This is a genomic window from Pseudomonas sp. D3-27, from assembly GCF_051132165.1.
Lineage (GTDB): Bacteria > Pseudomonadota > Gammaproteobacteria > Pseudomonadales > Pseudomonadaceae > Aquipseudomonas.
Map to the genome: position 1 here is coordinate 4,974,922 of NZ_CP071667.1, position 115,343 is coordinate 5,090,264.

Here is a 115,343-nt window from a genome sequence, read left to right on the forward strand (position 1 = left end):
CTACCAGTGTCTGGAGCATGTCGGCAACGAACGATAACGCGCGACGCCCTGCGTCCTACAAGCCTGCCGCCTTCAACCGCTCGGCATGCTCGACAAACAACCGGATCGGCTCCGCCCCCCTGCCCACCAGCCCCAGCGACTGATTGACGATGTCGAAATGGTCCAGCGGGTAGTCATCCCGGATCACCGTGCCCAGGTGCGAACTGTAGCGCCCGACCATACCATCGCACTGCCCGGCTTCGCGCACGAAGGTGCGGGCGAACAACCGGCAGCTTCGATTGGTGCCATCGAAGAGGTTGCGACCCTTGTCGGTCTTGCCCGGCTGCAACGTCCCCGACCAGGAGTAGTAACGCACGCCATTGACCTCTTCCGGCCCGTGTCCGCCCCAGGTTTGGGGCAGCCCCTGTGGATAACGTTCGTTGAACAGCGCCACCCCGGCAGTGGTGAGCGAAGCATGGGATGCCTTCAGGTCGGCTGGCAGCCGTGGCCCGTGATAACCGGTGTCCAGCAGGCTCATGATCGCGTTGATCAGCCGCAGCAAGGCACTGAGCACCCGGCCCTTGGCGCTGTCGGCCGGGTAATGGGTTTGCAGGTAATCGGCTAGCTCGGAACCGTGGTTGGTACCGGCCACCGAAGAGACCGACGCCACCAGGTCCGGGCGTTTGGCCGCGGCGTAGCGGGCAGTGAGGGCGCCCTGGCTGTGGCCGATCAGGTTGACCTTTTGCGCGCCGGTTTGCCGCAGCACTTCCTCAATCCGGGCCAACAGCTGCTCGCCGCGAACCTCGGATGAATGCAAGGGCGAGACCTTCACGGGAATCACCACGGCCCCGCCCCGGCGTAATGCCTCTGCGATGCCATACCAGTACGGATACAACACCAGGCGAATGAAACCGAGCATGCCCGGGACCAGCACCAAGGGGTAGCGAGTGGCACAGCGTTGCGACATGGCGACATCCTTGCGATCAAGAGGTGGTCAGCATCAGTACCGATGATGACCAGTCTATGACACCCGAGGCACTTCAGCCCGATCGCGGCAAGATCCAGGTCCTCAAAAGGTTCGGGCGAGCGCCAGCAAGCGCTGCTCGGCCTCGGCATAGGAACGCGCGAAGCTGTGCTCGGCGGACTCTTCGCCTTCGGCCGCCACCACCGTCACGTCGTTGATACCGATGAAGCCCAGCACCGCCCGCAGCCAGGTGTCGGCGTGGTTCATGGCCTCCAATTGGCCACCGGGGCCGAAGCCGAAATCACCTCGGCTGGTCACGATCAGCGCCTTTTTGCCCGACACCAGCGGCTCGTACTGGGAAACACCGTTGTCGAGGCTGTGGTTGAACGTCACGCCGATGCGTACGATCTGGTCGACCCAGGCTTTCACGCCGCTGGGCACGCCAAAATTGTGCATGGGTGCCGAGATTACCAAGCTATCGTGGGCTTGCAGTTCGGCAACCAGCGCATCGCTCAGCGCCAGGTCGGCCTGCATGGTCAATGGCCGCGCCTGGGGCTCGGAGTAAAACGCCGCCGCAATAAAGGCTTCGTTGACCGCAGGGATGACGGTGCGGCCCACCTCGCGGCGAGTCGGTTGGCAAAGTGGATTGGCGGCCTGCCACGCCGCTATGAATGCCTCCGTCAGACGTCGGGAATGGGAACGCTCACCGCGTGGGCTACCCTGTACGACAAGAATGCTGCTCATCTGTAACTCCTTCTAATGCGACTACAATCGGAACGGCCTGTGGCTTTAAGATTGGAGCCCGGTCGCCCTTGATCGCAAATGAGCGTTAGTTCATCCGGATGAGTTGTTTTCATCCATACGGAGATTTCCAATGTTTGCCACCCTGCCCCTCAATGCCTTGCGAGCCTTCGAGGCGGCTGCACGCCTGCTCAGTTTCAAGGCGGCGGCCGAAGAGCTGGCGGTCACCCCGACAGCGATTTCCCACCAGATCCGCTCCCTGGAAACCTGGCTGGGGGCGCAGTTGTTCGAACGCTTGCCGCGCCGGGTACGCCTCACCGACGCGGGACAGCGGCTGTTTCACAGCTTGCACGGGGCATTGCTGGAAGTTGCACAAAGCGTCGACAGCCTGCGCCCGCAACGCAGCACCACGCACCTGACGATATCCACCACGGCGGCGTTTGCCGCCCTGTGGCTGGTGCCGCGCCTGGGGCGGTTTTACGCGCGCCATCCGAACATCAACGTACGCCTGGACACCCATTGCGAAGTCATCGACTTGCTTCAGGACGCCAGCGTCGATCTGGTGGTGCGCTACAGCCTGGACGGCTACTCGAACCTCTATGGCATGTGCCTGTTCGAAGAGAGCTTCGGCGTGTATGGCTCGCCGGAACAAGTCGCGCTGGCCACCCGGCAGCCGCCGACACTGATCAGCGTGCGCTGGCATAACGCCAAGCTGTACGCCCACGGTTGGGACGCCTGGTGCGCCCAGGCGGAGGAAAGCTGGATGACCCGGCAACCTTGCATACGTGAATACGATGAAGAGCACTACGCCCTGCAAGCGGCTATCGCCGGCCAGGGCCTGGTATTGGCGAGCAATATCCTCGCTTCGCAAAGCGTCGCCAGCGGGTTGCTGGTGGGTTATCGCCCCAAGGTCCAAGTCAGCGGTGCCGGCTACAGCGCGCTTTGCGTGCCGGGACGAGAGCGGCACCCGCCCGTGCGGGCTTTTTTCCAATGGGTGGAGGAGGAAGCACGCTTGTCCGGGCACGCCTTGAAAAATCCGGTAAAACTTTTCCAGGATCGCATCACTCAGAACTAGAGCGATCGCGCCAGCAGAGCGTGACGCCTAACCGGATCAGCCTCCAGGAGAACGAGATGAGCGACATGCACTTATCCGACGTCACGACCCTGCGCGAACGTGCGCGCCAGAACGTCCAGAACGGCGCGGTCACCGAAGGCTACAACGCCGATCGACAGGAAATCATCCGCCTGCTCAACGAAGCATTGGCCACCGAACTGGTCTGCACACTGCGCTACAAGCGTCACTATTTCATGGCCACCGGCCTGAAGGCCGGTGTCGCGGCGAGTGAGTTTCTCGAACACGCCAACCAGGAATCCGAGCACGCCGACAGGCTCGCCGAACGCATCGTGCAACTGGGTGGCGAACCGGAATTCAACCCCGACCTGTTGACTCGGCACTCCCACGCCCAGTACGTGGCAGGCAATACGCTCAAGGAAATGGTGTTCGAAGACTTGGTCGCCGAACGTATCGCCATCGACAGCTATCGGGAAATCGTCCAATACATCGGCGAAAAAGACCCAACCACTCGGCGCATCTTCGAAGACATCCTGGCCCAGGAAGAAGAGCACGCTGATGACATGGCCGATATCCTGGCCGATCTCTGATACGCCTTTCGCGAGCAGGCTCGCCCCCACAGGGGATCGCGTTCTTCTTTTGAAGAAACTCGATCGAAGGTTGGAGCGAGCCTGCTCGCGATGAGGCCGGTAGCATCACTACTCGGCTACCGGGTAGGCTTGACCGTGACCGGCGCCTTGCCCGCCTTCATCTGTTCAAGCAACGGCGCGCACTGGTTCGGCTCGCCACCGCTGGGCGCGACCAGGGCCAACAGCCCCGCCGCCGGTGCGGCGATGACACCCAGGGCAACCATCCCGGCACCGCGCAACATCAGTGGCACGGCCTTGACGCCGGCGGCAGGGTTGGCAAACGTGCCCCGCACGTACAGCGGCGAGCGTAGAGAAATCAACCGCCAGCCCTTGGACTCGGGCGTGACGGTCAGGTCCAGTTGTTCGGTGGCCATGTTCGCCGTACCGTCGATATAGATAATCGCGTTCTCGGTGTCGAACACGAACAGGCGCGTGGTCGCCAGGCCGGTCTTGATATCGAAGTCAGCCGCTGCGCAATTGATCTTCACTTCCTTGTCGCCAAAGATTTTTCCCACCACGTAATTGCCGACGTTGAGCCCCGCCAGTTCCATCAGCTCGCGGCTGATGGCGCCGTCGTTGATGAGCATCTTCAGGGTGCCATTGGAGGTGCCCAGCAACGCCGCCACCGAATTGCCGCGCCCGGAAATATCCGCGTCGCCATTGAGTTCACCAAAACTGGTCTTCATTGGCTCGAATCCCGGGAACAACTGCTTGAGCTTGAAGCCCCGCGCAGTCAATTTCGCCTGGCCTTCGAGGGGCTGGGTGTGGCCGTTGAGGCGGATCTGCGCATCGAGCCGGCCACCGGCGACGCCAAAGCGCAGGGGCTCCAGGCTCAGTTGGCCGTCGTTGAGCACCAGGTGCGTGTAGAGATCGGTGAACGGCAACTGCTCGCTGTGAACGATACGCTTGCCGGTGAACTCCACGTCGGCGTCCATCGCACTCCAGCGTTCGGTGCGGAACTCCTCCACCGGCAACACCTTGTCGGACGGTTGTTTGCTGGCGCCGCCACGGGCTTTTTGTTCGGCATTGGAGTCTGCGCCGATCAGCGGCGCCAAATCACTGAACAACAACTGGTCGGACACCAGCGCACCGCTGAGTTTCGGCCGGGGCTGGCTGGCGACATAGGCCAGGTTGCCGTGGATGTCACTGTCGCCAATCTTGCCGTTGAACGCCTCGTAGCGAAACTGTGCGCCGTCCGGCTCGTGGAGCTTGGCGATCAATCGGCCGTCCGTGGAATACGGTGGCGAATCCGGCAGGGTCACGCCCGTCAGCGGGTAAAGATTGGCCAGGCTGTTGCCGGACAGTTTCAAACGCAGGTCAAGGGCGCCGAGGTTCTTTGGGTCGGTCAGGGTGCCGGCCAGTTCGACGCGGGTGTCGGCGATCTTCGCCTGGGCCTGCAATGGAAAAGGTTGTGCCGCATCCTGCAACGCCAGCAGGCCGCCGACCTTGCCGGATCCGCTGAGACCCTGCCCGTGATATTGCCCGTCGACCTTGAAGGCAAAGGCATAGTCTTGTGGTGACGAGCCCTGTTCCCGGGTTCTTTTCGCGGTTTTTTCCCCGACGATATCACTGAAGGGAATGGGCTTGCCCAACGGGTCGACCAGCACGTCGAGCCGGGTCTTGAGCGTCTGGTCGTCGAGCGTGACATGCCCCTTGTCAAAACCGATGGCGCCGATGTCCACCACCCAACTGGACGGCTCGGCGTCCGGGTCCTTTGGATCGAACTGGAAAGTCCAATTGGCCCGTCCATCGGCCAGGCGCTGCAGGCTGGCGTCGGGGCCGGTCAGGTCGATACGCGGGATGGCCACCCGCCGCGCCAGCAACGCCAGGGGCGAGATACGCAACTCGACGCGCTTGAGCGTGACCATCTGCGGGAGCTTCGACCAATCCGGGTTGCCCAGGGTCAGGTCTTCGGCGACCACATGCGGCCATGGCAGCCATGCCCGCCAGCCGCCCTCGCCGGGTTCGCGCCGCCAGATCACCGCCAGGTTGCCATTGATTGCGAATGGGCGATGCAGCTCTTCGGAAACCTTGGCATTGAGCGCAGGCTTGATGCGGTTCCAATCGAAGAACGCGATGAACAGCACCAGCACGGTCAGCAGGACAACGAGGCAGGCAAAGCCCCAGGCGAAGATTTTTGAGGTGCGCGTCATGCACAAGGCTCCTGAGGCAGATGGACGTCCGGACCGCGACGTCTGGGGCAGCACGAACCTGTAGCCGGCTCGTTGCGATGATCGTTGGACAGGCAAAACGGCCAACAGGTTTACCACCAAGGGTGACGAACGGCACTAAAAAAACACGCACGAACCTGACCGACTCGACAGCTACCTGTTACCGCCCCCGCACATCTGCGGGGCGCGAGTGAGTACAAACTACCCACTTCAGGGCAAAACTGCTGCCCTGAGACCCCCGTTCTAGAGCCTTTGCGCGGAACAATCAATTCTGTTGATTATTACCATTGTCTTTATGAACTTTTATATCGACTTATCGAGAGTAGCATTGCCCTCGTACCCACTTTTCAGCCCTCCCAAGGAGCAACGATCATGAAACGCCAAATACTGATGAGCCTTTCCCTTTCACTGCTGGCCTCTACCGCTTTCGCCCTGCCAGCTTCCGAACAAGCCACTCCACAGGTCAAGGACAGCCACTCTGTCTACAGCCAAACCGTCGCCGAAGGTGGCCGTGACCGCCTGGAAGAAAAAGGCCTGGTTGAAGGTGGCTCGGACCGTACACCACAAGGCCAGACCTTGGCTGCCGATGGTTCCGACCGTACTCCACTGGGCGAATCCCTGGCCGCTGACGGTTCCGACCGCACCCCACTGGGCGAATCCCTGGCCGCTGACGGTTCCGACCGCACTCCACAAGGCCAGACCCTGGCTGCCGATGGTTCCGACCGCACTCCACAAGGCCAGACCTTGGCTGCCGATGGTTCCGGTCGCACTCCACAAGGCCAACTCCTTGCTGCGGACGGCGGCGATCGCGTCATCAAACGCCGCGGCGAAGTGAGCTGAGCCCATGGTGGTTATGAAAAAAGCCCGATTCCTTGAATCGGGCTTTTGATTTTCCAGCACCTCGTTTTCCCCGATTACCTCCTACCGTTCGACGACGGCAAAGCCGATTTGCTAGAGTGCGTCGCTCCCATGACTCGGAAGTCAGTCCTGCGATGCTGCCCCGCGCCGAACAGAAACAACAGACCCGAAACGCCCTGATGGACGCAGCCCGCCACTTGATGGAATGTGGCAGGGGGTTCGGCAGCCTGAGCCTGCGTGAAGTGGCCAAGACGGCAGGCATCGTACCGACCGGGTTCTACCGACACTTCCAGGACATGGACCAATTGGGCCTGGCGCTCGTCAGCGAAGTCGGCCAGACCTTTCGCGAAACCATACGACTGGTACGTCACAACGAGTTCGTCATGGGCGGCATCATCGACGCGTCAGTGCGGATTTTTCTCGACGTGGTTCATGCCAACCGATCCCAGTTCCTGTTCCTGGCTCGCGAGCAATACGGTGGATCGCAGCCGGTCCGACAAGCCATCGCGAGGCTGCGTGAAGACATCAGCTCGGACCTGGCCGCCGACCTGGCGCTGATGCCGAAACTCCAGCACCTGGACCTCGCCGGGCTCAACGTAATGGCCGATCTCATCGTCAAGAGTGTCTTCGCCACCTTGCCGGACATCATTGACCCGCCCGCCGAAGCCCTGCCCGAGCACCTCACACCCCAGGCGAAGATTACCCAGCAACTGCGGTTCATCTTCATTGGCCTCAAGCATTGGCGTGGATTGGGCAGTACCGAATAGCGCCTGATGTTTCCTTAGTGGGAAGGCGCTTGCTCGCGATGGCGGAGTCTCAGTCCCCTGATTGCTTACCTGACACACCGCCTCCCGAAAAACCACGGGACAGATGTTCCGTGATGTAGGAAAAGGCGCATCCGAGCCTGCGAACTTTCCTATTCGCTGCAAATGCCACCCGCGCCGGAATTGCGCTCAATCAGCGGCTCATCGTCTTATTCATCGCTTCCGAGAACTGTCAACGCGCCCTTGCGTAAGACGGACTGGTATAGGAGCCATGAAAATGAACGCAGAAGATTTTTTGCCCACGGTAGAGCCAGCCGTGGGCCGCCGTGCGCGCCGGAATGAAATGAAGGAGAACACCCAATGAACAGAGGCTATTTCATTGGCCGGGGCGACAAGACCTCGTGTGGTGGTGAAGTGCTGGATGGCGATGGCAGGGTCAATATGTTCGGCCTGCTGCACGCCCGCGAAGGGGACCGGGTTTCGTGTGGAAAGGACGGAAAAATCTATCAGATCAGGGGCGGCATAGCGCACATGGTCAGCCATGGCAAGCGAATGGCCGGCACGTTGGATAGTCACAGTACCTGCCCCTGCAAAGCGCAACTGATCCCCTCGGTATCCTGGGCCACTTATGAAGGTGCGAATTCTGCACCGCAAGCCAACCGAGCCGCTCAGCCGGCTCCACAGCCCGCGACCGCGACCCACGCACCAAGTGCTTCACGCCAATCGTTTCTCGCCCCGTCAATCAGCCCGCCGCCCCGCACATCCACCCGCGTAGAACCCCTGGAACCGGGCTTCTACGTTGTGCCCAGAAGCGTGACCCGCGAAGCGCTGGAGGCGACGCTGTTCCAATCACCCGACCCGGCGGTGATGCGCAAATTCCGCGCGCTCAATCCTTATCGCGATGTGGTCAAGGCCGGTTCGATGATCGTGCTGAGCGATCCGAACAATCATCAATGCACCCGCGAAGAGGCGCATGTGATGGCGGCGGCGGATACGGTGAATGCCGCGCTCAATGAGCTGACCGCCGAGCAAGCCGATTTCATGCATCGCCATGCGGCTGAGATCGCCAGTTTCACCGGCCAGACCTCCACTTGGTTGGGCGTCAGCGCGGTGATGATGGAAAAGCATCTGAGCAACCTGCGCGACACCCTGCAAGCCATGGAGCGCTTGCATCAGGACAGCTATCGGCAGCACGGCCATCTCAAATCGGCGCAGTTCTTTAGTGAGCGCAAACGGCTTCTCGCCGAGCTGGATGCGCATCTACTGAACTCCACCCGCCTACGCGGCCAGACAACCCTGGGCGATCATCCCAAGCTGAAAACCGCCTTGGGCATTTCCAGCCGTAGCCTGGTGCACCGCTGGGACAAGGCCGGTGCGCCGGGGCAGATTCCGGGGTATGCGACGCACCTCGATTCCATCAGCCGCGCTGCCAAGTACATGCAGACCGGTGGCTTTATTGGGATTGGGATTGGCGGGGTGTCTTCGTTGCTGGCGATTCAGGACGTTTGTAATGGGGACTCGAAGGAGTCGTGTGAGCGTGTCAGGTATACCGAAGGGGGGAAATTTTTAGGGGCTACCGGCGGAGGGATGTTTGTCGGATGGATAGCCCAAGCTGCGAGCTCTCCGATTTGTCTGGCGCTTGGCACTACAGGGCTTGGTGGGGTTGCTTGTGTTGCGGCAGTAGTGGCGACTGGCGCGTGGGGAGGTACGGCGCTTGGTGCTATCGCAGGTGAGTTGGGCGGTGAGGTTCTGTACGAGAAAACCTTGCCATGATTGAGGAAGAGTTTTGGAAGTCTTGGTTAGCTTTCTGGTTTGTGTCTGGCCCATTCATACCTGGCTCCGTTGGCATAATAATGAGTCTGTATCTAAGTCGCCGTCATTTGGACGCCATGAAAGAGGCCTTGAAGAATAGCCGTTATATTTACCTCTGGGGCCGGAGCCTGGGGAAACGGGGTTTTATCTGGTCCCTTTTGGAAATAGCAAAAATCGCCGGAATGGTGGTGTGGCCTAAAGCGTCGATCCGCGGCGGAGAAGTAGACTCTGCGGATATCGAAAACTTCCCACCCCACCTGAAGCGTCTATTGGTCATCAATTTAACATTAATGATCCTTGCCTTCGCCTGGATGATACTTGCAGTCATGCTGAGCAGACTTAGATAACCAGATCGATAGCCGCCACCACGAGCCTGCTCGGACTGGAGATAGAATGCAGGTATTGCATACTCTCTCAAGAGCTATCGTTCAATATAAATAACTTGAACTAAGCAGCGCTTTCGTGTGGGAGCGAGCTTGCTCGCGATGGGGGCAGGTCAGGCAACTCTGATGTCGGCTGGTCTACCACTATCGCGAGCAAGCTCGCTTCCACAGTGCGCCGTGCAAGCTACAAGATGGTGCGCAACACCACCAAGCGCACCATAACGACACGCAATCCGCCCCATCCTGAAACGCCATCCCCAGGTATTTCCTACACCATCTTCGATTGGCAAGCCCCTTGCTCTAAACACAGCAATGTTCATTGCTGGAAGCACTCCGATGCTGGTGATTCACCGCAGAATCGACACACAACCAGGCTGGGACGCCGAGTTGCACCTGACCTTCGACGCACGCAGCAAAAGCCGCCTGCGCTGTTTCAGTGCCGAAGGCGAGGACGTGGGGCTGTTCCTCGAACGAGGCCAGCCACCGCTGTACGACGGCGAATGCCTGCAGGCCGAGGACGGGCGCATCGTGCGTGTCTGCGCGCGTCCCGAGCAGTTGCTGCATGTCACCTGCGCCAATGCGTTCGAGTTGACCCGCGCGGCCTACCACTTAGGTAATCGCCACGTGGCCCTGCAAGTAGGCGATGGCTGGCTGCGCTTGCTGGACGACTACGTGCTCAAGGCGATGCTCGAACAGTTGGGCGCCACCGCCGAATCCATCGAAGCCCCATTCCAGCCAGAACACGGCGCCTACGGCGGCGGCCACCATCATTCCCGGCACGGCGATGAAGATTTCAACTACGCGCCGCGCCTGCACCAGTTTGGTGTGCGCACATGAACCCGGCCTGGGCGCTGCTGCGCCTGGCCAGTCCGCAACTGCCGATTGGCGGCTACAGCTATTCCCAGGGATTGGAAATGGCGGTGGATAACGGCCAGGTTCGGACGCCCGACGACGCACGCCAATGGCTCAGCGACCAAATGCTGCTGAACCTGGCGCGCTTCGAAGCGCCTCTACTGCTGGCCCATTGCACAGCCGCCGCGGCTGACGATTGGGACGGGCTGCGGCAACTTTGCGAACAACACCGCGCCAGCCGAGAAACCCGCGAGCTGTTTCAGGAAAGCCGGCAGATGGGTTACTCGTTGCAGCAGCTGCTCGCCGGCCTGCCGGAACTCGACAGTGCGGCCCGCGACTTTCTGCAGCAGCGCGGCGAACCCCACCTGGCGCTGGGCTGGGCCTTGGCGGCGCGCGCCTGGAACATCGGCCCGCAGGACGCCCTCGCCGCCTGGTTGTGGAGCTGGCTGGAAAACCAATTGGCGGTGCTGATGAAAACCCTGCCCCTGGGTCAACAAGCCGCCCAGCGTCTGACGAGCGAGTTGCTGCCGGTGCTGCAACAAGCCCAGCACATCGCCTCGAACATCGATCCCGATCATTACGGCAGCGCCGCGTTTGGCCTGTCCCTGGCGTGCATGGCTCATGAGCGCCAGTACAGCCGCCTGTTTCGTTCCTAGGAGACACATATGAACACACAACCTCTGCGCGTGGGTATCGGCGGCCCGGTGGGCTCCGGCAAGACCGCGCTCACGCTTGCCCTGTGCCTGGCCCTGCGCGAGCGTTACAACCTCGCGGTGGTCACCAACGACATCTATACCCGCGAGGACGCCGACTTTCTGGTGCGCAACGAAGCCCTGGCGCCGGAACGGATCATTGGCGTCGAAACCGGCGGCTGCCCACACACGGCGATCCGTGAAGACGCGTCGATCAACCTGGAAGCAGTGGACCAGTTGAACCGGCGTTTCCCAGGCCTGGACCTGATCCTGGTGGAGTCCGGCGGTGACAACCTGTCGGCTACCTTCAGCCCCGAACTGTCGGACCTGACCATCTATGTCATCGACGTTTCGGCGGGCGACAAGCTGCCGCGCAAAGGCGGGCCGGGTATCTGCAAGTCCGATTTGCTGGTGATCAACAAAATCGACCTGGCGCCACTGGTCGGCGCGTCCCTGGAAATGATGAACAGCGATACCCAGCGAATGCGCAACGGCAAGCCGTTCGTCTTCAGCAACCAGAAGACCGGCCAGGGCCTGGACGACATCATCGCCTTCATCGAGCGCCAAGGCCTGTTGACGGCCGCGTGATCTCTCCCATTTCAACAAGGAAGCTTCTCCATGACATGCAAACGTATCTGCGGCGCCCTCGCCCTGCTATTGACCCCGGCGCTTGCCTTCGCCCACCCCGGCCACGGCGATAATGGCCTGATCGCCGGGCTGGGCCACCCGATCGGCGGGCTCGATCATTTGCTGGCGATGCTCGCGGTCGGTTTGTGGGCCGCCCAACAACAAGGCGCTGCGCGCTGGGCACTGCCGTGTACCTTCGTCGGCGCAATGCTGCTTGGCGGCGTGCTGGGTTTTGAAGGCCTGCACCTTCCGGCGTTGGAAAGCGGGATCGCCGCCTCGGTACTCGCCCTGGGCCTGGCGGTGGCATTGGCCGTGCGTCCACCGCTGGGCCTGGCTGTCGCTGCGACTGCGGTGGTTGCGCTGTTCCATGGCGTGGCCCATGGCTTGGAGCTGCCGGACATGTCCAGCCCCTGGGCTTACGCCGTAGGCTTTGTCGCAGCGACAGCGGCGTTGCACGGCGCAGGTTTTGCGCTGGTGCGGGTGTTGCCGCGAGCGGCGGCGCCATTGGTGCGGTTGGCTGGGGCGGCTTCGGCGGCGGCCGGGGTTTGGCTGTTGGCGGGTTGATTCTCTAGCGCCCAGCCGGCCCTCATCGCGAGCAAGCTCGCTCCCCCACTTTGATCGGTGTACGCCCCGCCCTGTGGGAGCCAGCTTGCTCGCGATGACGGACTTACAGGCGTCATCTCTCTGGAGTCGGTCACTCTGCTACCATGTCGCGCATTCGCCCCCGCCGTGACGACGTCCGCCAATGCCTGATGCTTCCCGCCCCGCTCCCCAGCCTGAATTGACCGCCCTGTTCGCCACGGTGCGCCAGCATTTTCACGACGTGATCGTGCCGATGTGGCAGGGCCCGGGCTGGAATGCCGAACTGGCGTTGCCCTATGAATCCCTCGACAGCCAGCACCAGCCGCTGCCGCCCCAGCGTTACCGGGCCATGGCCTGTGCGCGGCAGCTGTATGTGTTCGCCAGCCTGATCGGTGAGGTGCCGCAGGCCGAGGAGCGCGCCGCCGCATTGTTCCGCTCATTGCAGCGGCATTTCCACGACGCCGAACATGGCGGCTGGTTCTACAGCATCGACCCGCAGGGCGCGCCGCTGGACACGGGCAAAGACCTTTATACCCACGCGTTTATCCTGTTCGCCTGCGCCCATTACTGGGGCAAGGTTCGCGAGCCGTTGGTGGAATCGACGTTGAACGCCGCGCTGGAAGTGATCAGCCGGCGCTTCGCCACCGGGGACGGTCTCTACGAAGCCAGCCTGGGGCGTGACTGGTCGACCTGCCAATCCGGCCCGTTGCAGAATCCGCTGATGCACCTGGCCGAAGCGTTCCTGGCAACCCTCTCGGTTCGCGACGATGCCACCGTGCGCCAGGCGTTGCTGAGCCTTTGCGATGGGATGTACCGGCACTTCGTGGACCCGGAACAGAAGGCCATGATGGAGAAACCACTCAAGGCTGTGGATAACTGGTTCGAGCCAGGCCATCAATTCGAATGGTATTTCCTGCTGGCCTCATCGCCCTTGTTGCGTGGTGGCAAGCTGCACACGGCGCTAGAGCACAGCTTTGGTTTTACCGAGCGACAAGGTGTCGATCCGGACTCCAGCGCGGTACGCGCGATGCTGAGCCTGGCGCCGCAATCGACCCCACGCGACGCCACTCAACGCATCTGGGCCCAAGCGGAATACCTGCGGGCATTGACGTTGCGCCCGGGAAGCGACAATGCCTTGCTGCGTCAACTGCAAGCGCTGCAGCAGCATTTCCTGCATCCCCGGGGCTGGAATGAATGTCTTGACGCCGACGGCATCGTCAGCCGCCGGGACATGCCTTCGACCACCCCTTATCATCTTCTGACCTGCTACCGCGGTCTGGCCGACTACCTGGCGTAACACTTTTCGTGGCGAGGGAGCTTGCACCCTCGCCACAACAGCTCATCAATTCCAGCTCAATAAGGCCAGCGGTCAGGCCTTGTTGCGTTCGATGGCGAACCCGGCCCAGGTCTGGCTCACCGGCATCAGTTCGAGGCTGTTGATGTTGATGTGCGCCGGGGTGTTGAGCACCCAGAAAATGGTGTCGGCGATGTCCTGCGGCTGGATCGGCTCGGCGCCGGCGTAGGTCGCGTCGTAGCGCGCCTGGTCGCCACCAAAACGCACCAGCGAGAACTCGCTCTCGCACAGGCCCGGCTCGATGTTGCTCACCCGCACACCCGTGCCTTGCAAGTCGCAACGCAGGTTCAGGGAGAACTGTTTGACGAACGCCTTGCTCGCGCCATAAACATGGCTGCCTGGATACGGGTAATTACCGGCAATGGAACCCAGGTTGATGATGCCAGCGCCACGACCATGGGCGATCAGGCGCGGCAGCAGCAGGCGCGTGCTGTAGATCAGACCTTTCACATTGGTGTCGACCATGGTGTCCCAATCATCAAGGTCGCACTTGGGCGCCGGATCGACGCCCAAGGCCAGGCCGGCATTGTTGATCAGCCCGCGCAGCGTGGCAAAGGATGGCGGAAGGTTGCCGATGGCTTCTTCCATGGCCTTGCGATCACGCACATCCAGCACCAGGCCATGGACCTCGGTCTGCTTCGACAGCTCGGCACAAAGGGCATCGAGGCGTTCTTCACGACGGCCGGTCAGCACCAGCTTCCAACCGGCCTCGGCGAAACGACGGGCACAGGCTTCACCAAAACCGGACGTCGCGCCAGTGATAAACAGGGTGTCAGACATCGTGTTCTCCTTGCTTGGGCTTCAAACAGCCATTGAATGGAAATCGGCCCACAGCATGCCCGGGCTGGCCCGCCAGGGGCAAGGCTTGATCAATGCTTTAATCCTGCGATTGCTCAAAAAACAAACAATGAGCGTCAGGCCTTGTCCAGCAAGGGCCGCAGCGGGTTGCCCGCACCTTATCCACAGGTAGGTCCACAATAAACGGGGGCAAGTGAAAAACCGGTAACCCTTTGTGCACAAGGCTTTGCGCGGGTTTTGGAATATTTTTTCGCTTGACCTGGCAAGTCAGGTTGTGCAGATCAGGTTATCTGCTATAAGGCGGCGCTTGATGTCGCGATGGCTCCAAGCCAGCAATCACGCCGCTGAGCGCCGTCTTTCCAGAGTTTAGTCACAGACTTATCCACAGGCTTGCCCCCAGACTTTCGAGCCCATTTCCACCCACATAAAACTGTTGACAACAGCCGCTCCCCTTTAACCAAAGATGCCTGATCAAAAAACGATCACAGGCCTGAAAGGCACGTATTCAAAGGCTTACAGCCAGCTACTCCCACGTTACCCACAGCCAGCTCCACAGCAAACGGGGACAAGTCAAAACCGTGACAAAACAACTGTTTGCGGCGACTTTATGTCGCGGTTTCACAGAGGGTCAGGATTGTTGTCCACAATTGCTGAAGCCCTACAAATTTCACTGTGGGAGCGAGCCTGCTCGCGAAGGCGGCGTATCAGATACATGAATGTCGCCTGATCCACTGCCTTCGCGAGCAGGCTCGCTCCCACAGGGGTTGGTGGCGTTTTGGAGAGATAAAAAAACCGGCGATCACTCGCCGGTTTTTTGTTGCAGCCGCCGCCTCAATGGCCGCCGAGATACGCGTTACGCACCTCTTCGTTGGCGAGCAGTTCCTTGCCGGTACCGGTCAGGCGGATTTCGCCGTTGACCATGACATAGGCCCGGTCCGACAACTTGAGCGCGTGGTTGGCGTTCTGTTCCACCAGGAAAATAGTCATCCCGGTGGAAGCCAATTCACGCAGGGTGGCGAAGATCTGTTTCACCACGATCGGCGCCAGCCCCAGGCTCGGCTCATCGAGCAGCAACAACTTCGGCCGGCTCATCAGTGCCCGGGCAATGGCGAGCATTTGTTGCTCGCCGCCGGACATGGTCATGGCCCGCTGGTTGCGCCGCTCCTTGAGCCGGGGAAACAACTCGAACATGCGCTGCATGTCTTCGCTGGCATATTTGTCGCCAATGGGGATGGTGCCCATCAGCAGGTTTTCCTCGACGGTCATGTCCGGGAATACCCGCCGTCCTTCCGGCGATTGGGCGATACCGTTGGAGGCGATGTAGTGCGACGACTTGTGGGTGATGTCCACGCCTTGGTAGATGATCTGCCCGCCCGCAGCGCGGGGCTGGCCGAAGATCGACATCAGCAGCGTGGATTTTCCGGCGCCGTTGGAGCCGATCAGGCTCACGGTTTCGCCTTCACCAATGTGCATCGAGACTTTCTTCAGGGCCTGGATCGGCCCGTAAAACACGTCCAGTTCCTTGAGTTCGAGGATAGGTCCACTCATACCAGCTCCTCTTCGTCGGCGCCCAGGTAGGCCGCGATCACCTTCGGATCGTTGCGAATCGCCTCGGGACCACCCTCGGCGATCACGTTGCCGTGGTCCAGCACCACGATGTGGTCGGAAATACTCATCACCATGCCCATGTCGTGTTCGATCAGCACCACGGTCAAATCATGCTCGTCGCGCAGCAGCCGAATCATTGCGCTCAGCGCTTCGGTTTCCTGGGGGTTGAGGCCGGCGGCGGGTTCGTCGAGGCAGATGATCTGCGGACGCGTGCACATGGCCCGGGCGATTTCCAGGCGGCGCTGCTGGCCGTAGGAAAGCTCGCCGGCCAGGCGGTTGGCGCAATCCACCAAGTCCACCACTTCCAGCCAATAGAAGGCATGGTCCAGGGCGTCGCTTTCAGCTTTGCGATAGCCCTTGGTGTTGAGGATGCCCGCGATCAGGCTGCGGTTGACCCACATGTGCTGGGCCACCAGCAGGTTTTCCAGTACCGACATTTCCTTGAACAGGCGAATGTTCTGGAAGGTGCGCGCCAGGCCGGCGCGGTTCACCAGGTGGGTGCCGCCGAACATCTTGTAGTACAGCCGGCTGGCGAAGGATTTCGGCGAGACAAAATCAGTAGGACGAAACGCTTCGCCCAACAGCTTGATCACGTTGGTCTGTTCGCCGCGTACGTTGAGTTCGATCTTGCCGCCCGAGGCCTTGTAGAAGCCGGTCAGGCAGTTGAACACGGTGGTCTTGCCCGCGCCGTTGGGGCCGATCAGGGCGAAGATCGAATTGCGCTCGACCTGCAGGCTCACGTCGCTGAGGGCTTTGATGCCACCAAACTGCATCATCAGGTTTTCGACTTTGAGTACGACTTCGCTCATGGCGCTACCCCCTTGCGCGGCGTCACGCCGGTACGGCTGATACGAATCAGGCCTCGCGGGCGCCAGATCATCATCAGCACCATCAACACGCCGAACAGCAGCACCCGGTATTCAGAGAAACTGCGCAGAAGCTCCGGTGCCACGGTGAGCACGAATGCCGCGATCACCACACCCACCGTCGATCCCATGCCACCCAGAACGACGATGGCCAGAATCAGCGCCGACTCGAAGAAGGTGAACGAGGATGGGTTGACGAAGCCCTGATAGCTGGCGAAAAACACACCCGCCAGGCCCGCGGTGGAGGCACCGATGGTGAAGGCCGAGAGCTTGACCAGCACATGGTTCAGGCCCATGGAGCGGCAGGCAATTTCATCTTCGCGCAAGGCTTCCCAGGCGCGACCGACCGGCATGCGGGTCAGGCGATGCTTGATGTACAGCACCAACAGGACGGTGATGAACAGCACGATGTAAATGAACAGGAATTTGACGTTGGGGTTGTAGGCGATGCCGAAGAACTCATGGAACGGCACCCCACCGTCCTTCGCTCGCCTGCCAAATTCCAGGCCCATGAAGGTCGGGGAAGGCACCGGCATGCCATTCGGTCCGCCAGTGAACGACAGCCAGTTGTTGAGCACCAAGCGGATAATCTCGCCAAACCCCAGGGTCACGATGGCCAGGTAGTCACCGTGCATTCGCAACACCGGGAAGCCCAATATGCACCCGGCCATCGCCGCTGCGATGGCGGCCAGCGGCAACACGGTCCAGAAACCCAGCCCCAGGTATTGGTAGCCCAGCGCCAGCCCATAGGCACCGATGGCGTAGAACGCCACATAACCCAGGTCGAGCAGCCCGGCCAGGCCGACCACGATGTTCAGGCCCAGGCCCAGCAGCACGTAGATCAGCCCGAGGATAACCACCGTCAGCACGTACTTGTTGGCGAAGAATGGAAACACGATGGCGATCACGATCAGCGCCGGGATGATCCAGCGCAGGCGCGACTTGTAGTCCGGAGGCAGCACATGCACGCCGGAGCCGGTGCTCTCGAAACCCTGGAGAATCTTGAGTCCCTTGGGGGTTTGCAGGAACAGGCTCAGGGCAAAGCGCCCGACCATTACGATCGCCACCAGCCAGCCGACGCGGGCCGGCTGCAGGTTGAAACTGTAGCCATCGAGCACCACGCCGACGATCGGCCCGAACACAATCAGCGAGATCAGGCCGGCCAGGATCGCGTCGATGACGCTCTGTTTGATATCAAGCGGTTTATTGGCAGCAGACATACTTACACCTTCGCCACGAGTGGGCGACCCAACAGGCCTTGGGGACGGAAGATCAGAATCAGCACCAGCAGCGAGAAACTGAACACGTCTTTGTAGTCGGAGTTGATCAGACCGGAGAACAGCGACTCGGAAATCCCGAGGATGATCCCGCCGAGCATCGCCCCAGGCAGGGAGCCGATGCCGCCGAGTACCGCCGCGGTGAACGCCTTGATGCCGATGATGAAGCCGGCATAGAAGTCGAAGGTGCCGTAGTTCATGGTGATCAGCACACCGGCCAGGGCCGCCATGGCTGCACCGATGATGAACACGTAGGAAATCACCCGGTCGGTGTTGATCCCCAGGATCGAGGCCATCTTGCGGTCTTGCTGGGTGGCGCGGCACATGCGTCCGAGCTTGGTGTACTTGATGATGTAGGTCAGCAGCGCCATGCCGGCGAACGCGGCGATCAGAATGAAGATCTTGGTGTAGGTGAGCTGCACGAAACCGGTACCGATGTCGACGCGCATGGCGCCTTCAAGCAGTGTCGGAACACCCTGTTGACGGGCGCCCTGGCTGATCTGTGCATAGTTTTGCAGGATCAGCGAAATGCCGATGGCACTGATCAGCGGTGCCAGCCGGGTTGAGTTGCGCAGGGGTTTGTAGGCGACGCGTTCGATGACCCAGCCGTAGACCCCGGTGACCACGACCGTGAACACAAGGGTGCCAAGGATCATCAGCGGAAAGGATTCGATACCGAAGTAAGCCAGCAGAGCCAGACTGATTGCCGCGAGGTAAGCGGAAATCATGTAAACCTCGCCGTGGGCGAAGTTGATCATGCCGATGATGCCGTAGACCATTGTGTAGCCGATGGCGATCAGACCATAGACCGACCCGAGGGTCAGGCCATTGATCAGTTGCTGCAGGAAAATACCATCCATAACGCAATCTCACGCAGTGAGACAGCACATCCCGGGGACGCGACGACGGGTTCGAAGCCCAGCGCCCAAAAATGTGCGGCTCGTAGAAAAAAACAGACGGGCCGTTGGCTAATGCCAATCAGGACAGGGTGAGCACAGTCTCTGTGGCGAGGGAGCTTGCTCCCTCGCCACAGGCTAGTCATCCCTTCAAATTACTTCTGTTTTTCCAACTGGTGGTATTTGCCATCCTTGTCCCACTGGTAGACCACGTAGTCGGAGACTTTCAGGTCACCCTTGGAATCCCAGGTTTTTTCGCCCATGACGGTTTTCACCGGGTTGGCTTTCAGCCACTTGGCAGCGTCTTCGCCCTTGTTGGACTTGGCGCCGTTGAAGCCGGCGGCCAAGGCCTGGACCGACGCATAGGCGTACAACGTGTAGCCTTCAGGCTCGACGCCCTGGGCACGGAAAGCGTCTACTACGGCCTTGCTGTCGGGCAGCAGGCGTGGGTCGGCGCCAAAGGTCATGTACACGCCATCGACGTATTGCGCGCCGCCAGCGGTGGTGACCAGTTCGTCGGTGACGATGCCGTCATCGGACATGAATTTCACGTCCTTGAGGCCTTGTTCGCGCAGCTGGCGAACCAACGGGCCGGCTTCCGGATGCAGGCCGCCGAAGTAGACCACGTCGGCACCGGCCGAACGGATCTTGGTGACCACGGCGCTGAAGTCTTTTTCACCACGGGTCAGGCCTTCGTACAACACCGGGGTCACACCACGCTTGGCCAGTTGTGCCTTGGTGGCATCCGCCAGGCCTTGGCCGTAGGTGTCCTTGTCGTGCAGCACGACGACTTTCTTGCCCTTGAGAACATCGACGATGTAGTCGCCGGCCACGATGCCTTGCTGGTCGTCACGACCGCACATACGGAACATCGCGCTCAGGCCACGCTCGGTCACGGCCGGGTTGGTCGAACCGGGGGTCATGGCGATGACGCCGGCTTCGTCATAGACCTCGGAAGCCGGGATGGTGTTGGACGAGCAGAAGTGCCCGACCACACCGATGACCTTGTCCTGGTCAACCAGACGGTTGGCCACGGCCACGGCTTGCTTGGGTTCGCAGGCGTCGTCGCCGGCTACCAGTACGATTTTTTCGCCGTTGACGCCACCCGCTTTGTTGATGACATCGGCCGCTGCCTGCGCACCTTTCATGTATTGCTCGCCAAACGCAGCGTTGGCACCGGTCATCGGCCCCGCCACACCGAATTTCACATCAGCTTGAGCAAACGCAGAAACACCCAGCGCAGTTGCCACTGCGAGGGCCAGAAAGCCTTTCTTGTAAAACGTCTGGGACATGAGGTGGTGCTCCAAGGTTTTTTTTAGTTGGCACTGCGACTTCACTTCACTGAAAAGCTCAGAGCAAGGGCCGTGCCATCGGTTTTTTATTCTTAAAAAAGTCGCTGCTTTATTGTTATTTCGACTGTTTCGGGCCCTTTTTCACAGGGCGTGCAACCGTCTAAACCGCACGAGGTGCAACCTGATTTAAAAGTAGGTAAAACCCTCCATGAGCCATCATTGCAACCGCCGCATGAAACGGCGTGCAACCACTGTGTAACAACCTACGTCACCGAACTGCACACTGTCGGTGCGCGGCTGCTACAACCCGCACCATAACAGGCTAGACGTTCAACTAAAAAACGCCGCCATCAGAAACACTTTTCAACAATCAGATGACGATGCGCAAGCACTGGCCCGCGTGGTACAGCGAAAAGCCCGCTTCATACAAGCAGCTGCGCAGGCCGACACCCGCCAAAGGCTGCATCGGCGAAGGGGATCGGCAGCGCCTTGGCATCGCCGTGGCACAGGTAATCGGCAAATGCCTTGCCCACGACAGTGCCGGTGGTCACGCCCCGCCCGTTGTAACCGGTCACTGCCACTAGGCCGGGTGCCGGTTCGAACAGACGCATCAAATGATCAGGCGTGAAAGCGATGCAACCGGTCCAGGTGCATTCCCATTCCACCGGCTTCAGGTAAGGGAAATAGTGCTGCTGCACCCGGTCAGCCCAGGCCTTGAGGAACCAGGCTGGCTTGCGGTTACCGTTGCCCAGGCTGCCCAGCAGCAGGCGACCGTCCTTGTCCCGGCGAATGCTGCTCAACACCTGGCGGGTATCCCAAGAGCCCTGCCCGCCCGGCAGGATGCGTCGGGCCGCCTCGTCGTCCAGCGGGGCCGAGGCCACCTGGTAGTAATAACCGGGGAAAAAATTGCGCCGCAATTCGGTCCAGTCGCCCTCGGTATAGGCGTTGGAGGCGATCACGACTTGCTCGGCCAGCACCGAGCCCTGGGCGGTCTGAACCGACCAACGCTGGCCTTGGCGCTCCAACCGCGTCACCGGCGAATGGTCGAACATCTGGGCGCCAAGATCCTTGGCGGCTTTGGCCAGTCCACTGGCATAGGCCATCGGATTGAGCGTGCCGGCCCGGCGATCGAGCAACGCCGCGGCGATCTTGTCGGTGCCGGTGGCATCGACACAGGCTTGGCCGGTGAGCAGCTCAACCGGCGCGCCACGGCGCTTCCATTGTTCTTCGCGGCTGCGCAGGTCCGCCTCGCCCCGGGCGTTATGGGCCATGTGCAAGGTGCCTTCGCGGCGCAGCTGGCAATCGATGGCGTACTTGTCGACAAGGCTGAACACCAACGCCGGCGCGGCGCCCAGCATACGGTTGAGCTGGCTGCCCACTGCCGCGCCAAACCCAGCCTCGATCTCGTCCGGTGGAATCCACAGGCCGGCATTCACCAGCCCAACGTTACGCCCCGATCCGCCATGCCCGGCCCGATGAGCTTCAAGCACCGCGACACGCTTGCCTTGCTCCAGCAAATGCACCGCCGCCGACAGGCCGGTAAAACCTGCGCCGATGACGCAGACGTCCACCTTGATCTCGCCAGTGAGCGCAGTGTTTTCAGGCCTTTGCGGCGTCAGTTTTTCCCACAGACATTCTTCGCGTAACGGCATTGCCAGACTCCAACAGAAACCCAACAAACACACAATTCAATGTGGGAGCGAGCCTGCTCGCGATGGCGGCGAATCAGTCACATCAGAAGTGATTGGCACACCGCTATCGCGAGCAGACTCGCTCCCACAGGGACACTTGACCGGTTCTCAGTCGAACGTAATCCCCTGCGCCAACGGCAACTCCAACGAGTAATTCACGGTGTTTGTCTGACGGCGCATGTAGGCGCGCCATGCATCGGAGCCGGATTCGCGACCGCCGCCGGTTTCCTTTTCGCCACCGAAGGCGCCGCCGATTTCCGCGCCGCTCGGGCCGATGTTGACGTTGGCGATGCCGCAGTCGCTGCCCACCGCCGACATGAATTGCTCGGCTTCACGCACGTCGGTGGTGAAAATGCAGGAGGACAGGCCCTGGGGCACGGAGTTGTTCAAGTCCAGCGCTTCAGCGAAATCCTTGTAGCCGACTACATAAAGGATCGGGGCGAACGTTTCATGGCGCACCACGTCGCTTTGCTCCGGCATCTCGACGATGGCGGGCGAAACGTAATACGCATTCGGGAACTGGTCTTCGAGCTGGCGCTTGCCGCCAAACACCCGCCCGCCTTCGCTCAGGGCCTGCTCCAGTGCGTCCTGCATGTTCTCGAAGCTTTGCTTGTCGATCAGCGGGCCCACCAGATTGCCTTCCAACGGATGACCGATGCGCACTTTCGAGTAAGCAGCCTTGAGCCGGGTGACGATTTCTTTCTTCACCGACTCATGGGCGATCAGCCGGCGCAAGGTAGTGCAGCGCTGGCCGGCGGTGCCGACGGCGCTGAACAGGATCGCGCGCACCGCCATGTCCAGGTCGGCGCTCGGGGCCAGAATCATGGCGTTGTTACCGCCCAATTCGAGAATGCTGCGGGCGAAGCGCGCCGCGACTTTCGGCGCCACTTCACGCCCCATGCGGGTGCTGCCGGTGGCGCTGATCAACGCCACGCGCGGGTCGTCCACCAAGGCTTCGCCGGCATCGCGACCGCCGATGATCACCTGGCTCAGGTACGGTGGCGCGTCGCTGAAGTTCTTCAGTACGCGCTCGAACAAGGCCTGGCACGCCAGGGCGGTCAGCGGAGTCTTTTCCGAAGGCTTCCAGATCACCGGGTTGCCGCAGACCAGGGCCAACGTGGTGTTCCAGGCCCAGACTGCAACAGGGAAGTTGAAGGCGCTGATTACGCCGACCACGCCCAGCGGGTGCCAGGTCTCACGCATGTGATGGCCGGGGCGCTCCGACGCGATGGTCAGGCCGTAAAGCTGGCGGGACAGGCCGACGGCGAAATCGCAGATGTCGATCATCTCTTGCACTTCGCCCAGGCCTTCCTGGGTGATTTTGCCGGCTTCCCAGGACACCAGTTCACCGAGGTCGGCCTTGTATTCACGCAACAGATCGCCGAACTGGCGCACCAGCTCGCCACGACGGGGGGCCGGCACCTTGCGCCACAGGTCAAAGGCATGCTCGGCCCGGCTGACCTGCTGCTCGACCTCGGCGGCGCCTTCCCAGTTCACCGCGCCGATGCGACTGCCATCGATGGGCGAATGCACTGGCTGTGTGCCGTTCTGGTACAAGGCCGGGTCGACACCCAGACGATCAAGCAATGCAGCAACCATGGGTAAATTCCTCAAGCGAAAGACAATGGGGTGGCAGCCGGACGAACACGGCTGATCAGACCTGTAGTTGTAGCTGGCCCGAGACTTGCCAACAAACGACCTTTAAGCGAGATATCATTCCGTTTATTCATGCTGCCCCTGAAGCAGACTCTTCAGCACAAAAGCAGAGCGACAAAAAATAAGGCTCCATCATGCTCAATAAACGCTATTTGCCGTCGATCACCGCGCTGCAGTGCTTCGAAGCAGTGACCCGTCACCTGAGCTTCACCCGCGCCGCCGAAGAATTGAACCTGACCCAGAGCGCCGTCAGCAAACAGGTCGCGCAGTTGGAAGAGTTGCTCCAGCACTTGCTGTTCCGTCGCGTGCGTCGACGCCTGCAATTGACTCCCGCAGGGGATTTGTACCTGGGAGAAGTACGAAAAATCCTCACCCAAGTTGAGATGTCCACTCATTACCTGCGTTCCTACGGTGGTGACACCGAAGTCCTGCGCGTGTCTACGCCACCAACGTTCGGCGCGCGCTGGTTGGTCCCACGGCTCAAGGGCTGGCGCCTGCGCCATCCCAGCATTCATCTGGACCTGTGCAGCGAGCAAGAGGCCGATGACCTACAGCAAGGTCGCAGTGACCTGGCGTTCTATTTTGGCCAAGCCTCACGACCCGGAACTGAATCCTTGAAACTGTTCGGCGAAGAACTGGTGCCAGTCTGCGCGCCGGGCAGCCTGCCGGACCAGCCTTTCACCGACCCGACGCAACTGACCGATCTGGTCCTGCTGCAAAACGCCTCGCGCCCACAGGCTTGGCACGACTGGTTCGAAGACCTGGGTTATCACACCGAACACAGCTACCACGGGCCGCGCTTCGAAACCTTCTATATGTGCATCCGCGCAGCCCAGGTCGGCTGCGGCGTGGCCCTGCTGCCCAGGTTCCTGGTGGAAGAAGAACTGGCCGACGGCAAGCTGGTCATTCCCTGGCAGCATGCGATGCCCAGCACCAATGCCTATTATCTGGCTTATCCGGAACATTCGGCGGAAGTGCCCAAGGTGCGGATGTTCGTGGAGTGGATGTTGGAGCAGATCGACGGTGCTGATATTGCGCAACAATAAGAGGGCTCCTCGCCACGAAGGCGTGTGAGGCAAAAAACACTGGCAAAACCCACCACGGTTATGCGCCACTAGCCCTTTCACTACGAACTGCCGTACGCCGCTGCCCGCCGCAGCCACCTGTCTGGAGATTCACGTTATGAGCGAGAGTGTATTTGCCGATCGCATCGTGCAGAACCTGCTCGACACCGACTTCTACAAGCTGACGATGATGCAGGCGGTGCTGCATAACTACCCCAACGTCGAAGTGGAGTGGGAGTTCCGCTGCCGAAACAGCGAAGATCTGCGGCCCTACCTTGCGGAGATCCGCTTCCAGATCGAACGCTTGGCCGAGCTGAGCCTGAGCGCCGACCAGTTGGGTTTTCTCGAACGCATCTGCTTCTTGAAACCGGATTTCCTGCGCTTTCTGGGCCTGTTCCGTTTCAACCTGCGCTATGTGCACACGGGCATCGAAAACGGCGAGCTGTTTATCCGCCTGCGCGGGCCATGGCTGCACGTCATCCTGTTCGAAGTGCCTTTGCTGGCCATTGTCAGCGAAGTGCGCAACCGCTATCGCTACCGTGAAATCGTTCTGGAACAGGCGCGGGAACAGCTTTATCGCAAGTTCGACTGGCTGAACGCCAATGCCAGTGCCGAGGAATTGTCCGAACTGCAAGTGGCCGATTTCGGCACCCGCCGTCGGTTCTCCTACCGAACCCAGGAAGAAGTGGTCAACGTGCTCAAGCACGACTTTCCGGGACGCTTCGTCGGCACCAGCAACGTGCATCTGTCCCGTGAACTGGACATGAAACCCTTGGGCACCATGGCCCATGAGTGGATCATGGCTCACCAGCAACTGGGCCCAAGGCTGATCGACAGTCAGATCGCCGCGCTCGACTGCTGGGTGCGCGAATACCGAGGGCTGCTGGGCATCGCGCTGACCGATTGCATCACCATGGACGCCTTCCTCAAGGATTTCGATCTGTTCTTCGCCAAGCTGTTTGACGGCTTGCGCCATGATTCGGGTGACCCGGTCATCTGGGCCGAGAAAGCCATTGCCCACTATCACAAGCTGGGTATCGACCCGATGAGCAAGACCCTGGTGTTCTCCGACAGCCTGACATTGCCAAAATGCCTGGAGATTTTCCGCGCCTTGCGTGGTCGCATTAATGTGAGCTTTGGTATCGGGACCAACCTGACCTGTGACATTCCAGGCGTGGAGCCCATGAGCATCGTGCTTAAAATGATCAGTTGTGACGGGCAACCCGTGGCCAAGATTTCAGACGAGCCCGGTAAGACCCACTGCAAGGACCCGAATTTCGTCGCCTATATGCGACATGTTTTCCAAGTACCTGCCGCCCTTTCTGGCACATCAAGCAAGGAGTGAATTCATGCAAGCCGTACAGCGTGAGATTGCTGAACAGCTCAAGGTCCAACCGCCATTTGCCGATGACGCCGCCCTCAAGGCCGAAATCGCTCGTCGGGTGAGCTTCATCCAGGACTGCCTCGTCAACTCCGGGCTCAAGAGCCTGGTACTGGGCATCAGCGGCGGGGTCGACTCGTTGACCGCCGGCCTGTTGGCCCAGCGTGCCGTGCGCGAGTTGCGGGAAAAAACCGGCAATGCGGCGTACAAGTTCGTTGCCGTGCGCTTACCGTACGAGACCCAGTTCGACGAACACGAAGCCCAGGCCTGTGTCGATTTCATCGAGCCAGACGAGCGCCATACCGTCAATATCGGCCCGGCGGTCAAGGCATTGGCCAAGGAAGTCCTCGCGTTCGAGGGCAAGGCGCCGGGCTCGCGGGATTTCGTGTTGGGCAATACCAAGGCGCGGATGCGCATGGTGGCGCAATACACCATCGCCGGCGCCGAACAGGGCATGGTGATCGGCACCGATCATGCGGCCGAAGCGGTGATGGGGTTCTTCACCAAGTTCGGTGACGGCGCCTGCGACCTGGCGCCGCTGAGTGGGCTGGTGAAAAACCAGGTCCGGGCCATCGCCCGCGACTTTGGCGCGCCGGAATCGCTGGTGGAAAAAGTCCCCACCGCCGACCTGGAAGACCTGTCGCCTGGCAAGCCGGACGAAGCGGCCCACGGCGTGACCTATGCCGAGATCGACGCGTTCCTGCATGGCCAACCGATTCGCGAAGAAGCGGCGAAGATTATCTGCGACACCTACCGCAAGACCGAGCACAAGCGAGTGATGCCGTACGCTCCTTGACCACCATTTGGTGGACAGTCCCTGTGGGAGCGAGCTTGCTCGCGATAGCGGTGGATCAGCTTGCATCGCTGCTGAATGTACTGCCGTCATCGCGAGCAAGCTCGCTCCCACAGGGGCGGGTTTTGGCCTGGTATAAAAAAAGCGCCCTGCACGGGGGCGCTTTTTTCTGCCTGAAATTTGTTACTTCAGGGTAACCGTGCCTTTCATCATCGAGATGTGGCCCGGGAACGAGCAGAAGAAACCGTACTTCTCGGCAGCGTCCAGCTTAGAGACATCGAAAGTCACCGAGTCGGTTTCCTTGGCGCCGATAACCTTGGTGTGTGCGATAACGCGGGCGTCACCCTCCTTGAGATAGTTCTTGTCGATACCGGCGCCCAGGCCATCGGTGGCGATCGGCTGCATGTCGGCCTCTTTGCTCAGCACCCAGTTATGACCCATCACGTTTTTCGGCAGGTTACCCGAGTGAGTCAGCTCAACGGTGAACGTCTTGCAGCTCTTATCGATTTCGATGGCCTTGGTGCTGAAGGTCATCTGGTCGGTGGAATCGATGGTGGTCTTGCACTCCGCTGCCATCAGTTGGCTGCTGGCCAGCGTCAACAGGGATACTGCTACAAGTTTGGCGAACATCATGAATCTCCAAAGCATGGTTAACGAAATCCGTCAGAGGGGAAGACTGCCTGATTTTCTGGCAAGTTCCTATGACCTGAGTCAAAGATTGTATACAACTTAAGACTATCAGCCTGATGGACAGAATCAACCGGCCAGAAGTATGACGCACCTCTAAGATCTGTCCCATCAACCCTGGAGTGCTGGTCATGAACCTCAACAGCCTGTTATGCAGCTTGCTCGCCGCCTACGCCTGCGGTGCCAGTGGCACCTATGAAAAACCTCGCCGCGAGGTTTAATTCTTTGCGCAACAAAGGGCAGGCTTTACTCTGGTCCGGTCATCGAATCGCGGAGTGAAGCATGTCCATAGCGTCTGTTTGTGTATTTTGCGGCGCCAGCACCGGCAGCCACCCGGCCTATCTGGAAGCGGCCCAGGCCCTGGGCCGTGCTTTGGCCGAACGAAAACTCACCTTGGTCTACGGCGGTGGCGCGGTCGGTCTTATGGGTGTCGTTGCCGATGCAGCCCTCGCCGCTGGCGGCGAAGTGATTGGCATCATCCCGCAAAGTTTGAAAGACAAGGAAATCGGTCACAGCGGCCTGACGCGCCTTGAAGTGGTAGACGGCATGCATGCGCGCAAGGCCCGCATGGCTGAGCTCAGCGACGCCATCATCGCCTTGCCCGGCGGGCTCGGCACCCTGGAGGAACTGTTCGAAGTCTGGACCTGGGGTCAGCTCGGTTATCACGGCAAGCCGCTGGGGCTGCTGGAAGTGAACGGTTTCTACAGCAAGCTCACCGGCTTCCTCGATCATATCGTCGGCGAAGGCTTCGTCCGCGCGCCGCATCGTGACATGCTGCAGGTGAGCGAATCTGCGCACACACTGCTCGATGCGCTGGACGAATGGCAACCGTCCGTGCAGCCAAAGTGGGCCGAACAAAAACCAAGCTAACGGCTCGGTCCCGATACAGGGCAGAATACGCGCCGCTCAACCTCACCTTCGACCCCAGAGGATCGCCCATGGCTAAACCCAATTATTCCTTCGCCAAACGTCAAAGAGACCTGGCCAAGGAGCAGAAGAAAGAGGAAAAGCTCCAGCGCAAGAAGGCTTCGGCTGAAGAAGCGGCCCTGAACCCGGACAGCGACGGCGACGGCGACGTGGCGGCAGAACACGATGTGGATGTGCCGAAAGACCAGGCACCCGACGCCTGAATTCAGCGTTCCGCCGATGCCCTGTGGAAGCGAGCTTGCTCGCGATGACGGTTTGCCTGGCCCTTCCATGCTGGCTGAACCGCCGCTTTGGCGAGAAGGCTCGCTCCCACGATGGATCTTCTTATGACTCCAGCGGCATCACCGTCACCCGAACATCCGGATCATGGGTACCGCCCCCCAGGATCACCCCGCGCAGCGGCGACACATCGGAAAAATCCCGCCCCCAGGCCAAGGTGATGTGTTCCAGCGCCGGCTGCACGTTGTTGGTCGGGTCGAAGTCCACCCAGCCCAGCACCGGGCAGAACACCGAGACCCAGGCGTGTGACGCATCGGCCCCGATCAGCCGGGCCTGGCCGGGCGGTGGCTGGGTCAGCAGGTAGCCACTGACATACCGCGCCGCCAACCCGCGGGAACGCACGCAGGCCAACATCAGATGGGCGAAGTCCTGACAGACACCCCGGCGTCGCTCCAGCACTTCTACCAGCGGTGTCGCGACCTGGGTGGCCTCGGCATCGAAGGTGAACTCCTCGAAGATTTTTTCCATCAGCGCCCGCACACCGACCATCAACGGTCGGCCGGCCGGGAAACAGCTCTCGGAAAACTCCACGAAGCTGCGCTTGAGATGCACGTAGGGTGATTCGAAACGGTAGCGGCACGCGTCCATCCATTGTGCCGTCAGGGGCCGGCCGCTGTAGGTCAAGGCGTTACCGGTCGACTCCCAGGCCGGCGACAGGTTGAAATCCAACGCGGGCCGCGCCAGCACCTCGACGCTCAGCCGGGCGTTGACCAGCAGCTCATCGTGAGGCCGCTCGAAAGCCAGGCGGGTCAGCGGGTTGCCGAATACATCGTGTTCGTCACGGCGGGTCGTCGGCTCCGGGCTGATGGACAGCTGTTGCTCGGTACAGCGCTGCCATTCGCAGTGTCTCGGCCATAGATGAGCCAGTTGCTGCGCGAGGGACACCGGGCTGTCGTAGTGATAATGGGTGTCGTGGAGGATCTGGTAACGGGCACTCATCAGACGGATACCGTGCGTTGGCTGACATCGTCAACGTGGGCGAAGTGTCGCAAGGCCAGGCGATCGGAGACCTGGGCGCTGACGTCGGCGACTTCCTGTAACAGATCGGCCAGGCCATCGACCGCCGCGCGCAAGCTGGCCTCACCGAACAGCGGATTCTCCAGGCACCGCAAGTCGAACCGCGAAAGGCGCGCCACCAACTCCGGCAGGGCGGTTTCTCTCGGCGCGGCAAAATCATCGTTCAAGCGCTTGAGGGTGCGCGCCACCAGTTTCAATTGGAAAAGCACCGCATGGGGGTTCTGTTCGTCCAGCAACAACAGGTCGAGCACCGGAATCAACTGCGCCACCGCCAGGTAGCGCGAGCGGTACGTGATACTGCTGTTGCCCAATTCCAACAACCATTCCAGCCCGGCCTGATCGAATACCGCCTCGCCCCGCAGGAACGCCGCCAGGCTGCTGCTGAGAAATTGCAAGCGCTCCAGGCGTCGGCCGATCATGAGAAAACGCCAACCCTCGTCGCGCGTCATGTCGTCCAAGGCGAACCCCGACAATGCGGCCAGGGACATCACCAGGCGGTTGAGGAAATCCAACAGCTCGCCGAAATCCGGCTCGCTGGTTTCCAGCTCCATGGCTTCACGCTGCAACTCCACCAGTGCCTGCCAGTTCTCCCGCGACAGCTTGCCGCGCACCTGCGAGGCCGCCCACTGCAAGCGCTGCAGGTTGGAGCGCAGGCTGAACGACCAGTCATCCCCCAGAACTGCAGCCAGCAAGCGCTCGGGCAATGCCCCCTCCTCAGGCAACAACATCAGGCTTTCGCCCAGAGACACCGCCGATTGCAAGGCCTGGGGGTCATCGCCATCGACGTACCGCGCCAACATGATCCGCAAAAGACGCGCACTGTCATCGCAACGCTCGCAGTAGCGACCGAACCAGAACAGGTTTTCCACCACCCGAGAGGGCAGGTACGGATCACGCCGCACCAGGTCGTGAACACCCACGGTACGCTGGGCCTTCCATTGCTCGCCGCCGGGTGCCTGCTCTCCAAGCACCCAGGTGTCCTTGCTGGCACCGCCGCGCTGCATCGATACCACTTCGGCATCGGCCTCGGCGGCCACTCGGGCCAGGCCGCCGGACAAGACCCGATAATCGTCTTTTCCCGCTACGGCATACACGCGCATGCCGATCGCCCGGGGCTGGAGCTGACCGTGTTCGGCCTGCCACACCGGAGCCTGGGACAGTTGCGCCAACTCTTGGGCGACATACGCATAGGGCCGAGCCTGCATGCGCGCCGCCAGCTGGCCGCGCTGCTCCTCGTTCAGATCGCGGCCGAACACCGGTGCGAAACTCTGGGAAAGAAACGCCGGCTTGATCAACAACTGGGGCAATTTCTCCAGCGCCTGGGCCAGCACCGGCGGCTCGCCGCACCACCACGTAGCGATGGAGGGCAGCAGCAGTTCTTCGCCGAACAGATACTGGTTGATCCGCGGCAGGAAGCCCAGCAGACCTGGCGATTCCAGCACGCCACTGCCCAGGGCATTGGCCACCAGTACCCGGCCCTGGCGCACCGCGTCCAGCAATCCGGGTACGCCAAGGGCCGAATCGGTGCGTAACTCCAGGGGGTCGCAGAAATCGTCGTCGAGCCGACGCATGATCGCGTGAACCCGGCGCAGGCCGCTGAGGGTCTTGAGGTACACCGTGGCGTCCCGAACGGTCAGGTCACCGCCCTCCACAAGGGGATAGCCGAGTTGGCGCGCCAGGTAGAGATGTTCGAAATAGCTTTCGTTGAATCGTCCCGGCGTGAGCAATACCACCAGCGGCGGCTCGCCATCGCTGGGGGCCTGTCGCGCCAGGGTTTCCTGCAAGGTGCGGAAGAAACCGGACAGATGCCGCACCTTCAGGTCGCGATAGAGATCGGGAAAGGCACGAGAGACGATCATGCGGTTTTCCAGCGCATAACCCGCCCCTGAGGGCGCCTGGGTCCGATCGGCGGTGACCCACCAGCGGCCGTCGGGCGCACGCGCCAGATCCACGGCATACAAGTGCAGGAAATCACCGTCCGGCGGAGCGATGCCCTGGCAAGGCCAGAGGAAATTGTTGTGTCCGAAGACCAGCTCCGCTGGCAGCAGCCCTTCACTGATCAGCCGCTGCGGTCCGTACAGGTCGGCCAGTACCGCATTGAGCAAACGCGCGCGCTGGGCAATGCCGGCCGACAACAGCTTCCATTCCTGGGCGTCGATGACGTGGGGCAGAAGGTCCAGCTCCCACGGCCGGTCGGCGCCCTTAGGGTCGGCATAGACGTTATAGGTGACACCGTTTTCCTGGATCTGCCGTGCCAGCAGTGCCTGGCGCTGGACCAATTGGCCCGGCGTGCTGCGCTGCAACTGGTCGAACAGCCGTTGCCAGTGCGCACGCACCGCGCCGCTGCCGTCCAGCAGTTCGTGATAGGTCCCCGTCGTCAGCGGGTAACGGTCAAGCAGGTCAGGCATGGAAAGCTCGGCAGGACAGCGATGATAGGTGAGACTAGCGCAAGCGCATGACGCCCGGATAGGTGTGTTTGTGTTGGATCCGACCTGGGTTTTCAGAGTGCAATCGTGGCGAGGGGATTTATCCCCCGCCACAAGGTCCAGCTAGCTTTTTGAGGTCCGGTGAAAGCGTCGCAGATCGAGCGTGAAGGGAAACTCGTCATCCACCGCAAGGCTGGGTATCGGCAATTTTCCGGGCGTATGTCCGATACGGAAGAATCGCGCCATCCGCCGGCTCTCCGCTTCGTTGGCGTTGACAGGCAGGCTGTCATAGTTGCGCCCGCCCGGATGCGCCACGTGGTATTGGCAGCCGCCCAGGGAGCGCTGCATCCAGGTGTCGAGCACATCGAAGACCAACGGCGCATGGACCGGGATGGTCGGCTGCAAGCAGTTGAACGGTTGCCACGCACGGAAACGTACCCCGGCGACAAACTCCCCCACCCGGCCGGTGGGCTGCAACGGCACCGGCACGCCATTGCAGGTCAGCAGGTAACGTTGTGGCGCCAGCCCCGTAAGCTTGATCTGCAACCGCTCCAGGGACGAGTCCACATAACGCACCGTGCCGCCCGCCGAGCCCTCTTCCCCCAGCACATGCCAAGGCTCCAGCGCCTGGCGCAACTGCAGCTCGACACCGTTGACTGCGTAGTCGCCCACTTTGGGAAAGCGAAACTCCAGGTGCGCGGCGAACCACTCGGCACGCAGCGGGTAGCCGGCGCCATTCAACTCTTCGATGACCTCGGCAAAATCCTGCTCGATTAAGTGCGGCAACAGGAAACGATCATGCAGCTCGGTGCCCCAGCGCGCCAGTTTGGCCGGTGCATAGGGCTCGCGCCAGAACCGCGCCACCAGCGCCCGCAACAGCAATTGCTGGGTCAGGCTCATGCGCGCGTGGGGCGGCATTTCGAAAGCGCGCAGCTCCAGCAAGCCGAGCCGTCCGGTGGCGCCGTCCGGCGAATAGAGCTTGTCGATGCAAAACTCGGCGCGATGGGTGTTGCCGGTGACGTCGATCAGCAGGTTGCGCAGCAGCCGATCCACCAACCACGGCGGGCATTCGTCGCCAGGCTGTGGCATTTGCGCAAAGGCTATTTCCAACTCATACAACGCATCGTTGCGCGCCTCGTCCACGCGCGGTGCCTGGGATGTCGGGCCGATGAACAATCCGGAAAACAGGTAGGACAATGACGGGTGGTTGTGCCAGTAGCTGATCAGGCTACGCAGCAAGTCCGGGCGCCGCAGGAACGGTGAATCTGCCGGTGTCGCGCCGCCCAGTACGAAATGGTTACCGCCACCGGTACCGGTGTGCCGGCCATCGATCAGGAATTTCTCGGTGGTCAGCCGGTTCAGTCGCGCTTGCTCGTAAAGAAACTCGGTGCGCTCGACCAATTCTTCCCAAGTTGCCGAAGGCTGCACGTTGACCTCGATGACACCTGGGTCTGGCGTGATACGAAAATTGCTCAGGCGCGGATCGCTCGGTGGCTCGTAGCCCTCCAACAAAACAGGGCAACCCAGTTCCTGCGCCGTCGCTTCGATGGCGCTGACCAACTCCAGGTAATCCTCGACCCGCTCCAGCGGTGGCATGAACAGGTACAGCCGCCCTTCCCTGGCCTCTGCGCAGAAGGCGGTGCGGGTCAGCCAATCGGCCGATTCGTCGACCTTTGGCACGCGCTCCTGTTCCAGCGCCGGCTCGCCGTGATGCTTCAACTGCTCGGTGTCGGGTAGCTCGGGCAAATCCTGGTTCGGGTCGGTGGGGTGGATGAACGGATATTCGGCCGCCGTCACCCACGGCTGAGACGCCAGCGGCAGGCGGTAGCCCAGTGGCGAATCCCCCGGCACCAGCCGGCAATGATCGTCGCGCAGGTACCAGCGCCCGCTTTGCCATTGGTCGCCCTTGGCGGTGCGTGCCAGCGGCAGGACCTGACCGACCACCTTGCCCAGCCCCTGGCTGAAGACCTTGCGCAATCGCGCCCGCTCCAACGGGTCTTCCAGACGGGAATCCTCAGCCGTCACGTTCGAAGGCAACGAGCCTTCGCGCCAGAGATAATGGAAATTATCCTCGTAGGCGGGAAACACGAATTGCGTGGGAATTTTCAAGCGTTCAGCGACACTCGCCAGAAAACGCCCAGCCAATTCGCCATCGGCGCCGTAGTCTTTTTTCTCGTCGGCAATCAACGCGCTGTCGTGCCAGATCGGCACCCCGTCACGCCGCCAATAGCAGTTGAGCGACCAACGCGGCAATTGCTCGCCGGGGTACCACTTGCCCTGGCCGAAATGCACCAGCCCCTGCGGCGCGTAATGTTCGCGCATGCGCTGGAACAATTCTGCGCTGAGGCGGCGCTTGTCCGGTCCAAGCGCCGCGGTGTTCCACTCGGCGCCGTCCGGGTCATCGATGGAAACGAAGGTCGGCTCACCGCCCATGGTCAGGCGCACGTCACCTTCCTGCAGGTCCGCATCGATCTGCCGACCCAACGCCTGGATCGCCAGCCATTGTTCTTCGGTGTAGGGTTTGGTGACCCGTGGCGCTTCCCAGATTCGCTCGACGGACATCTCGTGGCTGAACTCACACTCGCACGGTTCCACCAGGCCACTGATGGGCGCCGCCGAGGACGGATCAGGACTACACGCCAATGGGATATGCCCTTCGCCGGCGAACAACCCGGACGTGGCATCGAGGCCGATCCATCCGGCGCCGGGCAGGTACACTTCGCACCAGGCATGCAGGTCGGTGAAATCCACTTCCGTACCGGACGGGCCGTCGAGGCTTTTCACATCGGCGGTCAGCTGGATCAAGTAACCGGAGACAAAACGCGCCGCCAGGCCCAAGTGACGCAACAGCTGCACCAGCAGCCAGGCCGAGTCGCGACAGGAGCCGGACGCGTGCTCCAACGTATGCTCCGGCGTCTGCACGCCCGGCTCCATGCGGATCAGGTAGTTGATGTCTTCGCTCAAGCGCTGGTTGAGCGCCACCAGAAAGTCCACCGCTGGCAACGGCGTGCGGTCGACGCTGTCCAGATACGCCTTGAATTTCGGCGTCAGCGGAAGCTTTTCCAGGTAGGGCATCAGCTCGTGTTTTTCGTCAGCCGCATAGGTGAACGGGATTTTCTCGGCGTAAGGCTCGAGGAAAAAATCGAACGGATTGAACACCGCCATCTCGGCGACCAGATCGACCTCCACCCGCAGCTCATCTGTCTTTTCCGGGAACACCAGCCGCGCGAGGTAATTGCCCTGGGGATCCTGCTGCCAATTGATGAAATGCTGATCGGGGGAAACCTTCAGCGCGTACGAAAGAATGCGCGTGCGGCTATGGGCCGCCGGACGCAGGCGAACGATCTGTGGACCGAGTTCGGCAGCGCGCTCGTAGCGATAGTGTGTGACATGGTGCAAAGCGACATGGATCGACACGGCGTGCCTCCTGCGGAGCCTGGGCGTTATCGAAAGCGGCGCAAGACTTATGCCATGCAGGCAGGCCGGACACTTTCAACCTCTACTCAGGGCAGTAGAGCACTAAAACCGCGCGATGCCTGTATTGATCTGCGAAGGCCGCACATAAATGCGGCGCAGAGGGTAGCGAATCGACTCAGCGGCGCGGGCGCGAGGCCTTGGCGGACTGGATGATGCGTTCGCGTTGGTGACGGATTTCGATGAGTTCGCTGCGCATTTCCCGGTGGCGTTTGCTATTGAGCAGCAATAGCCCCAGTAGCGGCAACAGCACTGCAAACACGTAAACACCTTGGTGCGGTCCATAAGCGAACGTCGGCAGCACCGCCGCCAGGCAAGCGAGGAAATAACCCGCCACGCACCAGATCGCCCAGGCGCGCCCGCGTGCGATCATGAGATTGCCCAAGACCAGGACACTTACTAGAGCCAAAGTGCCGAGACCAACGTAGTTGCTCCTGACGGAAGGCTCCAAGGCACGCCAATAAGTACCTGCGCACAAAACGAGCAGCGTAGACCCGGAAAAGCAGCCCAGAAAGATCGCCCCCATGAACACCGGAAAATAACGGGCGAGGAACTGCCTCAGTGATCCGCCGCCGATCATTCCGTGAACTCCTCATACAGCCCGACGGCAACAGTCTTCACGGCGCCATCACCGGTATAACTGCCGATGATCCCCAAAGCGCCGCCGAGAGAATCCTTTATCTGAGTCAGCGTGGCATGCCTGATTTCAGCGGAGGAATAACGCTTGGGCAAGGCGCCCGCTCGTTGCTGCAGTTTAAGCAGCTTGGCGGTAAGACTCGGATCTTTCAGGGTCAACAATTCCTTTGTCAGTTTGCTGCGCTCCTGACGACTCAGGCCTTTGAGCAACTGATACCAGCTCTTCCCGGTGCCCGCTGCTTTGCTGGCCTTTAGCAGCCGAACAGTCGTGAGAGCCGAGCCACCGACGCCGACAAGGGAAACACCGTCAAGAATGGGGCTTACGATGTTGTACCAATCGGCGTCGTTCATCTCATCGTTGCCAGTAGGATTGGTCAACTCATTCGCCACCCGCATCCCGCCTATGACGCATTGCGCGGTACTGGCCGTCGCGGCAGCGGCGCCCAGCGCAACGACAAAGGCACTGGCCCCCGCCGTAAACGGCACAGCGACGCTCCCACTGAACACCACCACCCAACCGATGACAGCGGCGACACAGGAAAAACCGGCATTCATCGACTCAGTCCCGAGCTTTGACTCACGCGGGCTGCTTTTTACCTGATCGATGAATTGCTGCGGGGCGATGTACTTCTTGGCCTCGCGCAAGATGATTCGCTTGGGCGCGATGCTGCAAATCGGCTTGAATTCGCGCAGCGTCACTACGTTGTACTCGGAATCGATGTACACCACGCCCGCCCCGGCAATGTTGGGGTCGGCATCGATGGCGGCGAACAGACGTGGCAGGTTGACTTGGCTTTCAATGCGTTTGCGGGCCATGAACTGGGAGAAGTTCAGGTCCATGCCGATGCCCGTTGTAGCGCTGCTCATATGAATCGTCCTTGAAAATTGATGGATTTAATTCTTTCCACACAGAACCCCTGTGGCGAGGGAGCTTGCTCCCGCTCGGCGGCGAAGCCGTCGTAAACCGGCCGGCACGGTCTGCCTGGGAACATTGCATGGGATTGTTGGGGCCGCTTCGCAGCCCAGCGGGAGCAAGCTCCTTCGCCACAAAAAGCTATGCATCCGCCGTCACGCCGTTGGCGGTCGCCACGATAACAAACAGCCAGCACGCCCGCTAGAAAGCAAAACGCCAGCATTTAAGCTGGCGTTTTAGGTGGCGGATGATCAGCGCGGCACGACAGGCTTGCGCGCCGGCTTGGGCCCCTTGCCCTTGGCCGCGTCCTTGCGCTCCTTGGCGGCCTTCTGGTTGCGGGCGAACGCGGCGGCCTTGGCCTGCTCGCGCTTGTCCCAGGCATTGCCGCCATCACTGGCGCGCGGAGGCAGGCCGGTGTGCTGGGTCAGGATCTTCGTGGTTTCCTTGCCCACTTTGTGGCTGCCAGCCGGCGTCGAGTTCTTGCGACGAGCGCTCTGGTAGCTGTCGGTCGAAGGCTGATGCAGCGGGATCAACTGATGCTTGCCCGGCCCGATCAGGTCGGCGCGACCCATGCGGGTCAGCGCCTCGCGCAGCATCGGCCAGCCTTTCGGGTCGTGATAGCGCAGGAAGGCCTTGTGCAGACGGCGCTGGTCCTCGCTCTTGACGATGGTCACCGCGTCGCTCTTGTAGGTCACCTTGCGCAACGGGTTCTTGCCCGAGTGATACATGGCGGTGGCCGTGGCCATCGGCGACGGATAGAACGCCTGCACCTGGTCGGCGCGGAAGCCGTTGCCCTTGAGCCACAGCGCCAGGTTCATCATGTCTTCGTCGGTGGTGCCTGGGTGGGCGGCAATGAAGTACGGAATCAGGTACTGCTCTTTCCCCGCTTCCTTGGTGTACTTCTCGAACATCCGCTTGAACTTGTCATAGCTGCCAATGCCCGGCTTCATCATCTGGTTGAGCGGGCCTTCCTCGGTATGCTCCGGGGCGATCTTAAGGTAACCGCCGACGTGGTGCGTCACCAGCTCCTTGACGTATTCCGGCGACTCGACCGCCAGGTCGTAACGCAGGCCGGAGGCAATCAGGATCTTCTTCACCCCAGGCAAGGCCCGGGCGCTGCGGTACAGCTGGATCAGCGAAGAATGGTCGGTGTTCAGGTTCGGGCAGATGCCGGGGAACACGCAGGACGGCTTGCGGCACGCGGATTCGATTTCCGGGCTCTTGCAGGCGATGCGGTACATGTTCGCGGTCGGGCCGCCGAGGTCGGAGATGACACCGGTGAAGCCTGGAACCTTGTCGCGGATCTCTTCGATCTCGCGAATGATCGACTCTTCGGAACGGTTCTGGATAATCCGCCCTTCGTGCTCGGTGATCGAGCAGAAGGTGCAGCCACCAAAGCAGCCGCGCATGATGTTCACCGAGAAACGGATCATCTCGTAGGCCGGGATTTTCTCCTTGCCGTACGCTGGATGAGGAACACGTGCGTAAGGCATGCCAAACACGTAATCCATTTCTTCGGTGGTCATCGGAATGGGCGGCGGGTTGAACCAGACGTCGACTTCGCCGTGCTTCTGCACCAGCGCACGGGCGTTCCCCGGGTTGGTTTCCAGGTGCAACACACGGTTGGCGTGGGCGTAGAGCACCGCGTCGCCACGGACCTTTTCCACCGACGGCAGGCGGATCACGGTCTTGTCGCGGGTCATCTTCGGGCTCGCCAGGATCTGCACGACCTTGGCTTCGCTCGGGTCCTCAACCGGCCCCTTCTCTTGCTCGATGGCGCAAGCAGCGGTGTCCTGGGTATTCACGTACGGGTTGATGATCTTGTCGATCTTGCCCGGACGGTCAATGCGCGTGGAATCGACTTCATACCAGCCTTGCGGCGTGTCACGGCGGATGAAGGCGGTGCCGCGCACATCGGTGATGTCTTCGATCTTGTGGCCGTAGGACAGGCGCTGGGCGACTTCGACGATCGCTCGCTCGGCGTTGCCGTAGAGCAGGATGTCGGCGCAGGCGTCGATCAGGATCGAGTTGCGCACCCGGTCCTGCCAATAATCGTAGTGAGCAATGCGACGCAGGGACGCTTCGATACCGCCCAGCACAATGGGTACGTGCTTATAGGCTTCCTTGCAGCGCTGGCTATAGACCAGACTCGCACGGTCCGGCCGCTTGCCCGCCAGGCCACCTGGGGTGTAGGCGTCATCGGAACGGATTTTCTTGTCGGCGGTGTAGCGGTTGATCATCGAGTCCATGTTGCCGGCCGCGACACCGAAAAACAGATTAGGCTCGCCGAGCTTCATGAAATCGTCTTTGGACTGCCAGTTCGGCTGCGCAATGATACCGACACGAAAGCCCTGGGCTTCCAGCAAACGACCAATGATCGCCATGCCAAACGACGGGTGATCGACGTAGGCATCACCGGTCACGATGATGATGTCGCACGAATCCCAGCCGAGCTGATCCATCTCCTCCCTGCTCATGGGCAGGAACGGCGCCGGGCCGAAACATTCGGCCCAGTACTTGGGATAGTCAAATAACGGCTTGGCTGCTTGCATGTCGATGACCGGTATAAAGGATGAAAAATCGCGGGCGCGGAATATAGCACAAAAAATAACCAATTCCGACGGCTATGGTCGGAAATTGGTGGCGCTCCTATCGCGAGCAGGCTCGCTCCCACAGAGGAATGCATTCCAGGGTGGGAGCGAGCCCGCTCGCGATAGGGGCGGATCAGGCGACGAAGAACTTACTCATCATCATCAAAATTGTAGCTACCCGGCGCCAGGTTCTCGAAGCGTGTGTATTTGCCGATGAAGGCCAGGCGAACAAAGCCGATCGGGCCGTTCCGCTGCTTGCCGATGATGATTTCGGCGATACCCTTGTGCTCGGTCTCGGGGTGATACACCTCGTCACGGTAGACGAACATGATCACGTCGGCGTCCTGCTCGATCGCTCCGGATTCCCGCAAGTCGGAGTTCACCGGGCGTTTGTTCGGACGCTGTTCCAGCGAGCGGTTCAACTGGGACAGGGCCACCACCGGGCAGTTGAATTCCTTGGCCAGGGCCTTGAGGGAACGGGAGATCTCGGAAATCTCGTTGGTCCGGTTGTCACCGCTGGACCCGGGGATCTGCATCAATTGCAGGTAGTCGATCATGATCAGCGCGATGTCGCCGTGCTCACGCACCAGGCGGCGGGTCCGGGCGCGCATTTCCGATGGGCTGATCCCCGCCGTGTCGTCGATGAACAGCTTGCGGTCGTTGAGCAGGTTGACCGCCGAGGTCAGGCGCGGCCAATCGTCGTCTTCCAGTTGGCCGGAACGGACCTTGGTCTGGTCGATACGCCCCAGGGACGAGAGCATACGCATGATCAGCGATTCGCCTGGCATCTCGAGGGAGTACACCAGCACCGCTTTGTCGCTGCGCAGCACGGCGTTTTCCACCAGGTTCATCGCAAAGGTCGTCTTACCCATGGACGGACGGCCGGCGACGATGATCAGGTCGGACGGCTGCAGGCCGCTGGTCTTCTCGTCGAGGTCGGTGTAGCCAGTGGACAAACCGGTAATGGCGTTGTCGGTGTTGAACAAGGTGTCGATGCGGTCGATGGCCTTGGTCAACAGGTCGTTGACGCTCACCGGGCCGCCGGTTTTCGGTCGTGCCTCGGCGATCTGGAAGATCTGCCGCTCGGCTTCGTCGAGGATCTCGGCGGCGGTGCGTCCTTCCGGGTTGAACGCGCTGTCGGCGATCTCGGTGCTGATGCCGATCAGCTGACGCAAGGTTGCCCGCTCGCGCACGATCTGTGCGTACGCCTTGATATTGGCGACCGACGGTGTGTTTTTCGCCAGTTCGCCCAGGTAACCGAGGCCGCCGACTTGGGACGTCTGCCCTTCCTTGTCCAATTGCTCGGCCAGGGTCACGACGTCGATCGGCATGTTCTGGTCGGCCAGCCTGGCGATCGCGCGGAAAATCAGGCGGTGGTCATGCCGGTAGAAATCGCCGTCGGAAACTTGATCGAGCACACGCTCCCAGGCGTTGTTGTCCAGCATCAGGCCACCGAGCACGGCCTGTTCGGCCTCGATGGAATGTGGAGGCACCTTCAGGGCAGCGGTTTGCAGATCATATTGCTCGGGGGCGGTGATTTCGTTCATGGCCACGTCTGGTTATGAAATTCAGCAATTGCAGAAAGACAAAGGGCACGACCTGTAGACAGGATCGTGCCCGATGTTACCGGCAAGCACCCGAGGGTGCCAGCCGACAGGTGTTGCTTAGGCTGCTACCACGACAACGCGTACGGTGGCTTCAACTTCGGCGTGCAGGTGCACGGCTACGTCGAATTCGCCTACGTTGCGGATGGTGCCGTTCGGCAGACGAACTTCGCTTTTCGCAACTTCAACGCCGGAGGCGGTCAGTGCGTCAGCGATGTCGTGAGTACCGATCGAACCGAACAGCTTGCCTTCGTCGCCAGCGGTGGCAGTGATGGTCACTTCCAGCTCGGCCAGTTGGGCAGCACGGCTTTCAGCCGATGCCTTACGGTCTGCGGCGGCTTTTTCCAGCTCGGCGCGACGCTCTTCGAACGCAGCCAGGTTGGCAGCGGTCGCAGCGGTGGCCTTGCCGAAAGGCAGCAGGTAGTTACGACCGTAGCCGGCCTTAACGTTTACTTTGTCGCCCAGGTTGCCCAGGTTGGCGATTTTTTCCAGAAGGATCAGTTGCATGTGAAAATCCTCTAACTTTTAACCTTCACCGTTCGCGTTGTCGGCGTCTTTCGGCGCCATACGACCGCGAAAATCAATCAGGCTGTCGACGATGGCCAGGACCACCAGCAACGGATAGATCAGCTGCATGAACAGCAGCAACGTGACGTACAACCCCACCAGCCAGAATCTGGCCAGTCGCTTTTGCGCCACCAGCCCGTGAATCAGGGACAGGGCGGCAAAGACCAGCGGTACACTGCACAACGGCGTGAGCATTGCCATCTGCGGACCGAAGTTCGGCCCCAGAAGCATGCCCGCCAACAGCAACATCGCCAGCCCAAGCGGGAAACGGATGGCGCGAAACTCGCGACCAAAACCACCCGGGTTGTACAACAACGCCTGCCAGTAGCGCCCGATAACCAGGCTCAGCACACTGACGATCTGCAACAAGGCCGCAATCAGTCCGGTCAGGACGGGGGCGATCAGGGACGCGAAACGCGCCTGCTCTTCTACCGACATCCGTTGGTAGAGATCACCGAGTGCCTCGGGCAGGATTTTTATCAAAGCCTGCGACAGCATCTCGATCTGGGGCGCAAAAGCCACCCCGAGCACCACTGAAAACACCACACCTATCGCTATGCTGACCAGCAGCACGCGGTTCCAGGATTCGCTGGCGCGCAACACCAACGCCAGCGCCGAAGACCCCAGCAGCACCATGACTGCACGCGGGTCCGCGGAATACATCCACCAGAGCAAGGCTGGCAGAAGTCCCAGAGCAAGAACGCCCAAGGCGTCCCTCAATCCGCGCCGCAGGAGTACAAGACTCCCGGCGGCAGCACCCAACCAGTACAACAACGGCAATGCCGCACATCCAGCCACTACAAGAGTGGCCTGCATACGTCCCCGCATGATGAAGTCAGCTAAGGCGCGCATGCATTCAATCCCTTACTACTTGTCGACTGCCCGGTCTCAGCGGCCGTGGCTGTCGGTGTAGGCCAGCAGGGCCAGGAAGCGGGCGCGCTTGATAGCGGTGGCCAGCTGACGCTGATAACGAGCTTTGGTACCGGTGATACGGCTTGGAACGATTTTGCCGGTCTCGGATACGTAGGCTTTCAGAGTGTTGAGATCTTTGTAATCGATCTCTTTCACGTCTTCAGCGGTGAAGCGGCAGAATTTACGACGACGGAAGAAACGTGCCATGTGATTGGCTCCTTAAAAGGTCCGTGGATTACTCGTCAGCGTTATCGCTGTTGTCGCTGTCGCTATCGCTGTCATCGCCTTCGGCGCTGTCAGAATGCTCAGGACGGTCGCGACGCTCACGGCGCTCACTGCGGTTTTCTTCAGCCTTGAGCATCTCGGATTGGCCAGTGATGGCTTCTTCGCGACGGATGACCAGGTTACGGATCACTGCATCGTTGTAGCGGAAGTTGTCTTCCAGCTCGGCCAGGGCCTTGCCGGTGCACTCAACGTTCAGCATCACGTAGTGAGCCTTGTGAACATTGTTGATTGCGTAGGCCAGTTGACGACGGCCCCAATCTTCCAGACGGTGGATTTTGCCGCCGTCTTCTTCGATCAGCTTGGTGTAACGCTCAACCATGCCGCCGACTTGCTCGCTTTGATCCGGGTGGACCAAAAAGATGATTTCGTAATGACGCATGAATGCTCCTTACGGGTTGTAGCCTGCCGCTCAAAAACGGTCAGACAAGGAGTGAATGACACTTATGGACTTGAGGACGCTAGACACATAAGTGCCTGCCATCACAGCAAGGGGCGCAATTGTAGAGAAGGGCCGAGGGCGGCGCAAGGCAATTGGTGATTATTTGAACAGCGCCGTTCCTGGCCCTACACAAAACACTGTGGGAGCGAGCTTGCTCGCGATAGCGCCGTGTCAGTCGACATTTCCGTCACTGATACACCGTCATCGCGAGCAAGCTCGCTCCCACATTTTGACCGCGTCTGGATCAGGGCTTTTTGGCGGCCGACTTGGCGCCACGCTGGCGCTGGGCCTCGAACAGGCACACACCGGTGGCGACCGAGACATTGAGGCTGCTGACGCTGCCGGCCATCGGCAGCTTGACCAGGTAATCGCAATGCTCGCGGGTCAGACGGCGCATGCCCTTTCCTTCGGCGCCCATGATCAGGATGGTAGGGCCGGTCAAGTCCTGGTCATAAATACTGACCTCGGCCTCGCCCGCCGTGCCGACAACCCACAAGCCGCGCTGCTGGAGCTTTTCCAGGGTGCGCGCCAGGTTGGTCACTGCCACCAAAGGGATAACTTCCGCAGCGCCACAAGCGACCTTGCGCACGACCGGCGTCAATGTCGCGGACTTGTCCTTGGGCACGATCACCGCCAACGCACCGGCGGCGTCCGCCGAACGCAGGCAGGCGCCGAGGTTGTGCGGGTCGGTCACGCCATCCAGTACCAGCAACAACGGCGCGCCTTCGGTGCGATCGAGCAGCTCGTCGAGCATCGCCTCGCCCCAGACCTGACTCGGGCTGACCTCGGCCACGACGCCTTGATGCACGCCTTCGACCCAGGCGTCCATCTCGCGCCGCTCGGCCTGACCGACCGCAACGCGGTTTTCGCCGGCCAGCTCGACCAAGGTCTGGACACGCGGGTCGCTACGACCTTCCGCCAACCAGATCTGCTTGACCCGCTTGGGGTGGTGACGCAACAACGCCTCCACGGCATGCACGCCGTAGATTTTTTCCAACTGACTCATGATTTGGCCTTGGGTTTACGCGCCCCGCCACTCTTGGCAGGGGCCGAGCCTGCTTTCGGCGGGCCTTTACGGTGTTTGCTCGGCTTGCTGCTCGCCTTCTCCGGAGCCGACCGGCCGGCCTTGCCCCCGGACGCCGCTTTACCGCCGCTCTTGGCTTCGGCCAGCAAGGCCTGTTTCATTTCGCGACTCTTACGCAATTCGGCGTTTTTCGCCGCCGCATCGCTCGGACGATAGGCTTCGCCGGCCTTTTCCTTGGCCGGACCGCGACGTCCGGATTTGGACGGTGCGGGCTCGGCGGCGGTCTTGGCGGCAGGCGCTGTGGTTTCGGCGCCACGCTTCTTGCGGCCGATCGGTGCGCTGATGGTTTTTTCCGCCATCTCGAAGTCGATCTTGCGTTCATCCAGGTCGACGCGCATCACCCGTACTTCGACGGTATCGCCAAGACGGAAGCTGCGACCGGTGCGTTCGCCGGCCAGGCGGTGATGCACAGGGTCGAAGTGGTAGTAGTCACCCGGCAGCGCGGTGACATGCACCAGGCCTTCGACGTAGATATCGGTCAACTCGACGAACAGGCCAAACCCGGTCACGGCGGTGATCACGCCCGGGAACGACTCGCCAACGCGATCCTTCATGTACTCGCACTTGAGCCAGTTCACCACGTCGCGAGTCGCTTCGTCGGCGCGCCGCTCACTCATCGAGCACTGCTCGCCGAGTTGCTCCAGAGCCGCTTCGTCGTACGGGTAGATACGCGCCTTCGGAATGGTCATCGCACCGGCACGCTTGACGTGCGGGGTGTTCATCTTCGAATGGATCACGCTGCGGATGGCCCGGTGCGTGAGCAGATCGGGATAGCGACGGATCGGCGACGTGAAGTGGGTGTACGCCTCGTAGTTGAGGCCGAAGTGGCCCTGGTTATCGGCGCTGTACACCGCTTGGCTCAAAGAACGCAGCATCACAGTCTGGATCAGGTGGAAGTCCGGACGATCCTTGATACTCGCCAGCAGGGCTTGGTAATCCTTCGGCGTCGGACCTTCCTTGCCTTTGTGCAGGGACAAGCCAAGCTCACCGAGGAAGGCCCGCAATTTTTCCAGGCGCTCCGGCGGCGGGCCGTCGTGGACCCGGTACAAGGCAGGGATTTCATGCTTCTTCAGGAACTCGGCGGTAGCGACGTTGGCCGCCAGCATGCATTCCTCGATCAGCTTGTGGGCATCGTTGCGCACGGTCGGCCGGATTTCGGCGATCTTGCGCTCGGTACCGAAGATAATCCGGGTTTCCTGGGTTTCGAAATCGATCGCGCCCCGTACGTGACGCGCCGCCAGCAATACCTTGTACAGCGAATAGAGCTGCTTGAGGTGCGGCAGCACATCCGTGTATTCACCACGAAGCTTGCGCGACTCGGCCAGCTTCGGCGTTTCCAGCATCGCGCTGACCTTGTTGTAGGTCAGGCGCGCGTGGGAATGGATCACGGCTTCATAAAAGCAGTAGTCAGTCATCTCGCCGGCTTTGGAGATGGTCATCTCGCAAACCATGGCCAGGCGATCGACATGGGGGTTGAGCGAGCACAAGCCGTTGGACAGTTGCTCTGGCAACATCGGCACGACGCGCTCGGGGAAATACACCGAGTTGCCGCGCACCTGGGCTTCAGCGTCCAGCGCCGAGCCGAGCTTCACGTAGCTGGAAACGTCGGCAATGGCCACATACAACTTCCAGCCGCCGGAGAACAGGCGCAACTTGCCGGGCCGGGCTTCGCAGTAGACCGCATCGTCGAAGTCCCGGGCGTCTTCACCGTCGATGGTGACGAACGGCAGGTGACGCAGGTCGATGCGCTTTTCCTTGTCCTTCTCTTCAACTTCCGGCTTGAGCTTGGCGGCCTCTTTCAGGACCGCTTCAGGCCAGACGTGAGGAATGTCGTAGGTGCGCAGGGCAACGTCGATTTCCATGCCCGGCGCCATGTAGTTGCCGACCACTTCCACCACATCGCCCTGAGGCTGAAAGCGCGGGGTTGGCCAGTGAGTGATCTTCACCTCGACGAACTGCCCGATCTGCGCGTTGGCGTTGCGACCTGGGGTGACCAGCACTTCCTGCTGGATCTTCGGGTTGTCGGCGACGACGAAGCCGATGCCACCTTCCTCGAAATAACGCCCCACGATGGTTTCGTGCGCACGGGACACCACTTCGACGATCACGCCTTCACGGCGCCCGCGCCGGTCCAGGCCGGACACCCGGGCCAGCGCACGGTCGCCATCGAACACCAGGCGCATCTGCGCCGGGCTCATGAACAGATCGTCGCTGCCATCGTCGGGGATCAGGAAACCGAAACCGTCGCGGTGACCGGCGATACGGCCCAGGATCAGGTCGAGCTTGTCGACCGGAGCATAAGTGCCACGCCGGGTGTAGATCAGTTGAGCATCGCGCTCCATGGCACGCAGACGGCGGCGCAGGGCTTCGAGCTGGTCCTCGGTGGTCAGGCCGAACTCTTCGACCAGCTGCTCACGGCTAGCAGGCGAACCCCGATCGGCGAGATGCGCCAGGATCAGTTCGCGGCTAGGAATAGGGTTTTCATATTTTTCCGCTTCACGAGCGGCCTCGGGATCGAGGGACTGCCAATCGGCCATTAGAGAGTTTTCACCTTGTCTATATGCGGGTTAGTTTGGCATAGGCGTAATGAAACGGGAAATTTCAAGCAGCAGATGCCTTTTCTAAAGTCTTTCGACCGGCCTTTGAAGCCCCTGATTGCACCGCTCGTGAAATTTAGCGTTTTTTTTGTTCCTGGGGGTTTACAGTTAAAAACACGCTCCGTATAGTGCGCGCCATCGACGACGCACTCACGTTGCCGATATTGCCCAGATGGTGAAATTGGTAGACACGCCAGCTTCAGGTGCTGGTGACCGCAAGGTCGTGGAAGTTCGAGTCTTCTTCTGGGCACCAATTTCGAGCAGCAGGTCAACGGCCTGCCAGCCTCACAAAAACCCGCGAAAGCGGGTTTTTGCGTTTCAGGCCCCTGGAATGTGTTTGGCAATTATCAAAATAAAAACAGGGGTTTACAGATCAAAACGCGCTCCGTATAGTGCGCCACATCAACAGCGGCAACGCTGCAGATGCTGCCCAGATGGTGAAATTGGTAGACACGCCAGCTTCAGGTGCTGGTGACCGCAAGGTCGTGGAAGTTCGAGTCTTCTTCTGGGCACCAAATTCAAGCTTCAAGGTTATACGCCTTGAACCTCACAGAAACCCGCGAAAGCGGGTTTTTGCGTTTCCGGCACCCGAAAACTCCCTCGCCACAACGCACATGAGAAACAATATCGTTTATCATTGTTACAAGTTTTTGCTACACGACAGTGAGGAACCCCGCGAATGATGTTTCGAACCACCCTGCGCCGCGCCCTGACCTGCACCCTGCTCGGCCTGACCCTCGCAACACCCCTCACCCAAGCCGCCGACAAAATTGAACTGACACTCTATAACGGCCAACACAAAGAAGTCGGCGATGAACTGGCCAAGGCCTTCGAAGCCAAGACTGGTATCCACGTCAACGTTCGCAAGGGCAGCAGCAACCAGCTCGCCAGCCAAGTCGTCGAGGAAGGCGACCGCTCCCCGGCCGATGTGATCTATACCGAAGAATCGCCGCCGCTGAACAAACTTGGTGAACAAGGTCTGCTGGCGAAGATCGACGATGCGACCCTCAACGTGCTTCCCAAGGATTATGTCGCCAGCAACGGCTCCTGGATGGGCGTGACCGCTCGCGTTCGCGTGGTTGCCTATAACCCCAAACTGATCGATGAAAAGGACCTCCCGAAAACCGTCCTCGATTTCGCCCAGCCACAATGGCAAGGCAAGGTCGGCTTCGTACCGACCAGCGGCGCATTCCAGGAACAAGCCGTTGCGATCATCAAATTGCACGGCAAGGAAGCCGCCGAAGAATGGCTCACCGGGCTACGTGCGTTCGGCAAGGTCTACAGCAACAACATGGTCGCCCTCAAAGCCGTGGAGAACGGTGAAGTGGCGACGGTCCTGGTGAACAATTACTACTGGTTCGCCCTGCAGCGGGAGAAGGGACAGCTGGATTCCAAGCTGCATTACTTCACTGGCGGTGATGCCGGTGGCCTGGTCACCGTCTCCAGCGCCGCGGCACTGAAATCCAGCAAACACCCCAAGGAGGCCCAACAGTTGCTTGCCTATATGGCCAGCGAGGAGGGGCAGCGGGTGATTACCCAGACGTCCGCCGAATATCCTTTGCACAAGGGCATGACGTCGGATCGCGGCCTCAAGCCGTTCAATGAACTGGAGCCGCCAAAAGTGACGCCCGCCGACCTGGGTAACGCCGAAGAAGCATTGGAGCTGGAACGTGAAGTCGGCTTGAACTGATGATGTCGTCGCTGAGCGCCTCTCCTCCAGCCGGGGTCTACGTGCCCCGGCGCAAGCGCCCCTCGATCGGGTTGCTGCTGCCCGTGCTGCTGCTCGTTTTGCTGAGCCTGCTGCCACTGCTCTACGTCGTCACCAAGACCTGGCAGGCCGGCTGGACCGAGGCACTGCATCTGTTGTGGCGGCCCTATGTATTCGGCTTGCTGCGCAACACCTTGGCGTTGATGGCCGGCGTCACGCTGGCCTGCGGCATCGTCGGCCTGTCCCTGGCCTGGCTGCTGGAACGCAGCAACCTGCCGGGGCGTCGTATCTGGGGCGTTGTCTTGTGCCTGCCGTTCGCCGTGCCGGCGTTTGTCAGCAGCTTCACCTGGGTATCCCTCAGTGCGCAATTCGAGGGATTGGGCGGGGCAATCCTGGTGATGACCCTGTCCAAATACCCACTGATTTTCCTCCCCGTGGCCGCAACGCTGCGCAACCTCGACCCGTCCCTCGAAGAGTCTGCCCGCACCCTGGGGCAAAATCGCTGGGGCGTGTTCTTTCGCGTCACGCTCCCGCTGCTCTGGCCTTCGCTGCTGGCCGGTTCGTTGCTGATTGCCCTGCACATGCTGGTGGAGTTCGGCGCACTGTCAATCATCGGGCTGCAGACCTTCACCACAGCCATCTATCAACAATTCGAGCTGGAATTCAGTAACGCCAATGCCGCCATGTTGTCGGCGGTATTGCTGACGCTGTGCCTGGTCCTGTTGTGGCTGGAACTGCGGGTGCGCGGCAAGGGGCGCCATGTGCGCACCGGGCAAGGCGCGGCACGCCAGGCCGAACAAGTACGCCTGGGCCGGTGGATGCTTTGCGGTCAACTGTATTGCCTGGCGTTGGCGATCATCGGCAGCGGTATCCCGCTGGGAATGCTGGCGTATTGGCTGGCCGTGGGCACTTCCGCGGCATTCCCGGCGGGCGAGATCGGCGAAGCGCTGCTGTCGTCCCTGGCGCTTTCGCTGGGCGGCGCCGCCCTCTGCCTCGTATTGGCGGTACCGGTGGGCCTGCTGGTGGTGCGTCACAAGGGGCGGCTGGCGATCTGGGCCGAGCGCCTGCCCTACTTGCTGCACGCGCTGCCGGGCCTGGTCATCGCCCTGAGCCTGGTGTATTTCGCCCTGCACTACGTGCCCGCGCTGTACCAGACTTCCGGCCTGCTGCTGATTGCCTATGCGCTGCTTTTCCTGCCGCTGGCCCAAGCACCGGTGCGTACGGCGCTGAACAAGGCCGCCCCACAACTGGAAGAAGCGGCGCGGACGTTGGGGGCTTCGTCGCTCGGTGCGTTTTGTCGGGTGACCCTGCCGATCATCTTCCCGGCCCTGGGCGCGGCGTTCGCCCTGGTGTTCCTGGATGCGATGAAGGAATTGACCGCGACGCTGTTGCTGAGCCCGACCGGACTCAACACGTTGGCGACGGCGGTCTGGGCACATACGTCGAATGTGGAATTCGCAGCGGCGGCGCCCTATGCGGCGCTGTTGATTCTGGTGTCGGGGTTGCCAGTCTATTTGCTGACGACGCGGATGTATCTGAGTCGCTGAGTCCGCTTTCGCAAGCAGGCTCGCTCCCACAAAGTTGGTGTGGACACCCGTTTTGTAAACGGCAATAAACCTGTGGGAGCGAGCCCGCTCGCGAAGGGCCCGCCACAACCTCGAATCAAGCCCTGAACTGACCCAGGCTGGCCTTCAACTGCGCCGCCAGTTTATCCAGCACCTTGCCGCTGGCCGTGGTCTCGACCACCGCCTGGGCAGCCTTCTCGGCCTGGGCGTGAATGGTCTCAACCCGGCCGCGTACCGCTTGCGCGCCCTGGGCTTGATGCGCGGCTGCTTGAGTCGCCAAGCCGATGGCCGCGTGAACCTGCTCGACCGACGCCTGCACCGACTGCTGCAGCCGCGCGCTGTCACGCAACACTGACAGACCTTCATTGGCCTGCCGTCCCGCTTGGCCGATGGCCGCCACGGCTTCGCGCGCGCCTTGTTGCAAGGCCACGATGTGCGCCTGGATATCGCCCGTCGAGCTCTGGGTCTTGCTTGCCAGCGCCCGCACTTCATCCGCCACCACCGCGAAGCCGCGTCCGGTCTCCCCGGCGCGCGCCGCCTCGATGGCCGCGTTCAGGGCCAACAGGTTGGTTTGCTCGGCAATACCATGGATCACCGTCAACACGACTTCGATCTGCTCGCTCTGCTGGGCCAGCCGTTCGATGACTTTCGCCCCCGTGTCGACCTGCCCGGCCAACGCTTCGATCAAGCCGCCGACCTTGGCTGACGTGCGGGTGGTTTCATCGGTGGCCTGACGGATCTCCGCTACCTGTTGCAAGGCCGCCTGCATCGCCTGGCTTTCCGATTGAGCCTCATCGGCCATCTGCGACAGCGCACGCAGGCTCTCGGCCACTTCATCGCGCTGCATGCCGGCCGCCGCGTCGGCGCCCGAGTTGCGCAGCGTCATCGCGCCGATCTCCTGACCGGTACGCTGGGCCACATCGCCCGCCTCGCGCACGATGGGTTGCAATTTATCCACAAAGCGGTTGACCGCCGAAGCCATGTCGCCGATTTCGTCTTTGCTGTTGATTTGCACGCGCTTGGTCAGGTCACCCTCGCCCGCCGCCAGATCGTTCATCGCGGCGATCAACAACTTCAAGCGATTGACCACCCGACGCCCCAGCACCACGGCCAACAACACCAACACGCCCAACCCTACCAACGCCAGGCCCAGGCCGATGCGCCAACGCAAGGTCTCTGCGGCTTCTTGAACCGTGACGGCGGTATTGGTCTGCATATCGGTGGCGGTGGCCTGCGCCGAGCCCAGGCGGCCACGCATGGCTGCGGCACTGTCGGCAGCCGCGCCCTTGAGGCTGTCGCCCACCAATTGATCGCTGCTGGCAATCAGCGCGGAGAAGCGCTGGTCGAGCGCCTTGAGGTCGGTTTCCACCGAGGCGGTGGAAACGCCCATCAGCACCTTGCCGATCTCGACGCCATTGGGGTTGATCGACGCTTCGAGGTAATAAACCGATGGATCGTTCTTCGCCGCATCCAATACTTTATCCAACGCCCGATCGCCCTTGCCCTTTTCCAGCAGGGCCTTGTTGATCGGATTTTCCCGGTTCAGGTAGCGAGTCAGGTGTTCCCCTGCGGCGTCGTCATAGATGACGAACAGTACATTGGGATTGCGCTGGGCCCGACGGGCGAATTCGGACAGGGTGGGCACGTCGCTGTCCCACATTGCCCGGGGCGCGACCGAGGCCAGAAGCTGCGCCATATCATTGGCGGAATCCCTCAGGTCTTTTTCCAGGGTCGCACGCAGTTGAGCCTGCTCTTCCTTCAGACGGGAAGACAACCCCGCGGTCAATCGCTGGCGGATACTGGTGGACAAGCTGTCCAGGCTGGAGGTGACTTCTCGCCCAGCCTGCTCCAACTCACCCGCCAGTTTCTGGCTGTCAACGCCCAGGCGCGCGCCCAGGTCGGACTCAAGCGCGGTGACCGTGCTTCGGGTCAGCGCAACGGCCACCAGCACCTGCACCAAAAGGGCGATACCGAGGGTAACGAAAACAGGCCGCAGCAAACGGCTTTGTAACAGTGAGAGAACGGCCGACACGTGAAATCCCTCTACCAAACGCCATTAATTTGATGGCACGCCTGGAAGGGGTGCCTTAATGGAGATGCGTAGCAAGTGTCATGCCGCCCGACAGGCAGAAACGACAAAGGGCTCCATACGGAGCCCTTTGCTTGTTACATCAACGACTTATCAGGCAAATGGATGACGCAGAACGATGGTTTCGTTGCGGTCCGGCCCCGTCGAAATAATGTCGATCGGCGCGCCGACCAACTCTTCGACGCGCTTGATGTAGTTGCGCGCGGCCACTGGCAGCTCTTCCAGGGTCTTGGCACCCACGGTGGACTCGGTCCAGCCTGGCATCTGCTCGTAAACCGGCTCCAGGCCGATGTAGCTGTCGGCGTCGGTCGGTGCGTCGATGACAGCGCCGTCCTGGTTCTTGTAACCCACGCAGATGTTGATGGTTTCCAGGCCGTCCAACACGTCCAGCTTGGTCAGGCAAAGGCCCGAGATGCTGTTGACGTCGATGGCGCGACGCAGGATGACGGCGTCGAACCAGCCGCAACGACGGGCACGACCGGTGGTTGCACCGAACTCGTGGCCACGCTTGGCCAGGAACGCACCGACGTCGTCGAACAGCTCAGTCGGGAACGGCCCCGAACCGACGCGGGTGGTGTAGGCCTTGGTGATGCCCAGGATGTAGTCCAGGTACATCGGGCCAAAACCCGAACCGGTGGCGATGCCGCCAGCGGTGGTGTTGGAGCTGGTGACGTACGGATAGGTGCCGTGGTCGATGTCCAGCAGCGAGCCCTGGGCACCTTCGAACATGATGTCCTTACCGGCGCGGCGCAGCTCGTGCAGCTCGGCGGTGACGTCGAGCATCATCGGCTTGAGCAACTCGGCGTATTCCATGCACTCGTCCAGGGTCTTCTGGAAGTCGATGGCCGGCTCTTTGTAGTAATTGACCAGCACGAAGTTGTGGTAATCCAGCAACTCGCCCAGCTTGGCGGCGAAACGCTCACGGTGGAAGAGGTCACCGATCCGCAGGCCACGACGGGCCACCTTGTCTTCATAGGCCGGGCCGATGCCGCGGCCGGTGGTGCCGATCTTCAGCTCGCCACGGGCCTTTTCACGGGCCTGGTCCAGCGCAACGTGATAGGACAGGATCAGCGGGCAGGACGGGCTGATGCGCAGGCGCTCGCGCACCGGTACGCCTTTCTCTTCCAGCTTGATGATTTCCCGCAGCAGGGCGTCGGGCGCCACCACCACACCGTTGCCGATCAAGCACTGCACGCCTTCGCGCAGCACGCCCGATGGAATCAGGTGCAGAACGGTTTTTTCACCGTCGATCACCAGGGTGTGACCGGCGTTGTGGCCACCTTGGTAGCGCACTACGGCGGCAGCATGTTCGGTCAGCAGATCAACGATCTTGCCTTTGCCCTCATCACCCCACTGGGTGCCCAGGACTACGACATTCTTACCCATAACACTTGTCCTCATTCGCGCAAACTTGGTGCCGGCTCCAGGCCGGCAGGAAAACTCAAGAAGCCAGCGGCAATACTTGCCAAAGCCCGTTCTGCTGAATCAATTGCCGGTCGCAGTCCGCTTCACGGGCGGCGGCCAAAGGTTGCCCAGGCAAGGCCTGGACGACACGCTGACCCTCACTGCGCAACTGACAGACCATCTGCCAGAGTGCCGCATCCGTACTGTCAGGCATCCAGATACCGCCGGACGGTAACTCGATTTCAACACGCCCCAGGGTCACCAGGGTTTTCAAATCGGTAGAGAAGCCGGTCGCCGGACGGGCGCGACCGAAGTCGGCGCCGATGTCGTCGTAGCGACCGCCCTGGGCGATGGACTGACCAACGCCCGGTACAAACACTGCGAACACCACGCCAGTGTGATAGTGATAGCCGCGCAGCTCACCCAGGTCGAAATACAGCGGCAACTCAGGGAAACGCACCGACAGACGCTCGGCAATCGCCAACAGGTCGTCCAGCGCCGCCAACACCGGTGCCGGCGCGCCGGCCAAGCGTTCGCGGGCCGCGCCCAGCACTTCACGGCCGCCGCAAAGATCCACCAATGCCCGCAACATGCCGGACAGGTCGCTCGGTAGCCCTTCGGTCAGGCTGATGACTTCATCGATGGCCTTGCGCTGCAAGGCGTCGAACAACCGCTGCTCCACTTCACCGGACAAACCGGCCGCACGGGCCAGGCCACGGTAGATGCCGACATGGCCCAGGTCCATGTGGACATCCGGCACGTCGGCCAGTTGCAGCATGGCCAACATCAGGCTGATGACTTCCACGTCACTGACTGGGCTGGCGTCGCCATAAAGTTCGGCGCCCAACTGGATCGGGCTGCGCGAAGACGACAAGGCACGCGGCTGGGCATGCAGGACACTGCCGGCGTAGCACAGACGGCTCGGGCCTTCGCGGCGCAAGGTGTGGGCATCGATGCGTGCCACTTGTGGCGTGATGTCGGCCCGAAAGCCCATCTGCCGGCCCGATTGCGGGTCGATAACCTTGAAGGTGCGCAAATCCAGGTCCTGGCCCGCGCCGGTCAGCAAGGATTCCAGGTACTCGATATGCGGGGTAACGACGAATTCGTAACCCCAGCTCTGGAACAGATCCAACACCTGCCGACGCGCTACTTCGATACGCGCGGCTTCCGGTGGCAGTACTTCTTCGATGCCATCTGGCAGCAGCCAGCGGTCTACCGTTGCCATTACGCCATTCCCCTATGATCCGGGCGGCCAGCTTTCGGGCTGGCCTTGAGTGAAGCAGAAAATGCCCGCGTCATGCGAAAAACCGCAAACAACGCGCAAGGGCGACGTGACGAATGGCCCTGGATCGGCCTCGCCAAGCACTTTCCTCGAAAAACCTGTCGGGTCATTCAACCCGACGCCTGCACCGTATAAACCACAATCGAACGCGCAGACGCAAAAAAGCCGGGAATTTCCCGGCTGCCGCATCATACACACGTTTTCCCAAAGGATCACCCCGCCCGACGTTTTAGCCGCCGGGCGGAGTGCTTCAGGTCAACGTCGCATCAAGGCTTGGCCTTTTCCAGGTAATGGAAAAAGTCACTGCTTGGGTCCAGGACCATGACGTCGGATTTGTTCGCGAAGCTTTCACGGTAGGCACGCAGGCTACGGTAGAACGCGTAGAACTCCTGGTCCTGGCCATAGGCCTTGGCGTAGATCGCAGCGGCCTGGGCATCACCATCACCACGGACCTCTTCCGATTCACGATAGGCTTCGGCCAGCAGCACGCGGCGTTGACGATCGGCGTCGGCACGGATGCCCTCGGCCAGCTCGTTACCTTTTGCGCGGTGCTCGCGGGCTTCACGCTCACGTTCGGTGCTCATGCGCTCGAACACGCTGCGGTTCACTTCCTTCGGCAGGTCGATGGCCTTGACACGCACATCGACCACTTCGATACCCAGCTCTTTTTCCGCCATCGCGTTCAGCGAGCGGGTGATGTCTGCCATGAGCGCGTCGCGCTCACCGGACACCACTTCGTGCAGGGTACGTTTACCGAACTGGTCACGCAGGCCCGACTCCAGGCGACGGGACAAACGTTCGTCGGCGATCTGCTTGAGACCAGAGGTCGCGGTGTAGAAGCGCTCGGCATCCTTCACGCGCCACTTGGCGTAGGCATCGACCATCACGGCTTTCTTTTCCAGCGTCAGGAAGCGCTGCGTCGGTGCGTCCAACGTCATCAAGCGCGCATCGAACTTGCGCACCTTGTTAACGTACGGCACCTTCACATGCAGCCCTGGCTGGACATCAGCCTGGACCACGCGACCGAATTGCAGCAACACCGCGCGCTCGGTCTGAGCCACGATATAGAAGCAGTTCCAGGCAGCGATCGCCACGACGACGCCGACAATAAGGGCGATCAGCGATTTATTGCTCATCAGCGACTCTCCCTGGTACGTGCTTGCTGTTGCTGCAGGTCCGCCGCCGCGCGGGCATTGGCTTCATTGCTGGCGGCTGCCGCCGCGCCGGTTGGCGGTGTGCCGGTGTTGCGACCACTCTCGACCATCTTATCCAGCGGCAGGTACAGCAGATTGCTCTGGCCGTCCTTGTTGCCGGTCACGAGGACCTTGCTGGTGTTGCTGAAGACTTCCTGCATGGTGTCCAGGTACAGGCGCTGGCGCGTGACTTCAGGCGCCTTGCGATATTCGGCTACCAGTTTGGTGAAGCGATCAGCCTCACCCTTGGCGCGGGAAACCACTTCGTCGCGATAACCGTTGGCATCTTCGATGATGCGCTGGGCCTGACCACGGGCTTCCGGCACAACGCCGTTGGCATAGGTTTCGGCCTGGTTGCGCGAGCGTTGCTCGTCCTCACGGGCGCGGATCACGTCGTCAAAGGCTTCCTGCACTTCGCGCGGTGCCGCTGCGCTCTGGACGTTGACTTGGGTGACCGTGATACCGGTGCGATAGGTATCGAGGAACCGTTGCAGGCGCTCCTTGATTTCGCTGGCCATCAGCTCACGACCTTCGGTCAGCACCTGGTCCATGGCGGTGGAACCCACCACGTGGCGCAGGGCGCTTTCAGTCGCGTGTTGCAGGCTGATCTCCGGCTGGTCGACGTTGAGCACGAAGTCCTGCAGGTTGGTGATCTTGTACTGCACGGTCAGCGGCACTTCGACGATGTTCTCGTCTTCGGTCAGCATCTGGCCCTGCTTGGAGTAGGCACGCTCGCGCGTGACGTTCTCCATGTACTTCTGGTCGATCGGCGGGAAATAGATGTTCAGGCCCGGGCCGACGGTTTCGTAGTATTTGCCGAAGCGCAGCACCACGGCCTGCTCCTGCTCGTCCACGACATACACCGCGCTGTACAGCCAGACAGCCGCGAGCACGACAAGGCCGATGCCGAGCAGGCCGAAACCGCCGCCCTTGCCCGGACGGCTGCCGCCATCGTCACCGCGTTTCCTACCACCACCGAACAAACCGTTCAGGCTGTCCTGCAGCTTGCGGAAGGCCTCGTCGAGATCCGGTGGTCCCTTGCGGTCGCCGTTGTTACGACGCTTGCCGCCCCAGGGATCCTGGTTATTCGAGTTGCCACCCGGCTCATTCCAAGCCATAGCGCTCTCCATCTGATAAAGCAAAGACGCACCCACGGCGCGCCGGCCAATGCTACAGAATGCCTGACACAGCTTTCTCAGGCTTTTATTGCAAAGTGTGTTGCTCGATGAATTCCATCGGCTGGAGCCCTTCGCGACTGACCAGCCGGTTCAGTTCCGACCGAGGCAGGCGAACGGCCAGCAGGCAGATGCCTTCTTCGTCGTGTTCTTCTTTCTGCACCGCCCCCAACTCGAAAAACTGCGCACGCAGCCGGGCAAAACGCTGCGGCAGCTTCAAGGTACCCACAAACAGGTCATCGCCCAGCAGTTCCGCCACGGCCTGTTTGAGCAGGTCCAGGCCACTGCCATCACGGGCCGAAAGCCAGACCCGCTGCGGCTTTCCGTCGGCATCGCGCTGGATCTGCGGCTCCACGCCTTCGAGCAAATCGAGTTTGTTGTATACCTCGAGGATCGGCAAGTCCTGGGCCCCGATCTCTCCCAGCACCACCATGACCTGTTCGATCTGCAGCATCCGGTCCGGTTCGGCGGCATCGATCACGTGCAGCAGCAGGTCGGAGTTGCTCGACTCTTCGAGCGTAGCCCGGAAAGCCTCGACCAGCTTATGCGGCAAATGCCGGATGAAACCCACGGTATCGGCCAGCACGATGGGCCCGAGGTCGCTCAGGTCGAGCCGACGCAAGGTCGGGTCGAGCGTGGCGAACAACTGGTCGGCGGCATAGACATCGGATTGGGTGACGTTGTTGAACAGGGTCGATTTGCCGGCGTTGGTATAACCCACCAGTGAAACCGTCGGGATGTCGGCCCGCTTGCGGCCGCGCCGCGATTGCTCGCGCTGGCTGCGGACTTTCTCCAGCCGCCCTTTGATCTGGCGCAGGCGAACCCGCAGCAGGCGCCGGTCGGTTTCCAGCTGGGTTTCACCCGGGCCCCGCAGGCCGATACCGCCTTTCTGGCGCTCAAGGTGAGTCCAGCCGCGGACCAGCCGCGTGCTCATGTGCTCAAGCTGGGCCAGTTCGACCTGGAGCTTGCCTTCATGGGTACGCGCGCGCTGGGCGAAGATATCGAGAATCAGCCCGGTGCGGTCGATCACGCGGCACTCGAAGACACGTTCGAGGTTGCGTTCCTGACTGGGCGTGAGGATGTGATTGAAAATCACCAGATCGATGTGCTCGGCTTTGACCAGGTCGCGCAACTCCTCGACCTTGCCACTGCCGATCAGGAATTTGGCGGTTGGCCGATGACGCGGCACGTTGAAAAACGCGACGGTCTCGGCGCCGGCCGAAATTGCCAATTCCTGAAACTCCTGCGGATCTTCGCGCGCCTCAGGGTCCTGTCCTTCCAAGTGAACGAGAATGGTCCGCTCACCACCACCGTGGCGCTCAAAGAACAAAGGAGGCTCCTATCAAGCGTTACCCGGCTCAGCGTCACCGCCTTCGGATTCGGTTGCGCTAGGCAGACGAATCGGACGAACCGGCACCACTGTCGAGATAGCGTGTTTGTAGACCATCTGGCTGACGGTGTTCTTCAGCAGGATGACGAACTGGTCGAACGACTCGATCGTGCCTTGCAGTTTGATCCCGTTGACCAGATAGATGGACACCCCAACTTTCTCTTTACGTAAAGTGTTCAAGTAAGGGTCTTGTAGCGAATGCCCTTTTGACATGTGCCGCACTCCTTTAAGGATCAATTATAAAAATCGGAATTCAGATGGCTTGGGCCGTCACACCCCCAAGGATAGACGGCAATTGCAAGGACTCAGCTCAATATGGAGATGGTCCCGAGGTATTTCAAGGCGCGTGGCAGATTGTCGCAATCAAGGCTGTCAAGCCAATGCAAGTCAGTCCAGCTGCGCAGCCAGGTGAACTGGCGTTTCGCCAATTGGCGCGTGGCAATGATTCCACGCTCGCGCATCTCGGCTGACGTCAGCTTGCCGTCCAGGTAGTCCCAGACTTGTCGATAACCCACCGCACGTATAGACGGCAACCCGGCATGCAGGTCACTTCGCTCACGCAGGGCTACGACCTCGTCTATGAATCCCTGTTCCAACATTAATGTGAATCTTTGTTCAATTCGCCGATGCAGCACTTGCCGGTTCGCCGGAGCGATGGCCAGATTCGCGACAGTATAGGGCAATTGTTGCAGTCCCGAAGCGGCTGCTTCAGTACTTTGCGCAGATTGTCGCTGCCGCAGGGCCGTCATGCTCTGGCCGCTCACCCGATAAACCTCCAGGGCCCGGCTGAGCCGCTGCGGGTCGTTGGGGTGAATGCGCGCCGCCGATTCAGGATCGATCACCGCCAATTGTTCATGAAGCGCTTGCCAGCCAAGGCGCGCAGCCTCTTCTTCGATCTGTGCGCGCACCTCGGGATCGGCCGCCGGCATGTCCGCCAGGCCATCGACCAGGGCTTTGTAGTACAGCATCGTACCGCCCACCAGCAGCGGAATCTTGCCTCGCGCAGTGATCTCGGCCATGGCCTGGAGCGCATCACGCCGAAAATCAGCCGCCGAATAGGCTTCGGCCGGGTCGAGGATGTCGATCAGTCGATGTGGATATTCAGCGAGCAAAGCTTTCGACGGTTTGGCGGTGCCGATGTCCATGCCCCGGTAGACCAGCGCCGAATCGACGCTGATCAACTCGCAGGGCAAGACCTTGGTCAGTTCGATGGCCAGGTCGGTCTTGCCGGCGGCCGTCGGCCCCATCAGGAAAATCGCGGGTGGCAACTGGCTCATCAACGACCGCGCAGGAACAGTTTGTCCAGGTCGTCCAGGCCCAGTTGAGTCCAGGTCGGCCGGCCATGGTTGCATTGACCGCTGCGTTCGGTGTTTTCCATGTCCCGCAACAGGCCGTTCATTTCCGGCAAGGCCAGGCGCCGGTTGGCGCGGATCGCGCCGTGGCAGGCCATGGTGCCGAGCAATTCGTTCAAGTGCGCCTGGATCCGGTCGCTGGTGCCATATTCCATCAGGTCCGCCAGCACGTCGCTGACCAGGCGATTGGCCTCGGCCTGTTTCAACAAGGCCGGGATCTGCCGGATCGCCAGGGTTTCCGGGCCCAGGCGCTGTAGCTCGAAGCCCAGGCGCTGGAACCAGCTCATGTGCTCTTCAGCGCAATCGGCTTCGCGCTGGCTGACGGCCAGGGATTCGGGAACCAACAACGGTTGGCCGCTCAAGCCTTCGCTGGCCATGGCGATCTTCAATCGCTCGTACATGATCCGCTCGTGAGCGGCGTGCATATCCACCAGGACCAGGCCCTGGGCGTTTTCGGAAAGGATGTAGATGCCTTTTAGCTGCGCCAGGGCATAACCCAACGGTGGTATATCTCCCTGACCGTCGGGCAATGTCGCCGCAGCGGTTTCAGGCAGAGGCTTGAAGAACTCGCGATACGCGGCCTGGGCCTCGGCTGCCGGCACATTGGATTGTGGGCGCGGCGTGTATTGATACTGATAACCGCTGCCAGCGCCGCTTCCGCCTGTGTTGTAGGCTGGTTGGGGCTGGGGTTGCTCCAGCAGGGCATGGGCCGCCAAGCGCATTTCCCCCTGGGGGCCAAACTCGCCGGCCTCCAGCCCGGTCGGCCGGACCATGCCGGCCACGGCCGCCGGGGCCGCCAACTGATCTTCCGGCCGAACATCGCCCAGGGCTCGATGCAACGTGCCATAGAGGAAATCGTGGACCATGCGTCCATCACGGAAACGCACTTCGTGCTTGGTCGGGTGGACGTTGACGTCCACCACCGATGGGTCGACTTCGAAGAACAGCACGAAGGTGGGATGCCGACCGTTGAACAGCACATCGCGGTAGGCCTGGCGCACCGCATGGGCCACCAATTTGTCGCGCACCGCACGGCCGTTCACGTAGAAATATTGCAGGTCCGCCTGGCTGCGGGAAAACGTCGGCAAGCCGACCCAACCCCACAGGTGCAAGCCATTGCGCTCCACCTCGATGGGCAAGGCCTGCTCCAGAAAACCCGCGCCACACACCGCGCCCACACGCCGGGCGCGAGCCGCATCATCGTTGGCCTCGTGCAGGCTGAGGATGGTCTTGCCGTTGTGGCGCAGGTGAAACGCCACGTCAAACCGTGCAAGGGCCAGGCGCTTGATGACTTCCTGCAAATGATCGAATTCGGTTTTCTCGGCCTTGAGGAACTTGCGCCGGGCCGGAGTATTGAAGAACAAGTCCCGTACTTCAACCGACGTGCCCACCGGATGAGCGGCGGGTTGCACATGGGAAGCCATGTCGCGGCCTTCGGTCTCGACCTGCCAGGCCTGATCGGCGTTTCGGGTGCGGGACGTGAGCGTCAGGCGTGACACCGAACTGATGGACGCCAGCGCCTCGCCACGAAACCCCAGGCTCATGACCCGTTCGAGGTCTTCCAGGTCACGAATCTTGCTGGTCGCGTGACGCGCCAGGGCCAGCGGCAGGTCATCGGCGGGAATGCCGCGACCGTCGTCGCGCACCCGCAACAGCTTGACCCCGCCCTGCTCGACATCGACGTCAATACGCCTGGCCCCGGAGTCGAGACTGTTTTCCAGCAGCTCCTTGATGACCGACGCGGGGCGCTCGACCACTTCGCCGGCGGCGATCTGGTTCGCCAGCCGAGGGCTGAGCAGTTCGATGCGGGCGGTGCTGTCGATCACGTCATCGCTCATTGCTTGGCCGCCACTTCGTTGCCAGGAATGGTCAGGGTCTGCCCGATCTTCAGCTCGTCACTTTGCAGATTGTTGGCGCTGCGCAAGGTCGCGGGCGACACCTGATAGCGCACGGCGATCATAGCCAGGGTTTCGCCCGGGTTGACTCGATGGTCGCGCGGGCCCTGGGCGATCTTGCCCGAATCGCGCAGCCAGGCGATGTAGGTGCCGGGCGGTGGATTCTGCTGGAAGAACTGCCGCACGCCACTGCTGATGGATCGGGCCAAGGCCTGCTGGTGGCTTGACGACGACAGTTTAGAGGCTTCGTTGGCGTTGGAAATGAACCCGGTTTCCACCAGGATCGACGGGATGTCCGGCGACTTGAGCACCATGAACCCGGCCTGCTCGACCCGCTGCTTGTGCAATGGCGTGACGCGGCCGATGTTGCTCAGCACTTTTTGGCCGACGTTCAGGCTGGAGGTCAACGAGGCGGTCATCGACAAGTCCAGCAACACACCGGCGAGCATCCGGTCCTTGTCGTCGAGGCTGACGTTGCCAGCACCGCCGATCAGGTCGGAACGGTTTTCACTGTCGGCCAGCCAGCGGGCGGTCTCGGAAGTGGCACCACGGTCGGACAAGGCAAATACCGAGGCGCCAAACGCAGCCTTGGAGGGTGCGGCGTCGGCATGGATCGAGACGAACAGGTCCGCGCCCTTCTTGCGGGCGATTTCCGTGCGTCCGCGCAGGGGAATGAAATAGTCGCCCGTGCGGGTCAGTTCGGCGCGGAAGCCTTTCATGCCGTTGACTTGGCGTTGCAGTTCGCGGGCGATGGACAGCACCACGTCCTTCTCACGCTGCCCGCGCGAACCCGAGGCGCCAGGGTCTTCGCCACCGTGTCCGGCGTCGATAACCACAATGATGTCGCGTTTGCCGGCCGGGGCCGGTGGCAGCTTGATCGCGGGTTCAGTGGGCGTGACCGGCACGGCGGGCACCGTGGCGACTTTGGTCGGCGGCGGCGGTGTCGGCGCGGCATCGGCCGGGTTATCGAACAGGTCCACCACCAGCCGGTTGCCGTACTGGGCGTTGGGCGCCAGCGTGAAGCTCTTCGGGGTCACCGCCTGTTTCAGGTCGACGACCACCCGCAGGTCGGTCGGCGTACGCTGGGCCGAGCGCATGGCGGTAATCGGAGTGTTGGCGGTGGGCACGTTCAGCGGCGCGCCCAAGGACGCGCCATTGATGTCGATCACCAGGCGATCCGGGGCGGTCAGGGTGAATACGCTGTGCTGCACCGGGCCTGTCAGGTCGAACACCAGCCGGGTATTGTCCGGCGCCCGCCAGAGGCGAACGCTGTTGACCTTTGTCTCAGCCACAGCATCGACGGCCAGTGCCGTAAGCAACAGTCCTACGACAGCAACCACCGCGCGAAAGCGCATACCAAACCCCATCATTTAATTAGTTTCCAAAGCCAAGGCGGCACACCACGACTCGCCACGCGAGCCTTGCGGTGTCAGTTTCAGCGAACGCCCGCCATTCTGCGCGCCAATGGTAATGGTCAGGTCCGGCTTTGGCAAAAAGCCTGCACCTTTCTGGGGCCATTCGATCAGGCACAAGGCGTCATCTTCGAAGTAATCACGGATGCCGAGGAACTCCAGCTCTTCGGGATCGACCAGCCGATACAGATCGAAATGAAACGCTCGGATGTCGCCGATCTCGTAGGGCTCGACCAGGGTGAAAGTAGGGCTCTTGACTGAGCCGACGTGCCCGAGACCACGGATGATGCCACGGGACAAGGTGGTTTTTCCCGCGCCGAGGTCGCCCTCGAGAAAGATCAAGCCATGCCCTGCGGTGATTTGCGCGATACGCGCGCCAAATTGTGTCATGGCTTGTTCGTCCGCCAAGTACAGGGTTACTTCAGACACGGTGAATGCTCCTCCAACAACTGACGAATGGCCGGGATCAGATCGGTCGCCGCCAATCCCCGGCCCGAGCGACCGCACTGGACGCCCGCGCTGGCATGCAGCCAGACCGCCAGGCATGCGGCCTCGAACGCTTCCAGCCCCTGGGCCAGCAACGCGCCGACGACCCCGGCGAGCACATCCCCCAGGCCGGCGGTGGCCATGGCCGGGTGGCCTTGGGTACAAACCGCCAGGCGGCCGTCCGGGCTGGCGATCAAGCTGCCGGCCCCCTTGAGGATCACGGTAGCTGTGTATTTCTGGCTCAAGGCGTGGGCCGCCGCCGAGCGGTCGGCCTGCACCTGAGCCGTGGATATCCCCAGCAATCGCGCTGCCTCGCCCGGATGCGGGGTAATGACGCAATGTTCGGGCAGGCTGACCGCGCCAAGGCTCAACAGATTCAGAGCATCGGCGTCCCACACCTGGGGCAGCGCAGCATTGGCCGCCGCCGACAGCAGGCTGCGTCCCCAGGCAGCCTGGCCCAAGCCCGGGCCGACCACCAGGACGTTGGCCTGCTTGAGCAAGCCCATCAATTGATTGGCCGAATGAGTGCCCTGCACCATCACCTCAGGCAAACGGACCAGCGCCGAGGCGACGTGCTCGCTGCGGGTGGCCATCGAAACCATGCCCGCGCCGCAGCGCAGCGCAGTTTCGGCGCTCATCTGGATCGCGCCGCCGAAACCCCGGTCGCCGCCGATCAACAGCACGTGACCGAACTTGCCTTTGTGGGACGTGGGCGGGCGAGGCGTCAGGCGCGGCAGATTAACAGGCAGGAGCAGGCGGGCACTGGAAGGCGCCGACTCAACAATGTCAGGGTCGGCGTGCAGGTCGTTGAACACCAACTCACCGACTCGATCCGCCGCATCTCCGGTGAACAAGCCAAGCTTCAAGCCGATGAACGTCACGGTCAGGTCAGCCGCCACGGCGGTCCCGAGCACTCGGCCGGTGTCCGCACACAGCCCCGACGGTATATCCACCGCCGCGACCGGCAAACCGCTGACATTGACCGTATCGATCGCCCGGATATAAGGCTCGCGCACTTCGCCGGTGGTCCCGGTGCCGAGCAGCGCGTCGAGCAGCACTCCCCGCAGCTCGCTATCGTCCGACCAAGGCTCCACCGGCACACCCACGGCCACGGCCTCTGCATGGGCATTGGCGGCATCACCCAACAGGCGCCGGGGCTCGCCCACGGCCAGGACCCGTACCGACCAGCCGGCTCGGCGGGCCAGGGCAGCGACCAGGTAGCCATCGCCGGCGTTGTTGCCATGCCCCGCCAGCACGGTCAATTCAGCACTTTGCGGCCAACGTCGCACGATAGCTCGCCACGTGGCGCGGGCGGCACGCTGCATCAGTTCGAAGCCGCTGGTGCCTGCCGCGATCAGCTGTGCATCCAAGGCCCGGACCTGCGCGGCGCTGTACAGCGCGTCGGGAAAATCATCTTTAGTCTGCGGCATGCGTCTTCGGGCTCCGATGTCTGGCAGAATTATACGCATCTCAGCTCCGGTTTCTCTCGCCTCATGCCTGCCATTCCCACAGACCTTGCCACCCTCGCCCAATCCATCAAGGAATGGGGCCGCGAGCTGGGCTTCCAGCAGGTCGGCATCAGCGGCCTGGACCTGGCCGAGCATGAACAACATCTGCAACGCTGGCTTGAGGCCGGCTACCACGGCGAAATGGACTACATGGGCGCCCATGGCAGCAAACGCTCGCACCCTGAAGAACTGGTGCCCGGCACGCTGCGGGTGGTGTCGCTGCGCATGGATTACCTGGCGGGCGACACCCAGATGGCCCAATTACTTGGCGAACCGGAAAAAGCCTACGTTTCGCGTTATGCGTTGGGCCGCGATTACCACAAATTGATCCGTAAGCGCGTGCAGCAACTGGCGGAAAAAATCCAAGAGGCCATCGGCCCCTTCGGCTATCGCGCCTTCGTCGACAGCGCGCCGGTGCTGGAAAAAGCCATTGCCGAACAGGCCGGCCTGGGTTGGATCGGCAAGAACACCCTGGTCCTGAACCGCAAGGCCGGCAGTTATTTTTTCCTCAGCGAGCTTTTTGTCGACCTGCCGTTGCCGGTGGACCCGCCCCACGGCACCGAGCATTGTGGGAAATGCACCGCTTGCCTGGACATCTGTCCGACCAATGCCTTCGTCGGCCCTTATGTACTGGATGCCCGACGGTGCATTTCATACCTCACTATCGAGTTGAAGAACGCCATTCCGGAGGATCTGCGGCCCTTGATCGGCAACCGGGTGTTCGGTTGCGATGACTGCCAGATCGTTTGTCCATGGAACCGCTTCGCCCGGCCATCCGGCGAAAGCGACTTCAAGCCACGGCACAACCTGGACAACGCCGGGCTGGCGGAGCTGTTCATGTGGGACGAGGAAAAATTCCTCAGCAGTACCGAAGGTTCACCGTTGCGCCGTGCTGGGTACGAACGTTGGCTGCGCAATCTGGCGGTGGGCCTGGGCAACGCGCCGTCAACGATTCCCGTGCTGCAAGCGCTGGAGGCGCGGCGCGATTATCCGTCGGAACTGGTGCGCGAACACGTGGAATGGGCGCTGCGCCAGCACGCCACGCGTCAGACTTCGTCGTTATAGACGAACTTAGGCATTTCCCAGTGAAAACGAATCGCCAGGAGCCGCAGCAGAAAACCGCCAAACAATGTGATGAGGATCGACTGCTCGCTGGGCAATTGCAGGTAGACGCATAACAAATAGCACCACGCGGCGGCAAACGAGACGCTGGCGTAGAGCTCGCGACGGAAGATCAGCGGAATATCGTTACAGAAGATATCCCGCAGGATGCCGCCAAATACCCCCGTGATCACGCCGCTCACCGAGGCGACCAACATGCCATGGCCCATTTCCAGCGCAGTCATGCAGCCAATCAGCGTAAATGCCACCAACCCCACGGCATCGAGCACCAAAAATAGCGAGCGCAGGTGACGCATCCAGCGCGCCAGGAACACCGTGAGCATCGCAGCCGCGGTGGTGAGCACCAGGTATTCCGGATGCTTGACCCATGTGAGCGGGTAGTGACCGAGCAACACGTCGCGCACCGAGCCACCACCCAGCGCCGTGATGCAGGCGATCAGCACCACACCAAACCAGTCCATGCCACGCCGCCCGGCGGATAGCGCGCCGGTCATGGCTTCGGCGGTAATGGCGATCAGATACAGCATCAGCAACATGGTGGCGGTCCTTGCGGGAAGGCGCGCAGTCTAGCCAGTTTGGGCGGGCACCAAAAGAGGGCAAGATCCGCCGGCTGCCGGAGCGTGGCGAGGGGATTTATCCCCGCTGGGCTGCAAAGCAGCCCCAAATACAACCAACACCGACCGGCCTGACACAACCAGACATCAGGTCAAGGGGCTGCTCCGCAGCCCAACGGGGCGGTGCGACGTTTCGCTAAATCCCCTCGCCACAAAAGCTTGCCCGCCAATCGCTTGGGGTTGGCTCAGAACTTGATGAAGTGCTTGCGGTAATGCTTCAGCTCGGCGATGGATTCGCGGATGTCGTCCAGGGCCAGGTGCGTACTGCCTTTCTGGAAACTGTCGCGCACTTCGGGAGCCCAGCGAGCGGCCAGTTCCTTGAGCGTGGAGACGTCAAGGTTGCGGTAATGGAAATAGCTTTCCAGGGATTTCATGTGGGTGTACAGGAAGCGACGGTCCTGGCAGATGCTGTTGCCGCAGATCGGCGACTTGCCCCTCGGCACCCATTGCTCGAGGAAAGAGATGGTCTGGGCTTCAGCCTCGGCCATGCTGATCTTGCTCTCGCGCACCCGTTGGGTCAGGCCCGAGCCGCCGTGTTGGCGGGTGTTCCACTCGTCCATGCCGGCCAGGATCTCGTCACTGTGATGGATCGCGATCACCGGCCCTTCGGCCAAGGTATTGAGATCGCTGTCGGTGACGATGGTGGCCATTTCGATGATGACGTCGGTGTCAGGGTTCAGACCGGTCATTTCCAGGTCGATCCAGATCAGGTTCTGCGGGTTTTGCAGGTTTTGCATGGGGGAGCTCCTCGGCTTAGCTGCGCAGTTTAGCTTAGGCAGCCCCTTGGGCGTGCTAAACTCGCCGCCGTTTTAAACCAATCGATGTATTTCTTCATACGGAACACCCATGGCCAAACGCCAACTCAATCGTCGTCAGAACTGGCGCATCGAAAAGATCCAGGGCGAGCGTGCCGCCCGTGCCGCCAAGCGCGAATCCAGCGCTGTCGAAGCCTTGGAGGGCGGCGACCTGGGCCCCGAGCAGACCGGCCTGGTGATCGCTCACTTCGGTGTGCAGGTCGAGGTCGAGGCCCAGGAAGGCGAACTGGCCGGCCAGGTGTTCCGCTGCCACCTGCGCGCCAACCTGCCAGCGCTGGTGACCGGCGACCAAGTGGTCTGGCGTGCCGGCAACCAGGGCATCGGCGTGATCGTCGCGCAACTGCCCCGGCACACCGAGCTGTGCCGTCCCGACAGCCGGGGCCAACTCAAGCCAGTGGCCGCCAACGTCGACATGATCGTCATCGTGTTCGCTCCGTTGCCCGAGCCCCACGCCAACCTGATCGACCGTTACCTGGTAGCGGCCGAACACGCCGGCATCCGTCCGCTGCTGCTGCTCAACAAGTTCGACCTGATCGATGAGCACAACGCCCCGGCGCTGAACGCACTGCTGTCGGTCTATCGGGACCTGGGTTACCCAGTGTTGGAGGTCTCCGCCCATCACGGCAACGGCATGGAACAATTGCAGCGGCAACTGGACGGACGCATCAGCGTGTTCGTCGGCCAGTCCGGCGTCGGCAAGTCTTCGTTGGTCAACAGCCTGCTGCCAGAGGTCGAGACCCGCGTCGGGCCGTTGTCCGAGCTGTCCGGCCAGGGCACGCACACCACAACCACCGCGCGGCTGTTCCACTTTCCCGGCGGCGGCGAACTGATCGACTCGCCGGGCATCCGCGAATTCGGCCTGGGCCACGTCAGCCGGGCGGATGTCGAAGCCGGCTTCATCGAATTCAACGAGCTGATCGGCACCTGCCGCTTCCGCGACTGCAAGCATGATCGCGAACCCGGGTGCGCCTTGCTCAAGGCACTGGAAGAAGGCCGCGTGCACCAGCAACGGATGAACAGTTACCGCTCGATCATTGCCAGCCTGCCGGAGAGCAGTTACTGACTGTTGGTCACTATGGTGACGAGTCTCAGGTAAACCGATACCCACAAAAAAGCCGACAATGATGTCGGCTTTTTTGTGGATCACTGCGCCGGCGGCTCGGCCGGTTTCGGTGCGGCGTCGTCGAACAGGTTCAGGCGTTCGCGCAACTCGTGGGCCGGCACCGGCTGCTGGTCCGCCGGCAAGGCGTTCGGATCGACCGCTGCACCTGGCGCGGCCGGTGGCACCGACACTTCACCTGGCGCGCCCTCGCCTTGGGCCGAATCGGGCACCGAACCGGGCACCGAATCGGGCACCGAATCGTCTGCTTGTGAACCCTCGATGGCTTTTTGGGCCTTCTTAGTCAACACCACGATATCGATACGCCGGTTGACCGGATTGAAAGGGTCTTGGCGATCGAACAGTGCCGAAGACGCATAACCGACCACCCGCGCCACTTGCTCATCCGGATAGCTGCCCGCCACCAGGGCGCGACGTGCCGCGTTGGCGCGGTTGGCCGAGAGTTCCCAGTTACCGAAATCGCCTTTGCCCACGTACGGCTTGGCATCGGTATGGCCGCTGATACTGATCTTGTTCGGCACCGCCTTGATGGTGTCGGCCATGGCCAGCAGGATGTCTTCGAAATACGGCTTGAGCCGCGCGCTGCCAGAGTCGAACATCGGCCGGTTGTCGGCGTCCATGATCTGGATGCGCAGGCCGTTCGGCGTGATCTCGAACAGGATCTGGTCCTTGAACTTCTGCAATTCGGGATTTTCTTCGACCTTGTTCTGCAACTCTTGCAGGAGCAATTCCAGACGCTCGCGCTCGACCTGCTCGGCCATGCCCTCGGCCTCATTGGCGTCGACGGTCGCCTTGTCGGGCTGGGGCTGGGATTTGACCTCGGGGTTGAGGGTATTTTCCGGTGCCAGGACAGGCGAGCCGCCCAGATCGATGATGTACGGCGTGCCGCTCTCGGAAAAACCCACCGGGTCCTTGAAGTAACCGGCGATCGCGATCTTCTGTTCCGGCGTCGCCGTGGACAGCAGCCACAGCACCAGGAAGAACGCCATCATCGCCGTGGCAAAGTCAGCGAAAGCGATTTTCCAGGCGCCGCCGTGATGCCCGCCAGCTATGCGCTTGACGCGCTTGACGATGATCGGTTGGTTATTCTCCATAACGAGTGCTCTGCTTCACAAATACTGTTCCATTTTGACGGTGCCTGTTGCTGCCATACTGTGTTGCCGCTCCTCGCCATAGCGGGCTATGACTCGTCGCGGCGCCTTGTCTGGCAGCAACAGTCACTCGCCAAAAAAGGAACGTATCTGCAAAGCAGAGCACTATCGACCGCGAACCGCTTGTTCCAGCTCGGCAAAGCTTGGACGGTGCGCCGGGTACAGGACCTTGCGGCCGAACTCCACCGCCAGGGACGGTGGCATGCCCGAGGCCGAGGCCACCAGGGAAGCCTTGATGGCTTCATAGACATTGAGTTCTTCCTTGGCGTCATGGGCCAGGGAGTGGGCCAGCGGGCCGAAGAAACCGTACGCGGCCAAAATACCGAAGAAGGTACCCACCAGTGCCGCACCCACGTGCAGGCCGATGGAAGCCTGGTCGCCTTCCCCCAGGGACGCCATGGTCACCACGATACCCAATACCGCCGCAACGATACCGAAGCCGGGCATGCCGTCGGCGATGCCGTTGACTGCGTGGGATGGGTGTTCCAGGTCTTCCTTGAGGCTGTACAGCTCCATGTCGAACAAGCCTTCCAGCTCATGGGGCGCCATGTTGCCGGACGACATGATGCGCAGGTAATCGCAGATGAACGCGGTCATGCGCTCGTCTTTCAGCACCGAAGGGTACTTGGCGAAGATCGGGCTGGCGGCGGCGTCTTCGATGTCGCCCTCGATCGCCATCATGCCTTCGCGGCGGCTCTTGTTGAGGATCTCGTAGACCAGCCCCAGCACCTCAAGATAGAAGGTGTGGCTGAAGCGCGAGCCGAACATGCTCAAGGATTTCTTGAGCACATGCATGGTCATATAGCCAGGGTTCGCCTGGAGGAATGCGCCAAGAGCCGCACCGCCGATGATCATCACCTCGAACGGTTGGATCAGCGCAGCGATCTTGCCATGGGAAAGCACGTATCCGCCGAGCACGCTCGCGAACACGACAATGATGCCGATAATTTTAGCCATAGGTAGAAAGTACTTATTTAAGTCGGGTTCAAGGTCATATTCGGAAGCTGAAAAATCTCTTCTTCTACTTATCGGCAAAACTGCGCCAGACTATAGCCAGTTCCGGCGAAAAGCCAATTTGCCCCATTCCGGGCGTAGATACCTCATGCGAAGATCACGTCCAACCATGGCTAACGAAACGAACGTTCCAACTCCAAGACCGACCACGATCGAAGGCTGGGTAAAGCTGCTCGAAGGCGTCCATTTGCCGGTGCCCCAGGCCAGTCATGACCTGGTCTGCAAGGCCATTTCCGACAGCCGCCGCTCGTTGCGCGACATCGCCGAATTGATGCAGGACAGCCCCGCGCTGGCCCTGAGCGTCATCCGCGAAGCCAACCATCACACCCACGGCAGCCTGGCGGAGCCGGCTGAGAACCTCGAAGTGGCGATCAACCGCCTCGGCCTCAAGCGCACCGAGGAATTGCTCGCGCGCCTGCCTTCGCTACCGGCGCACCAGATACCGGTCGCCCTGCGCCAGTTGCAATTGATCAGCCAGCACGCTACACAACAGGCCAATGGTTTTTTCGCCAGCCGCCTGGCGCGGCTGTGGCAGGACATCCACTGGGGCAGCCTGTTGTTCCTGTCGCCGCTCTGGCCCTTGGCCCTGACCCATCCACGCCTGCTGGCGGAATGGGAGCTGCGGGTCGTCCATAAACGCCAGCCGGCCAGACAGGTCGAGCGCGAACTGTTCGGCGTCAGCCTGCTGAACATCTGCCTCGCGTTGGTGGAGGCGTGGCGCCTGCCCATCTGGGTGGCGCAAGGCTATCGCCTGCTGCTGAATGAACGCCGCGAACTGATGAAAGTGCTGCGCATCGCCCGCGACAGCGAACATCCGCTACGCCAGCAGAATCGCCTGGACGACGACCCGACGCTGCGGCGCTGGCTCAATCAACCCGCCAATACAGTGCTGCTGGCCAATGGTCTGGCACTGTCGGCGCAAGAGGCCTGGGAAAGCCCGCACAGCGCTCGCTGGCAATACCTCACCAGCCTGTATCTGCAGATGCCGATGGACGAACTTCAGCAGCAACTGCACCAACAAGCCGCCAACAGTGCTCGCCAGCACACCATGCCGGACCTCTGGCACCCCGCCGTGGCACTGATCTGGCCCCCGGGCAGCCGCCGCGTGCATCCCGGCTTGTTGCCCGCCGCCCCGCCCAGCGCCCAGGACCTGTCCCAATGGCGCAAGCAATGCGCCGCGCTGTTGGTGGAACCGAGCCCTTTCAGCAACGCCATGCACCTGACCACTTCGGCGCGAGATACCCTGGTGGCGTGCGGCATGCGCCGGGTGATGATTTTAATGCCCGATCGCAGCCAGACCAGCGTTCGTGTACATCAGACCGCCGGCCTGCCCAAGGAAGCGGCGGCGATGAGCTTCTCCATCAGCCAAAGCAAGGTCTTGCAGCGGCTACTGGCTCAACAGGCCCAGGTTCGCCTGACTCCAGAGAACAACGCCCAGTTCTCCGCCTTGCTGCCTCCGGCCCTTCGCGCCCTGTTCCGTGGCGAGCACCTGCTGTTGCGCTCACTGACGTGTAATGGACGGGTGATCATGCTAGTGGTCGCGGACCAGGGTGGCGGTCCGTTCTCGGACGTGTCCGTTCAGGCTTTCGGCAAAACCGTGCAATGCATCGAAAGGGCCCTGCACAGCTTTACCAACCGTGGCCGCTGAACTTGCTACAATCCTTTCCCTTTGCGCCCCAGGAGACCTCACATGCCTGACTTCTCTGGCTTGCCGCTGGTAATCGAGCCCAACGAGCTCTTGCCGCGCCTCGATGCTCCCAATCTGATTCTGGTGGACCTGACCAGCGCGGCGCGCTACAGCACCGGCCATATTCCTGGCGCGCGCTTCGTCGATCCCAAACGCACGCAACTGGGCCAGCCCCCGGCGCCGGGACTGTTGCCGGCGAAGGCCGACCTGGAAACGCTGTTCGGCGAACTCGGGCATAACCCTGGCGCGGTCTATGTGGTGTATGACGACGAAGGCGGCGGCTGGGCCGGGCGTTTTATCTGGCTGCTCGACGTGATCGGGCACTCCAATTACCACTATCTCGATGGCGGCCTGTTGTCCTGGCTGGACCAGGGCCTGCCGGTGTCGATCGACACCCCGGCGCCGGCCGCCGGCGATGTCAGCCTGGTGCTGCACGACGAACCCACCGCCACTCGCGAGTACCTGCAAAGCCGTCTTGGCTCGAAAGACCTGGCGATCTGGGATGCGCGCGGCCCGCTGGAATATTCCGGTGAAAAAGTCGTGGCGGCCCGGGGCGGACACATCCCCGGCGCGGTCAATTTCGAATGGACGGCCGGCATGGATCCTGCGCGCAGCCTGCGCATCCGCAAGGACATGCCGCAGATTCTCGAACAGCTGGGCATCACGCCCGATAAAGAAGTCATCACCCACTGCCAGACCCACCACCGCTCTGGCTTCACCTATCTGGTGGCCAAGGCGCTCGGTTATCCGCGGGTCAAGGGCTATGCCGGTTCATGGGGCGAATGGGGCAATCATCCCGACACGCCCATCGAGCTTTGAAGATTTAAGGACAGTTAATGAAAAACCGCTTGTTCATCCTCTCCCAATACCTGCTGCCGCACCACCTGCTGTCGCGGCTGGCCGGCTGCATCGCCGAGTGTCGCGTTCGCTGGTTCAAGAACGCCTTCACGGCCTGGTTCGCCAAGCGTTACCAGGTGGACATGTCCCAGGCGCTGGTGGAAGACCTCACTGCCTATGAACACTTCAACGCGTTTTTCACCCGCGCATTGAAAGACGGTGCGCGTCCCCTGGACGAAACGCCCGGCGCGATCCTCAGCCCCGCCGACGGCGCCGTCAGCCAGCTCGGCCCGATCGAGCATGGCCGGGTGTTCCAGGCCAAGGGCCATAGTTTCAGCGTGCTGGAACTGCTGGGCGGGGATGCGGCCAACGCGGCGCCATTCATGGGCGGCGACTTCGCTACCATCTACCTGTCGCCCAAGGACTACCACCGCGTACACATGCCGCTGGCCGGCACCCTGCGGGAAATGGTCTACATCCCAGGACGGATTTTCTCGGTCAACCAGACCACCGCCGAAAACGTCCCGGAGCTGTTCGCCCGCAACGAACGCGTCGCGTGCATTTTCGACACCGAGCGCGGGCCGATGGCCGTGGTGCTGGTGGGCGCGATGATCGTCGCCTCCATCGAAACCGTCTGGGCCGGCCTGGTGACACCGCCCAAGCGCGAGTTGAAGACTTTCCGCTACGATGAGGCCGCTCGCGCGCCGATCCACCTGGAAAAAGGCGCCGAACTGGGCCGGTTCAAGTTGGGTTCAACCGCTATCGTGCTGTTTGGACCAGACCAGGTGAAATGGGCCGAAGACCTCGTGGCGGGCTCGCCGGTGCAGATGGGCCAGGCCCTGGCACTGCCGAACGCCTGATCCAAAAGCTCACCCAGTGGGAGCAAACTCGCTCCCACTGGGTATCCGACAATCACAGAGCACCTCTTTCGCCTACAGCTGCTAGAGTTGGAAACATCCTTTTCATTTCCCGCCGGAGCCCGTCCACGGCATGAATGAGACCAGCCCTCTCCAGCTACTGCGCGTCTTGACACCGACCCAGTCGCGCCTGTCTTTCTGCGATGCCGCGCCACGCGACCTCAAGCGTTGGATCGCCAACCTGCCCAAGGCCAACATCGGCGAAACCGCTCGCCTGCTGTACCAGGCACTCGGCGAGCTGAACCAACTGCTGACCCCCAGCGATAATCGCCTGCAACTGCTGGAGCTGCTGCGACCAGAGGTTTATTACGTCTGCAAGCACCTTGAGCGGCACTTTCTGCAGCAGGCCATCGTGCTGGATGAGCGATCGCGCAAGATCGTCAACCTGTGCCAGGCCCTGCAAGCCCACCTGGCGATGGGCTACAAACAGATCGTCGGGCGTATCTCGTCGAAATTTTCCAAGGACCGGGCGCGCCTGCTGACTACCGCAGCGCAACGGGCAGTCCACGCGCTCAATAGCACGTTGCTACGCTCCAGCCAGTTGTACAGCCCTGTGCCCGAGGGGCTCTGGCTCGATCTGCATCAGCTGTACCGGATCGCTTGCCAGCATAAACTGCAGCACCTGGCCGTCAGCGATGAACTGGCCAGCCAGGTTCACCAACTGAACGTCGAGCAAACCTACGTCGTCGCGCTATTGCTGGGCGCCTCGCGCAGCAACCAATTGCGCCAGAGCCAGATTGCCCGATTGGCCGAAGTGCTCGAACCCTGGAGCCAAGGGGTCAAGCTGGACCCGGCCATGACCGCCTCCAGCCTGTTCGCGGTCGCGCCGCAGCTGGATGTCGGTCCGCGCTACCGCTCGAAATTCCGGGCGGAACAGCAACCCACGCTGCTGGGTTTCGACCCACAGCCGCTGGTGCGTGCCATTACCACCCACTTGGCGCAACCGGTCGAGTCGACGTTGACGGTACCGGCCGGCATGAGCGCCGACACCTTGCATCATCTGCAAGCCGCCTGGGGCGAAGCTGCCGAGCGCAGTTTCCAGCGCACCGAGGGCAACGGCACACTGACCCTGTGCGTGGGCATGAGCGCCTTGCATTATTACCTTGGCGGCGAACGCTCATTCAGTGAAATCCTGAAGAACCCGGCCACTCGCAAGGCCCGCTTCGAGGCGTCGCCCACCCGGAAAAACGATACCTGGGACCAAGCCTTCGACGCAGCGCCCAGCGGTGACAGTGAGCTTTTGCCCTACGAAGAAATCGAATACCCGGTCAATCCGGCCGATGATGACGCCGCAAGCTCCGACAACCAGCACCATTTCCCCACCTACGACTTGCCGATCATCAACCACAGCCCGGGAGGTTACTGCCTTGGCTGGCCGAAGGAGGTGCCGGAACAACTACAGGCTGGGGAAATGGTGGGTATCCGGGACGCCAACGACCAGAGCTGGAGCATCGCCGTGGTGCGCTGGATTCGCCAGGTGCGCAATGGCGCCATGCAGATGGGGATCGAACTGGTCGCGCCCCATGCCCAGCCGTGCGGCCTGCAATTGCTTCGAGAGCAAAACGAGCAAGGGCACTATCTGCGCGGGCTGCTGCTTCCGGAGATCAGCGCCATCGACTTGCCCCCCACCGTAATCGCCCCGCGCCTGCCTTTCCAGGAAGGCCAGCAGGTGTTGATCAACACCAATGGCGAGGAACGGCGCGCTGGGCTCGATCGACGAGTGACCAGCACCCACAGTTTCAACCAGTTCGCTTATCGCCAGGACGAATCAGCGGCGAACGGGGGTGACGGCACGCAAGAGGGGGATTTCGATTCGTTGTGGAAGTCGCTCTAAGGAACAACAACTATTGCGTGGCGAGGGAGCTTGCTCCCGCTGGGCCGCAAAGCGGCCCCGAAACCTGACACCCAGGCGTTTCAGGTGGGCCGTATTGGGCCTGCTGCGCAGGCCAGCGGGAGCAAGCTCCCTCGCCACGGGTATGCGAAATCCAACGATCGGCGAATTGCTCAAACCTGCCCGTCGCGATCCCGGAAGCCCAACAGGTACAACACCCCATCCAACCCCAAGGTCGAAATCGCCTGCCGGGCCGATTGCTTGACCAGCGGCTTGGCCCGGAACGCCACGCCCAGGCCGGCGATGGCCAGCATCGGCAGGTCGTTGGCTCCGTCGCCCACGGCAATGGTCTGCTCCAGGCGAAGGCCTTCTTTTTCGGCCAATTCGCGCAGCAGGTCCGCCTTGCGCTGGGCATCGACGATCGGCTCGACGGCCACGCCGGTGACCTTGCCGTCCACCACTTCCAATTCATTGGCGAACACGTAGTCGATGCCGAGCTTGGCCTGCAACTGCTTGGCGAAATAGGTGAAGCCGCCGGACAGGATGGCGGTTTTGTAGCCCAGGCGCTTGAGTTCGGCGAACAGGGTTTCGGCGCCCTCCGTCAGCCGCAGTGAGGCGCCGATGGAATCGAGCACGCTGACGTCCAGGCCCTTGAGCAGCGCCAGGCGTTCTTTGAAACTGGCACGAAAATCCAGCTCGCCGGCCATGGCCCGCTCGGTGATCGCCGAGACCTTATCGCCCACGCCAGCCGCCTTGGCCAATTCGTCGATGACTTCGGCTTCGATCAACGTCGAATCCATGTCGAACACCGCCAGGCGACGGTTGCGGCGGAACAGCGAATCTTCCTGGAACGCGATGTCGACGTTCAGCTCCTGGGCCACGCTGAGGAACTCGGCCCGTAGCGCCTGGGGATCGGCCGGTTCGCCGCGCACGGAAAACTCGATGCAGCCCTTGCCCTGGTCAGCCGGAGTATCGAGCGGCATACGCCCGGAGAGTCGGTCGATATGGTCGATGTTCAGCCCGTATTGGGCGGTGATCGAACTGACCCGTTGCAACTGCTCGGCGGTCACCTTGCGGGTCAACAGCGTCACGATGTGGCGCTTCTTGCCCTGGCCGGCTACCCAATGCTGGTAATCGGCTTCGGATACCGGGGTGAAACGCACCTGCTGGTCAAGTTTGTAGGCCGTGAACAGGATGTCCTTGAGCACCGACTTGCTTTGTTCGGCGTCCGGAATTTCAACCAGGATGCCGAACGACAGCGTGTCATGGATCACCGCCTGACCGATGTCGAGAATGGTCACACCACCCTGGGCCAGAACGCCGGTAATGGCCGCAGTCAGACCCGGACGGTCGCTGCCAGTGATGTTTATCAGGACGATTTCGCGCAAGGCGCACCCCCGCAGGTGGAAAAAAACCGCATTCTACCCACATTCAGTGACCATCGGGCACCGCCAGTGCTTTGCCGGCCATGGGCCTGTCGCTATACTGCGCGTCAATTTCACGGACAAAGAGCCGAGCTCAGTGAACCGGCCCACGCCAGTCAAAACCGACAACTTCTTCCTGCTGATCTTCCGTGCATTGCGCCATCGCCGCGTGCCGATTGCATTGCGCATCGCCAGCCATAACGTGATCCTGGTCGCCCTGGCCCTGGTCATCTATGCCTGCGTGATGGGCCTGCAATTCAAGCAGGCCATGCATGAGCAGGCGGACGCCCTGGGTGAAAGCCTGACCACCCAGACCGCCACCTCCGCCACCGAGTTGCTGGTGTCCAACGACATCCTCAGCCTCAACGTGCTGCTCAACAACCTGACCAAGAACAAACTGGTCGCCCACGCCGCCATCTACAGCGTGGACAACCGCATCCTCGCGGAGGCCGGCCAGCGCCCTAAACCTGGCCTGCTGGGCGAGACCGGCGGCATGTACCAGAGCAAGATCACTTTCCAGGATGTGACGGCCGGGCAACTGCGCATCAGCCTGGACATGGACCAGTTCCAACAACCGATGACCATCAGCCTGCAAAGCATGGGCATCCTCAGCGCGATCCTGCTGGCGCTTGCCCTGGCCTTGAGCCTGCGCCTGGGACGGCACATCTCCACGCCGCTGCTGCAATTGCGCGTCTGGCTGCGGGACATCGATGAACATACGCCGGCGACCCAGCGCCAGGATGAGATCGGCGACCTGGCTCGGCAACTTCACGCCAGCTTCGCGCCGGAACCTGAGCCGGTGCCGGAGCCTGAAGACATCGACTACGTCGACGAGGACGATGCCGAACCGGGCTTCGAGGTGCGCAACCTGCGTGACCCGGGCTTTGACGAAAGCTCACCGATGCCCGCCTCCCGCCCTGCGCCGCGCCATGTGGTGCGCACGGTCGAAGACGAGGAAGACGATGACGCCTTTGCCGATTTGCGCGACGACGCGGTGACCGGCGCTCCTCAACCGGCTGCCCGCCCCGCCTCGAACGTGCCCCAGCACAGCGCCGTGCTGGCCGTTCAACTGGGTGCCCAGGATCAGCTGCGCCGCCTGCCCCAGGCGCGCCTGAAGGAGCTGCTCGAACGCTATCGCGACTGCCTTGACCAAGCCGCATCGCTTTATCAAGGCGAACTGCATACCCTCAATGACGGCAGTACGCTGATGCTCTTCCATGCCGAAGACAGCGGCGACGACTACCTGACCAACGCCATTTGCTGCGGTGAACTGCTGCGCGCGCTGGGTCATCAATTGCAAATCGAAGTCGCCGACAGCGGCATCACCCTGCAATTGCAGTTGGGCTTGACCTTGGGCGACGGCCTGTTCGGCCTGAGCCAGATCGACCTGCTGCTCACCGAAACCGCCCAGGACGCATTGGCCCTCTCCCAGCACAGCCGCAACTTGTTGCTGGTGGAGCGCAAGATCAACGATGACGCCCTGATCCGCCAACGCACCCGCATCCGCCCCATCGCCAGCCCGGAAGGCGCTTGCTGTGTGGAACGATTGATGGAGCCATATCCATCGATGCTGGAGCGGCAACTGGCGCGCATGCATGAGCGTCAGGCCTGAGGTCTCGGCCCTGAAATAATAAAACCCGCAGATGAGTAATCATCTGCGGGTTTTTTGTTGCCTTCGCTGGCCCTATCGCGAGCAAGCTCGCTCCCACAGGGATCTTCATACGACCGTAGGTCCCCTGTGGGAGCGAGCTTGCTCGCGATGAGGCCAGCACAGACACCAGATATTCCAACCGGCAGAAACAACAAAGCCCGCATCAACGCGGGCTTTGTCTGGCAGTCATCAAATCGTCAGAACCGGAACACTTCCATGTCCGTACGAATCGGCAGAGCCATGGGAATCTTGTCCTTTTCCTTTTCCACCGGCTTGGCCGGAGCGGGCGCCGCCTTGCGCGGGACTTCCGCGATAGGGGGTTGGTTGGCCAGGGGCTTGAGCGACACGGACAGTTGCTCGGCCAGGCGCTGCAAAAGCACGCCTTGAGCCTGGACCTGCGCCGCGGTGGTGCCTGCATGCTGCTCCTGCAGGTGCACGATACGGTTTTCGCGAACCGTGCCGCGGCGATCGATCAGCCGCCACTGGGCATCCAGTACCGCAGGTTGGGATTTGCCTGAGTCCAGACGGGTAATCGACAACAAGACCTGTACGTCCGGAGTGAACCCCTGGGTAGCGGGGGCCAGTACCACGCGCTGGCTGTCCAGGTGTCCGGCCACCTGACGCAGCAATAATTGATCGATGTCCGAAGACAGGCTGCCGGCCCAACGACCATCGGTGGCGGCTTGCAGGCTGCCGTCCGGTTGACGTTGCAACAAGGTTTCACGCTGCAGGTAGTCAGCGATCAGAACCGGGCCAAGCAGTACGGCCATGCCTGTGCTTTGTGCAGGCTGGGCCGGGGTACCGCTGTCCAGTTGGTACAGCGACACCGGCTGGTTCATGCTGCAGCCCGCCAGGCCAAGCAGGCCGGCGAGCCACAAAATAGGAAGGCGCAGAGCAGTCATCGTCTCGTCCAGGTGGCGGCCACAAGGCTTACCACAGTGAAAAATACTCGGTCATTATGAAGAACGCTCGGCCACGCCGGCGCTTGAAAGGGCCTATCATCCGTGAATATGCGTCCCGACTCCAGCGCCAAAGCACCGATCCGCGGCTTTTAATCGCGGACCGAGCCCTCTAGCACGCTCAATTGAGGTTTTCGACGAGCAGTGCATCCACCCGCTGAAAACCTCTTGGAAGCTTATTGCCCCGCCGACCACGTTCACCTTTGTAATGCTCAAGATCGTCCGCTTTCAATGAAAGCGTACGCTTTCCAGCCTGCAGCACAAGCGTGGCACCCTCCGGTATCACTGCAATATCCGTGACATATTCCTCGCGACTCGCCACCCGTTCGCCGGAAATACCGATAATCTTGTTGCCCTTGCCTTTACCGAGCTGTGGCAGATCGCTGATCTTGAACACCAGCAACCGGCCCTCTGTCGTCACCGACGCCAGCCAATTGCTCTCGCGGTCGATGACTGGGCGAGGCGCGATGACTTTGGCGTTGTTCGGCAGGCTCAACAGCGCCTTGCCCGCCTTGTTCTTGGCTTGCAGATCCTCACCCTTGACGACGAACCCGTACCCGGCGTCCGACGCGATAACGTACAGCCCGTCATCATCAGGCATCAGCACACATTCAAAAGTTGCACCCGGTGGTGGCGTCAGACGACCGGTCAGCGGTTCGCCCTGTCCACGGGCCGATGGCAAGGTGTGGGCCGGGACCGAATAACTACGCCCGGTGGAGTCGATGAACACCGCAAACTGGTTCGAACGCCCCGGCGCCAAGGCCTTGAAGCCATCCCCGGCCTTATAGGAAAGCCCGGCGGCGTCAATATCATGCCCCTTGGCCGAGCGCACCCAGCCTTTTTCAGAGAGCACGACGGTAACCTTCTCGTTCGGCAGCAGGTCGTGCTCGCTCAACGCCTTGGCTTCGGCGCGCTCGACGATCGGCGAGCGACGGTCGTCGCCGTAGGTTTCGGCGTCCTTCAGCAGCTCGGTGCGCACCAGCTTCTTGAGCTTGGCTTCGCTGCCCAGCAAGGCTTGCAGCTTGGCTTGCTCCTTGAGCAGTTCGTCCTGCTCGGCACGCAGCTTCATCTCTTCCAGGCGCGCCAACTGGCGCAGGCGAGTGTCGAGGATGTAGTCGGCCTGGATTTCGCTCAGCGCAAAACGCTCGATCAGCTTGGCCTTGGGGTGCTCCTCGGTCCGGATGATGTGGATCACTTCGTCCAGGTTGAGGTAGGCAATCAGCAAACCGTCCAACAGGTGGAGGCGGCGCTCGACCTTGTCCAGGCGGAATTGCAGGCGCCGGCGCACGGTCTTGACCCGGAATTCGAGCCACTCCACCAGCAACGCCCGCAGGTTCTTGAGCTGCGGCTTGCCGTCCAGGCCGATGATGTTGATGTTGACCCGGTAGCTGGACTCCAGGTCCGTGCTGGCGAACAGGTGCTGCATCAGCGCTTCGTGGTCGACCCGGCTGTTGACCGGGATGATAACGATGCGGCATGGATTCTCGTGGTCGGATTCGTCACGCAGGTCAGCCACTTGCGGTGCTTTCGAAGGCTTTGCCTGCATCATCGCAGCAATCTGTTCCAGGACCTTGGCCCCTGACACCTGATGCGGCAACGCCGTGACAATGATGTCGCCATCTTCGATGTGGTACACGGCGCGCATGCGCACCGAACCGCGACCGGTTTCATAGATTTTCAGCAGATCGGCGCGGGGCGTGATGATTTCCGCTTCGGTCGGATAATCCGGCCCCTGGATATGCTCGCAGAGCTGCTCCACCGTGGCCTTCGGCTCGTCCAGCAAACGCACGCACGCAGTGGCCACTTCCCGCAGGTTATGCGGGGGCACGTCGGTGGCCATGCCGACGGCGATGCCGGTGGTGCCGTTGAGGAGGATATTCGGTAAACGCGCCGGTAACACCAGGGGTTCGTCGAGGGTGCCGTCGAAGTTAGGGCCCCAGTCCGCGGTGCCCTGGCCCAGTTCGCTGAGCAGCACCTCGGAATAGCGCGACAACCGCGCCTCGGTGTAGCGCATGGCCGCGAAGGACTTGGGATCATCCGGCGCACCCCAGTTGCCCTGCCCGTCCACCAGCGTGTAGCGATAGCTGAACGGCTGAGCCATCAGCACCATCGCTTCGTAGCAGGCCGAGTCGCCGTGGGGGTGGAACTTACCGAGCACGTCACCGACGGTACGGGCCGATTTCTTGTGCTTGGAGTCAGCATCCAGCCCCAATTCGCTCATGGCGTAGACGATCCGCCGTTGAACCGGTTTCAGGCCATCGCCGATGTGCGGCAAGGCGCGGTCCATGATCACGTACATGGAGTAATTGAGGTAGGCGTTTTCGGTGAAGTCAGCCAGCGACCGGCGTTCTACGCCGTCCAAGCTGTCTGCAAGAATATCGCTCATGCGGGCCTCATCAGTTCGTTGTCTGGCGCAACGGCGCATTGCCGTCGCGCAGGATAAATTCAAATGCTTGGAGGGCGCTGGTGCCCGGCGATTGCCGGGTCATGGCGAGGCGCCCCAGCCGCTGTCCGGCGCGGCGAAGCGCCAGATCACCGGCCGCCGCTCGCCATCGGCACGGGCTCCATCGTTGTTGTCCAGGCCAATCCACGCGCCGGTGGTGTCTACCACCAGCGCTTCGGCCAGTCCGTAGGGCTGGGAAAAACGACGAGCGTCCTGCAAGGCCTCGGCTGCGAACGACCAGCAGCGCTCGACCTCGGCCGTCCGCGCATCCCGCCTGCAAATCTGGAAGGCGTTGCGCTCCAGGGTAAACAGCTTGCCGTTGAACAATGACAGATCGGCAAAATCCCGTGAAACCGCCTTGGCCTTGGGGAATTGAGGCGGCTGCATCTGCTGCCCCGCTTCGCTAAGCAACACACAATTGCCGTCGCAGTCCCAGACCGTTTGCTGGCGCTTGATCAACAGCAGGCCGCGCCGTTCACGCTCGGCCGCCAGCCAGATGTGATCCCCGGCCGGGTTGACCGCAAGGCCTTCGAACAGCGAATTGAAATGCAACAACATGCCACTGCCCCGGGCTTGACGAATCATCGTCGGGGCGATTTTCAACCACGATGCAGCGCCCGTCGGCGGGATTTGCAGGACGGCGGCATGGGACTCACTGACCACATAGCGATTGCCTGCGCTGTCGCAACTGATGCCTTCGAAATCCAATTCGCCACCGCGCAGGAACGACGCCGCCCATGTGCGGGACCTCAAGCCCCACGGCAAACCGCTGTCCGGCACCATCGGCACTTCGATCTCAACCACTTCGGCCGCCCAGACTGGCGCATCGACCGGCTGGAGGCGATAGATCCGGTCATCGTCGCGATCGGACACAGTCCACATTTCGTTGCCACACAAGGCCAGCCCAGACAAATTGCCGCCGCGCATGCCTTCGACGACATGCTCGGATAACAACGTGAGCTCCGGCGCCGGCTCGGCCACTACCCCCCCCGCCCACAGCAACAGCGCCAGGGCGAAACCCTTGCGCATCAGGCCAGGACCTCAGCCAGGTCACCCTTGGATTCGAGCCAGGTCTTGCGGTCGCCTGCACGTTTTTTCGCCAGCAGCATGTCCATGATTTCCGACGTTGCCGCGAAGTCGTCCAGGGTCAACTGCACCAGGCGACGGGTGTTCGGGTCCATGGTGGTTTCACGCAGCTGCGGCGGGTTCATCTCGCCCAGGCCTTTGAATCGGGTGACCTGCGGCTTGCCGCGTTTCTTCTCGGCGACCAGGCGGTCGAGAATGCCGTCGCGCTCCGCTTCGTCCAGGGCGTAGTAGATTTCCTTGCCCAAGTCGATGCGGTACAGCGGCGGCATCGCCACATAGACGTGGCCGGCATCCACCAGCGGGCGGAAATGCTGGACGAACAAGGCGCAGAGCAACGTGGCGATGTGCAGGCCGTCAGAGTCGGCGTCGGCAAGGATGCAGATCTTGCCGTAGCGCAGCTGGCTCATGTCCTCGGCGCCGGGGTCGACGCCAATGGCCACCGCGATGTTATGCACTTCCTGGCTGGCCAGCACTTCGCTGCCGTCCACTTCCCAGGTGTTGAGGATCTTGCCCCGCAGCGGCAGGATCGCCTGGAACTCCTTGTCCCGCGCCTGCTTGGCCGAACCACCGGCGGAGTCACCTTCCACCAGGAACAACTCGGAGCGCATCGGATCCTGCCCGGCGCAATCGGCGAGCTTGCCCGGCAACGCCGGTCCTTGGGTGATGCGCTTGCGCTCGACTTTCTTGCTGGCCTTGAGGCGACGGCCGGCGTTGTTGATCGCCAGCTCCGCCAGGGCCAGGCCGGTTTCCGGGTTGGCGTTGAGCCAGAGGCTGAACGCGTCCTTGACCACGCCGGAAACGAAGGCCGCCGCCTCACGGGACGACAGGCGCTCCTTGGTCTGGCCGGAGAATTGCGGCTCCTGCATCTTCATCGACAGGACGAAGGCGATGCGCTCCCAGACGTCTTCCGGCGCCAGCTTCACGCCACGGGGCAGCAGGTTACGGAACTCGCAGAACTCGCGCATCGCGTCGAGCAAGCCTTGGCGCAAGCCGTTGACGTGCGTGCCGCCCTGGGCCGTCGGAATCAGGTTGACGTAACTTTCCTGAACGCTTTCGCCACCTTCGGGCAGCCACAACAACGCCCAATCCACGGCTTCCTTGTTACCGGCCAGGCTGCCGCAGAACGGCTCGGTGGGCAGGCATTCGAAACCGTTGACCGCGTCCACCAGGTAGGAACGCAGGCCGTCCTCGTAATGCCATTCGACCTTCTCGCCGGTGGCCTTGTCTTCGAAACTGACCAACAGCCCCGGGCACAAGACAGCCTTGGCCTTGAGCACGTGCTTGAGGCGGGTGACGGAGAACTTCGGCGAATCGAAATACTTCGGGTCCGGGGCGAAATACACGCTGGTCCCGGTGTTGCGCTTACCGACAGTGCCGACCACTTCTAGCTCGGTGGCCTTATAGCCATCGGCGAAGGTCATCTGGTATTCATTTCCGTCACGCTTGACCCGCACCCGCACCTGGGTCGACAAGGCGTTGACCACGGAAATACCCACCCCGTGCAGACCGCCGGAGAACTGGTAGTTCTTGTTGGAAAACTTGCCGCCGGCGTGGAGCTTGGTGAGGATCAGCTCGACGCCCGACACGCCCTCTTCAGGGTGAATGTCCACAGGCATGCCGCGACCGTCATCGCTGACTTCCAGCGAGTGATCGGCGTGCAGGATGACCTGCACCGACTTCGCATGCCCGGCCAAGGCTTCGTCGACACTGTTGTCGATGACTTCCTGGGCAAGGTGGTTCGGCCGACTGGTGTCGGTGTACATGCCGGGGCGCTTGCGCACCGGGTCGAGGCCCGAGAGGACTTCGATGGCGTCTGCGTTATAAGAGCTAGCGCTGGGAGTGGCCATGGGGTCTCGTCGTCAGTGTTCAATGAAAAAGGGGGCGATGGCTCACAGCGACGTGAAGTCGATCGCCTGATACAAATCGGCGCCAATGCCGGCAAAACTCAACAACGCCGGCAACTGTCGGGCAAACCCCTGAAAACTGTGGTCACCGCCGGCCTGGATGCGCAAGGCACAGGCCCGGTAATATTGCTGGGCGTGGCGATAATCCAGCGTTTCGTCACCGGTTTGCAACCATACCTGAAAGCGCTGCGGATCCCGGGGCGCCGGCACTTCCAGCTCGGCCAGGGCCGTGACGTGGTCGTGGGTCAACTCCCAGGTTTCGTCGGTGTACAAATTCTTCTGCGTTCCCAGGTACCCGTCGAACATCCGATGCGGGCTCACGGCAGGATTGACCAACAGGGCCTTGAGCCCGTGGCGCTCGGCCAAGTGAGTCGCATAGTAGCCGCCGAGCGAGCTGCCGACCAGCAGCGGCCGGCCCAGTTCTGCAATCGCCTGCTCCATCTGCTCCATCGCTTGGCGAGGGTGGTGATGCAAGGCAGGCACCCGCAATTGGTCGCTGAGGCCAAGGCGAGCCATCACGTCGACCAATTGACAGGCTTTGGTCGACGCCGGGGCGCTGTTGAAGCCATGGATATAAAGGATCGAACCCGACATTGCCGACTCCCTGGGTGCTGGGCAAAGGCCGGAGTTTACAGGGAGTTTGTGGGGGTTTGGGGTGATTTCGATAACACTTCGCCTTAGTGGCGAGGGAGCTTGCTCCCGCTGGGCTACGCAGTAGCCCCAAACTGGTAATGCCCCATCTGGCTGACAGAACGCTGTGCCTGGTCTGGGGCCTGCTCCGCAGGCCAGCGGGAGCAAGCTCCCTCGCCACGGGGGCTTTGTCAGCCTTGAATCCTCATAGTCTCGGCTCGACGAAGGTTTTTGGTCGTTTATAAGATCAGTGTCCACCGCCGATTGCTGTGGGAGCCGAGCTTGCTCGCGATGGCGGTGGGTCAGCTTGCATCCATATTGTATGTGCCGCCGTCTTCGCGAGCAGGCTCGCTCCCACAGGGGAAACACGGTCCCACCGAGAGCCAGGTCGGCCCTAAGGCCGCCTCGGCTTGGCTTTTGATCTAGGGGCCCCATTAACCACGATGGCCGAACGCAGGCATTGTGGAGTGGGCATCCCGGCATGGATGCCGGGATAGCCGCGCTGGACCATGGATGGTCCTTCGCGGCGGGCCCACGGAGCAATGCCGGAGTGAGGGCATGCCGAGCCTTGGCGAGGCACCGAGTGGTGGGGCCAAGCCTTTTTTGCTTACTTTTTTTGGCGTTTGAAAAAAAGTGAGCCGCCGTAAGGGCGGAACCATAAGCCGCTATTACCGCAGAAATGGATATGTACCCGGTCAACAAGGCCGACTGTCAGGCCGCCATCGCGAGCAAGCTCGCTCCCACACAGGTTTCGGGTCGTTTATAAGATCAGCGTCCACCGCCGATTGCTGTGGGAGCCGAGCTTGCTCGCGATGGCGGTGGGTCAGCTTGCATCCATATTGTATGTGCCGCCGTCTTCGCGAGCAGGCTCGCTCCCACAGGGGAAACGCGGTCCCACCGAGAGCCAGGTCGGCCCTAAGGCCGCCTCGGCTTGGCTTTTGATCTAGGGGCCCCGTTAACCACGATGGCCGAACGCAGGCATTGTGGAGTGGGCATCCCGGCATGGATGCCGGGATAGCCGCGCTGGACCATGGATGGTCCTTCGCGGCGGGCCCACGGAGCAATGCCGGAGTGAGGGCATGCCGAGCCTTGGCGAGGCACCGAGTGGTGGGGCCAAGCCTTTTTTGCTTACTTTTTTTGGCGTTTGAAAAAAAGTGAGCCGCCGTAAGGGCGGAACCCTAAGTCGCCGTTACCGCAGAAATGGATATGTACTCCGTCAAGCCGCCATCGCGAGCAGGCTCGCTCCCACAATTGGATCGGAGTACAGCAGTGAGAAATGGGCAGGCTGTCAGGCCGCCTCGTCCTCAATATCCGTTGGAGCCATAGTCCGGAGTGAAAGCAAACCCAACCACCCGCTCTACCCCCGTCTCCAACCGCCCATCCGGCAATAGCCGCAACCACCGATACCCCGGCGCCTGCGAGCCCACCGCAAAATCCTCGCTGCCCGGTTCGAATTGAATACAGGTCGAAGGCGAAGCCAACAAACGAACCCCCTCGCGCACCTCGTCAATCTCCTGATGCACATGCCCCCACAGCACCGCTCGCACCTGGGGAAAGCGATCCAGCACCGCAAACAAAGCCTCGGGATTACGCAACCCGATCGGTTCCATCCACGCGCACCCAATCGACACCGGATGGTGGTGCAGACACACCAGATGATGCCGCTCCGGCGCTTCGCTCAAGGCATTGGCCAACAGAATCAATTGCTCCTCGGCCAAGAAACCCGGCACCGAACCTGGCACGGCGGAATCGAGCATCGTTACCCGCCAGTTTCCGATGTCCACCACCGGATCGAGCAACGTACTCTTGACCGCCGCCTCAAGCATCACCTGCGGCTCATCATGGTTGCCGGGAATCCACCGCGTCGGCGCATCGATACGCGCTGTCAGTTGTCGAAACGACTCGTAGGATTGCAACGTGCCGTCCTGGGACAGGTCGCCGGTGGCGAGCATCAGGTCGATGGCCGGCTGTTGCTTGAGCACCAAATCGATGACCGACCGCAAGCTGTCACGGGTGTTCATGCCCAGCAACGATGCATCGGCATCGGCGAACAAATGGCTGTCAGACAGTTGGACCAACAGCACCGCATCGGCCGTGGTCAAGCTGGATACGCTCGGCAAATCGCTCTCTCCCAGGCGCAATCACGCCGTTGCATGAAGCGGCAATTATGCTGGGGGATGATCGAAAGGGGAAACCCGCGAACCGGAACCGGTTCACAACTACCGTACGACTTCGAACTCGTGGCCCAGCGCCAGGCAATGACTCAGCCATTCCCCCAGAAACAGGTTCAACTGGGCTTTTTCATCTGGCTGGTGCATCGACGCATTGGGATAAGGATAGATCCCGCGAAAGCGTCGTGCATGTTCGGCGCTGACGACTTCGGCCATGCGCGCATCGTGATAGACCTGTACTTCCAACTGCGGCACCGGCAGCCAGGGCAAGCTGTGCTCCTGGCGCACCTGCAAAGTGGTGGTGTAAGGACAGGTTTGCAGCACTTCCAGGGCCAATACACCCAGCATCTGGTCGCCGTGGGTTACGGCGATGCGGCGCGGTGCCGGATCGTTGCGCATGTCCGGCAACAAGCGCATCAGGCGGGCGTAGTTGGCCTCGCAGGCGGCCTGCAACCCCACCAGATCGACGCGATAACGATCGCGCAACTTGTTCAGGACCATAGCCCCCTCACTTCATCACGGTTCAAGGCCAGCCATTGCAAAGCAATGATGCTGGCCGCGTTGCAAATTCGCCCGTCGCGCACCGCTTGAAGGGCATCTTCAAAAGCCCAGGCCTTCACGCGGATATCTTCAGCCTCTTCCAGCAGGCCATGCAGGCCGCCCGCCCCCGAGCTGTCGCAACGCCCCAAAAAAAGATGCACGTACTCGTCACTGCCGCCCGGCGATGGGAAATATTGAGTCATCGGCCAGAGCGCGGCGAAGACAAGCCCAGCTTCCTCCTGCGCCTCACGATGAGCAACTTCTTCCGGCTGCTCGTCCTTGTCGATCAGGCCGGCCACCAGTTCCACCAGCCAGGGATTGGCAGTCTTGCCCATGGCACCGACGCGGAACTGTTCGATAAGCACCACCTCATCGCGCTGTGGGTCGTAGGGCAGCACGCACACCGCGTCATGGCGAACGAACAGCTCGCGGCTGATTTCGCGGCTCATGCCACCGGCGAACAATTCGTGGCGCAGGTGCACGCGATCAAGTTTGTAGAAACCCTTGAAGCAATTTTCGCGCTTGACGATCTCCACGGCGCTCGGTGTGGCGTTGGCGAAATCAGTCATGACAATCCTCGTGTGCGGTGGTCCAGTACGAGGTTCCAACCTCGGCTTCGCGCCATCCTAACGCGCCCGTACCGTTTGATGCAGCCCCTTTCCGGTCATCGGGATAGACGGCTGCCTTTAAAATTACTCTAATGAGCTTAGTGGCGAACTGATTGCCCTGCCGACAGTCGAAGCGGGTAACTTTTTGCCTTTCCCTGTTCCACGAAGGACGCCCATGTCGCTTTTTAGAATCGCTTCCCTGGCCGCCATCGCCCTGACCCTGGGTGCTTGCCAAAGCCTCTTCCAACCCAATTACCGAGCGCCCCTGGAGGCGACTCGCGATGCGTCGGAGCAATTGCAGCCCGGTTGCGCCAGTGCCGACTGCCCGCTGGTGAACATCGACACCCTGCGCTTTCCCGCCGAGCCGGCCCTGGACGGCATCATCGAAAAACGCCTGTTGCAAATGACCCGCACCAGCCCGGACGCCCCTGCGGCTCCGACGCTGGCCGCCTATCGCGAGCAGTTCCTGCGCAGCGCCGCACCGCGCAACAGCAGCTATTTGCAGGCCAAGGTACGCGAGCAGCATGACGGCTTGGTGATTATCGAATTGTCCAGCTATCTGGACACTGGCGGCGCCCATGGCACGCCGGGTCGCGGTTTCATCAACTATTCGCGCCAGCAGCACAAAGTGCTGACGCTGTCGGACATGCTGCTGCCAGGCCAGGAGGAACCCTTTTGGAAAGCCGCGCAAGTGGCTCACAACAGCTGGCTGATCAGTACCAAGCTGGATCAGGAACCTGAGTTCCTGAAACAGTGGTCCTTTCAGAAAACCCCACACATCGCGCTGACCTACGGCGGGGTGATCCTCAAGTACGAAGTGAGCACCATCGCGCCGTACGCCCTGGGCCACATCGAATTGAAGATCGCCTACCCACGCCTCAACGGCATCCTCAAGCCCGAGCTGTTTCCCGGCCGTAGCTGAAGGCCCGGCCCAGCAACAGTTGCAGCAACCCTGCCAGGATCAACGATGGCAGGGTTGCACCGATGTCCGGGTAGAAGTTGGCCAGCAGGTGATAAGTGCTCACCCCACCCAACCAGGCCAACAGGGCCGGCCAGCGCAACGCGGCTGACACCACTTGGCTGCTGCGCTTGCGCAGGATGAAGTGGTCCACCAGCACCACGCCGAACAGCGGCGCGAACACCGAGCCGATCAGCAACAGGAAGTTCTGATACTGCGCCAACGGCGCGAAGCAGGCGATCAAGGTGCAGATGACGCCAATCGCCAAGGCCAGGTGCTCGACTTTCAACCCTGACAGCATGCCGCTGGACACCGCCGCTGAGTGGATGTCGGCGAAGGCGTTTTCCGACTCGTCCAACAGAATCAGCAGCAGTGGGATGCCCAGTCCGGCGCCGGCCAGGGCCAGCAGCAATGCGTTGACTTCGCCGCTCGGCGCGAATGCCAGAGTGTAGGCGACGCCCAGGCTCATCAGCCAGAAGTTACCGATGAAGAAGCCCACGGCCGTACCGCCGAAGACATTCTTGGCGCGCTTGCCGAAACGCGAGTAATCGGCGATCAGCGGCAACCACGACAACGGCATCGCGATGGCGATATCGAACCCCACCGCCAGCGGCATCGAGCCGTCGCCCGCCTGGGCCCAGAGTGCCGCCAGGTCAGCCTTGGCGAACAGGTTCCAAGTCAGCCAGATGCACGCGGCCAACAGCAGCCAGATGCCCCATTTACGCAGCACCTTACGCACAAAGGTCAGCGGCCCGCTGACGGCAAGCAGGGTCGCCAGGGCGCCGAAGAACAGCGTCCACAGCAGTGGGTTGGAGCCCAGGCTGCCTTCGCTGAAGGCCCGGGCACCGAGCAGGCTGGCGGCGTCGCGCATGACGATGATTTCGAACGACCCCCAACCGATCAGCTGCAGCAGGTTCAATACCGCCGGCACGCTCGCGCCCTTGCCGCCAAGGCTGAGCTTGAGCGCGGCCATGGCCGACAGGCCAGTGTCGCTGCCGATCACCCCGACCGCCGCCAGCAGCAGGACGCCCACCAGCGTGCCGAGGAAAATCGCCAGCAACGAACCGCTCAGGCCCAGGCCCGGCGCGAGCAGGGCGCCGACCTGCAAGACCATCAGGCCGATGCCGAGAGAGAACCACAAAGAAAACAGATCGCGAGCGCCGAAGACGCGTTTGTCCAAAGGCACGGCGGCGTCTGGGGAGTAGGTGCTGGGTTGGATGTTCAAGGGTTGTTATCTCAGAGGGATATTTTGTTGTTCTGGTGATGGCTTTCGCGAGCAGGCTCGCTCCCACAATGGACCTGCGGTGAACACAAGTTTTGTGAACGACCGAGTTCCACTGTGGGAGCGAGCCTGCTCGCGAAGGCGGCAGTAAAGTCACCACCGCCCCCAGCTCAAATCACACTTTCTTGTAAAGCTGACTACCTTCCTGCTTGAACCGCTCCGCCTGCTCGGCCATCCCCTGGGCGACTTCGACGTCCACCGCTTCAATGCGCTGGTTCGCCGCGTACTCACGCACTTCCTGGGTGATTTTCATCGAGCAGAATTTCGGCCCGCACATCGAGCAGAAATGCGCCACCTTGGCCGAGTCCTTCGGCAGGGTTTCATCGTGGTACGAACGGGCGGTGTCCGGGTCCAGGCCGAGGTTGAACTGGTCTTCCCAGCGGAACTCGAAACGCGCCTTGCTCAAGGCGTTGTCGCGGATCTGCGCGCCCGGGTGGCCCTTGGCAAGGTCGGCGGCGTGGGCGGCGATCTTGTACGTGATGATCCCGGTCTTCACGTCATCCTTGTTCGGCAAGCCGAGGTGCTCCTTCGGCGTGACGTAGCAAAGCATGGCGCAACCGAACCAGCCGATCATCGCCGCACCGATACCGGACGTGATGTGGTCGTAGCCCGGCGCGATGTCGGTGGTCAGCGGGCCGAGGGTGTAGAACGGCGCCTCGTCGCAGCACTCGAGCTGCTTGTCCATGTTCTCTTTGATCAACTGCATCGGCACATGGCCGGGGCCTTCGATCATGCACTGCACGTCGTGCTTCCAGGCGATCTTGGTCAGCTCGCCAAGCGTTTCCAGCTCGCCGAACTGCGCTTCATCGTTGGCGTCGGCAATCGAGCCCGGACGCAGGCCATCGCCCAGCGAGAAGCTGACGTCGTAGGCCTTCATGATTTCACAGATGTCTTCGAAATGGGTGTAGAGGAAGTTTTCCTTGTGGTGCGCCAGGCACCACTTGGCCATGATCGAACCGCCACGGCTGACGATGCCGGTGACGCGCTTGGCGGTCATCGGCACATAGCGCAGCAACACGCCCGCGTGGATGGTGAAGTAGTCGACGCCCTGTTCGGCCTGCTCGATCAGCGTGTCGCGGAACAGTTCCCAGGTCAGGTCTTCGGCCACGCCGCCGACCTTTTCCAGGGCCTGGTAGATCGGCACGGTGCCGATGGGCACGGGCGAATTGCGGATGATCCATTCGCGGGTTTCATGGATGTGCTTGCCGGTGGACAGGTCCATGACCGTGTCCGAACCCCAGCGGATGCCCCAGGTCAGCTTCGCCACTTCTTCTTCGATGGACGAACCCAGGGCACTGTTGCCGATGTTGCCGTTGATCTTCACCAGGAAGTTACGGCCGATGATCATCGGTTCCAGTTCAGTGTGGTTGATGTTGGCTGGGATGATCGCGCGACCACGGGCGATTTCGTCCCGCACGAACTCCGGGGTAATGACTTTCGGCACGCTGGCGCCGAAGCTGTGGCCGGCGTGTTGCTGGTCAAGCAGGCCGGCGGCGCGGGCCACTTCCAGCTTCATGTTCTCGCGGATGGCGACGTATTCCATCTCGGCGGTGATGATGCCTTTGCGCGCATAGTGCATCTGGCTGACGTTGGCGCCCGGCTTGGCGCGACGCGGGTTGTTCACGTGGGCGAAGCGCAGTTGGGTCAGCTCGGGGTCGGCCAGGCGCTCCTGGCCGAAGTTGGAACTCAGGCCCGCCAGGCGCTCGGTGTCGCCACGGGCTTCGATCCAGGGCGAACGCACGTCGGCCAGGCCTTTGCGCACGTCGATAACCACATTCGGGTCGGTGTAGGGGCCCGAGGTGTCGTAGACCACTACCGGCGCGTTGATTTCGCCGCCGAAGTCGGTGGGGGTCACGTCGAGGCTGATTTCGCGCATGGGCACGCGGATATCCGGGCGGCTGCCCTGGACGTAGATTTTTTGCGAGCGGGTAAAGGGCTGAACCGATTGCTGATCGACCTGGGCCGATTCACTGAGGTTGGTCGCGTTTTTTGATTTTGTCGTCATCACGGGCTCTCCAGACACACATCCAGGCAGTGGATTTTTGTCGGAGCGAACCTGTAACGAATGGACGCGCCCCTGCACGACAGTGCGGACGCTGTGCTTGCTGCTCGAGCCTGTTCGAACATCGGAAATCGATTGTCGAACAACATCCCGGACGAAGCACAAGAGGACTCGCCGGGTGACGAGAAATCTTGTTCCCTACGCAGGCGCTAACCTGATCAGGTTCAACGGGATCCGAAATTATTCGATCTCAGCCTCATAGCAAGGCACCCCGACAAGAACCCGGCCAGTCTAGACACAACCGGCGCAGAACGCCATCGCCTGGGCAAAAGCCGTGATGAATGGCGCAAATACAGGATTGTTGCCGTGCGTACGCACAACTACACTCGCTACGCCGCGCGCCTGTTATGCGCATTCAATTTGAACGTAAGGGATCGCCTCATGCTGCGCAAACTCTCACTGGCCCTGGCCGTGTCTTGTGCGTCCAATGGAATGGCCTGGGCCGCCGAAGCGCCTTTATCCACCAAGACCGATCTGGTCAGCGTGTACCAGGAAGCGGTGGACAACAACGCCGACCTGGCCGCCGCCCGTGCCCAGTATGGTGCTCAGAAGGAAGTGGTGCCCCAGGCACGCGCCGGGCTGCTGCCCAACCTGTCGGCCGGCGCCGACCTGAACAACACCCGTACCGAGCTCGACCAACCGGCGATGACCGCCAACCGCAGCTCAACGGTTTACCAGGCCACCTTGTCGCAGCCGATCTTCCGCGCCGACCGCTGGTTCCAGCTGCAAGCGGCCAAATCGGTCAATGAACAAGCATCGCTGCAGCTGTCCGCCACCGAGCAGAACCTGATCCTGCAAAGCGCTGAAGCCTATTTCAACGTGCTGCGCAGCCAGGACAACCTGGCCTCGACCAAGGCCGAGGAAGCCGCGTTCAAGCGTCAGCTCGACCAGTCCAACGAACGTTTCGACGTGGGCCTGTCGGACAAGACCGACGTGCTGCAATCCCAGGCCAGCTACGACACCGCCCGGGCCAATCGGATCATCGCCCAGCGTCAGGTCGAAGATGCCTTCGAAGCGCTGATCACCCTGACCAACCGCCAGTACAATTCGATCCAGGGCGTCGTTCATACCCTGCCGATCCTGCCGCCGGCGCCCAACGACGCCAAGGCCTGGGTCGACACCGCCGCCAGGCAGAACCTCAACCTGCTGGCCAGCAACTATGCCGTCGATGCCGCCGAAGACACCGTGCGCCAGCGCAAGGCCGGCCACGCGCCGACCCTCGATGCAATCGCCCAGTACCGCAAAGGTGACAACGACGGCCTCGGCTTCACCAACCCAAGCCCCACCGGCCAGCGCTACGGTGGCGACGCCGAGCAACGCACCATTGGCCTGCAATTGAGCATTCCGATCTACAGCGGCGGGCTGACCAGCTCCCAGGTTCGCGAGTCCTACTCGCAACTCACCCAGACCGAGCAGCAGCGCGAAGGCCTGCGCCGGCAGGTGGTGGAAAACACCCGCAACCTGCATCGCGCGGTGAACACCGATGTGGAGCAGGTCCAGGCCCGGCGCCAGTCGATCATCTCGAACCAGAGCGCGGTGGACGCCACGGAGATCGGCTACCAGGTGGGCACTCGCAACATCGTCGATGTACTCGACGCCCAGCGCCAGCTGTACACCTCGGTGCGCGACTACAACAACGCCCGCTATGACTACATCCTGGACAACCTGCGCCTCAAGCAAGCCGCCGGGACCTTGAGCCCGGAAGACCTGCAAGCCCTGTCCCGCTACCTCAAGCCCGACTACAACCCGGACAAGGACTTCCTGCCGCCAGACCTGGCACAAGCGGCGGCACAACAGTTGCGCTCGCGGCCGGCGCAGTAGCACAGCTGCGACAAATCCCCTGTGGCGAGGGAGCTTGCTCCCTCGCCACAGAGCTCAGTCGAGCAAGCGCCCCAACCCATCCAACAACCGCTGCAACGCGCCCTGGTTGCGACGCATCACCGCCAACCCCGACTCGGCCATGCGCTGGGCATCCCGGGGCAGTTCGAACAGACGCTGCACGGCCAGGGCCAGGCCGTGGGCATCTTCCACTTCCGCCAAGGCTCCGGCCGCGCGCAGTTGGGCGGCAATTTCAAGGAAGTTGAACAGGTGCGGCCCGCTGAGCACCGGTTTTGCCAGCGCCGCCGGCTCCAGCAGGTTGTGCCCGCCGTTGGCTACCAGACTGCCGCCGACAAACGCACTGTCAGCCAAGGCATAGAGAAACAACAGTTCACCCATGGTGTCGCCCAGCAGCACCGAAGTTTGTGCGTCGACCGGTCGGGCACTGGAGCGCCGGACCGTGGCGAAGCCCTCACGCTCGCACAGTTGCGCCACCGCATCGAACCGTTCCGGATGACGCGGCACCAAAATCAGCAACGCATCCGGGTAGCTGTCGAGCAACCGACGATGGGCGGCCAGCACCACTTCGTCCTCACCCTCATGGGTACTGGCGGCGATCCACACCGGGCGCTCCACCGCTTGCCATTGACGGCGCAAGGCACTGGCGCTTTCCAGCAGTTCCGGGTCGATGGTCAGGTCGAACTTGATGGAGCCGGTCACTTCAACGGTTTCCGCCCTGGCACCGAGTTGACGAAAGCGCTCTGCCTCGGCTTCGGTCTGCACGGCAAACAGGCCCATCTCAGCAAGCATCGGCCGGGTCAGCTTGGGAAAACGGGCATAACCGCGCGCCGAACGCTCCGACAGCCGCGCGTTGGCCAACGCCACGGGGATACCGCGCAGGGCGCATTGATGGATGTGGTTGGGCCACAGTTCGGTTTCCATGATCACCGCCAGTTTCGGCCGGACCTGGTCGAGAAAACGCTTGGCCGCGCACGGCAGGTCATAAGGCAGGTAGCAATGCTGGATGCGCGGCTCATCGGCGAACAACGCCCTGATCCGCTCCGAACCGGTGGGCGTCATGCACGTCACCGTGATCGGCAGTTGTGGGTAGCGTTGCAACAACGCGCGAATCATCGGCGCAGCGGCAATGCTCTCGCCCACTGACACCGCGTGGACCCAGATGCCGCCCGGCGCCATCGTCGGCAAGCCCCACGAGAAACGCTCGCCGATACGCCGCGCATACGCCGGTGCCTTGCGAGCCCGCAGCCACAGCCGAATCGCCACCAGTGGCAGCCCCAGATAAAACAATGCGCTATAGAGAGTTCTGTTCATGGCGGCGGAGTTTATCGGTTTTTCAGCCGAGCGCCTGCAACTGCACGGCAAAACGTTCCGCCAGCCAACGGGCCGCCGGGCCCAGGGGTTCGTCGCGGCGCCAGACCAGCTCCACCACCAGGGCCGGCGGGGTCCATTCACTGTTGAGCTCGACCATGTCCCCCAGGTACGCCGGGTACTGCACGACGTGCCGCGGCAGCCAGGCCCAGCCCAGCCCACTTCTCAACCACTCGGCCAGCACGTAGAAGCTGTCGGCCCGCCAGACTTGCGGGCTGGCCTGCTCGCTGCCGGGATAGACGCTGGATTGGGTCGCCATCAGCAATTGCCGGTGCCGGGCCATCTCCAGGCAGGTCACGTAATCATGGCTCGCCAAGGGATGCCCCCGGCCGCACACCGTGACCATCTCGACGCTACCCAATACCCGGCGCTCCAGCGCCTCGGGAATCTGATCGTGATAGAACAGCAACCCGAGATCGGCGCGACGCTCCACCAGCTTGCGCGCCACATCGCCCTGGGCGGCGCTGGCCAGTTGCACTTCTAGGGTGGGAAACCGTTCGGCCAGCGCCGCCAGGCTGTCGATAACGGGCTGATAGGGCATGGCCTCGTCCTGGGCCAGGCGTAGCGATGCCTCCTGCCCGCGCATCAGGGCCAAGGCCCGGCCGTTGAGGCGTTCGCATTGGCGTAACACTTCCCGGGCCTCCTCAAGCAGCGCCACGCCCGCATCGGTGAGTTTGGGCTGGCGACCACTGCTGCGCTCGAACAGGCTCACCCCCAGGTCCTCTTCCAGCAGTGCAATCGCACTGCTGACAGCCGACTGAGCCTTGCGCTGATCCCGGGCCACCGCGGAAAACGACCGCTTCTCGGCGACACCGACGAACAGTCGCAATTGCTCCAGGTTCCATTGAACATTCATCGCTCAACCTATCTCTATCGCAGATAGGTAATGACTTTACCCCATTTGGCCATTCCCTAGAATGGGCCCATCGAACGACGCAACGACCCGAGAGGAATCGCCCATGAACGCCTATTACTACCTCGCCATCGCCATCTGCGCCGAAGTGATCGCCACCGTATCGATGAAAGCGATCAAGGGCTTGAGCACGCCCCTGCCCTTGTTGTTGGTCATCGCCGGCTATGGCACTGCGTTCTGGATGCTGACGCTGGTGGTGCGCACCGTTCCAGTGGGGGTGGCCTATGCGGTCTGGGCCGGCTTGGGGATCGTGATGGTCAGCGTCGCGGCGCTGTTTATCTATGGGCAGAAACTGGACGTGCCGGCGATCCTGGGGATGGCGTTGATTGTGTTGGGGGTGGTGGTGATCCAGTTGTTTTCCAAGACTGCAGGACATTGAAGCAGCGCAGCTCCAAGCCTCAAGCTGCAAGCACAAGCGATACCCTCTCGCTTGTAACTTGCAGCTCGAAGCTTGAAACTTGCCGCTTAATTTCCTCCGAGGTCGCTGCATGCCATCCGTTATTTCCACCGACATCCTCATTGTCGGCGCCGGAGTCGCCGGCCTCTGGCTGAATGCGCGCTTGCGCCGCCAGGGGTTTTCAACCGTGCTGGTGGAAAGCGCCAGCCTTGGCGGCGGGCAGAGCGTCAAATCCCAGGGCATCATCCATGGCGGCGCCAAGTATGCGTTGCACGGAGCCCTGACTGGCGCCTCGGAAGCCATTGCCGACATGCCGCGCCGTTGGCGCGAGGCCCTCAAGGGCGACGGTGAGCTGGACCTGTCGGGGGTACGCATGTTGTCCGACGCCCATTACCTCTGGTCCCCAGGCACCCTGGCCGGCAACCTTACGAGCTTTTTCGCCAGCAAGGCCGTGCGCGGGCGCGTCGACCAGGTCAAGGGCGAGCAACTGCCGCCAGCCCTGCAAGACAAGCGTTTCAAAGGCAAGGTTTACCGCCTGGCCGAGTTGGTGGTGGATGTTCCCAGCCTGATCGCGCGCCTGGCAGACCTGGCCGGCGACAGCCTGCTGGCCGGGCAGCAGGTCGAACCGCTGCACGAGGAAGGCCAACTTGTCGGGCTGAAGGTCGACGGTCGCGAAATCCGCGCCCAGCGCATCGTCCTCAGTGCCGGCGGCGGCACCGCCGACCTGCTCCGCGCCCTGGGCCTCGACCAGCCGGCCATGCAGACCCGGCCGTTGCACATGGTCCTGGCGAAGGGCCCCAGCCTCAAGCCGCTTTACGCCCATTGCCTGGGTGGCGGGCCGAAGCCCCGGGTGACTGTGACCACCCATCCGGCCGCCGATGGCCAATGGGTCTGGTACCTGGGAGGCGATCTTGCCGAGGGGGATGCCGTCGCCCGCGAGCCCGCTGCGCAGATCGCCGTCGCCCAGAAAGAGCTCGGCCAGTTGCTGCCGTGGATCGACCTGAGCACCGCACAATGGGCCACGTTGCGGGTCGCCCGCGCCGAGCCGCTGCAATCGGGCCTGACCCGCCCGGACAACGCCTTTGTCGCCGAGCAGGGTCGCCTGCTGGTGGGCTGGCCGACCAAGCTCGCCTTGGCCCCGGACTTCTCCGACCGGGTGATCGCCGCGCTGCAACGCGATGGTATCCAGCCCAGCCATACCGCCCCGCTGCCGGACCTGCCCAAGCCGCCCATGGGCGTTCCCGCCTGGGAGCAACTGCTGCCATGAGCCAGCCGACACTCCACGATCTGCGTCGCCCGCTGGGCAAAAACGGCCCGTTGGTTTCGCCCCTGGGCCTGGGCACGGTCAAGCTGGGCCGCGACCAGGGCGTCAAGTACCCCAGCGGTTTCCAGATTCCGGATGACACCGAAGCGCGCATGCTGCTCAAGCTGGCGCGCGACCTGGGCATCAACCTGATCGACACCGCGCCTGCCTATGGCCGCAGCGAGGAACGCCTCGGGCCGCTGTTGCGCGGCCAGCGTCACGACTGGGTGATCGTCAGCAAAGTCGGCGAGGAATTCAGCGATGGCCAGTCCCGTCATGACTTCAGCGCTGCTCATACGCGGCTCTCGGTGGAGCGCAGCCTCCAGCGCCTGGAAACGGACTACATCGACCTGGTACTGGTGCATTCGGACGGCAATGACCTGGCGATCCTCGACGACAGCGAGGTGTACCCGACCCTGGCGGCGCTCAAGCGCGAGGGCAAGATCGGCGGCTTCGGATTCTCTGGCAAGACCGTCGACGGTGGCTTGAAAGCTCTGGAGCAAGGTGATTGCGCGATGGTCACCTACAATCTGAACGAACGAAGCGAAAAGGCGGTCATTGAGTACGCGGCCGAGCACGGCAAGGCGATCCTGGTGAAAAAAGCCCTGGCCAGCGGTCATGCCTGCCTGAGCCCCGGTGAGGACCCGGTTCGCGCCAGCTTTGAACTGTTGTTTGGGCATCCCGGGGTTGCCAGTGCTATTGTCGGCACCATCAATCCGCTGCACCTCGCCCACAACGTTGCGACCGTAGCCAAGGTCCTACGCAGAAACTGACGCCGCCCTACGCGGCCTTAAGGAAGGAGCCGACATGCCGCGTACGCTCATCAGAAAAAATCCAAGTAACTTCAAGACTCTGCCCCTTTCCGTCGAAGCGACTCCCGAAGGCCTGACTTACCAGAGCGTGGGAATGCCGCTCAATTTTGCCCAGACCTTGCAGCGGCGGCGTCCCGTGGCTGTGGACGATGCCGAGCGTTTCTCCGTGGAGCTTGCGAACCTGGGCGTCTCGGTGCGCCTGACCCTGCACTGGCAGAACCGCGAGTATTGGGTATTGGTGCGTCAGCGTCGCCAGGATCGCGGCGACGTGGTGCTCAAGCTGATCTCCGGCTATGTACCGGCCCATGAGCTGAACCTGCCGCTGCTTACCGCCATCAACGAAATAGCCGAAGAATGCCTTTTGGAAACACCTGAAGGTTGGCTCGGCGGACGCTTCAACGACACCTGGCTCCCGGCGCCTTATTCGAGCGCACTGCATTATCGCGAAGCCTTGCCGTTTCGCCTGGCTCCGCTGTCCGGCTCGGCCCGGCCGGTGCGCTGCGCCAATCTGCAACTGATCGAACGACCACGGGCCTACGTGCATCTGCCGACGGCCTCCCTGCAATTGATTTATGACTTGCGCCTGGACGTGCCCAAGGAAGCCAAGTCACTGAGCCTGTTTCATGTCGATGAGCGTCTGGAGGGCGACCAATTGGTGGCGCGCCTGGACCGCAAGCGACCCGATCTTTACCTGATGCCGCTGCAGGACGGACAACCGCTGCCCGAACTGTATACGTTGAAGAAAGATCAGCTGCTTGCGGCCAGCACCCGCGGCTTATACCTGGCGGAGAGCTTCGCCCGGCAGGACGGTTGGCTGGTGCGTGACGAGCGGATTCGCTGGAAGGACTGGCTACGCCAGCAAGGGCTGACGCCACCGGGCAAGGAGTCCGGGCTGACCCGGCTCAAGGGCAAGGCGCGGCAGCTGCTCAAGAAAATCGTCCCGAGCAAGGTGGCTCGTTAGGCCTGACGCCGATTTTTCTGACCGGACAACGCCCCCTTGTGGGAGCGAGCGTGCTCGCACCCACAAGTGCTGCGCTTTGTCAGATAAATCAGTTATTGCGGATCTTTTCCACAATCGCCGTCGTCGAGCTGTTTTCCACCAGCCCCAGCACCTTCACCGTGCCCCCATAGGCGGAAACGATGTCGGCACCCACGACCTGGTCGATACCGTAGTCGCCGCCCTTGACCAGCACATCCGGCTTGACCTGGCGCAACAGGTTTTCCGGCGTGCCTTCGCTGAAGCTGATCACCCAATCCACCGCGCCAAGGCCGGCCAGGACCGCCATGCGGCGGTCGACGCTGTTGATCGGCCGGCCCGGCCCTTTCAAGCGGCTCACGGAAGCATCGTCATTGACCGCGACGATCAAGCGATCACCCTGGGCCCGGGCCTGCTCGAGGTAGGTCACATGGCCAGCATGGAGGATGTCGAAACAACCGTTGGTGAAGACGATTTTCTCTTTATGGGCGCGCGCGTCATCGACAGCCAGCAATAGTTGCTCCAGCCCCAGCACACCGCGCTCCGATCCCTCTTCGCGCTGGATCGCGCGCCGCAGTTCCGGGGCGCTGATCGCCGCCGTACCCAGCTTGCCGACGACAATGCCCGCCGCCAGGTTCGCCAGGGCAACCGCGTGGGGCAGTTCCTCGCCGGCGGCAATCGCCGCGGCCAGGGTGGAGATCACCGTGTCACCGGCGCCCGTCACGTCAAATACTTCGCGGGCACGGGCCGGAAGGTGCAGGGCCGGATGATCGGGACGCAGCAGGGTCATGCCGTGCTCGCCGCGGGTAACCAGCAACGCCCCCAGATCCAGGTCGTGCATCAGCTGTGCGCCCTTGCTCACCAGTTCGTGCTCATCGGCGCAACCACCGACGATGGCTTCGAACTCGCTGAGGTTAGGGGTAATCAGGCTCGCGCCACGGTAGATGGAAAAATCCTTGCCCTTGGGGTCGGCCAGCACGGGAATACCGCGGGCACGGGCAGCCTGGATCAGCACTTGATGGTTCTTCAACGCGCCCTTGCCGTAGTCCGACAACACCAGGACCTTGATACCATCGAGCAGGTTGTCGACCTCGGCGCCCAGGGACAGCGGGTCGGTGGCGAACGGTTCTTCGAAGTCGATGCGCAGCAGTTGCTGGTGACGACTGATGACCCGCAGCTTGACGATGGTCGGCTGGTGCGCGATGCGCTGGAAGATCGCCCGCACGCCAGCGCCTTCCAGGCTGTTGGCCAGGCTCTCTGCCGCTTCATCGTCACCGGTCACGCCGACCAGGGAAGCCGGGGCACCGAGGGCGGCGATGTTCAGGGCAACGTTGGCGGCACCGCCGGGACGGTCCTCGATGTGCTCGACCCTGACCACCGGTACCGGAGCCTCGGGGGAAATCCGTGATGTACCGCCATGCCAATAGCGGTCGAGCATGACATCGCCGACCACCAATACAGGGGCTTGATCGAATCGCGGCATGGACAACTTCATGGAACATCCCACATACAAAATGAACAGGGGCGCGATATTAGCACAGGGTTGGGGGAGGCTCGTCCATGGCGGTGACCGGAAGTATCAAGCCGCGCTTTCATTGTTTTCACACAGCAATGCCATCATCTGCGCGCAGGCCTGGGCCAGCTCCATCTCGCTGGTATCGATTTCGCATTCGGCCGCCAGCGGCGCCTCGTAAGGACTATCGAGACCGGTGAAATGCTTGATCCGCCCGGCGAGGGCTTCGCGGTACAGCCCCTTGGGGTCGCGCTCGGCACACACGTCGAACGGCGTACTGACGTAGACTTCGATGAAGTCATTATGGGAAAAGAGCCGTCGTGCCGCGTCTCGATCGGCCCGAAACGGCGAAATCGCCGCGACGATGACAATCAGCCCTGCTTCGACCATCAAGCGCGCCACTTCGGCTATTCGCCGCACGTTTTCCTTTCGGGAGCCGGCATCCATCCCAAGGTCACTGCAAAGCCCCCTGCGCAGGTTGTCGCCGTCCAGCAAAGCGGTATGCAGGCCTTGCTGGTGAAGGCGAACTTCCAGGGCATTGGCCAAGGTCGACTTTCCAGCCCCCGACAGCCCGGTCAACCAGAAACAGCGAGGCCGCTGGAACTTGATGGCCGCCCGGTCCGAGGGCGAAAGTGTCAGCGCGCCCGGCTGAGCCTGCGATTGTCGCTTTGATGCCCTTGTTGTCTCATCCATGTCGAGCATTCCATCGTCGTCGTGCACCAGAGCATAGCCTTGGCCTCGTATTCAGGCGATGTCCTGGGTGGGAACATCCAGGCCCATGGCATGAAGACGCGCGTAATAGCCATTTTGCGCGAGCAGTTCGCCATGGGTGCCGCGTTCGACGATGCGCCCCTGGTCCATGACCAGGATCATGTCGGCCTTTTCGATGGTCGACAGCCGATGCGCAATGACCAGGGTCGTACGGCCTTTCATGACCTGGTCCAGCGCGGCCTGGATATGCCGCTCGGACTCGGTGTCCAGTGCCGAGGTGGCCTCATCGAGGATCAACAGCGGCGCGTTTTTCAACAATGCCCGGGCAATCGCCAGCCGTTGGCGCTGGCCACCGGACAACAGCACGCCGTTTTCGCCGACCTCGGTATCCAGGCCGTGGGGAAGCTGCGCGATGAAGTCCATCGCGTAGGCGTCCTGGGCGGCTTTTTCGATGTCGGCCCGCGGCGCGCCGGCCAGGTCGCCGTAGGCGATATTGTTGGCCACCGTATCGTTGAACAACGTGACGTGCTGGGTCACCTGGGCCACATGCCGGCGCAGGTTGCGCAGTCGATAATCTTCGATTTCCACGTCATCGAGCAGGATCTGACCGACTTCGTGGTGATAGAAACGCGGGATCAGGCTGGCCAGGGTCGACTTGCCGCTGCCCGACCGCCCTACCAGGGCGATCATCTGCCCAGGGTCAGCGGTGAAGCTGATGTCCTTGAGCACTTCCCGATCGGCGCCAGGGTAGGTAAAGCTCAGGTTGCGCACATCGAGACGGCCGCTCACGCGCTCCTGCTCGACCGTGCCTTTATCCACTTCGGGCTCGACGTCCAATTGCTCGAAGATGCTTTCCGCGCCCGCCACGCCCTTCTGGATCGTGGAGCTGACTTCCGAGAGTTGGCGAATCGGCTTGGGCAGCAGGCCCGCCGCGGTGATGTAGGCCACCAGATCGCCCGCTGTCGCGTCACCGCGCAGGAACAGTACCAGGAACATCAGCGCGGCCATGGCGGTGTAAATCACCAATTGCAGCATCGGCGTGTAGACCGCGCCGGTGCGGGTCATGCGCAGTTGTTTGTCGGTATTGCCTTGGCTGGCGCTGGCAAAACGCTGTTCTTCATAGGCCTCGCCACCGAAGCTGCGCACCACCCGATAACCCTGGATGGTCTCGGAGGCGACGTGGGTCACGTCGCCCATGGCCACCTGGATCTTCTTGCTTTGCTTGCGGAATTTCTTGCTGGTGCTGCTGACCATCACTGCAATCAATGGCAGGATCGCCAGCATCACCAAGGTCAGTTTCCAGTTCATCCACACAAGGTAAGCGAAGAGGAACACCACGGTGAGGCCTTCGCGAATCACCACCTTGATGGCGTCCGTGGCAGCACCGGTGACCATGGTCACGTTGAAGGTGATCCGGGAAATCAGATGACCGGAATTGTGGGTGTCGAAATAGCGGTTGGGCAGGACCAGCAGCTTGTTGAACAACTCGACCCGCAGATCATGCACCAGCCCCAGCGAGACCTTGGCCAGGTAATAGTTGCCCAGGAACGACCCCAGGCCCTGCCAGGCAGCGATCAGGATGATCAGCAGCGGCACGGCCATCAGCAGTTTCAAATCCTTGAGATACGGCACGCTGGGAAACAGTACCGCATCGGGATTGCTCAACCCGTCGACAAAATATTTGAGAATCCCGGCCAGCATGGGCTGGGTGGACGCAAATATCACGAAGCCCACGATACTCAGCAGGAAAATGCCCAAGTAGGGTTTGACGTATCCCAGCAGCCGGAAATAGATTTTCAGGCTGGAATCCTGTTCCGCTTTAGGCGGTGCGTCACTCATCGTCGAGCTCACTGGTTAGGAAGAGCGCGGGATTTTATCACAGCCATCGGGATTGGCCCGCGCCCAGGTCAAAAGGCTGGCCATGCCGACCGGCAGCCAAGTGATGAACCACTCGGCGCGCGGGGTGCCCGTCAGGCTCGCCGCGTCGAACTGCATCGCCAGGAACGAAAACACCCACATGCCCAGCACGCCTCGGCCCAGCAGGGTGTCACGGGCACGCCAGGCCTCGCGCAGCACCGCGAACCAGACCACACACCATATCAACATTCCGGGCAGGCCCAACTGAATGGCAACGTGGGTGAACAGGTTATGCGAGTGGTCGAACAAACGGCCACCGACAGGAACCCGGTAGTCGCCTGCCAATCCCAGCCCCCCCCAGGGATGCTCGGAAATAATCTGCAGGCTGGACGCAAAAATTTCCGGACGATAGGAAGCTCCGCGGGCCATCACCAAGGGTTCCAGCAACCAGAAAGTCACCATCGCCAGCACCAGCGCCGCGGCGGCAATCAAACGAGTACGCGAGTCCCGGCAGTAAAGCGGCATGGCCAGTACGCTTAGCAACAAGGCCAGGGCCGCGCCGCGACTCTGGCTCATGACCACGAACAAGCCCAGCAGAGCCAAGGCCACGGCACACACAGCCTGCAGCCCGATACGACGCGGCACCCAATGCAGCATCCAGATCGCCGCGAGGCCAATCACGTAGCCACCCAGGATCGGATGGGACAACTCGCCCAGCCCCTCGAGACGCGCCACCCAGCGCTGGTTCTCGATCCCATAGAAATGAATCATTGCCATCAAGGCCGTCAGGGCTAGCCCAACACCGCCCCACTGCATGATACGGATCACCCGCTCAGGTCGACCGTCAGCGAAAATCGGGAAGAACATCAAAAATATCAGGATGTACAACAACCGCTTGGCTTCGCGCACGGGTTCCGGCGACTCGGCCCAGAACAGGGTGATCAATGCCCACGCCATCAATGCCAGCAACGCCGTGTAGACCAAGCGCTGGGCGCGCCATAACTCCACCAGCCTGTGCCGCGCGGGCCAGGCGAACAGGATCGCGGGCAACCAGACGAATGCGATCATTCCTTGTTGATAAACCTTGTTGGCGGGTGCCAGTGCGATCGCCAGCAAAAACCATGACAAGCCAAAGGCCATCCATACCTGCGCCCAACGTGTTGCTTGCATCCAAAGCTCCTAATCGATGTACCAGCCAAACCGGCATGGTTAAAACAAAAACTTTTGGGCATCATGGCCCGCCACGGCACCGGTTCTTTCAACAAGGTTTCCCTACGATGCAATCCTCACGGCTTCCCCAAGCCGCTTTGAATCAATTGATTGAAGGCGCCAGCATTCTGGAGGCCGACAGCTACGGCCCAAAAGTCTATCTGTTGCAGGATGGAAACATCCTCAAACTGTTTCGCCGCAAGCGGCTATTTTCGTCGGCCCTGTTCAGGCCCTATTCGACGCGATTCATCAAAAACGCGGCCCGCTTGCAAGAACTCGGCGTACCGACTCTCGAAGTGCTTGCCTACTACAAACTGCAAAAGCCCGGCATGACCGCCGTACTGTATCGGCCGCTTCCGGGAAAAACCCTGCGCCAATTGTCGAATCAGGAGAGCTTCAGCTGGCAACAGCGCCTCCCGGACCTGATCGAACTGATCCGCAGCCTCCACGCCCGTGGTGTCTATTTTCGTTCGTTGCACTTAGGCAATATCGTCGTCACTCCGGAAAACACCCTGGGGCTGATCGATGTCGCCGACATGCGCTTCCTGCGCTCGCCATTGCCGCGCTATCTGGCGCGCCGCAACTTGCAGCATTTCGCTCGTTATATTGCGCGGGAAAACCTGAACGGGAGCTTTCCGATGCAAGCGCTGGAAAACGCCCTACTGCCTGCCTGAGATCAATTCCCGGGCGGTCCGGCAGAAACCCGCCCATGCCTCGTCCGGCGCCAATGCCTGGTATTGCGCCGCCGCGACGGCTTCGGCCGAAGCCTCTGAAGCCCGCGTGATCGCCTCGCCCCAGGCACTCTCATCGCCGGCAGGCGCATACCAACCGGCATCGGCCAGCTGTTCGCGGAACACCGCCAGGTCACTGGCCAGCACCGGAACGCCGGCCAGGATCGCCTCCTGGAGAATCAGGCCAAGGCCCTCTTCAAAGGAGGGGACCAGCACCCAGTCGAACGCTCTATAGAGCTTCGCCACGTCTTCCAGATGCCCCGCTAGCAATACCTTGTCGACCAGGTCCGGCTGGTCGATGCGCGCCTGCAGTGCTTCCCGTGCAGGCCCTTCGCCGACGATCACCAAGCGCCAGTCAGGCTGCGCGACAGCCGCCAGGGCAAAGGCATCGAGCAAACTGGCGAAGCCCTTCTTGTCCACCAGCCGCCCCACGGCGCCGAATATGCGGGGGCCCGCCAAAGGCAAGTGCATCCGGGCACGAGCCTCTTCACGTGGCAGGAGGCAGGTCTGGAATCCAGCCGGATCGAATGCACTGCGCAACGCAGTGACCGGCAACCCCAGCGCTTCCTGCAGCGATGCCGCCAATGTCTGCGACACCGCAGCCAGGGCCAGGCGCGAGGGCGCAAAGCCGCGCAGCAGATCCCGGCCCACGGCATTGAGCCGTGTCGCACCGTGGAATATCACCACCACATGGATGTGCGGCATGTCCTTCAATACTGGCAACAGGGTACGAGCCACACCGAGGCCGTCGAGCAGGACCACTTGGGCAGCGCTGTCGAGCAGCGCCTGGCGAAAACGGCTGTGCATCCAGGGCCTGAACAGGCGCCAGAAGTGCCGCCCCTTGAGTTTCGCCGAGGTCAGGTTCCATTCACGCGCCGGACCCACCCCCTCCAGGCACGCAGATTCCGAGCCCTGCAAGAGCCATGTCCTGACAGGCATCGCCGGGTCGATTTGTGAAAGTATCTGGCGATGGACCTTATGCACCGAAGCGAATGGCGAACCGCCTGCCCACATAACATTAATAATGCTCATCGAGCAGCAAACCTTTGATCGCGGACCCGAACTCGTGCTTCGAGAAACTCAATAATTGATAAGCCAGCCAACACAGACTCCGAGCAAAAGGATCAGAAAGAGCTTGATTTGCTCACGGCGCCTGCGACGCGCCTTGCGCTGGCGTTCGACAGGGACTTCGACATGGACACCGAATCCGGTGTGTAAAACAGCATCCCCTTCAAGGGTGACCGCGGTCAAGTTCAGTTGAGCGTAACGAAGCGACAGGGCCTTTTCGCCACCAAAACCGGCAAACGGGGCGCACAACTGGTATTCCTTCAAACGGCGCAGGCCAGGATTGAGGGAAAAACTCTGCCATTCAGGCTTGTCGGATATCAGTGGATAGCACGGCACGCCGCCGATCAGCTGACGCTCGCCCAAGCGAATGTAGGGACTGTGGACACACAGGTCGTAGACATAATTGCGCAGCCATACCTGGAGAATCTCGGGCCGCAGTTGCAGGACCGTCAGAGAGTCCTCCACGAACCCCGGGCGGTAGAACTCCCAGTCATCCTCGCAGTGGAAGATATACGCTGTCTTGACGTGTCCGTAGGCCAGATCGATCGACGCCAGCTGCCCCAGCTTCGGCCGATTGATGAAAACCGTGCAGTGCGCCTTCCAATGGGCAGGAAGGACCTCATGCACCCCATCGTCGCCCGCATCTTCGGTAATGAACACTTCGCGGATAGGCGCAGTATTGAAACGGTCGAAACTCTCGAGCGTCCGCTTGAGCAGGTCGAGCCGGCCGCAACTGGTGACCACCAGGGTGATGTCACTATCGTCGGAAAACTGCACTGAAATACCATTTAGTCAAATGCCACCCAGGTCGTTGGATGGCATCGCGGTTTTTGTTAAATGCCCAGTTTCTGGCGCAAGGACTCTAGCAGACTCAACGGTTCGCGCGGTCGCAGCGGAGGTTCCAGCGCTTCCACCATTTTTTGTCCGATACGCGCGAAGCTGAACTGCTCCAATGCCAGCCTGTGGCCGTTGCGGGCGATACTTTGCGCCAGTTCGGGCTCCGCGCGCAGCCGGGAAAGTTTTTCCTGAAGTTGCGGGATGTCCCGATACAACACCACGTTATGCATGTCCTGCAACCCCAGCGCCCGCGCTTCCTCGGCGCCTTGATCATAGGCCAGCAGCACACAACCGCAGGCCATCGCCTCGAAATTCTTGATCATGTACTCGCCCATGCCCACATCGGCACTGACGAAGAAGCGGATCCGATTGAGAGTTTCGCAATACTCTTCGCCGGACTTGGTACGGGTGACGACCAGCGGCTCGACGCGCGCCAGCTCGTCCAGCAATGCCTTGCGCCCGCTATAGGCGACGCTGTTGGTACTGCCGACAAACGCCAGCTCGATGTCCCGCTCGCGCTGCTGGTCTTGCAACAGCGATTGATCATAGCCCTTGGGTACGAAAACCGCATCGAACCCTTCGGCACGCAAGCGTTCGGTCACCATGAACCCGGAGCTGATGACCCGCACCCACGGCAGGCGTCGGTAATGAGCGCTGAACTTGCCGGTGTATTTGCACGGGATGTAGTTCTGGTAGGCATCATGCTCCAGGATCACCAGGTTGGGGATCGTGCGGATGAACCCCGCCTGGCGGATTTCCTGCTTGAAGCGCAGGAAAAATACAATCCGGTCGTAGCGGGAGACGTCCACGTGTCTCCGGAAATAGCCTCGCAGGTTGCGTTGCTCCTGGCTGTCGAGCCAGCGCAGGTCGCACTCGCAATGGGCGGCGACACCTTCATAGAGCCGATCCAGGATGGCCCGTTGTTCTTTCTGCACCAGAAACAGAACTTTCATCGTCTTCCTTGCGGCACCGAACGACTTGATAGATAACCGGAGGCCTTGTAGCCCCCTGGGCCCTTAAAGCCGCCAGAACAGTTCATGACGGCGTACAGCCTTGCGAAAGAATTCATTCTCGCCATAGGGCGACTCCCGGCGCCCGGCCAACAGACGCTGGATACCACGACGCAACCGACGCTTGAACGGAGCAGGCGGCTGCAGGTCATGCATCATGCCCAGCGCCATGGCCTTGTCACGTTGCCCGGCCAGGGTCAGGCCCAGGCTGAACGGATGCATCGGCCGGGCCGGGTCGAAATGGGGCGGCAACGCGACGCCCATGCCGGTATCACCCATGGGCCAACGATCGTTGTCGTGCAGGTGGTTGGCGTATCCCAGCAGCACGGAGGGCTGCCACTCCAGTCCTTCCAGCGCCTGCAAGACAGCCTGGTGGGCACAAAGATGATCGGGATGCGGATCGAGCGTCGGGTGAGGCAGCACAATCACTTCGGGGCGCGCCTTGAGCAGCACTTCACGCAAGTCCGCCAGCAGGTTGTTCCAGGTCGGCGCACCGTCTGCATCGCCGGGCAAGGCAAACGGGTTCAGTTGGCGAAACAGCCGGGTATCGCTCAGATCCGCCTCGCGGGAGCCCTGGGGTTGGCCGGGCGCGGCTTGCATCGCCGCCAGTTGCAGGCAGAAATACCCCAGTTGCACGCAGTGTTCCTGCGGCACACCGGCCCAACGCGGCACGGCGAGGCTGTCCCAGGCGCGCAATCGCCCCTTGAGCCGCGCAGCTTCGGCACGTCCCAGGCCCATGCGCTGGTAATGTTGTGCTTCGATTTCCCCGGCCGTCAGGGTGACGATCCAGGCCTCTTCGGCCTGGCTGTAGAGTCCGTAAGCGGCCAGTTCCGCATCGTCGGCGTGGGGCGCGATAACCATCAGCCGTGGACGCTGTAGCTCCATCGGCGCAAACGACCACAGCATCGGCTCGCCCGACAAGCGACAAAAGCGTCCGCGCAAGCGCAATTCACCCCGGGACAGCACCGCGCCCTGCTCACTGAGGTTGAGGTAGCGCAGGCCGTTGACTCCACGCTCGAATGTTTGTCGGTCCGCCGCTTCACCGCCCGACAACTCGACGCTCGGATCGAAGAAACGCCCCAGCCAGGTGCTTTTGATCCGCAAGGCCAGGACCAGAGTCGCGCCGTCATCGAGAATCACACCTTCATCCAGGCGCAGTCGCCCTGCATTGAGGTGAACCTTCGGTTGCTGCGTGAAGGGGGGGAAATCGTACTGGTAGTCATCCTTGGGCGAATAGAACAGATGATCGGCGAACCACGCCTCGTGGGCTACCCAGCCCAACAGCGCCAGCACCAGCGGCAGCCACCAGGCCACCCAAACGCCTATCAGCCCCAATACGACAAGGGCGCACAACAGCCCCACGCGCTTGTTGCGACGATGGCGCTTGAGCAGTTGTTGTTTTCGATTCATCGGCGGGTTCATACGCTGAATACCGGCACGGGGTTGCACCAGCGATCCTTGTATTCGCGATCCGCCCGGCCAAAGGAAAACCGCAACGGCTTGCCCGCGGCCCGGGCGTGCTCCCAGGCGCCTTGCGTATTGAGGAAGCTCAAGACGCTGCCCGGGCTGAATTCGCGAGTCTGCGGGTCGACGCCGCCATTGATGTATTCGACGCTGATCCATTCAGGCGCTTCGACGCGATAGACCAGTTGGATGGCGATGGGCGCATCGTTGAGAAAAATCACCGAGCCGATCAGCAGCTCGCGCAGCAGCTCGACCACCTCGCCCATGCGCTCGGCACCGGTGGCGGGAAAACCCCAGCGACGCTGGAACAGATCACAGTAGATCGACGCCAACTCGGTACTGGAGAACTCGCCGACCGGCCGCACCTGCCCGCCGGCTTCCTCCAGAAGACGCAATTCACGGCGCTGGTTGTAGCGGAACTTCTTGGACAGTTCTTCCGGCAGGCGAGCCATGGCCAGCTGCTCTTTCTGCAGTTTCAAACCGCTGAAGCGACCTTCATTGAGCGCCGACAGATACCGTCCTCGATGACGCAACGGTGCCTGGGTGTCGGGCGCGGCCGGCAGGATCAACTCGGCATTGCCCAGGTCGAACAGGCCTTTTTTTCCGCTGCGCTTGAGCACGTCCTTCGACAGCGCCAGATCGCGGCCCCAGGTCGGTATTGCCGCCTTCAGCTCGCCGCCCTGCTCGAATGCCAGGTAACGCACGGGAATCCCAGCCAGGGCGGCCAGGCGCTCCACGACCAGGGGGTGTGTCGCCACACTGCCGCCAAAACGTTGCCACGCCTGGGCGTAGCTCGAGGCATCCGTGGTGGTCCAGCCGCGCTCTCGCCAGCCTTGGAATCGGTTGAGCATCAGTTCCTCGGCGCCAGTTCAGTCACTTGGGGCAAGCGCCAGAATGCCTCGCGTACGGCGCGATCGGAAAAACGTTCGCGCAAGCGCTCCAGCATCAACTCGGCGCATTGGCGCCGCTGCAATTCGTCCATCGCAGCCAGGTGTTGCAGCCCTTGGGCCATGTGCTCGGCGTCACCGAGCGGGAACAGGATGCCGACGCCCTCGACGACCTCCTTTGCGCCACCGCAGGCCGTGGCCAGCAACGGCACGCCGGCAGCCATGGCTTCGAGCAGCACCATGCCGAACGGCTCGTGATCGGAGCTCAGCGCAAACGCGTCGAAGGCACGGAAATAACGACGGGCCTCTGGCACCTGGCCGAGAAACAGCACGCGGTCGGCAATGCCCAACTCTCGCGCCAGAGCCTTGAGGTCCTGTTCCAGGCGCCCCTTGCCCAGAATCGCCAGTTGGCTGTGGCTTGGCAGGTACGCCAGCGCAGCGCCAAAACCGCGAAGCAGGGTGGCCTGGTCCTTGTCCGGATGCAGGCGTCCGACGTTGCCGACAATCCAGGCGTTCGCTTCCAGCCCAAGGGTTTGTCGCGCCTGCTCCCGGGAAACCTGGCTGGCCTGCAAGGCCTCCAGATCGATACGGTTGTAGAGGGTCTGGATCCTGCCGACCGGCCATTTTGGCAGGCAGCGACGCATGTCGTCGCGCACGGCGTCGGACACCCCGAGCAAGCTCAGGCGCTTGCGAAAAACCTGGGCGAACAATCGGCGGGTACGCCGTTGATAATCGCCAAAGGCATGGTGCACGCCGATCACCGGCAACCCGGTGCCGAGCAGGGCGATGTAGATCGGCTTGAACCGGTGGGCGATGCATAAACTGAAATTGCGCGAGGCGGCGATCTTGCGCAGATCGCCGATGGCACCCAGCTTCAGGCCGCGAATGGCACTGGAGCTGTACTCCATGAACAACACCTCGTCCGAGGCACAGGCAGCGGCAACCTCGGCGTCCGCCGAGCCGGTGAGAAACACCGTGGTCACACGATAACCGGTTCCGGCGAACAGACTGGCGTACTGACGGGCGCAGTCCAGGAACGGCCCGTCATAACCGTGGCAGAACTGCAGCACATGTCGCTCAGCCGAGCGTGTCATAAGCGTCCACGCCGTCCTTGACCACCAGGATGTCCTCCATGATCAGGTATTGCAGGTCGGAACCATAGAACATGTTCAGCGCGTCGGTGGGCGAGCAGATCATGGGTTCGCCGCGACGGTTGAGTGAGGTATTCAGCGACACGCCATTGCCGGTCAGGACTTCCAGGGCTTTCATCATGTCGTAGTAACGCGGGTTGTATTCACGCTTGAGCACTTGGGCCCGGGAGGTGCCGTCTTCATGGACCACTTCCGGCACGCGGGTTTTCCATTCCTCAGCCACTTCGAACGTGAAGGTCATGAACGGTGCCGGGTGGTCAACCTTGATCATCTGCGGCGCAACGGTGTCGAGCATCGACGGGCAGAAAGGCCTCCAGCGTTCGCGGAACTTGATCTGTTCGTTGATGCGGTCGGCCACGCCGCTGGCGCTTGGGCAACCGATGATCGAACGACCGCCCAAGGCCCGCGGGCCAAACTCCATGCGGCCCTGGAACCAGGCAACCGGGTTGCCGTCGACCATGATCTTGGCGATGCGCTCAGGGGTGTTGTCGATCTTGCGCCACGCCGGCTTGCTCGGGTGACGGGCGCAGGCGGCGATCACATCTTCGTTGCTATAGGCTGGGCCGAGGTAGACGTGTTCCATCTTCTCCACCGGCACGCCACGGGCGTGGGACACATAAGCCGCCGCGCCCACCGCCGTACCGGCGTCGCCGGAAGCCGGTTGCACGAACAGCTCCTTGACGTCATCGCGGGCGATGATTTTCTGGTTCAGTTTGACGTTCAATGCGCAGCCGCCGGCGAACGCCAGCTTGCCGGTTTCCTTGAGCACGTC

96 protein-coding genes, 2 tRNA genes, 2 pseudogenes and 1 riboswitch (1 of these 101 running past the window's edge) are annotated in these 115,343 nt (G+C 61.7%); of the genes and pseudogenes, 34 read left to right on the forward strand and 66 right to left on the reverse strand.

Annotated features, from left to right (window positions below; translation table 11 throughout):
• Window positions 1-55: 55 nt before the first annotated feature.
• On the reverse strand, window positions 56-946 hold the full coding sequence (locus J3P92_RS22400) for an alpha/beta fold hydrolase (RefSeq protein ID WP_434649089.1): 891 nt from the start codon (window positions 944-946) through the stop codon (window positions 56-58).
• Window positions 947-1,048: 102 nt separating this feature from the next.
• A complete protein-coding gene (locus J3P92_RS22405) occupies window positions 1,049-1,687 on the reverse strand; it encodes an FMN-dependent NADH-azoreductase (protein ID WP_434649091.1) in 639 nt (212 codons plus the stop codon).
• A gap of 130 nt (window positions 1,688-1,817) precedes the next feature.
• On the opposite strand from J3P92_RS22405, the gene J3P92_RS22410 reads away from it, so the two are divergent.
• Together J3P92_RS22410 and J3P92_RS22415 are read left to right on the forward strand one after the other, a co-directional pair.
• Entirely contained in the window at window positions 1,818-2,759 is a 942-nt protein-coding gene (locus J3P92_RS22410) for a LysR substrate-binding domain-containing protein (protein ID WP_434608040.1), read from the forward strand.
• A gap of 56 nt (window positions 2,760-2,815) precedes the next feature.
• Complete coding sequence (locus J3P92_RS22415) at window positions 2,816-3,346, forward strand: ferritin-like domain-containing protein (RefSeq protein ID WP_420766229.1); 531 nt, start codon at window positions 2,816-2,818, stop codon at window positions 3,344-3,346.
• Window positions 3,347-3,462: 116 nt separating this feature from the next.
• On the opposite strand, the gene J3P92_RS22420 is transcribed toward J3P92_RS22415, so the two are convergent.
• Complete coding sequence (locus J3P92_RS22420) at window positions 3,463-5,538, reverse strand: AsmA family protein (protein WP_434649092.1); 2,076 nt, start codon at window positions 5,536-5,538, stop codon at window positions 3,463-3,465.
• 390 nt (window positions 5,539-5,928) lie between these two features.
• Between J3P92_RS22420 and J3P92_RS22425 the strand changes: the two genes are divergently transcribed.
• From J3P92_RS22425 to J3P92_RS22465, 9 genes are all read left to right on the forward strand, one after another.
• Window positions 5,929-6,396 (forward strand): hypothetical protein, encoded by a 468-nt coding sequence (locus J3P92_RS22425; RefSeq protein ID WP_434649094.1) that lies wholly within the window; start codon window positions 5,929-5,931, stop codon window positions 6,394-6,396.
• A gap of 152 nt (window positions 6,397-6,548) precedes the next feature.
• A complete protein-coding gene (locus J3P92_RS22430) occupies window positions 6,549-7,181 on the forward strand; it encodes a TetR family transcriptional regulator (RefSeq protein ID WP_039592574.1) in 633 nt (210 codons plus the stop codon).
• A gap of 357 nt (window positions 7,182-7,538) precedes the next feature.
• Window positions 7,539-8,951: a PAAR domain-containing protein gene (locus J3P92_RS22435; RefSeq protein WP_434649097.1), complete on the forward strand. Its 1,413-nt coding sequence runs from the start codon at window positions 7,539-7,541 to the stop codon at window positions 8,949-8,951.
• Entirely contained in the window at window positions 8,948-9,337 is a 390-nt protein-coding gene (locus tag J3P92_RS22440) for a hypothetical protein (RefSeq protein ID WP_434649098.1), read from the forward strand. Before J3P92_RS22435 ends, J3P92_RS22440 begins: the two co-directional genes overlap by 4 nt.
• Window positions 9,338-9,709: 372 nt before the next feature.
• Window positions 9,710-10,210 (forward strand): urease accessory protein UreE, encoded by a 501-nt coding sequence (gene ureE, locus J3P92_RS22445; protein ID WP_434649100.1) that lies wholly within the window; start codon window positions 9,710-9,712, stop codon window positions 10,208-10,210.
• Window positions 10,207-10,881, forward strand: coding sequence for an urease accessory protein UreF (locus tag J3P92_RS22450; RefSeq protein WP_420766223.1), 675 nt, complete (start codon window positions 10,207-10,209; stop codon window positions 10,879-10,881). Before ureE ends, J3P92_RS22450 begins: the two co-directional genes overlap by 4 nt.
• Before the next feature lie 9 nt (window positions 10,882-10,890).
• Window positions 10,891-11,505, forward strand: coding sequence for an urease accessory protein UreG (ureG, locus tag J3P92_RS22455; protein ID WP_420766222.1), 615 nt, complete (start codon window positions 10,891-10,893; stop codon window positions 11,503-11,505).
• 30 nt (window positions 11,506-11,535) lie between these two features.
• Window positions 11,536-12,108 (forward strand): HupE/UreJ family protein, encoded by a 573-nt coding sequence (locus J3P92_RS22460; protein ID WP_434649103.1) that lies wholly within the window; start codon window positions 11,536-11,538, stop codon window positions 12,106-12,108.
• 181 nt (window positions 12,109-12,289) lie between these two features.
• The gene (locus J3P92_RS22465; RefSeq protein WP_434649105.1) at window positions 12,290-13,423 is read left to right on the forward strand and encodes an AGE family epimerase/isomerase; all 1,134 of its coding nucleotides are present in this window, start codon (window positions 12,290-12,292) and stop codon (window positions 13,421-13,423) included.
• A gap of 72 nt (window positions 13,424-13,495) precedes the next feature.
• Here J3P92_RS22465 and J3P92_RS22470 read toward each other — a convergent pair whose 3' ends face one another.
• The 8 genes and pseudogenes from J3P92_RS22470 to amaB all read right to left on the reverse strand — a co-directional run bounded on the left by J3P92_RS22470 (window position 13,496) and on the right by amaB (window position 23,507).
• The gene (locus tag J3P92_RS22470; RefSeq protein WP_434608057.1) at window positions 13,496-14,260 is read right to left on the reverse strand and encodes an SDR family oxidoreductase; all 765 of its coding nucleotides are present in this window, start codon (window positions 14,258-14,260) and stop codon (window positions 13,496-13,498) included.
• Window positions 14,261-15,109: 849 nt separating this feature from the next.
• Window positions 15,110-15,826, reverse strand: a complete 717-nt coding sequence (locus J3P92_RS22475) for an ABC transporter ATP-binding protein (RefSeq protein ID WP_053117959.1) — start codon at window positions 15,824-15,826, stop codon at window positions 15,110-15,112.
• Complete coding sequence (locus tag J3P92_RS22480) at window positions 15,823-16,695, reverse strand: ABC transporter ATP-binding protein (protein ID WP_420766217.1); 873 nt, start codon at window positions 16,693-16,695, stop codon at window positions 15,823-15,825. Before J3P92_RS22480 ends, J3P92_RS22475 begins: the two co-directional genes overlap by 4 nt.
• Window positions 16,692-17,972 (reverse strand): high-affinity branched-chain amino acid ABC transporter permease LivM, encoded by a 1,281-nt coding sequence (gene livM, locus J3P92_RS22485; RefSeq protein WP_420766216.1) that lies wholly within the window; start codon window positions 17,970-17,972, stop codon window positions 16,692-16,694. The genes J3P92_RS22480 and livM overlap by 4 nt, the downstream gene beginning before the upstream one ends.
• Before the next feature lie 2 nt (window positions 17,973-17,974).
• Window positions 17,975-18,889: an ABC transporter permease subunit gene (locus J3P92_RS22490; protein ID WP_420766215.1), complete on the reverse strand. Its 915-nt coding sequence runs from the start codon at window positions 18,887-18,889 to the stop codon at window positions 17,975-17,977.
• A 191-nt stretch (window positions 18,890-19,080) separates the two neighbouring features.
• The gene (locus tag J3P92_RS22495; RefSeq protein ID WP_420766214.1) at window positions 19,081-20,217 is read right to left on the reverse strand and encodes an ABC transporter substrate-binding protein; all 1,137 of its coding nucleotides are present in this window, start codon (window positions 20,215-20,217) and stop codon (window positions 19,081-19,083) included.
• A 370-nt stretch (window positions 20,218-20,587) separates the two neighbouring features.
• Window positions 20,588-21,869: pseudogene (gene amaA / locus J3P92_RS22500) on the reverse strand (L-pipecolate oxidase).
• Window positions 21,870-22,016: 147 nt separating this feature from the next.
• Window positions 22,017-23,507, reverse strand: a complete 1,491-nt coding sequence (gene amaB / locus J3P92_RS22505) for an L-piperidine-6-carboxylate dehydrogenase (protein WP_434649109.1) — start codon at window positions 23,505-23,507, stop codon at window positions 22,017-22,019.
• Between the two features lie 191 nt (window positions 23,508-23,698).
• Here amaB and J3P92_RS22510 point away from each other — a divergent pair, with 191 nt between their 5' ends.
• From J3P92_RS22510 to nadE, 3 genes are all read left to right on the forward strand, one after another.
• Complete coding sequence (locus tag J3P92_RS22510) at window positions 23,699-24,610, forward strand: LysR family transcriptional regulator (RefSeq protein WP_420766211.1); 912 nt, start codon at window positions 23,699-23,701, stop codon at window positions 24,608-24,610.
• A gap of 136 nt (window positions 24,611-24,746) precedes the next feature.
• Entirely contained in the window at window positions 24,747-25,973 is a 1,227-nt protein-coding gene (gene pncB / locus J3P92_RS22515; protein WP_420766210.1) for a nicotinate phosphoribosyltransferase, read from the forward strand.
• 4 nt (window positions 25,974-25,977) lie between these two features.
• A complete protein-coding gene (gene nadE / locus J3P92_RS22520) occupies window positions 25,978-26,805 on the forward strand; it encodes an ammonia-dependent NAD(+) synthetase (protein ID WP_420766209.1) in 828 nt (275 codons plus the stop codon).
• A 180-nt stretch (window positions 26,806-26,985) separates the two neighbouring features.
• Here the strand turns inward: nadE and azu are convergent, their stop codons facing one another.
• Complete coding sequence (azu, locus tag J3P92_RS22525; protein WP_434560950.1) at window positions 26,986-27,432, reverse strand: azurin; 447 nt, start codon at window positions 27,430-27,432, stop codon at window positions 26,986-26,988.
• Between the two features lie 339 nt (window positions 27,433-27,771).
• On the opposite strand from azu, the gene J3P92_RS22530 reads away from it, so the two are divergent.
• Complete coding sequence (locus J3P92_RS22530) at window positions 27,772-28,359, forward strand: TIGR00730 family Rossman fold protein (RefSeq protein WP_434649111.1); 588 nt, start codon at window positions 27,772-27,774, stop codon at window positions 28,357-28,359.
• Between the two features lie 68 nt (window positions 28,360-28,427).
• Window positions 28,428-28,619, forward strand: coding sequence for a hypothetical protein (locus J3P92_RS22535; RefSeq protein WP_434649113.1), 192 nt, complete (start codon window positions 28,428-28,430; stop codon window positions 28,617-28,619).
• A gap of 121 nt (window positions 28,620-28,740) precedes the next feature.
• Here J3P92_RS22535 and J3P92_RS22540 read toward each other — a convergent pair whose 3' ends face one another.
• The 13 genes from J3P92_RS22540 to rnr all read right to left on the reverse strand — a co-directional run bounded on the left by J3P92_RS22540 (window position 28,741) and on the right by rnr (window position 47,180).
• Entirely contained in the window at window positions 28,741-29,634 is an 894-nt protein-coding gene (locus J3P92_RS22540; protein WP_420766205.1) for a transglutaminase family protein, read from the reverse strand.
• On the reverse strand, window positions 29,634-32,120 hold the full coding sequence (locus J3P92_RS22545) for a circularly permuted type 2 ATP-grasp protein (protein WP_434649115.1): 2,487 nt from the start codon (window positions 32,118-32,120) through the stop codon (window positions 29,634-29,636). The genes J3P92_RS22540 and J3P92_RS22545 overlap by 1 nt, the downstream gene beginning before the upstream one ends.
• Window positions 32,121-32,261: 141 nt before the next feature.
• Window positions 32,262-35,555: a DUF2126 domain-containing protein gene (locus tag J3P92_RS22550; protein ID WP_434649117.1), complete on the reverse strand. Its 3,294-nt coding sequence runs from the start codon at window positions 35,553-35,555 to the stop codon at window positions 32,262-32,264.
• A gap of 175 nt (window positions 35,556-35,730) precedes the next feature.
• The gene (locus J3P92_RS22555; protein ID WP_420766202.1) at window positions 35,731-36,192 is read right to left on the reverse strand and encodes a hypothetical protein; all 462 of its coding nucleotides are present in this window, start codon (window positions 36,190-36,192) and stop codon (window positions 35,731-35,733) included.
• Complete coding sequence (locus tag J3P92_RS22560; protein WP_420766201.1) at window positions 36,189-37,115, reverse strand: NAD synthetase; 927 nt, start codon at window positions 37,113-37,115, stop codon at window positions 36,189-36,191. The genes J3P92_RS22555 and J3P92_RS22560 overlap by 4 nt, the downstream gene beginning before the upstream one ends.
• 297 nt (window positions 37,116-37,412) lie before the next feature.
• On the reverse strand, window positions 37,413-39,713 hold the full coding sequence (locus J3P92_RS22565) for a YgiQ family radical SAM protein (protein WP_420766200.1): 2,301 nt from the start codon (window positions 39,711-39,713) through the stop codon (window positions 37,413-37,415).
• A 188-nt stretch (window positions 39,714-39,901) separates the two neighbouring features.
• Window positions 39,902-41,299: a replicative DNA helicase gene (gene dnaB / locus J3P92_RS22570; RefSeq protein WP_420766199.1), complete on the reverse strand. Its 1,398-nt coding sequence runs from the start codon at window positions 41,297-41,299 to the stop codon at window positions 39,902-39,904.
• Between the two features lie 117 nt (window positions 41,300-41,416).
• Entirely contained in the window at window positions 41,417-41,863 is a 447-nt protein-coding gene (gene rplI / locus J3P92_RS22575) for a 50S ribosomal protein L9 (RefSeq protein WP_003186385.1), read from the reverse strand.
• 18 nt (window positions 41,864-41,881) lie between these two features.
• Window positions 41,882-42,775 (reverse strand): hypothetical protein, encoded by an 894-nt coding sequence (locus tag J3P92_RS22580; RefSeq protein WP_420766198.1) that lies wholly within the window; start codon window positions 42,773-42,775, stop codon window positions 41,882-41,884.
• Between the two features lie 36 nt (window positions 42,776-42,811).
• Window positions 42,812-43,042 (reverse strand): 30S ribosomal protein S18, encoded by a 231-nt coding sequence (rpsR, locus tag J3P92_RS22585; protein ID WP_002551829.1) that lies wholly within the window; start codon window positions 43,040-43,042, stop codon window positions 42,812-42,814.
• 28 nt (window positions 43,043-43,070) lie between these two features.
• Complete coding sequence (gene rpsF, locus J3P92_RS22590; RefSeq protein WP_420766197.1) at window positions 43,071-43,499, reverse strand: 30S ribosomal protein S6; 429 nt, start codon at window positions 43,497-43,499, stop codon at window positions 43,071-43,073.
• Between the two features lie 304 nt (window positions 43,500-43,803).
• Window positions 43,804-44,565 (reverse strand): 23S rRNA (guanosine(2251)-2'-O)-methyltransferase RlmB, encoded by a 762-nt coding sequence (rlmB, locus tag J3P92_RS22595; RefSeq protein ID WP_434560962.1) that lies wholly within the window; start codon window positions 44,563-44,565, stop codon window positions 43,804-43,806.
• A complete protein-coding gene (gene rnr / locus J3P92_RS22600) occupies window positions 44,562-47,180 on the reverse strand; it encodes a ribonuclease R (protein ID WP_434560964.1) in 2,619 nt (872 codons plus the stop codon). Before rnr ends, rlmB begins: the two co-directional genes overlap by 4 nt.
• 226 nt (window positions 47,181-47,406) lie before the next feature.
• Between rnr and J3P92_RS22605 the strand changes: the two genes are divergently transcribed.
• From J3P92_RS22605 to J3P92_RS22620, 4 genes are all read left to right on the forward strand, one after another.
• Window positions 47,407-47,493: transfer RNA gene (locus tag J3P92_RS22605), tRNA-Leu, on the forward strand.
• A gap of 175 nt (window positions 47,494-47,668) precedes the next feature.
• Window positions 47,669-47,755 (forward strand) — tRNA-Leu (locus J3P92_RS22610).
• Between the two features lie 164 nt (window positions 47,756-47,919).
• A complete protein-coding gene (locus J3P92_RS22615; RefSeq protein ID WP_420766194.1) occupies window positions 47,920-48,930 on the forward strand; it encodes an extracellular solute-binding protein in 1,011 nt (336 codons plus the stop codon).
• Entirely contained in the window at window positions 48,930-50,495 is a 1,566-nt protein-coding gene (locus tag J3P92_RS22620) for an ABC transporter permease (RefSeq protein ID WP_434608079.1), read from the forward strand. The genes J3P92_RS22615 and J3P92_RS22620 overlap by 1 nt, the downstream gene beginning before the upstream one ends.
• Before the next feature lie 115 nt (window positions 50,496-50,610).
• Here J3P92_RS22620 and J3P92_RS22625 read toward each other — a convergent pair whose 3' ends face one another.
• From J3P92_RS22625 to J3P92_RS22685, 13 genes and pseudogenes are all read right to left on the reverse strand, one after another.
• Window positions 50,611-51,495: a methyl-accepting chemotaxis protein gene (locus J3P92_RS22625; protein ID WP_434564156.1), complete on the reverse strand. Its 885-nt coding sequence runs from the start codon at window positions 51,493-51,495 to the stop codon at window positions 50,611-50,613.
• 21 nt (window positions 51,496-51,516) lie between these two features.
• Window positions 51,517-52,209 (reverse strand): annotated as a pseudogene (locus tag J3P92_RS22630) (methyl-accepting chemotaxis protein); the annotation flags it as partial.
• Between the two features lie 486 nt (window positions 52,210-52,695).
• Window positions 52,696-53,988, reverse strand: a complete 1,293-nt coding sequence (locus tag J3P92_RS22635) for an adenylosuccinate synthase (protein WP_003186407.1) — start codon at window positions 53,986-53,988, stop codon at window positions 52,696-52,698.
• A gap of 55 nt (window positions 53,989-54,043) precedes the next feature.
• Window positions 54,044-55,231 carry an ATP phosphoribosyltransferase regulatory subunit gene (locus J3P92_RS22640; RefSeq protein ID WP_434649119.1) on the reverse strand — a complete coding sequence of 396 codons (1,188 nt, stop codon included), beginning with the start codon at window positions 55,229-55,231 and terminating at the stop codon, window positions 54,044-54,046.
• 323 nt (window positions 55,232-55,554) lie between these two features.
• Window positions 55,555-56,424 carry a protease modulator HflC gene (gene hflC / locus J3P92_RS22645; protein ID WP_420766191.1) on the reverse strand — a complete coding sequence of 290 codons (870 nt, stop codon included), beginning with the start codon at window positions 56,422-56,424 and terminating at the stop codon, window positions 55,555-55,557.
• On the reverse strand, window positions 56,424-57,599 hold the full coding sequence (gene hflK, locus J3P92_RS22650) for an FtsH protease activity modulator HflK (RefSeq protein WP_420766190.1): 1,176 nt from the start codon (window positions 57,597-57,599) through the stop codon (window positions 56,424-56,426). The genes hflC and hflK overlap by 1 nt, the downstream gene beginning before the upstream one ends.
• 85 nt (window positions 57,600-57,684) lie before the next feature.
• On the reverse strand, window positions 57,685-58,986 hold the full coding sequence (hflX, locus tag J3P92_RS22655) for a ribosome rescue GTPase HflX (protein WP_420766189.1): 1,302 nt from the start codon (window positions 58,984-58,986) through the stop codon (window positions 57,685-57,687).
• A 12-nt stretch (window positions 58,987-58,998) separates the two neighbouring features.
• The gene (gene hfq, locus J3P92_RS22660; RefSeq protein ID WP_003186419.1) at window positions 58,999-59,259 is read right to left on the reverse strand and encodes an RNA chaperone Hfq; all 261 of its coding nucleotides are present in this window, start codon (window positions 59,257-59,259) and stop codon (window positions 58,999-59,001) included.
• A gap of 92 nt (window positions 59,260-59,351) precedes the next feature.
• Complete coding sequence (gene miaA, locus J3P92_RS22665) at window positions 59,352-60,323, reverse strand: tRNA (adenosine(37)-N6)-dimethylallyltransferase MiaA (RefSeq protein WP_420766188.1); 972 nt, start codon at window positions 60,321-60,323, stop codon at window positions 59,352-59,354.
• On the reverse strand, window positions 60,323-62,236 hold the full coding sequence (mutL, locus tag J3P92_RS22670; RefSeq protein WP_434649121.1) for a DNA mismatch repair endonuclease MutL: 1,914 nt from the start codon (window positions 62,234-62,236) through the stop codon (window positions 60,323-60,325). Before mutL ends, miaA begins: the two co-directional genes overlap by 1 nt.
• Window positions 62,233-63,663, reverse strand: coding sequence for an N-acetylmuramoyl-L-alanine amidase (locus tag J3P92_RS22675; RefSeq protein ID WP_434560970.1), 1,431 nt, complete (start codon window positions 63,661-63,663; stop codon window positions 62,233-62,235). Before J3P92_RS22675 ends, mutL begins: the two co-directional genes overlap by 4 nt.
• On the reverse strand, window positions 63,664-64,134 hold the full coding sequence (tsaE, locus tag J3P92_RS22680; protein ID WP_434608087.1) for a tRNA (adenosine(37)-N6)-threonylcarbamoyltransferase complex ATPase subunit type 1 TsaE: 471 nt from the start codon (window positions 64,132-64,134) through the stop codon (window positions 63,664-63,666).
• Complete coding sequence (locus J3P92_RS22685) at window positions 64,122-65,621, reverse strand: NAD(P)H-hydrate dehydratase (protein WP_434649122.1); 1,500 nt, start codon at window positions 65,619-65,621, stop codon at window positions 64,122-64,124. The genes tsaE and J3P92_RS22685 overlap by 13 nt, the downstream gene beginning before the upstream one ends.
• 63 nt (window positions 65,622-65,684) lie before the next feature.
• Between J3P92_RS22685 and queG the strand changes: the two genes are divergently transcribed.
• On the forward strand, window positions 65,685-66,764 hold the full coding sequence (gene queG / locus J3P92_RS22690; RefSeq protein ID WP_420766183.1) for a tRNA epoxyqueuosine(34) reductase QueG: 1,080 nt from the start codon (window positions 65,685-65,687) through the stop codon (window positions 66,762-66,764).
• Here queG and J3P92_RS22695 read toward each other — a convergent pair.
• Window positions 66,746-67,357 (reverse strand): trimeric intracellular cation channel family protein, encoded by a 612-nt coding sequence (locus tag J3P92_RS22695; protein WP_420766182.1) that lies wholly within the window; start codon window positions 67,355-67,357, stop codon window positions 66,746-66,748. The two genes, queG and J3P92_RS22695, sit on opposite strands and share 19 nt — an antisense overlap.
• Before the next feature lie 263 nt (window positions 67,358-67,620).
• Window positions 67,621-68,163 (reverse strand): oligoribonuclease, encoded by a 543-nt coding sequence (gene orn / locus J3P92_RS22700; RefSeq protein ID WP_434651190.1) that lies wholly within the window; start codon window positions 68,161-68,163, stop codon window positions 67,621-67,623.
• A 118-nt stretch (window positions 68,164-68,281) separates the two neighbouring features.
• Between orn and rsgA the strand changes: the two genes are divergently transcribed.
• A complete protein-coding gene (gene rsgA, locus J3P92_RS22705) occupies window positions 68,282-69,313 on the forward strand; it encodes a small ribosomal subunit biogenesis GTPase RsgA (protein WP_053117887.1) in 1,032 nt (343 codons plus the stop codon).
• Window positions 69,314-69,393: 80 nt separating this feature from the next.
• Here rsgA and motB read toward each other — a convergent pair whose 3' ends face one another.
• Together motB and motA are read right to left on the reverse strand one after the other, a co-directional pair.
• Complete coding sequence (motB, locus tag J3P92_RS22710; protein WP_434608092.1) at window positions 69,394-70,464, reverse strand: flagellar motor protein MotB; 1,071 nt, start codon at window positions 70,462-70,464, stop codon at window positions 69,394-69,396.
• 162 nt (window positions 70,465-70,626) lie between these two features.
• The gene (gene motA / locus J3P92_RS22715; RefSeq protein ID WP_198797221.1) at window positions 70,627-71,478 is read right to left on the reverse strand and encodes a flagellar motor stator protein MotA; all 852 of its coding nucleotides are present in this window, start codon (window positions 71,476-71,478) and stop codon (window positions 70,627-70,629) included.
• Between the two features lie 166 nt (window positions 71,479-71,644).
• On the opposite strand from motA, the gene J3P92_RS22720 reads away from it, so the two are divergent.
• From J3P92_RS22720 to J3P92_RS22735, 4 genes are all read left to right on the forward strand, one after another.
• Window positions 71,645-73,183: an HDOD domain-containing protein gene (locus tag J3P92_RS22720; protein WP_434649123.1), complete on the forward strand. Its 1,539-nt coding sequence runs from the start codon at window positions 71,645-71,647 to the stop codon at window positions 73,181-73,183.
• Between the two features lie 42 nt (window positions 73,184-73,225).
• Window positions 73,226-74,041: a rhodanese-like domain-containing protein gene (locus J3P92_RS22725; protein ID WP_420766179.1), complete on the forward strand. Its 816-nt coding sequence runs from the start codon at window positions 73,226-73,228 to the stop codon at window positions 74,039-74,041.
• A 17-nt stretch (window positions 74,042-74,058) separates the two neighbouring features.
• Window positions 74,059-74,919 carry an archaetidylserine decarboxylase gene (asd, locus tag J3P92_RS22730; protein WP_420766178.1) on the forward strand — a complete coding sequence of 287 codons (861 nt, stop codon included), beginning with the start codon at window positions 74,059-74,061 and terminating at the stop codon, window positions 74,917-74,919.
• A 130-nt stretch (window positions 74,920-75,049) separates the two neighbouring features.
• Complete coding sequence (locus tag J3P92_RS22735; protein WP_434649125.1) at window positions 75,050-76,810, forward strand: molecular chaperone; 1,761 nt, start codon at window positions 75,050-75,052, stop codon at window positions 76,808-76,810.
• Between the two features lie 170 nt (window positions 76,811-76,980).
• Here the strand turns inward: J3P92_RS22735 and serB are convergent, their stop codons facing one another.
• Window positions 76,981-78,195: a phosphoserine phosphatase SerB gene (gene serB, locus J3P92_RS22740; RefSeq protein WP_420766176.1), complete on the reverse strand. Its 1,215-nt coding sequence runs from the start codon at window positions 78,193-78,195 to the stop codon at window positions 76,981-76,983.
• A 133-nt stretch (window positions 78,196-78,328) separates the two neighbouring features.
• On the opposite strand from serB, the gene J3P92_RS22745 reads away from it, so the two are divergent.
• On the forward strand, window positions 78,329-79,843 hold the full coding sequence (locus J3P92_RS22745; protein WP_434608098.1) for an AhpA/YtjB family protein: 1,515 nt from the start codon (window positions 78,329-78,331) through the stop codon (window positions 79,841-79,843).
• A 236-nt stretch (window positions 79,844-80,079) separates the two neighbouring features.
• Here J3P92_RS22745 and J3P92_RS22750 read toward each other — a convergent pair whose 3' ends face one another.
• The 8 genes from J3P92_RS22750 to J3P92_RS22785 all read right to left on the reverse strand — a co-directional run bounded on the left by J3P92_RS22750 (window position 80,080) and on the right by J3P92_RS22785 (window position 90,184).
• Complete coding sequence (locus tag J3P92_RS22750; protein ID WP_420766174.1) at window positions 80,080-80,784, reverse strand: PqiC family protein; 705 nt, start codon at window positions 80,782-80,784, stop codon at window positions 80,080-80,082.
• Between the two features lie 178 nt (window positions 80,785-80,962).
• The gene (parC, locus tag J3P92_RS22755; RefSeq protein ID WP_420766173.1) at window positions 80,963-83,227 is read right to left on the reverse strand and encodes a DNA topoisomerase IV subunit A; all 2,265 of its coding nucleotides are present in this window, start codon (window positions 83,225-83,227) and stop codon (window positions 80,963-80,965) included.
• 99 nt (window positions 83,228-83,326) lie between these two features.
• Entirely contained in the window at window positions 83,327-84,313 is a 987-nt protein-coding gene (locus tag J3P92_RS22760) for an esterase-like activity of phytase family protein (protein ID WP_434649127.1), read from the reverse strand.
• On the reverse strand, window positions 84,313-86,217 hold the full coding sequence (gene parE, locus J3P92_RS22765; protein ID WP_420766171.1) for a DNA topoisomerase IV subunit B: 1,905 nt from the start codon (window positions 86,215-86,217) through the stop codon (window positions 84,313-84,315). The genes J3P92_RS22760 and parE overlap by 1 nt, the downstream gene beginning before the upstream one ends.
• Before the next feature lie 42 nt (window positions 86,218-86,259).
• Window positions 86,260-86,868 carry a YqiA/YcfP family alpha/beta fold hydrolase gene (locus tag J3P92_RS22770; protein ID WP_420766170.1) on the reverse strand — a complete coding sequence of 203 codons (609 nt, stop codon included), beginning with the start codon at window positions 86,866-86,868 and terminating at the stop codon, window positions 86,260-86,262.
• Window positions 86,869-88,208: 1,340 nt separating this feature from the next.
• A complete protein-coding gene (cpdA, locus tag J3P92_RS22775; protein ID WP_420766169.1) occupies window positions 88,209-89,024 on the reverse strand; it encodes a 3',5'-cyclic-AMP phosphodiesterase in 816 nt (271 codons plus the stop codon).
• A 99-nt stretch (window positions 89,025-89,123) separates the two neighbouring features.
• Window positions 89,124-89,576: a DUF1249 domain-containing protein gene (locus J3P92_RS22780; RefSeq protein WP_003186471.1), complete on the reverse strand. Its 453-nt coding sequence runs from the start codon at window positions 89,574-89,576 to the stop codon at window positions 89,124-89,126.
• Entirely contained in the window at window positions 89,567-90,184 is a 618-nt protein-coding gene (locus J3P92_RS22785) for an NUDIX domain-containing protein (protein ID WP_420766168.1), read from the reverse strand. The genes J3P92_RS22780 and J3P92_RS22785 overlap by 10 nt, the downstream gene beginning before the upstream one ends.
• A 214-nt stretch (window positions 90,185-90,398) precedes the next feature.
• Here J3P92_RS22785 and J3P92_RS22790 point away from each other — a divergent pair, with 214 nt between their 5' ends.
• Complete coding sequence (locus J3P92_RS22790) at window positions 90,399-91,145, forward strand: DUF3298 domain-containing protein (protein ID WP_434649129.1); 747 nt, start codon at window positions 90,399-90,401, stop codon at window positions 91,143-91,145.
• On the opposite strand, the gene cytX is transcribed toward J3P92_RS22790, so the two are convergent.
• Both cytX and thiC read right to left on the reverse strand, forming a co-directional pair.
• Window positions 91,114-92,406, reverse strand: coding sequence for a putative hydroxymethylpyrimidine transporter CytX (cytX, locus tag J3P92_RS22795; protein WP_434560986.1), 1,293 nt, complete (start codon window positions 92,404-92,406; stop codon window positions 91,114-91,116). The two genes, J3P92_RS22790 and cytX, sit on opposite strands and share 32 nt — an antisense overlap.
• Window positions 92,407-92,578: 172 nt before the next feature.
• Entirely contained in the window at window positions 92,579-94,468 is a 1,890-nt protein-coding gene (gene thiC / locus J3P92_RS22800; RefSeq protein ID WP_420766165.1) for a phosphomethylpyrimidine synthase ThiC, read from the reverse strand.
• 175 nt (window positions 94,469-94,643) lie between these two features.
• Window positions 94,644-94,749: riboswitch (TPP riboswitch) on the reverse strand.
• A 157-nt stretch (window positions 94,750-94,906) separates the two neighbouring features.
• Here thiC and J3P92_RS22805 point away from each other — a divergent pair.
• Window positions 94,907-96,346, forward strand: coding sequence for a TolC family outer membrane protein (locus J3P92_RS22805; protein WP_434564157.1), 1,440 nt, complete (start codon window positions 94,907-94,909; stop codon window positions 96,344-96,346).
• A gap of 54 nt (window positions 96,347-96,400) precedes the next feature.
• On the opposite strand, the gene waaA is transcribed toward J3P92_RS22805, so the two are convergent.
• Window positions 96,401-97,675, reverse strand: coding sequence for a lipid IV(A) 3-deoxy-D-manno-octulosonic acid transferase (gene waaA / locus J3P92_RS22810; RefSeq protein WP_434649131.1), 1,275 nt, complete (start codon window positions 97,673-97,675; stop codon window positions 96,401-96,403).
• Window positions 97,676-97,697: 22 nt separating this feature from the next.
• A complete protein-coding gene (locus J3P92_RS22815; protein WP_420766163.1) occupies window positions 97,698-98,588 on the reverse strand; it encodes a LysR family transcriptional regulator in 891 nt (296 codons plus the stop codon).
• 103 nt (window positions 98,589-98,691) lie between these two features.
• Between J3P92_RS22815 and J3P92_RS22820 the strand changes: the two genes are divergently transcribed.
• From J3P92_RS22820 to J3P92_RS22835, 4 genes are all read left to right on the forward strand, one after another.
• On the forward strand, window positions 98,692-99,024 hold the full coding sequence (locus J3P92_RS22820) for a DMT family transporter (RefSeq protein WP_434649132.1): 333 nt from the start codon (window positions 98,692-98,694) through the stop codon (window positions 99,022-99,024).
• Between the two features lie 109 nt (window positions 99,025-99,133).
• Window positions 99,134-100,309 carry an NAD(P)/FAD-dependent oxidoreductase gene (locus J3P92_RS22825; protein ID WP_434560992.1) on the forward strand — a complete coding sequence of 392 codons (1,176 nt, stop codon included), beginning with the start codon at window positions 99,134-99,136 and terminating at the stop codon, window positions 100,307-100,309.
• Window positions 100,306-101,118, forward strand: a complete 813-nt coding sequence (locus J3P92_RS22830; protein ID WP_434608119.1) for an aldo/keto reductase — start codon at window positions 100,306-100,308, stop codon at window positions 101,116-101,118. Before J3P92_RS22825 ends, J3P92_RS22830 begins: the two co-directional genes overlap by 4 nt.
• A 34-nt stretch (window positions 101,119-101,152) precedes the next feature.
• A complete protein-coding gene (locus tag J3P92_RS22835) occupies window positions 101,153-102,118 on the forward strand; it encodes a metal ABC transporter ATPase (RefSeq protein WP_420766160.1) in 966 nt (321 codons plus the stop codon).
• Between the two features lie 88 nt (window positions 102,119-102,206).
• On the opposite strand, the gene hldE is transcribed toward J3P92_RS22835, so the two are convergent.
• The 4 genes from hldE to J3P92_RS22855 form a co-directional block, all read right to left on the reverse strand.
• Entirely contained in the window at window positions 102,207-103,628 is a 1,422-nt protein-coding gene (gene hldE, locus J3P92_RS22840; RefSeq protein WP_420766159.1) for a bifunctional D-glycero-beta-D-manno-heptose-7-phosphate kinase/D-glycero-beta-D-manno-heptose 1-phosphate adenylyltransferase HldE, read from the reverse strand.
• An 84-nt stretch (window positions 103,629-103,712) separates the two neighbouring features.
• Window positions 103,713-104,339, reverse strand: a complete 627-nt coding sequence (gene cysC / locus J3P92_RS22845; RefSeq protein WP_434649134.1) for an adenylyl-sulfate kinase — start codon at window positions 104,337-104,339, stop codon at window positions 103,713-103,715.
• Window positions 104,340-104,390: 51 nt separating this feature from the next.
• Window positions 104,391-106,196, reverse strand: coding sequence for a lipid A export permease/ATP-binding protein MsbA (gene msbA, locus J3P92_RS22850; RefSeq protein WP_420766157.1), 1,806 nt, complete (start codon window positions 106,194-106,196; stop codon window positions 104,391-104,393).
• 15 nt (window positions 106,197-106,211) lie between these two features.
• Window positions 106,212-107,384, reverse strand: a complete 1,173-nt coding sequence (locus tag J3P92_RS22855; RefSeq protein WP_434649136.1) for an O-antigen ligase family protein — start codon at window positions 107,382-107,384, stop codon at window positions 106,212-106,214.
• Window positions 107,385-107,491: 107 nt separating this feature from the next.
• Between J3P92_RS22855 and J3P92_RS22860 the strand changes: the two genes are divergently transcribed.
• The gene (locus J3P92_RS22860; RefSeq protein ID WP_434611677.1) at window positions 107,492-108,097 is read left to right on the forward strand and encodes a toluene tolerance protein; all 606 of its coding nucleotides are present in this window, start codon (window positions 107,492-107,494) and stop codon (window positions 108,095-108,097) included.
• Here J3P92_RS22860 and J3P92_RS22865 read toward each other — a convergent pair.
• The 7 genes from J3P92_RS22865 to J3P92_RS22895 form a co-directional block, all read right to left on the reverse strand.
• The gene (locus tag J3P92_RS22865; protein WP_434649137.1) at window positions 108,083-109,186 is read right to left on the reverse strand and encodes a glycosyltransferase; all 1,104 of its coding nucleotides are present in this window, start codon (window positions 109,184-109,186) and stop codon (window positions 108,083-108,085) included. The two genes, J3P92_RS22860 and J3P92_RS22865, sit on opposite strands and share 15 nt — an antisense overlap.
• 48 nt (window positions 109,187-109,234) lie before the next feature.
• On the reverse strand, window positions 109,235-109,999 hold the full coding sequence (locus J3P92_RS22870; protein ID WP_420766154.1) for a glycosyltransferase family 2 protein: 765 nt from the start codon (window positions 109,997-109,999) through the stop codon (window positions 109,235-109,237).
• 56 nt (window positions 110,000-110,055) lie between these two features.
• Window positions 110,056-111,012: a glycosyltransferase family protein gene (locus J3P92_RS22875; RefSeq protein ID WP_434649139.1), complete on the reverse strand. Its 957-nt coding sequence runs from the start codon at window positions 111,010-111,012 to the stop codon at window positions 110,056-110,058.
• Between the two features lie 63 nt (window positions 111,013-111,075).
• Complete coding sequence (locus J3P92_RS22880) at window positions 111,076-112,479, reverse strand: PIG-L deacetylase family protein (protein ID WP_434649141.1); 1,404 nt, start codon at window positions 112,477-112,479, stop codon at window positions 111,076-111,078.
• 8 nt (window positions 112,480-112,487) lie between these two features.
• Window positions 112,488-113,384, reverse strand: a complete 897-nt coding sequence (locus tag J3P92_RS22885) for an antimicrobial resistance protein Mig-14 (RefSeq protein WP_420766151.1) — start codon at window positions 113,382-113,384, stop codon at window positions 112,488-112,490.
• Entirely contained in the window at window positions 113,384-114,514 is a 1,131-nt protein-coding gene (locus J3P92_RS22890; RefSeq protein ID WP_434649143.1) for a glycosyltransferase, read from the reverse strand. The genes J3P92_RS22885 and J3P92_RS22890 overlap by 1 nt, the downstream gene beginning before the upstream one ends.
• Window positions 114,498-115,343, reverse strand: partial view of a carbamoyltransferase family protein gene (locus J3P92_RS22895; protein ID WP_420766149.1) — the final stretch only. It continues 912 nt past the right edge of the window; 846 of the gene's 1,758 nt are visible here — the last part of the coding sequence; its start codon lies beyond the right edge, outside the window; it ends in the stop codon at window positions 114,498-114,500. Before J3P92_RS22895 ends, J3P92_RS22890 begins: the two co-directional genes overlap by 17 nt.

Bases quoted from the DNA above. Each gene is read 5' to 3' on its own strand.
- J3P92_RS22400 (WP_434649089.1), bottom strand. From the start codon at position 946: ATGTCGCAACGCTGTGCCACTCGCTACCCCTTGGTGCTGGTCCCGGGC.
- J3P92_RS22405 (WP_434649091.1), bottom strand. From the start codon at position 1,687: ATGAGCAGCATTCTTGTCGTACAGGGTAGCCCACGCGGTGAGCGTTCC.
- J3P92_RS22410 (WP_434608040.1), top strand. From the start codon at position 1,818: ATGTTTGCCACCCTGCCCCTCAATGCCTTGCGAGCCTTCGAGGCGGCT.
- J3P92_RS22415 (WP_420766229.1), top strand. From the start codon at position 2,816: ATGAGCGACATGCACTTATCCGACGTCACGACCCTGCGCGAACGTGCG.
- J3P92_RS22420 (WP_434649092.1), bottom strand. From the start codon at position 5,538: ATGACGCGCACCTCAAAAATCTTCGCCTGGGGCTTTGCCTGCCTCGTT.
- J3P92_RS22425 (WP_434649094.1), top strand. From the start codon at position 5,929: ATGAAACGCCAAATACTGATGAGCCTTTCCCTTTCACTGCTGGCCTCT.
- J3P92_RS22430 (WP_039592574.1), top strand. From the start codon at position 6,549: ATGCTGCCCCGCGCCGAACAGAAACAACAGACCCGAAACGCCCTGATG.
- J3P92_RS22435 (WP_434649097.1), top strand. From the start codon at position 7,539: ATGAACAGAGGCTATTTCATTGGCCGGGGCGACAAGACCTCGTGTGGT.
- J3P92_RS22440 (WP_434649098.1), top strand. From the start codon at position 8,948: ATGATTGAGGAAGAGTTTTGGAAGTCTTGGTTAGCTTTCTGGTTTGTG.
- ureE (WP_434649100.1), top strand. From the start codon at position 9,710: ATGCTGGTGATTCACCGCAGAATCGACACACAACCAGGCTGGGACGCC.
- J3P92_RS22450 (WP_420766223.1), top strand. From the start codon at position 10,207: ATGAACCCGGCCTGGGCGCTGCTGCGCCTGGCCAGTCCGCAACTGCCG.
- ureG (WP_420766222.1), top strand. From the start codon at position 10,891: ATGAACACACAACCTCTGCGCGTGGGTATCGGCGGCCCGGTGGGCTCC.
- J3P92_RS22460 (WP_434649103.1), top strand. From the start codon at position 11,536: ATGACATGCAAACGTATCTGCGGCGCCCTCGCCCTGCTATTGACCCCG.
- J3P92_RS22465 (WP_434649105.1), top strand. From the start codon at position 12,290: ATGCCTGATGCTTCCCGCCCCGCTCCCCAGCCTGAATTGACCGCCCTG.
- J3P92_RS22470 (WP_434608057.1), bottom strand. From the start codon at position 14,260: ATGTCTGACACCCTGTTTATCACTGGCGCGACGTCCGGTTTTGGTGAA.
- J3P92_RS22475 (WP_053117959.1), bottom strand. From the start codon at position 15,826: ATGAGTGGACCTATCCTCGAACTCAAGGAACTGGACGTGTTTTACGGG.
- J3P92_RS22480 (WP_420766217.1), bottom strand. From the start codon at position 16,695: ATGAGCGAAGTCGTACTCAAAGTCGAAAACCTGATGATGCAGTTTGGT.
- livM (WP_420766216.1), bottom strand. From the start codon at position 17,972: ATGTCTGCTGCCAATAAACCGCTTGATATCAAACAGAGCGTCATCGAC.
- J3P92_RS22490 (WP_420766215.1), bottom strand. From the start codon at position 18,889: ATGGATGGTATTTTCCTGCAGCAACTGATCAATGGCCTGACCCTCGGG.
- J3P92_RS22495 (WP_420766214.1), bottom strand. From the start codon at position 20,217: ATGTCCCAGACGTTTTACAAGAAAGGCTTTCTGGCCCTCGCAGTGGCA.
- amaB (WP_434649109.1), bottom strand. From the start codon at position 23,507: ATGGTTGCTGCATTGCTTGATCGTCTGGGTGTCGACCCGGCCTTGTAC.
- J3P92_RS22510 (WP_420766211.1), top strand. From the start codon at position 23,699: ATGCTCAATAAACGCTATTTGCCGTCGATCACCGCGCTGCAGTGCTTC.
- pncB (WP_420766210.1), top strand. From the start codon at position 24,747: ATGAGCGAGAGTGTATTTGCCGATCGCATCGTGCAGAACCTGCTCGAC.
- nadE (WP_420766209.1), top strand. From the start codon at position 25,978: ATGCAAGCCGTACAGCGTGAGATTGCTGAACAGCTCAAGGTCCAACCG.
- azu (WP_434560950.1), bottom strand. From the start codon at position 27,432: ATGTTCGCCAAACTTGTAGCAGTATCCCTGTTGACGCTGGCCAGCAGC.
- J3P92_RS22530 (WP_434649111.1), top strand. From the start codon at position 27,772: ATGTCCATAGCGTCTGTTTGTGTATTTTGCGGCGCCAGCACCGGCAGC.
- J3P92_RS22535 (WP_434649113.1), top strand. From the start codon at position 28,428: ATGGCTAAACCCAATTATTCCTTCGCCAAACGTCAAAGAGACCTGGCC.
- J3P92_RS22540 (WP_420766205.1), bottom strand. From the start codon at position 29,634: ATGAGTGCCCGTTACCAGATCCTCCACGACACCCATTATCACTACGAC.
- J3P92_RS22545 (WP_434649115.1), bottom strand. From the start codon at position 32,120: ATGCCTGACCTGCTTGACCGTTACCCGCTGACGACGGGGACCTATCAC.
- J3P92_RS22555 (WP_420766202.1), bottom strand. From the start codon at position 36,192: ATGATCGGCGGCGGATCACTGAGGCAGTTCCTCGCCCGTTATTTTCCG.
- J3P92_RS22560 (WP_420766201.1), bottom strand. From the start codon at position 37,115: ATGAGCAGCGCTACAACGGGCATCGGCATGGACCTGAACTTCTCCCAG.
- J3P92_RS22565 (WP_420766200.1), bottom strand. From the start codon at position 39,713: ATGCAAGCAGCCAAGCCGTTATTTGACTATCCCAAGTACTGGGCCGAA.
- dnaB (WP_420766199.1), bottom strand. From the start codon at position 41,299: ATGAACGAAATCACCGCCCCCGAGCAATATGATCTGCAAACCGCTGCC.
- rplI (WP_003186385.1), bottom strand. From the start codon at position 41,863: ATGCAACTGATCCTTCTGGAAAAAATCGCCAACCTGGGCAACCTGGGC.
- J3P92_RS22580 (WP_420766198.1), bottom strand. From the start codon at position 42,775: ATGCGCGCCTTAGCTGACTTCATCATGCGGGGACGTATGCAGGCCACT.
- rpsR (WP_002551829.1), bottom strand. From the start codon at position 43,042: ATGGCACGTTTCTTCCGTCGTCGTAAATTCTGCCGCTTCACCGCTGAA.
- rpsF (WP_420766197.1), bottom strand. From the start codon at position 43,499: ATGCGTCATTACGAAATCATCTTTTTGGTCCACCCGGATCAAAGCGAG.
- rlmB (WP_434560962.1), bottom strand. From the start codon at position 44,565: ATGAGTCAGTTGGAAAAAATCTACGGCGTGCATGCCGTGGAGGCGTTG.
- rnr (WP_434560964.1), bottom strand. From the start codon at position 47,180: ATGGCCGATTGGCAGTCCCTCGATCCCGAGGCCGCTCGTGAAGCGGAA.
- J3P92_RS22615 (WP_420766194.1), top strand. From the start codon at position 47,920: ATGATGTTTCGAACCACCCTGCGCCGCGCCCTGACCTGCACCCTGCTC.
- J3P92_RS22620 (WP_434608079.1), top strand. From the start codon at position 48,930: ATGATGTCGTCGCTGAGCGCCTCTCCTCCAGCCGGGGTCTACGTGCCC.
- J3P92_RS22625 (WP_434564156.1), bottom strand. From the start codon at position 51,495: ATGGCTTCGGCGGTCAACCGCTTTGTGGATAAATTGCAACCCATCGTG.
- J3P92_RS22635 (WP_003186407.1), bottom strand. From the start codon at position 53,988: ATGGGTAAGAATGTCGTAGTCCTGGGCACCCAGTGGGGTGATGAGGGC.
- J3P92_RS22640 (WP_434649119.1), bottom strand. From the start codon at position 55,231: ATGGCAACGGTAGACCGCTGGCTGCTGCCAGATGGCATCGAAGAAGTA.
- hflC (WP_420766191.1), bottom strand. From the start codon at position 56,424: ATGAGCAATAAATCGCTGATCGCCCTTATTGTCGGCGTCGTCGTGGCG.
- hflK (WP_420766190.1), bottom strand. From the start codon at position 57,599: ATGGCTTGGAATGAGCCGGGTGGCAACTCGAATAACCAGGATCCCTGG.
- hfq (WP_003186419.1), bottom strand. From the start codon at position 59,259: ATGTCAAAAGGGCATTCGCTACAAGACCCTTACTTGAACACTTTACGT.
- miaA (WP_420766188.1), bottom strand. From the start codon at position 60,323: ATGAGCCAGTTGCCACCCGCGATTTTCCTGATGGGGCCGACGGCCGCC.
- mutL (WP_434649121.1), bottom strand. From the start codon at position 62,236: ATGAGCGATGACGTGATCGACAGCACCGCCCGCATCGAACTGCTCAGC.
- J3P92_RS22675 (WP_434560970.1), bottom strand. From the start codon at position 63,663: ATGATGGGGTTTGGTATGCGCTTTCGCGCGGTGGTTGCTGTCGTAGGA.
- J3P92_RS22685 (WP_434649122.1), bottom strand. From the start codon at position 65,621: ATGCCGCAGACTAAAGATGATTTTCCCGACGCGCTGTACAGCGCCGCG.
- queG (WP_420766183.1), top strand. From the start codon at position 65,685: ATGCCTGCCATTCCCACAGACCTTGCCACCCTCGCCCAATCCATCAAG.
- J3P92_RS22695 (WP_420766182.1), bottom strand. From the start codon at position 67,357: ATGTTGCTGATGCTGTATCTGATCGCCATTACCGCCGAAGCCATGACC.
- rsgA (WP_053117887.1), top strand. From the start codon at position 68,282: ATGGCCAAACGCCAACTCAATCGTCGTCAGAACTGGCGCATCGAAAAG.
- motB (WP_434608092.1), bottom strand. From the start codon at position 70,464: ATGGAGAATAACCAACCGATCATCGTCAAGCGCGTCAAGCGCATAGCT.
- motA (WP_198797221.1), bottom strand. From the start codon at position 71,478: ATGGCTAAAATTATCGGCATCATTGTCGTGTTCGCGAGCGTGCTCGGC.
- J3P92_RS22720 (WP_434649123.1), top strand. From the start codon at position 71,645: ATGGCTAACGAAACGAACGTTCCAACTCCAAGACCGACCACGATCGAA.
- J3P92_RS22725 (WP_420766179.1), top strand. From the start codon at position 73,226: ATGCCTGACTTCTCTGGCTTGCCGCTGGTAATCGAGCCCAACGAGCTC.
- asd (WP_420766178.1), top strand. From the start codon at position 74,059: ATGAAAAACCGCTTGTTCATCCTCTCCCAATACCTGCTGCCGCACCAC.
- J3P92_RS22735 (WP_434649125.1), top strand. From the start codon at position 75,050: ATGAATGAGACCAGCCCTCTCCAGCTACTGCGCGTCTTGACACCGACC.
- J3P92_RS22750 (WP_420766174.1), bottom strand. From the start codon at position 80,784: ATGACTGCTCTGCGCCTTCCTATTTTGTGGCTCGCCGGCCTGCTTGGC.
- parC (WP_420766173.1), bottom strand. From the start codon at position 83,227: ATGAGCGATATTCTTGCAGACAGCTTGGACGGCGTAGAACGCCGGTCG.
- J3P92_RS22760 (WP_434649127.1), bottom strand. From the start codon at position 84,313: ATGCGCAAGGGTTTCGCCCTGGCGCTGTTGCTGTGGGCGGGGGGGGTA.
- parE (WP_420766171.1), bottom strand. From the start codon at position 86,217: ATGGCCACTCCCAGCGCTAGCTCTTATAACGCAGACGCCATCGAAGTC.
- J3P92_RS22770 (WP_420766170.1), bottom strand. From the start codon at position 86,868: ATGTCGGGTTCGATCCTTTATATCCATGGCTTCAACAGCGCCCCGGCG.
- J3P92_RS22780 (WP_003186471.1), bottom strand. From the start codon at position 89,576: ATGGTCCTGAACAAGTTGCGCGATCGTTATCGCGTCGATCTGGTGGGG.
- J3P92_RS22785 (WP_420766168.1), bottom strand. From the start codon at position 90,184: ATGACTGATTTCGCCAACGCCACACCGAGCGCCGTGGAGATCGTCAAG.
- J3P92_RS22790 (WP_434649129.1), top strand. From the start codon at position 90,399: ATGTCGCTTTTTAGAATCGCTTCCCTGGCCGCCATCGCCCTGACCCTG.
- thiC (WP_420766165.1), bottom strand. From the start codon at position 94,468: ATGACGACAAAATCAAAAAACGCGACCAACCTCAGTGAATCGGCCCAG.
- J3P92_RS22805 (WP_434564157.1), top strand. From the start codon at position 94,907: ATGCTGCGCAAACTCTCACTGGCCCTGGCCGTGTCTTGTGCGTCCAAT.
- waaA (WP_434649131.1), bottom strand. From the start codon at position 97,675: ATGAACAGAACTCTCTATAGCGCATTGTTTTATCTGGGGCTGCCACTG.
- J3P92_RS22815 (WP_420766163.1), bottom strand. From the start codon at position 98,588: ATGAATGTTCAATGGAACCTGGAGCAATTGCGACTGTTCGTCGGTGTC.
- J3P92_RS22820 (WP_434649132.1), top strand. From the start codon at position 98,692: ATGAACGCCTATTACTACCTCGCCATCGCCATCTGCGCCGAAGTGATC.
- J3P92_RS22825 (WP_434560992.1), top strand. From the start codon at position 99,134: ATGCCATCCGTTATTTCCACCGACATCCTCATTGTCGGCGCCGGAGTC.
- J3P92_RS22830 (WP_434608119.1), top strand. From the start codon at position 100,306: ATGAGCCAGCCGACACTCCACGATCTGCGTCGCCCGCTGGGCAAAAAC.
- J3P92_RS22835 (WP_420766160.1), top strand. From the start codon at position 101,153: ATGCCGCGTACGCTCATCAGAAAAAATCCAAGTAACTTCAAGACTCTG.
- hldE (WP_420766159.1), bottom strand. From the start codon at position 103,628: ATGAAGTTGTCCATGCCGCGATTCGATCAAGCCCCTGTATTGGTGGTC.
- cysC (WP_434649134.1), bottom strand. From the start codon at position 104,339: ATGGATGAGACAACAAGGGCATCAAAGCGACAATCGCAGGCTCAGCCG.
- msbA (WP_420766157.1), bottom strand. From the start codon at position 106,196: ATGAGTGACGCACCGCCTAAAGCGGAACAGGATTCCAGCCTGAAAATC.
- J3P92_RS22855 (WP_434649136.1), bottom strand. From the start codon at position 107,384: ATGCAAGCAACACGTTGGGCGCAGGTATGGATGGCCTTTGGCTTGTCA.
- J3P92_RS22860 (WP_434611677.1), top strand. From the start codon at position 107,492: ATGCAATCCTCACGGCTTCCCCAAGCCGCTTTGAATCAATTGATTGAA.
- J3P92_RS22865 (WP_434649137.1), bottom strand. From the start codon at position 109,186: ATGAGCATTATTAATGTTATGTGGGCAGGCGGTTCGCCATTCGCTTCG.
- J3P92_RS22875 (WP_434649139.1), bottom strand. From the start codon at position 111,012: ATGAAAGTTCTGTTTCTGGTGCAGAAAGAACAACGGGCCATCCTGGAT.
- J3P92_RS22880 (WP_434649141.1), bottom strand. From the start codon at position 112,479: ATGAATCGAAAACAACAACTGCTCAAGCGCCATCGTCGCAACAAGCGC.
- J3P92_RS22885 (WP_420766151.1), bottom strand. From the start codon at position 113,384: ATGCTCAACCGATTCCAAGGCTGGCGAGAGCGCGGCTGGACCACCACG.
- J3P92_RS22890 (WP_434649143.1), bottom strand. From the start codon at position 114,514: ATGACACGCTCGGCTGAGCGACATGTGCTGCAGTTCTGCCACGGTTAT.